Consider the following 110,937-nt stretch of genomic DNA (forward strand, 5'->3'; position numbering starts at 1 on the left):
CTACCGCGCCGACGTGGCGCCGCAGGTGACCGATCGCACCTTCGAACGGTTGGGGCAGGATGAACAGGTGTACGGGCTGGTGGCGGAGGATGCCAACGGCCGGCTGCTGGGGCTGATGAACCTGGTATTCCATCCGTCCACCTGGAGCGCGGTGGGCTATTGTTATATCGAAGATCTCTTTGTGTCGCCGCAGGCGCGCGGCCATAAAGTGTCGGAAAAACTGTTCGAACAGGCGTATCGGCTGGCGGAGGCGCGCGGCAGCGATCGGGTCTATTGGATGACTCAGGAGTACAACGCGCCGGCGCGTTCGCTGTACGACAAAATCGGCAGAAGAAGTTCGTTTATCGTTTATACCCGTTAACCGCAGGAGGCGCGTATGGCAATGAATCGTTATGGTCAGCCGATTGGCGAACCGATGCCGGATTGGCAGCCGGCTCGCCGCCCGGGCGGCGCAACGCTCGGCGGGCGTTTCTGTTCACTGGCGCCGCTCGAGCCGCAGCGGGATTACGCCGCGCTGTACGATGCTTTCCAGCTGGCGCCGGACGGCCGCGACTGGACCTATCTGTCTATCGAACGGCCCGATACGCCGGCGGCGATGCTGCAGCATCTGGAGACGCTGCAGGCCAACCCGGGGCTGGTCAATCTGACGGTGTTCGACGCCGCCAGCGACGCGCCGGTGGGGACGGTGGCGCTGATGCGCATCGACGAGGCCAATGGCGTGCTGGAGATCGGCCACGTCAGCTGGTCGCCGTTGATGAAACAGCGCTCCAGCGCCACCGAAGCCATCGCGCTGCTGCTGCGCTACGCCTTTGATACGCTGGGCTACCGCCGCTGCGAATGGAAGTGCGACAGCCACAACGCGCCGTCGCGCCAGGCCGCGCTGCGCTTTGGTTTCCGTTACGAGGGCAACTTCCGCTTTGCGGTGATCGTCAAGGGGCGCAGCCGGGATACCGACTGGTTCGCCATCACCGCCGACCGTTGGCCGATGGTGCGGCAGGGACTGGCGCGTTGGCTGAGTGCCGAGAACTTCGATGCGCAGGGGCGGCAGATAGCCCGGCTGCAGGTGTTGCGCGGCGAATAATAAGCAACAAGGCGGCCCGCGGGCCGCCTTGTCGTTGTGGGTCTAACGCGCTTACTTCAGCTCGTCGACCAGGGTGGTGGCGCGGCCGATGTAGTTGGCCGGGGTCATCGCCTTCAGACGGGTTTTCTCTTCTTCCGGCAGCGCCAGACCGTCGATGAACGCCTGCATGCCGGCGGCGTCCACGCGCTTGCCGCGGGTCAGCTCTTTCAGCTTCTCGTAAGGCTTCTCGATGCCGTAACGGCGCATCACGGTCTGGATCGGTTCGGCCAGCACTTCCCAGTTGTGATCCAGTTCGTCCAGCAGGTGCGCCTGGTTCACTTCCAGCTTGCTGATGCCCTTCAGGGTGGCCTGATAGGCGATCAGCGCATAGCCCAGGCCCACGCCCAGGTTACGCAGCACGGTGGAGTCGGTCAGGTCGCGCTGCCAGCGGGACACCGGCAGTTTGCCCGCCAGGTGGCCCAGCACGGCGTTGGCCAGGCCCAGGTTGCCTTCGGAGTTTTCGAAGTCGATCGGGTTGACCTTGTGCGGCATGGTGGAGGAGCCGATTTCCCCGGCGATGGTCTTCTGCTTGAAGTGGTTCAGGGCGATGTAGCCCCAGATGTCGCGGTCGAAGTCGATCAGAATGGTGTTGAAACGCGCTACGCAGTCGAACAGCTCGGCGATGTAGTCATGCGGTTCGATCTGGGTGGTGTACGGGTTCCAGGTGATGCCGAGCGAGGTCACGAACGCTTCGCTGAACTGATGCCAGTCCACTTCCGGGTAGGCGACGATGTGGGCGTTGTAGTTGCCGACCGCGCCGTTGATTTTACCCATGATCTCCACGCGCTCCAGCTGGCGGTACTGGCGCTCCATGCGGTAAGCCACGTTGGCGAACTCTTTGCCGACGGTCGACGGCGTAGCCGGCTGGCCGTGGGTGCGCGACAGCAGCGGGATATCGCGGTATTCCAGCGCCAGCCCTTTCAGCGCATCGATGATTTTACGCCAGTAAGGCAGCACCACGTCCTGACGAGCGCTTTGCAGCATCAGCGCGTGCGACAGGTTGTTGATGTCTTCGGAGGTGCAGGCGAAGTGGATGAACTCGGACACCGCGTGCAGCGCAGGCACCGCCGCCACTTTTTCCTTCAGGAAATACTCGACCGCTTTCACGTCGTGGTTGGTGGTGCGCTCGATGGTTTTGATGCGCTGAGCGTCTTCTTCGTTGAATTCAGCGACGATTTTGTCGAGGAAAGCGTTTGCGTCGGCGTCAAAAGCGGGAACTTCCTTGATTTCTGCGCAGGCGGCCAGTTTTTGCAGCCAACGTACTTCAACCTGTACGCGGAATTTCAGCAGACCGTATTCGCTGAAAATGGGGCGTAGTGCGCTGACTTTATCACCGTAGCGTCCATCAACGGGGGAAACGGCGGTCAGTGAGGATAATTCCATCGGTAGCAACTCCTGGGATCGATTAACAATGAGCAACGATATTTTGCGCCTGCTTGAACAGACGATTACGGGAAAACATTAACTGCAGGCGGCTGCCGCCGACCTGTTGCCACAGCACGGCGGCGCGAATGCCGGCCAGCAGCGTGGCGCGAACTTTGGCCTGCACCTGCGGGTTCTGCAAGATCGCCGGTGAGCCGGTCACCTGGATGCGCGGCCCGAGCGGGCTGACCACGTCGACATAAATGCCGGCCAGCGCGCTGATGATGGTGTCCGACTCAAGATCGAAGTGCGCCAGCTGGCGTTCGAGCTGGCCGAGGCGTTCGCCGAGCGTGTTCATCGCCTGTTTGTTGGCGTTGAGCTTGCGCTCCAGCACCATCAGGCTGATGGTGTAGCGGGTCAGTTCCGCGCCCGGCCCTTTGTTGTTGGCGTTAAGCACGCCCATCAGGGTTTCGAGGCCGACCATCAAATTGCGCTCCTCGCCGCCGAACACCGCCAGCGTAGAGGGTGGGTCCATCTGCAGCAGGCTTTTCAGCGAGGTGTGAAACGCTTCGCGGTCGCATTGCCCTTCATGGGCCAATTGCTGAACCAAACGCGCCGACTGGCTGATACCCGCCATGGCCAGCGTGATGTCATAATAATTCTTCGCCACGATGACTCCTGTAAACGCGGTGAACGGTACATGGCTTACTGTATAAGGTTGTGTGTATCGCAGGGGCAACGGCGGCGGCCGCGAACGGTAACGCTCGGGCGTGGCTGTAACAACGATGACAACGAATGCCGCGGATCATGCCACAAAATCGAGGGTAAACCCAGCGTCTAATACGCCTGTGGCGAGGCGGATGCGCCGTGCGGCGCAGAACTGCGCAAATAGACGGCGAAAATCGCCGGTGGCGCGGCACGAACTTATTGTTGCGGCGGCAAATAAAGTGCGGCGGCTGCATCTATACTGCCAACGTGACCCCTCAAATAAAGACCTTTATATGCACGTAAAAAACAAGCAGCCGCTGCCGGCGGTGACGCTGGCGGCCATCGGCGTGGTGTACGGCGATATCGGCACCAGCCCGCTGTATACCCTGCGCGAATGCCTGACGGCGGAGGAGGGCATCACCCTGACGCCGGCCTCGATTTACGGCTTTTTGTCGCTGATTTTCTGGCTGCTGACGCTGGTGGTGTCCATTAAATACATTTGTTTTGTGATGCGCGCCGACAACGACGGCGAGGGAGGCATTCTGACGCTGATGTCGCTGGCGATCCGCAAGCTGGATGCGCGCTGGGTGCCGGCGGCGGTGCTGATCGGGCTGGTGGGCGGCAGCTTCTTTTACGGCGACGGGGTGATCACCCCGGCCATTTCGGTGCTCTCGGCCATCGAGGGGCTGCAGATTATCGCCCCCGAGCTGGACAGCTTTATCGTGCCGCTGTCGCTGCTGGTGCTGACCGCGTTGTTCGCGATCCAAAAACGCGGCACCGGCAGCGTCGGCAAACTGTTTGCCCCGGCGATGGTTATCTGGTTCCTGACGCTGGCGCTGCTGGGTATCGGCGGCATTCTGCATCACCCCGGCGTGCTGCGGGCGCTGAACCCTTACTGGGCGGTGAATTTCTTCCTCGAATACAAGGCGGTGTCATTCTTTGCGCTGGGCATGGTGGTGCTGTCGGTCACCGGCGCCGAAGCGTTGTACGCCGATATGGGCCACTTCGGTAAAAAGCCGATCCGTCTGGCGTGGTTTACGCTGGTGGCGCCGGCGCTGGTGTTGAACTACTTCGGCCAGGGGGCGCTGCTGCTGGCCAATCCGGCGGCGATCAACAACCCGTTCTTCCTGCTGGCGCCGACCTGGGCGCTGATCCCGCTGCTGGTGATCGCCACGCTGGCGACGGTGATCGCCTCGCAGGCGGTGATCTCCGGCGTGTTCTCGCTGACGCGGCAAGCGGTGCGGCTGGGCTACCTGCCGCCGATGCGCATCATCTATACCTCCGATCAGGAGTCCGGGCAGATCTACATTCCGGTGGTGAACTGGCTGCTGTTCGCGGCGGTGCTGATCGTGATTATCAGTTTCAAACACTCCAGCAACCTGGCGTCGGCTTACGGCATCGTGGTGACTGGCACCATGCTGCTGTCGTCGATTTTGCTGAGCATCGTGGCGGTAAAAAACTGGGGCTGGCCGCGCGCGCTGGGCGGGTTGATGCTGCTGGTCATGCTGTGCATCGACGTGCCGCTGTTCGGCGCCAACCTGATCAAGCTGGCGACCGGCGGCTGGCTGCCGGTGGCGCTTGGGCTGACGATTCTGCTGATCATGCTGACCTGGAAGACCGAGCGTTCGCGCCTGATCCGCCGGTTGCGCGACAACCAGGAGGGGCTGAGCGCGCTGATCGAATCGCTGGAGAAGGCGCCGCCGAAGCGGGTGCCGGGCACCGCGGTGTTTATGGAGCGCACGCCGCATGCGGTGCCGCTGGTGCTGTTGCATAACCTGAAGCACAACAAGGTGCTGCACGAGCGCGTGGTGCTGCTGACCATCGTCACCACCGACATGCCGTACGTGCACAATGTGCAGCGGGTGGCGATCGAACAGCTGTCGGCGAGCTTTTGGCGGGTGGTGGCGAGCTACGGCTGGCGCGAGACGCCCAACGTGACGGATATCCTTTATCGCTGCGGGCTGGAAGGGATGAGCTTCACCATGAACGAGACCTCGTTCTTCATGTCGCGCGATACGCTGGTGCTGGGCAAGCGGCCCTGGTATCTGCGCGTGCGCGGCAAGGTGTTCCAGCTATTGCAGCGCAACGCGCTGCGGGCGCCGGATCTGTTCGAAATCCCGCCGAATCGGGTGATCGAGCTGGGGGCGCAGGTGGAATTCTGAATAAAAAAAACGCTGCGGTAAACGCAGCGTTTTTCTTGGGCGGCAGGCGAACTACGCCAGGCGCTGTTCGATGATGCCGCCGCCGAGGCAGATTTCGCCCTGGTAGAACACCGCCGACTGGCCGGGGGTGACGGCAGAGACCGGCTCGTCGAAACGCACTTCGATGCGTTCGTCGTCGAGCGGGGTCACGGTGCAAGGGATGTCCTGCTGGCGATAGCGGGTCTTCACCGTACAGCGGAACGGGCCGGTCAGCGGCAGGCGATCAACCCAGTGCAGCTGCTGCGCGATAAGGCCGACTGACATCAGGCGCGGGTGATCGTGCCCTTGCGCGACCACCAGCACGTTATTGGCCACGTCTTTATCCACCACGTACCACGGATCTTCGCTGCTGTCTTTCAGGCCGCCGATGCCTAACCCTTTGCGCTGGCCCAGGGTGTGATACATCAGGCCCTGGTGTTCACCGACGGTCTGGCCGTCGACGCTAACGATCGGGCCCGGCTGCGCCGGCAGGTAGCGGCCGAGGAAGTCGCGGAATTTGCGCTCGCCGATAAAGCAGATGCCGGTGGAGTCTTTCTTCTTGGCGGTGACCAGCTCCAGTTGCTCGGCGATGCGGCGCACCTCCGGCTTCTCCAGTTCCCCAACCGGGAACAGGCTTTGCGCCACCTGCTCGTGGCTCAGGGTATAGAGGAAGTAGCTCTGATCTTTGTTGCCGTCGACGCCGCACAGCAGGCGGCTTTTGCCGTCCACGTCCTGGCGGCGCACGTAATGGCCGGTGGCGATGAAATCGGCCCCCAGGTCTTCGGCGGCGAACTCCAGGAAGGCTTTGAATTTGATTTCTTTATTGCACAGGATGTCCGGGTTCGGCGTGCGGCCGGCCTTGTACTCTTCCAGGAATAGCTCAAACACGTTGTCCCAGTATTCCGCCGCAAAGTTCACCGTGTGCAGTTCGATGCCCAGCTTGTCGCAGACCGCTTGTGCGTCGGCCAGATCGGTCGCGGCGGAGCAGTACTCTTCGTCGTCGTCTTCTTCCCAGTTTTTCATGAACAGCCCAGCGACCTGATAGCCCTGTTGCTGTAACAGATAGGCGGTAACGGAAGAGTCGACGCCGCCGGACATACCGACGATTACTTTTTTCTGGCTGTTGTCTGACATGGGGATCTCACGAACTTGAACACGAACCGTGCTGATAAAAACAAGCGCAGGATTTTACCACGTTGCCCGCGCCGGCGCACTGTTCATCTTGTGCTGCACGGTGCCCTTAAAACGGCCAGGCGAAGCTGCCGACCAGCGACAGCGGGTAGCGCTCCGGCTGCTGGTAGCTGCGAATGCTCTCGGCCACCAGCGCGGAACGCAGGTTGGGCGCCTGCAAAATCTCGTCGGCGCTCAACCACAGGCAGCGATCGATGTCGCTGTCGTGCGGCTCGGTCGGCAGCGGCTGTTCCAGCTCGATGACGAAGCAAAACCGCAGGAACGGCGTGCGATCCGGCGCAATCCATTGGTGCAGACGTAAAAACGCCTGCGGCGTGGCGCGGATGCCGGTCTCTTCCCACAGCTCGCGCTCGGCGGCCTGCACCAGCGTCTCGTCGGCCTCCAGGTGGCCGGCCGGCTGGTTCCACAGCGCTTTGCCGTTGATGGTCTCTTCGACGACCAAAAATTTGCCGGCGGCGTGCACTACGCAGGCCACGGTGACGTGCGGTTTGAACATGCGGTCTCCTTACAGCGGTTTGTCGATGCGCCGATAGATATCGTCCAGCTCGGCGATGCGGGTGCGGTAGCTTTTGAGCAGACAGGCGGTGTCGCCGCCGCACCGCTGGCGTTTTGCCAGCCAGGCCTGCTGGCTGTCCTGCATCGCGCCGCGCGCGCCCATGGCGAACAGGCCGCGCAGCAATTGGTATTGGGTGGCCATTTGCACATCCAAATCGTTCAGCGTGCGGTTGGCGCAGATGGCTTGCTCATCGCGGCTTGCCGCCTTGGCGCAGTCGAAGCTGGCGGCCTGGGCGGCGAACGGGGCCGCCAGAGCGGTGAGCAGCAGCGCGATCGGCGTGGATTTCATGGCGCCTCCATCAGTTATCGGTCTACAGAGAATCGATGCTTTTCCATTCACCAGGCTGCAGTGAGCCCAGCGAAAGATTACCCATACTGTAGCGAATCAGGCGCAGGGTAGGGAACCCGATATGCGCCGTCATGCGACGCACCTGGCGGTTTCGCCCTTCGAACAGGGTGATTTTCAGCCAACTGGTGGGGATGGATTTACGCTCGCGGATCGGCGGATTGCGCGGCCATAGCCACTGCGGCTCGGCTACCAGCTCCACCCCGGCGGGCAGCGTGGGGCCGTCTTTCAGCGTGACGCCGGAGCGCAATGGCGCCAGATCGCTTTCCTGCGGCGCGCCCTCGACCTGCACATAGTAGATTTTGCCGGTGCGCTTGCCCGGCTGGGTGAGCTGCGCCTGCAGCTGGCCGTCGTTGGTCAGCACCAGCAGCCCTTCGCTGTCGCGATCCAGGCGCCCGGCGGCGTAAACGTCGGGGAAGGGGATGTACTCTTTCAGCGTGGCGCGGCCGGCTTCGTCGGTGAACTGCGGCAGCACGTCGAAGGGCTTGTTGAATAACACAATTCGGCGCGGCCCCTTCGGCGCGGCGGGTTTGGCGGCATTCGGCTTGCTGAATCGTTTAACGTTGTGATTTCTAACAGAGAATTTTTTCATAACAGTTGAGATTACGGATGATAAGCGCATTATAACCGAATCCGTTTCGGATTGGCGCGGACCGAATATTCAAGTAGTATCTACACGCATCTTACAAAGCATTAACAAAATTGCGCTTGAAGGAGAGGTTGATGGAAAGCAAAGTAGTTGTTCCGGCAGAAGGTAAAAAAATCACGGTTGACGCCCAGGGTAAACTGGTTGTTCCTCATAACCCGATCATCCCGTTCATCGAAGGCGACGGCATCGGCGTTGACGTGACTCCTGCCATGATCCACGTGGTTGATGCGGCCGTTAAAAAGGCTTACCACGGCGAACGTAAAATCTCCTGGATGGAAATCTACACCGGCGAAAAATCTACCCACGTTTACGGTAAAGACGTGTGGCTGCCGGACGAAACTCTGGACCTGATCCGCGACTACCGCGTCGCCATCAAAGGCCCCCTGACCACCCCGGTCGGCGGCGGCATCCGTTCTCTGAACGTGGCCCTGCGCCAGCAGCTGGACCTGTATGTGTGCCTGCGCCCGGTGCGTTACTACCAGGGCACCCCAAGCCCGGTGAAACAGCCTGAGCTGACCGACATGGTGATCTTCCGCGAAAACGCCGAAGACATCTACGCCGGCATCGAGTGGAAAGCCGGCTCCGCCGAAGCGGACAAAGTGATCAAATTCCTGCGCGACGAAATGGGCGTTAAGAAAATCCGCTTCCCGGAGCAGTGCGGTATCGGCGTGAAGCCATGCTCTGAAGAAGGGACCAAGCGTCTGGTGCGCGCGGCGATCGAATATGCCATCACCAACGACCGCGACTCCGTGACCCTGGTTCACAAAGGCAACATCATGAAGTTCACCGAAGGTGCCTTCAAGGATTGGGGCTATGAGCTGGCGCGCGAAGAGTTCGGCGGTGAGCTGATCGACGGCGGCCCATGGCTGAAGATCCAGAACCCGAACACCGGCAAAGAGATCGTGGTTAAAGACGTGATCGCCGACGCCTTCCTGCAGCAAATCCTGCTGCGCCCGGCGGAATACGACGTGATCGCCTGTATGAACCTGAACGGCGACTACATCTCCGACGCCCTGGCGGCCCAGGTAGGCGGTATCGGCATCGCGCCGGGCGCCAACATCGGCTCTGACTGCGCGCTGTTCGAAGCGACTCACGGCACCGCGCCGAAGTACGCCGGCCAGGACAAAGTGAACCCAGGCTCCATCATCCTGTCCGCAGAGATGATGCTGCGCCACATGGGGTGGTTCGAAGCGGCTGATCTGATCGTTAAGGGCATGGAAGGCGCCATCGCCGCCAAGACTGTGACCTATGACTTCGAACGCCTGATGGAAGGCGCTAAACTGCTGAAATGTTCAGAGTTTGGCGACGCTATCGTTAAACACATGTAAGTGTGTTTGCGTTTGAATGAGAGCGGGAGCCTTAGGGCTCCCGTTTTTTTATTGTTCAAATGAGCAAGCGATTTTAAGCGTTAGCCGATTCACGCACGACCAGCACCGGGCAATTGGCGTGGCGCACTACCGCGGTGGCATTCGAGCCGAGAAGGTAAGTCATTGCAGAAGGGCGGTTGGAACCCATCACAATAATCTCCGCGTTAAGCGCATCGGCGAGTTCCAGGATCTGATCTTTGGGATCGCCGACGGCGACATGCGTGGTCACTCGATCCTCGGGTACGCTGAATTGTTTTGCCGCTTTCGCCAGCCCCTCGGTCGCTATCGCAATGGTTTCATCTTTGGTTTCCACCGCCGCCGTGGCGGCAAAGCCGAAGGCCGCGTAGGTGGCGCGCGACGGGATCACCGCCAGGAAATGGACGTGGGAGTCTTCGAGCCTGGCGAGCGCGTTGACATGCGGGATGACCTGCTGTGTTAATTCCGGCTCGGTAATATCCACGGGAACCAAAATAGTTTTGTACATACTCCCTCCTTATCGTTTTAAAAAACTCCACTTATCGGATTATAGCCGTTCGACGCCGGGAAAGGGGAGATCCGTATGGCAAACCTGGCAGCGTTGTCTGCTGAAATGTCAGGCGTTTATCGACGTTATCGTTAAACGCCAATGGGCGCGCTTACTGTTTGAATAGAAAGGGAGCCATCGGCTCCCTTTGTTTTAGCAGGCTCAGATTATCGGAACCTTAATGAGGGATTTCCGACACCTCTTTGACTTCCGTCTTGTTGATTTGCTGTTTGACGCCATTGGCGTCGGTATACCCGATCAACCCGGCAGAAGTCTCTTTCGGTTTGCCGTCACTGATGATCGTTCGGCCATCGTGGGTATGAATAGCGTAGCTGGTGCGTGTGCAGCCTGACAGTGCGGCGATGGCAACCAGGGCGATCGCGGGAAGAACAAGCGCTTTTTTCATTTGAAGCTCCTTTTAGTTATTCAACTCACTCATGTTTGCAATCTGGTCTCGATTGATCTGTTCCGTTTTGCCCGTTTCAGCATTTCGATAGGAGACCAATCCGGTATCTTTATCGATCTGGGGCTTGCCGTCGGTAACAATGGTTTTGCCGTCCGTCGTTTTGATCGCCTGATTGGAAGCGCAGCCCACCAGGGACATCAATGCTGTTGCCGCCAGCAGCGCGGCAAAGGGGCGTTTGCTTTTCATACCTACCATCCTGGTTACTTAAACAAATTTAATATCAGGAAAGTAAGTATAGGCAGATTTTCCAGATTGCCAGGGTTGAAAGTGCTTCTAATGGGATAAAAAATTAAGAATAACTTAATTTATTGATGGAGTGATTGCTCGTTCGGATAACAAGGTTATCGATAGGTCAGGGTTTTCAGGTATACGCCCCGCCTGAGGCGCTATGGCTTCATGTCATCATCGGCCCACGATTCTCCGCATGCCGATGCTTGATACTCGCAATGTCTCTGGCGGTTTGGCGTTAATTCTGTATAAGTATGCGCCGGGGATCTTGTCGAATACCACGTTGATTTCGGCTGATAGTCATCCATAAGGACAGGGTAATGAAAATCACGCATTCAGGCTATAAAACCGGCGCCGCCACATTACTGGCGGGAATGTTCGCACTGGCGTTAACCGGGTGTGCCAAGAACACCGCTCCCAGCCAAACCGATCCGGCAAATAAAGAGGTTGGCGATATTTTCGCCAGCCTTGGCAACCCAAAGGCGCCGGGAAAAGAGGAATTACATTACCTGTCTCAGGTGCAAGCGGAGATCCAACGCCATTTTAAAGACGCCGAAACCTACTCAGGCAGAAGTTGTACATTAAGCATCAAGCTGGCGCCGGATGCCTGCTGATCAGCATTCGGGCTGTTCAAGGGGATCCGGAACTTTGCCAGGCCGCGATAAAGGCAATCGTCAATGCACGTTTGCCTAAACCGCCAACGGCCGCGGTTTACGAAGCGGTCAAAAGCAGCGTATTGGAATTTCGTCCGCAATGAAAATAAACGGCACTGCGATGCCAGACAATTAAACCAAAGTCACAGGCCGTATTTTCATGCGGCCTGTGAGTATTGGGTTGTGCAATATTTCGTATAGCGCTTCCTCATGCTAAAGCCCGTTTTTTCGGCATTATTTCACGGCATGTGGCGCCACTCTCTACCGATACATCATCGCGCTCACGCGCTCGCTTCGGTCTTTAAAACCGTTGCTGCGCATCGTTACCACATAGTAGCGATAGTGGTGTTTCTGTGCGTATTCGCGCACCAGATCTTCGGCGAACAGGCCGCTGAAGGTGACGGTGGTGACGAACGTCAGCCCTTTCACTTCGTAGGTGCCGATCTCTTGCGGGGTGCCGATATACGGCGGCGGGAACACGGTTTTGTGGAACTGGCAGCCGGCCAGCAGCAGGGTAAACAGCAGGGCGGCGGAGATTTGCGGTATTCTCATCGGAAAATGCTTTCCTTCCTTGGCGTGTGTTTTGGTAACTCTATAATAGGATTACAAAATTCGACCGGGATGTAAAAACTATCCCGCCGCGGTTGCCGTTTCGTTGATGCGGTATCGCCGTTATCCATCAGCATGAGGATTAAAACATGTTTGTTCGCCAGGCCACCGACAGCGATGCCGCAGCCCTGATCGCCCTCGACAGCGTCGCCGAACACGAACCGCAGCGCGCGGCGCAGATCCGCGCCTGGTGCGGGCAGGGCGTCTGTTATCTTGCCGAGGAGCAGGGCATGGCGATGGGATACGGTGTGCTGCACTATCACTTCTTCGGCTGCGGCTTTGTGGAGATGCTGATGGTCGGCGAGCGCTATCGCCGCCGGGGCGTCGGGCAGGCGCTGATTGCGGCGCTTAAGTTGCACTGCCGGCACCCGAAGCTGTTCACCTCCACCAATCGCTCCAACCTGCCGATGCAGCGGCTGCTGCTGAACGCCGGGTTTGTCGCCAGCGGCCAAATTGACAATCTCGATGACGGCGATCCGGAGCAGGTCTTTTTCATCCCGCTGCGCTAATACAGCCGGACATCCACCGCCTGCTGTTGCAGCCAGGTGCTGACGTAGCCATAAGCGGCATAGAAGGCCAGCAGCGCGAAGATCAGCACGGAAAGCGAGGCCAAAAATTTGACGTCGCCCTGCTTCGAAAGCTGGTAAGCGCAAGAGATAAAGGCCAGCAGGCACAGCAGGGTGAAGGCGATGGCCAGCGTGGCGTAGAGAATAAGCATAACGAAACCCGTTCTTCCTTGTGAGCGCGGCAAGGATACCACAGACAAAAAAGGGGCCCAAACGGGCCCCGGTGCGATACGGCGCGAGAGGTTTACTCCGCCGCGTCGGGATGATTCTTGCCTTCTTCGATGAATTCTTCGTCGATCTCTTCGATGTTTTCCTTGCTGTCACGGCCGGACAGGATGTTCCAGCAGGCGATGAACAGCGCGGCGATCAATGGCCCGATGACGAAGCCGTTAATGCCGTAAATCTCCATGCCACCCAGGGTGGAGATCAGGATCAGGTAGTCCGGCATTTTGGTGTCTTTGCCTACCAGCAGCGGGCGCAGAATGTTGTCCACCAGGCCGATTACGACCACGAAGAACACCACCAGGAAGATGCCTTTCCACAGCATGCCGGTGGCGAAGAAGTAGATCACCGCCGGCACCCAGATGATGGCGGAGCCCACGGCGGGGATGATCGACAAGAACGCCATCAGCGCGCCCCACAGCAAGCTGCCGTCGATGCCGGTAAAGTAAAACGCCAGACCGCCGAGCGCGCCTTGCACCACGGCGACCACCACCGTGCCCTTGACGGTGGCGCGGGAGACGGCGGCGAACTTGACGAACAGGTGGTGCTTCACGTGCTGTGAGAGCGGTAGCGCTTCGAGCGCCAGGTTCACCAGGTACGGGCCGTCTTTCAGCAGGAAGAACAGCAGGTAGAGCATCACGCCGAAGCCGACGACGAAATTGAAGGTGCCTTTGCCGATCAGGAACACGCTGCCCGCCAGGTATTGCCCGCCCTTGAGCGCCACCTCGGAAAGTTGTTTTTGGATCTCGGCGGCGCTGTTGAGGTTATGTTCCGCCAGGAAGCGCTGCGCCCAGCCGGGCAGATGACGCATGAAGTCCGCCAGCATGGTCGGCAATTGGCTGTTGTTGGTCTGCAGCTTGGTGTAAATCATGTTGAATTCCATCGCCAGCGATGAGGCGATGATCGCTAACGGCGTGAACACGATCAGGCAGATCAGCGCCACCGTCAGCAGCGACACCACGCCGTTGCGTTCGCCGACGTACTGCTTCAACTTCTTTTTCACCGGATGGAAAATCACCGCCAGAATAACCGCCCACAGCACCGAGGAGTAATAAGGCCCCAGCACGTCGAGAAAGGCGGCGGTAACGATGAACAGGATCAGAATAAAGAATCCCTTGGAAATGCCTTTAGACATCATAGTCGTCCCTCAAAAGATGAATTTTCAGCATAGATGAACTGAATGAAAACAACACTATCATTACCTTTGCTTATCCGGTAGGGGATTTTTAACGGCGTATTCCATAGGGTTACTAAGGGGAAAGGAGGGTACCGCGCGAGGCTCAGGCAGCGACGCAAGGAAAGAAAGAACGCTAAATAGTTAACAAAATTTATTGATTGTGTTTCATTTTGTGTGTTGCGCTTGCCCCCTGCGTCAGGCTTTCCTAGTGTTGATGAGGGCGGCCGTTCGCCCGATACCACGCAGGAGTATGCAAATGACAGAACACAAACGACTTGCCGTTATCGAAAAGGCATTGCTGATCGCTTTCGCCGGTCTGCTGATTTATCTTGTTGCGACCGGCGCCTTGTCATTGTCGGGCCTGGATCATCACTGGCCTTATCCTTCACGATAAGCACGCACCCGCACCAGGGAATATTCAGCACCGCTAATAATAAATAGAACCTCCTTTCTCATTATTGCGCCATTACGCCGCATTGCGCGGCCCGCGGCGAAAAATCAGCGCCAATCCCGCCCCTGACACCGCCGCCGCCAGCACCAACCACGCCGGCGCCGCCCAACCGGCCGCGGCCACGATGGCGCTCAGCGCGACCGGGCCGATCACCTGGCCGAGGTAGTTCCCCTGCATCACCAACCCCAGACTCAGCGGCAGCAGCGTGGGCTCTGGCGTCGCCGCCGGCGTGGCGGCCAGAATGGTGGCGGGCAGCATGCCGGCGATGGCGCAGAACAGGAAGCACAGTGGGATCAGCAGGCCATTGGGCGTCATCGGCAGGAAAATGCCGATGCCGAAGATGCCGATGACCAGGCTGGTGGCCGCGAGCAGGCTACCGGCCCGCAGACCGCGCGACAGCAAGAACCCGGCGGCGAGGTTGCCGATGATGTTCGCCGCCACCGCCGCTGCGCTGATGCCGCCGGCGGCCGCCAGCGTCAGACCGATGCGCTGCATCAGAAAGATCGGTAAAAAGGTCATCACCGAGAAAAACTGCAGGTTGTAAGCGGTGAACATCAGCGCCAGCAACAGCGGCTGGCGCACCCGCAGCATCGCGCCCAGCGCTTGCCGCAGCGGCAACGGCGGAGCGTGCGCGTCGGCGGCGCGGCGCGGCGTGGTCAGCGGCAGCAGTAGCGCGGCCAGCAGCGTCAGCGCCGCACCGGCCTGCCAGTTCTGTTGCCAGCCCGCCAGGTGAGGGCCGAAAAACAGCGAAATGGCGATGCCCGCCGGCATGAAGGTGCTCCAGATGCCGAACACCAGGCTGCGCTGCGCCGGGGCGACGATGCGGTTCAGCACCGCCGGCGAGGCGACCACCACGATGACGAAGCCGAGGCCTTCGACAAAGCGGCTGACGATCAAGCCGCTGAAATCGTGCAGCGTGGCGCCGGTAAAGCTGGCGGCGCTGACGATCAGCAATCCCAGCGCCAGCAGGCGCCGATCGCCCCAGCGGCGCACCAGCAGCCCGGCGGCGATGCCGCCGAACACCCCGACGAAAGGAAACGCCGAGATGACCCAGCTTAGCGTCTCCAGTGAACGGCCAAACTCGGCCTGCAGCGCCGGCAAGGCAATGGTGGCCTTGCCCACGTGCAGCGCCGCGGCGATGCCGGCGAACAGCACATTGATGACGGCTAGCCAGGGCGTGGCGGCGGGGGAAACGCGGTCAATGGCGTCCGGTTTAATCGCAGTCATAACACTCTCCAGTGGCGGTAACGCCCTCACTATGCGTCTGCGCTACGACAGAAGTCGTTCAAATGCTGCGCTGTCACGCGGGGAAATTATTCATTTCGAGCTTTATTTTGCGCGCCTCGTTGTTTGGTTCGCCAGCGTGCCGCCCTGCGTGGACGCGGGTGCCCGTTCAGCGGTTTACTGTTCCGGCACGCAGCGAGCGTGCCCGATCAATTTTATTTATAAGGAGCAGTGTATGTCAGAGATGATGAATGAAAACGGAGCGCCGGTGATGGAGTGGAGCTACGGCGGCCGGGGTGACGATATCAGCAGCAGCCTGACCTTCGACACGGTAGAGGAACAGCCGCATGGCTTCCTGATGACGGTCGATCGGCCGGTTCAGATCTTCAAAGAGGCGCTGTCGCCGCTGATGGCCTTTGTCACGCTGCTGCGTCCGCTGTATGCGAAGACGGGCGAGGGATTCCAGTTCGTGCCGGTCTCCAACCCCTGGACCGACGTGCAGCGCCTGCCGCCAAGCGCCGGTTATCTGGGCGTGCAGGTCAACGCCGGTCTGTTCTTCCACGGGGCCAAACCGACGCACTATAAAGATCGCGACGGCCAGATGAAACCGATCGACGGCGGCACTGTCCTGCAGAACATCACCGTGCTGCATCAGGTGGCGCAGCCGCAGGGCCCGGGCGAAGGCGGGATCTGAGGCTGAAACGTTATCACGGGGCCGGACGCGGCCCTTATCTCGCCTTGAAAACCGCCCTTGGCTTGGGTAAAAAGGGTTGTCTATTCAAGGAGAAGAGTATGTACAGCGACAACGAGAAAAAATTCTACATCATCCTCAACCGCAACCACGAACCGGCCACGCTGTTTAACGCCTCCTGCCATCTGACGGCGGGCATCACCGATCTTATCGAGCAGCGCGAGTTTCACCACTACCCGAGCAGCCTCGACGGCGTCAGCGCCAATATGAGCCACTACCCGATCGTCATCCTGCAGGCCAAGAACAGCAGCCAGCTCAGCAACCTGATCCTCAAATGCAAGGAGGAGGGCGTGCTGTCCAACTTCTTCACCACCACCATGCTGTCGCATTCCGCCGAGCAGCAGATCGCCGACACCGCCAATACCCCCTACGAGCAGTTGGACTTCGTGGCGGTAGCGCTCTACGGCGACACTGAACAGCTTAAGCCGCTCACCAAGAAGTTCTCCGTCTACCGTTAATCGCGAACGGCATCACATCAGGGGTGGCAACGGCTATGATATTTTTCCATCAAATCGTTGATGGAGATGAACATGAGCGGCAAGAAAACCACCATGGCGGCCATCGCCAGAGAGGCGCGGGTCGGCATCGCCACCGTCGATCGGGTGATCAACCAACGCGCGTCGGTGCGGCACGCCACCCAGCGCCGGGTGATTGAGGCGGCGAAAAAGTTGGGGTTCGCGTTGGAGAAATCCCACTGCCTGTCGGCGGTGCTGGGCAGGCCGGAGCGCCGCCTGAGAATGGGGTTCATCCTGCTGCGACGCGAACACTCTTTCTATGCGCAACTGGCTGATGAACTGATGGCGCAAGCGGCGCCGTATCATGAGCCGGGTCAGCCGCCGCAGTTCATCTTCCACTCTCTCAATGCCATCGGCGACACCGCAGCCGCCATTAGCCAATTGAGCCGCCAGGTGGAAGCGATCGGCGTGCTGGCGCTGGATCACCCCCTGATCCACTATGCCGTAGAAGAAGCCGCCCAGGCGGGCATCAACGTTTTCGCGCTGCTGTCGGATTTATCGGTGCCCAGCCGCGCCGGCTACATCGGTCTGGATAATCAAAAAGCGGGCCGCACCGCCGGCTGGGCGGTGGATCGTCTGTGCCGGCGTCAGGGCGACGTCGGCGTGATCATCGGCGACAACCGTTTTACTTGCCAGGAAGCCTGCGAGATCGGTTTTCGCTCCTACCTGCGTGAGCAGATGAGCGGCCAGCGTGTGCTGGAACCGGTGCGCAGCCTCGAGGACGCGGAAACGGCGCGCCGGGTCACGCGTGAACTGCTGGCGAACCACCCGGAACTGGCGGCGCTTTACGCGCCGAGCGGCGGTGTGGAGGGCATTATTCAGGCGTTGCGAGAGAGCGGCCGGCAGCGCGACATCACGCTGGTGTGCCACGGCCCGGTGCAGGGCGGTGAAATGGCGCTGCTCGACGGCACGGTGGATCTGCTGCTGTGCCACCGCATTCCCGAATTGGCCGCCACGATCGTCCAGACGTTACTCGCCGCCGATGAACAACCGGGATTACGCCACATCATTAATCGCTTCGATGTGATCACCAAAGAAAACCTCTGACGGCCGCTGAGTGGTGGTTGCCGAGGTCAGGGCGCAGCCAGGCGCTGCCTGGATTTGATTAAAAACTATCAAATAATTTATCAAAAATAGCGCGATCTCTATCAAAAAATAAAATTTTCATTATTGATGATTTTGGAATTTTTGTTTGATACTGCCGGCATTCCCCGCAAAAAAGGAGCCGTCGCCATGACTTTGCCTATCGCCAATGCGCCCTGCAGTTGGGGCGTGGATGATCCGAACAACCCCCATTTGCCGCCCTATGCCACGGTTCTGCAAGAAGCGTCGGCGGCCGGCTACCGCAGCATCGAGCTGGGGCCGTGGGGCTATCTGCCGACGCAGAGCGAGGCGCTGTGTGCCGCGCTGGAGCAGCATCGCCTGTCGCTGGTGGCCGGCACGATTTTTGACGATCTGGTCAGCGAGGCGAACATTGAGCGCCTGCTGGCCCTGACTCATCGGATATGCCGCAACCTCTCGCGGGCGCCCAGGGCGGAGCCGACCGAGGGCGATCGCGCCGCGCCGCCGTTCTTGGTGATTATCGATTTCGGCAATCCACAACGCGCCAGGTTCGCCGGGCGTTCAGATTTAGCGCCGCGTTTGTCGCAGCGGGAGTGGCAGAGGATGATCGGGCACATTACGCGCATCAGCGAACTGGCCTGGCGGGAATACGGTGTGCGGCCGGTGGTGCATCCGCACGCCGGTGGCTGCATCGAGTTTGCCGACGAAATCGACCGGTTGGCGGCGGACATTCCGCATCACACCGCCGGATTGTGCCTGGATACCGGCCATCTGTATTACGCCGGGCTGGACCCGGCTGCCTGGTTGAGCAAGCACTTTGAACGTCTCGATTATCTGCACTTCAAAGACGTCGATCCGCAGGTGTTCCGCGAGGTGCTGGCGCGCGGCGTCGATTTTTTCACCGCCTGCGCCGAGGGCGTCATGTGCCCGTTGGGCAGCGGGGCGATCGATTATCCGCAGCTGCGCGCGCTGTTGGCCGAGCGCGGATACCGGGGCTGGATCACTATCGAGCAGGAACGCGATCCGCGCAATGTGCAGGGCAGCCTGCAGGACGTCACCGCCAGCTTGCGCTACTTGCGCGGCCTCGGCTTTTAATCAGGAGAAACACGATGATCAACGGCAGCAAACCTTTGGCGAGATCGCTGCGCTGGGGCATGGTCGGCGGCGGCGGCACCAGCCAGATCGGTTACATCCATCGTTCGGCGGCCTTGCGCGACGGTGCGTTTACTCTGTTGGCCGGCGCGTTCGACATTGACGCCGAACGCGGGCGTGATTTTGGCCGGAGTCTGGGCGTGGCGGCGGAGCGCTGTTATGCGGATTATGCCGAAATGTTCCGCGCCGAAGCCGCGCGGGCGGACGGCATCGAAGCGGTCTCGATCGCCACGCCGAACAACACCCATTACGCCATTTGCCGGGCGGCGCTGGAGGCGGGATTGCACGTGGTATGCGAAAAGCCGCTGTGTTTCCGCGTCGAAGAGGCGCAGGCGTTGGCGGCGCTGTGCGAGCGGCAGCGCAAAGTCATCGGCGTGACCTACGGCTATGCCGGGCACCAGATGATTTTGCAGGCGCGGCAGATGATTGCCGATGGCCGGCTGGGGGAAATTCGGCTGGTGAATATGCAGTTCGCCCACGGCTTTCACGCCGCGCCGGTGGAGCAGGATAATCCCAGCACTCGCTGGCGGGTCGATCCGCGCTTTGTCGGCCCCAGCTATGTGCTGGGCGATCTGGCGACCCACACGCTGTTCCTGGCGGAAACCATGGCGCCGCAGCTGAAGATCCGGCGGCTGCTCTGCAGTCGACAAAGCTTTGTGCCGTCGCGCGCGCCGTTGGAGGACAACGCCTATGTGCTGATGGAGTATCACAACGGCGCCATCGGCTCCGTGTGGGCTTCGGCGGTCAACTGCGGTTCGATGCACGGCCAAAAGGTGCGCATTGTCGGTGAAAAGGCCAGCCTGGAGTGGTGGGATGAACAACCCAATCAGCTGCGCTTCGAAGTGCAGGGCGAGCCGGTGCGGATCCTGGAGCGCGGCATGCCGTATCTCGCCGCGTCGGCGCTGGCGGACGATCGCATCGGCGGCGGCCATGCGGAGGGGCTGTTTGAAGCCTGGTCGAATCTTTACCGCCGCTTCGCGCTGGCGATGGACGCCACCGATCGGCGCGACGCAGCCTTCCTGGCCGACTTCTGGTACCCGGACGTGCAGGCCGGCGCGCTGGGCGTGAAGTGGGTGGCGCGCTGCGTGCAATCCGCCGAAACCGACGCCGGCTGGGTCGCCTTCGACTGAGCGCGCGATTCGCTCAGACGCTGGCCCCGTCGTAGCTGTGGATCTGTAACGCATCCAGCGCGACGTCAGGCACGCAGCGCAGGTTAACGGCGCACATCGCGGCGCCGTCCGGCGCGGTGCCGTAGGCGAAGGGCTGGGCTCCGCAGACTCGGCAGAACTGATGGCGGATCCGGTGCTGATTGAAGGTATAGGCGCTGAGTTGATCTTCACCGCTGCGCAGCGTGAAGGCCGCGAGGGGAAAGAACGACAGTAACAGCCCCTTGCGGCGGCAAATCGAACAGTTGCAGCTGAGGGCTTCGGTCGGCAGTTCGGCGTCTACGGAGAAGGTGACGGCGCCGCAGTGGCAGCTTCCCTGGAATGACATGGCGGTGATCCTGTGGCAGGAGGGCGGGTTTGCCCAGTATAGTGCAATTTATCGCCATTCGGCCGCGCCGGGCGCGGTTTCCTTAATAAATGCGCGGTTTTCTGGTAGGTTAAGGTTTAACGTCATCAAAAGGAGATCGCGATGTTAGAGCATTACTATCCGGCAAACATGGGCGCCGAACCGGTCACGGACGAACAGCACAAGCGGCTGGTGGCGGTGCAGGCGGCGCTGGAGCTTATCAAGGCTACGCTGTCAGACACCAACGATGGCAACGGCGTGGATTTCCAGCTGAAGGCGGCGGAGAAGCACATCGGCCCGATGGCCGACGCTATTCAGGAAGCCCTGAAGTAACGGTTCGCCGTCACGTCAACCGCCCGTATCGGGCGGTTTTTTTTTTGCGCCGATTACTGCGGTTTTTTTAGCGGCGTATTGCTTTTTTCCCGGCTGGTGCCGCCGGCGGCGCGACGCTACCCTAGCGATCCGACTCCTCATCAGGTGCACGCCCATGTTTCCCTTCCGCGTATTCTCTTTGTTATTGCCGCAACGTCGGTGCGCTGCCCGGCTGGCCGGCATCGCACTGTTCATCGGCGTCGTTATGCAGGCGCAGGCCACGCAACGCATCGACTTTTCGCCGGATCCCGCCGGCGCTTACCCTGAGGGCGTCGCCTGGAATGCGCGCGCCGGCGCGTTTTTGGTGTCTTCCCTGCGCGGCGGGCAACTTGGCCTGGTTTATCCTGATGGCCGCTATCGGCGTTTTTCCACCGGCAAGGGACTGATTACCACCTCCGGCATGCTGGTGGACACCGAGCGCAACCGGGTGCTGGTGTGCAATGAAGACGTAGGGGTGTCCCTCCACTCTTCGCCCGGCACGCGCAATCGCGTGGCGCAGGTGTTGGAATTTCGTCTCGATACCGGTGCGCTGCAGCAGGTGTACGATCTGTCTTCGTTAAGCCGTGGGCCGACGCTCGCCAACGATCTGGCGCTCGATGCGCAGGGCAATATCTACGTCACCGACAGCTTCCAGCCGCAGATTTACAAGATCGACCGGGCAACGCGCCAGGTGTCGATCCTGGTGCGCTCATCGCTTCTGCTGCCCGCCGACGCGCCTGCGGCTGCGCAGGGCACGCAGCCTTATCTCAACGGCATCGTGTATCACCCGGATGGCTACCTGATTGCGTCGGACTACACCCGCGGGCTGCTGTGGAAGGTGACGCTGGATAACACGCCTGCGGTCAGTGAAATCAGGCTGCCGCATCGGCTGAAAGGGCCGGACGGGCTGCGGCTCAAAAACGCCAACGAATTGGTGATCGTACAGTCTTATCCGGGGAGAACAGGGGGCATGTCCGGTGACGTGTCGCTGCTCTCCTCGACGGACGGCTGGGCCAGCGCGCATATCGTCGCCGTCGCCGCGCCGTCGGGGCTGGATGGGCCGACCGGCGCCGCGCTGCGCGATGGCGAGGTGTGGGTGGTCAACTCGCGTTACCCCAAACTTTTTGCCGACGTCGCTCAGGCGGAAAGCGTCAAGCGCTTCAGCATCGTCAAGGTGGCGTTCGCACCGCCCGCAGCGGATGGCCGCTGAGCGACGGTGGTTGCCAACCGCGCCGGAATAGGATTAAATGCCGCACTGACTGTATAAATAAACAGGGGTGTTGCAATGAGCCTGGCGCTGAAGGGTGAGAAGATCGCGCGTAACCGCTTTACCGGCGAAAAAATTGAAAACGGCAGCTTTATGCTGTGTGATTTTTCGGGCGCCGATCTGACCGGCACCGAATTTATCGGCTGTCAATTTTACGATCGCGAGAGCCGACAGGGCGGTAACTTCAGCCGCGCGATCCTGAAAGACGCGAGTTTTAGAAGCTGCGATTTATCGATGGCCGATTTCCGCCACGTTGACGCATTGGGGGTGGAGATCCGCGAATGTCGCGCGCAGGGAGCAGATTTTCGCGGCGCCAGCTTTATGAATATGATCACCAGCCGCACCTGGTTTTGCAGCGCCTATATCACCAAGAGCAACCTGAGCTACGCCAATTTTGCCAAAGTGGTGTTGGAGAAATGCGAGCTGTGGGAAAACCGTTGGCACGGCGCGCAGGTGCTCGGCGCCAGCTTCAGCGGCTCCGATCTGTCCGGCGGCGAATTCTCCGGTTTTGACTGGCGCGCCGCCGATGTCACCCAGTGCGATCTGAGCAACGCGGAACTGGGCGAGTTGGATTTGCGCACCACCGATCTGCAGGGCGTTAAAATGGACAGTCACCAGGCCGCTCAACTGCTGGAGCGGCTGGGGATCGCAATCATCGGCTGAAGAGCTGCCTGATGCCCAGGCTGATGATCAGCACGCCGCAGGCGCGATCGATCCAGGCTTTACTGCGTCGGTAGGCGCTGGCGATCGGCGCGTGCGACAGCACCAGCGCCACCAGGCCATACCACAGGCTAGCGACTACCGCGACCTCCAGCAGCATGGCGGCGAAGGTGGGCATGGAGACATGGGCAGGCGCCGCCGACGAAAACACCGCGGCGTAAAAGGCGACGGATTTGGGGTTGGCGATGTTGGTGGCGACCCCTTGCAAGAATGCCGATCTGAAGCCGGAGTTCACCCCACCCGCCGCGCCGATAACCCCTGAGCCGGGAGCTGCATGGGCGATCAGCCGATAACCGAACCAAATCAAATAACCTGCGCCGGCCACTTTTACCGCCAGCGCCAGCCAAGGGAACAGGGTGAAAATCATGCCGACGCCGAGCAGGGCGCTGCTCGCCCAGAACAGGTTGACCAAGACAATACCTGCCACCAGAGCGAAAGCCTCGCTGCGGCGCGCGGAAACAGCTTTGTGTGCAACGGCGACAAAGTTGGGGCCGGGGATCACCACGCCGACAATATACACGGTGAAGACGGCGAGCACGGCTGGCATATCAATCATCGGTTAACGGCCTGTAAGAAGGGGGAACCTAGTTCTATAATGAATCGCCGGCATGATCCAGCAGTGCGAAAAAATTTTTTCATAGGCCGTTAGCGGCAGATGCAGGCGGTGCTTTGCGGTAATAAATTTATGAGGCAGATGAATATAATTTAAAATATATCTTGCTTAAATAATTTAGCTGTGTGTAAATAGCGTCATCGGTTTGTAGTACAGACCTTATGAAAGCAGTTTTAGTAAAGCAGTTCTCAGTATTAGCGATATCCCTCAGATACCTCTTCTTCCGCGAATTCTCTTCTCTAGCGCCCCATAAGTTTCCAATAAAAACAGACCTCTATCGCCCTATGGCGTCGCAAAAATATAAAGGAAATATCTCTATGTCCAATAAAATGACGGGTTTGGTAAAATGGTTTGATGCAGGTAAAGGCTTTGGCTTTATCACCCCGGCAGACGGCGGCAAAGATGTGTTCGTACACTTCTCCGCTATCCAGAGCAACGATTTCAAAACGCTGGACGAAGGCCAACAGGTTGAGTTCACTATCGAAAATGGCATGAAGGGGCCTTCTGCCGGCAACGTGGTCGCGTTATAATTTTCGGCCGAGGTGCAATTTCTTACGACAGCGATGATGGTTTAAGCCGGAGCAGTTAAGCAATGAAATCCTCAGCCTGAATAAACTCCGGGTTCGCCCGGAGTCTTTCTCGATACGTCATTAGCTCAGCAGGAAGAGCGGCAGCGAAATTATTCGTTGGCGGACTGGGGTTCGATTCCTCGATGACGTTCCAATAATTAATGATTATTGACAACAGAAAAACAGATTGCCGCAGAATTAATAACGCCGCGTTTCCGTCTATTTTTCTGTTGTGAAAAAGTCGCGCTTAGGCTGCGTAATGTTGGAGTGTGGGATGGACGCTTACGCCATAACATGACAGCCGGGAAAGTCACCGGCACACGATTAATAGCCCCGGCCTTGGCCGGGGTTTTTTATGCCCGCGATCTTAACGCTGCGAGTCCAGCAGTTCGTTATTTTTCACCACGTCCTGCGCCTTGAGGTAGCTCTCGATCAGCAGCTGATAGGCCGGGAAGATTTTGGTGTAGACCTCGGCCCACTGCTGAGCGTCGGCGCGATTCCAGCTGCCCTGCAGCTCGGAGGCGACGCCGGCGGTGTCGATCGGCACCACGCCCGCCTGTACCACGCGCGCCAGGGTAATTTCCTGCGCCATTTTCGAGTAGGTGCCGGAGGCGTCGATCACCGCGAAGACCTTATAGCCTTCGGCCACCGCGCTGATGGACGGAAAGGCCATGCAGACGCTGGTGATGGTGCCGGCGATGATCAGGGTTTTGCGGCCGGTGGCTTTGACCGCCGCCACGAAGTCCGGGTTGTCCCAGGCGTTGATTTCCCCTTTACGGGCGACGTATTGCGCGTGCGGTGCATTCTGGTGAATTTCCGGGATCAGCGGGCCGTTGGGGCCCTGCGGCACCGAGGCGGTGGTGATCACCGGCAGTTTGCTGAGGGTGGCGATGCTGGCGAGGGCGGCGGCGCGAGCGCGCAGTTCGGTCATCGGCATATCGGCGACGGTCTGAAACAGACCGCTTTGGTGGTCAATCAGGAGCATGACCGCGTCATTAGCATCAATAACAGGACGCTGGCCGTTGAAGTTGGCTGGAGTGCTCATGGTGTTTTCCTTTTCTCGTCGTGAGGTCAGTGGGTATCTTCTTTGATTGATAAGGCTGAAACTCAGCACTTGCCTACAGTGTAGAGAGAGGAGAGAAATCCGGTAGAGCCTAAAGCCGGGATGCATCGTTCCATTAATAGAACGACACTGCAGCAGGCGAGGGGGCCGGCGCTGGGCTAAACTTAAGGTACATGAGAAACATGCGGCAAGGAACGCCATCCTGTTCATGGGTTTGACGCGGAGGGCCGCCGTCATGGCTTATCAGCATATCGTTGTCGCCACGGATCTCAGCGAAGACGCCGAGTTCCTGTTGGGCAAGGGCGCCAGGCTGGCCGCCGCGCTCCAGGCCAAACTTTCACTGATTTATATCGATATTCACCGCGCCGGTTATTATGTCGATCTGGGCGTGGGAGATTACAACTACACCGATCGCACGTTTTCGGAGCGGGTGAAGAATATGCTCAATGCGATCAAAGGGCAGTCTTCCTATCCGGTGGAAGAGGTGATCGTCAGCCGTGGCGCGTTGACGGAGGAGCTGAATCGGGTGGCGAAGGAAAAAGGTTTCGATCTGGTGATCTTCGGCCATCACCACGATGTCTGGAGCCGGCTGGTTTCTTCGGCGCGTCAGGCGATCAATGAGTTGAACGTCGATCTGCTGGTGATCCCCATCGAGAAAAAATAGTCGCGGCCGCCGGCGGGCGGCTGCTTTTTTCATTCGCATCGCTTATCTCTGAGCGGCCATAACCGTCTATCCGCAATAATCTCGCTTGCTGACAATCCGCCAGGAAAATAGTGACTGGCCGCAATTTTATTATCTCCATCAATATGTTGGCCAAAATCCGATAAAGATTAACCCAGCGCATTGAAATGACTCGCATACCTCCTTTTAGTTAATAAACCGCACGTTTTGACTGGCTCTCAGGGAGCCTGCGTCTTATCCTCGGGGCAATGAGATTTGTATGACTTATATAAATGCGTTTACATGGAGGAGGTCTCATGCGTTTTGACAATAAAGTCGTGGTTATCACCGGTGCGGGCAATGGCATGGGGGAAGCGGCGGCGCGGCGTTTCTCCGCCGAGGGCGCCATTGTGGTGCTGGCCGACTGGGCCAAGGAAGCGGTAGACAAGGTCGCCGCTTCGCTGCCGAAGGGCCGCGCGATGGCGGTGCATATCGACGTTTCCGATCACGTGGCGGTTGAAAAAATGATGAACGAGGTGGCGGAAAAACTGGGCCGCATCGACGTCCTGCTGAACAACGCCGGCGTACACGTGGCGGGCAGCGTGCTGGAAACCAGCATCGACGACTGGCGTCGCATCGCCGGGGTCGATATCGACGGCGTGGTGTTCTGTTCCAAATTCGCCTTGCCGCACTTGCTGAAAACCAAAGGCTGCATCGTCAATACCGCATCGGTGTCCGGCCTGGGCGGTGACTGGGGCGCGGCCTATTACTGCGCGGCGAAAGGCGCGGTGGTTAACCTGACGCGCGCCATGGCGCTGGATCACGGCGGTGACGGCGTGCGCATCAACTCGGTCTGCCCGAGCCTGGTCAAAACCAACATGACCAACGGCTGGCCGCAGGAGATCCGCGACAAGTTCAATGAGCGCATCGCGCTGGGGCGTGCGGCGGAGCCGGAAGAAGTGGCGGCGGTGATGGCGTTTCTGGCCAGCGACGACGCCAGCTTTATCAATGGCGCCAACATTCCGGTCGATGGCGGGGCGACCGCCTCGGACGGCCAACCGAAGATCGTCTAAGCGTTAATGCGCAGGCCCGGCCATCATGACCGGGCCTGTTGTTTTAGACGCCGATGCGATCGCGCAGCGTGTAGTAGGCCGCGCCGATGGCGGTGAACGGGATCTGCAGATTGCGTCCGCCGAAGAACGGCAGGTGCGGCAGCTTAGCGAAGGCGTCGAAGCGTTCGGCGTCGCCGCGCATCAGCTCGGCGATCAGCTTGCCCGCCAGATGGGTGCAGGTCACGCCGTGGCCGCTGTACCCCTGCATGTAGTACACGTTATTTTCCAGCCGGCCGAACTGCGGCATGCGCGACAGCGTCAGCAGGAAGTTGCCGGTCCAGCGATAGTCGATACGCACCCCTTTCAGCTGCGGGAAGGTCTTCAGCAGCTTCGGCCGGATCAGGTTATCGATGTCGTCCGGATCGCGCGCGCCGTACACCACGCCGCCGCCGTACAGCAGACGATGATCGGCGGTGATGCGGTAGTAATCCAGCAGGTAGTTGCAGTCCTCCACGCAGTAATTCTGCGGGATCAGCGCCTGCGCTATCTCCGGCGCCAGCGGTTCGGTGGTCACCACCTGGGTACCGCACGGCATGCTGCGCTTGGCCAGCCGTGGCTCCAGCTTATCGCCCAGATAGGCGTTGCCGGCGACGATGACGAAGCGCGCCTTCACCTGGCCATTGGCGGTGCTGATGAGCGCCGGTTCGCCGTGGCGAATGTTCGTCACCGCCGATTGCTCGAAGAGGCGCCCGCCCTGCAGGCGAATCGCCTCGGCCTCGCCCAGCGCCAGATTGAGCGGATGGATGTGGCCGCCGCTGTGATCGAGCAGCGCGCCGACGTAACGATCGCTGGCGATCTCCTGGCGCACCCGGTCCGCGTCGAGCAGCTCAAGCTGGGTATTGCCGTAGCGCTCCCAGTTGCGTTTTTGCTCGATCAGCGCATGGAACTGCTTGTTGTTCAGAGCGGCGAAGATGCCGCCGGGGCGGTAGTCGCAGTCGATGGCGTAGCGGCTGATGCGGCTGCGAATGATCTCCGCGCCTTCGAACATCATGCTGCCGAGCAGGCGGGCGCTTTCCGCGCCGTAACGCTCTTCAATCACATCGATGTCGCGGCTGTAAGAGTTGACCAACTGGCCGCCGTTGCGGCCGCTGGCGCCGAAACCGATGCGCGCCGCTTCCAACACCACCACGTCGTAACCGGCTTCCACCAGGAACAGCGCGGAGGAGAGGCCGGTATAGCCGCCACCGATCACGCAGACGTCGCATTCGATCGATTCATTCAGTTGCGGATAGGGCTGATGTGCGTTGGCCGTGGCCGCATAATAGCTTTTTACGTGTTCAGTCATGATGTAAGCCCTTATTCCAGCGAGATCCAGGTGGTTTTCAATTCGGTGAATTTGTCCAGCGCATGCAGCGATTTGTCGCGGCCGTTGCCGCTTTGCTTGTAGCCGCCGAACGGCACGGTCATGTCGCCGTCGTTGTAGTTGTTGACGAACACCGTACCGGCCTTCAGTTGGCGCGCCATGCGGTGCGCGCGCGCCAGATCGCGGGTCCAGACCGCGGCACCGAGGCCGTAGTCGCTGTCGTTGGCCAGCTGCAGCGCCTGATGCTCGTCGTCGAACGCCGTCACCGCCAGCACCGGGCCGAAGATTTCATCGCGCGCCACGCTCATGGCATTGTCCACCTGGGTGAGGATGGTCGGCCCCAGATAGCCAGCGTGGTCGCCCTGCGGATGGTCGCGCCCGTCGAGGAACAGCGCGGCGCCCTGGCTCAGCCCCCGATCGATATAGCCGGCCACTTTCTCGCAGTGGCCGCTGTCGATCAGCGTGCCCATCACTGTGTCGGGATCGAGCGGATCGCCGGGCACGAAAGCCGCCGCGTGTTTGCGCAGCGCCTGCAGGAACGCTTGCTCAATGCTCGCTTCGACCAGCAGGCGAGTGCCGGCGATGCACACCTGCCCCTGATTGTAGAAGATGCCGGCGGCGGCGCTGCGGGCGGCCTGATCCAGATCCGGGCAGTCGGCGAAGACGATGTTGGCGCTTTTGCCGCCGGCCTCCAGCCAGACGCGCTTCATGTTCGATTCGCCGGCGTAAATCATCAGCTGTTTCGCCACCAGCGTAGAGCCGGTAAAGGTGAGGGCGTCGACGTCGCGGTGCAGCGCCAGCGCCTTGCCGGCGTCGTGGCCGTAGCCGGGCACCACGTTCAGCACGCCGTCCGGCAGCCCGGCCTGTTGCGCCAGTTTGCCGAGCAGGATGGCGCTCAGCGGTGACTTTTCGGAGGGTTTGAGCACCACGCTGTTGCCGGCGGCCAGCGCCGGGCCGAGCTTCCAGCAGGCCAGCAGCAACGGGAAGTTCCAGGGCACGATGGCGCCGACCACGCCGATCGGCTCGCGTTCGATCAGCGCCAGCGCGTCGCGACCGGTAGGGGCGATTTCGCCGTACACCTTATCGATCGCTTCGGCGTACCAGCGGATGCAGCGGATAGCGCCCGGCACGTCGTCGCGCAGGCTGTGACGAATCGGTTTGCCGGTGTCCAGCGTTTCCAGCAGCGCCAGCTCTTCGTGATGCTGTTCCATCAGCTCGGCGAAGCGCAGCAGCGTGGCTTTGCGCTGCGCCGGCGCGGCCTGGGCCCAGTCGCCGCGTTCAAAGGCGGCGCGCGCCGCGCTGACCGCCCGATCGATGTCGGCGGCTTCGCCGCGCGCGACCTGCGCCAGCTCACGGCGACCGGCGGGATCTTCGACGGCGAAACGTTTCCCCGCGGCGGCCGGCTGGTAGCGGCCGTCGATAAACAGCTGGTGCTCAATCTTCAGGGCCTGCGCCCGTTGTTGCCAATACTGCAAATGGTGAAAGTTCATGCCTGGCTCCGTTGATCAGAATGTCGTCGGCGTATGGGCGCTGATAATCCGGCAAATGCGCGCCGACGTGTTGCTGAAACTGTGGGGAATGCCGGTATTGATGGCGTAGCTCTGCCCGGCCTGCAGGTGATAGCTCTGGCCGTTGACCTGCAGCACCACTTCGCCTTCCAGCAGCGTGCCGATCTCTTCCCCTTGGTGTTTGATGCGCTCGCCGGTGGTGGTGCCCGGTTCGTAGGTCTCGATCATCATTGCCAGCGTGCGATTCGGATCGCCGTTATGGATCAGCTTCATCGATACGCCCTGGCTGCCGATCTCGATCAGGTCGTCGCTGTCTATCACGATCTGCGGCTCAGCCGGTTTTTCCGGTTCGGCGAAAAACGCCGACAGCGACAGACCGTATACCGTCAGCAGCTTTTGCAGCGTGCTGATGGCCGGGCTGACCTTGTCTTGCTCGATAGTACTGATGGCGCTGTGGGTTAACCCAGACAGTTCGGCGACCCGGCGCTGCGACAACCCCAATTGTTGACGGATCTGCGACAGACGTTTTCCCGGTGCCAAGCTGACGTCGCTCATGGGCGTTTTTCCTTTTGATAGTTCCGACAGGCGGTAATGAAACCATCAAACAACAGGCGCGACAGGGCGTACTCGTCGCTGTTCCACTCCGGGTGCCACTGCACGCCGAGCGCGAAAGGCTGATCGCGCACGCTGATCGCCTCCACCAGCCCGTCGGCGGCGTGCGCCTCGATGCGAACGCTCGCGCCCAGGGTTTTGGCGCCCTGGCCGTGCAGCGAGTTCACCCAGAATCTGTTGCAATCCGGTATCAGTTGCGAAAGCAGCCCCCCTTCCTGAACGATGACCTCGTGGGCGGGGGCGTATTGCTGTTCCAGCGGCAGGTCGTGATCTTCACGATGCTCCAGCAGCTCGGGCAGTTCGTACAAGCGGCGATGCAGGGTGCCTTGAGTGGCGACCACCATTTCCTGCATGCCGCGGCAAATGGCGAAAAGGGGAATGCGCCTGTCGAATGCCAGGCGGATCAGCGCCAGGCTCAACGCGTCTCGGCCAGGATCGGCGTCAGGCTCATCGCCGTTTTCACCATAAAGGTGCGGCTGCACATTACTGGGGCTGCCGGGCAGCAAAATGCCGTCGAGGCGCGGCAACAGTTCCGCCAGCATCTCAGGCTCCGCCAGCGCGTGCGGCAGGGCGATCGGTAAACCGCCGGCGGTGATAACGGCATTCAGGTACTTTTCTTGCAAGGTCTGCGTAAGGTGCCCGTTTAACCTATACCTGCACATGACGACGCCGATGACTGGTCTGTTAAATATATTGTCCATGCTATCCCCTTGGTACGTTCGAAATTATGAACGATAAGCTTCTCCACCGCCGATTTCGTTCAATATTCTATAAATCTAGCAGTCGATTGGCCAATATTCAAACCAAAAGTAACACTTGCAAAACAAATTTGTTTCATCTACGTTTCAATTGTGGGCATTATATTGAACAAGACGGTCAATAAACATCGACGACAGCAAAACACAAACGGCGGGTGAACCATGCAGACCAACATCGTAGAAGTGGAAAACTTTGTTCAGCACAGTGAAGAGAGACGAAGTAGCGCGTTCCAGCGCGAAGTGAAGAAGTACCTGGAACGTTATCCGTTAACCCAACATGTCGACGTCCTGTTGACCGATCTGAACGGCAGCTTCCGCGGCAAACGCATCCCGGTCGGCGGTCTGAATAAGCTGGAGAAAGGCTGTTACTTCCCGGCGTCGGTATTTGCGATGGATATTCTCGGCAACGTGGTGGAAGAAGCCGGGTTGGGACAGGAGCTGGGCGAGCCGGATCACGTGTGCGTGCCGGTACCGGGCACGCTGACGCCGTCGGCGGCGGATCCGCAATATATCGCGCAGGTGCTGCTCACCATGTTGGATGAAGATGGCACTCCCTTTGACGTTGAACCGCGCAATGTGCTGAACCGAGTGTGGCAGCGTTTGCGTCAGCGCGGGCTCTCCCCCGTGGTAGCGGTAGAGTTGGAGTTCTATCTCATCGATCGTCAACGCGATGCGGAGGGGTATCTGCAGCCGCCGTGCGCCCCGGGGACCCAGGAGCGCAACACCCAAAGCCAGGTGTACTCCGTCGATAACCTGAATCATTTCGCCGACGTGCTGAGCGAGATCGACGAACTGGCGCGCTTGCAGGGCATTCCGGCGGACGGCGCGGTGGCGGAGGCGTCGCCGGGGCAGTTCGAGGTCAACCTGCACCATACCGATGATGTGCTGCAGGCCTGCGACCATGCGCTGGCGCTGAAGCGCTTGGTGCGCATGGTGGCCGAGAACCACAATATGCAGGCGACCTTTATGGCCAAGCCGTATGAAGAGCACGCCGGCAGCGGCATGCACGTGCACATCAGCATGCTGAATGCGCAAGGCGACAACGTGTTCGCCGATGACGACGGCGAAGATTCGGCGCTGCTGAAACAGGCGCTGGCGGGCATGATCGCCCTGATGCCGTCCTCGATGGCGCTGCTGGCGCCGAACGTCAACGCCTACCGCCGCTTCCAGCCCGGCATGTATGTGCCGACCCAGGCCTCCTGGGGGCATAACAACCGCACCGTGGCGCTGCGCATTCCCTGCGGCGATCGCGATAACCACCGGGTGGAGTATCGCGTGGCGGGCGCCGACGCCAACCCGTATCTGGTGATGGCGACCATTCTGGCCGGCATCGTCTACGGCCTGGAAACCGCATTGCCGCTGCCTGAGCCGGTGACCGGCAACGGGCTGGAGCAGGACGGGCTGCCGTTCCCGATCCGCCAGAGCGACGCGCTGTACGAGTTCGAACATCAGCCGGTGCTCAACGCATTGTTGGGCGAACGCTTCAGCCACGTCTATCTGGCCTGCAAAACCGATGAGCTGGTGCAGTTCGAGCGCCTGATCACCGAAACCGAGATCGAGTGGATGCTGAAAAACGCCTGATCCCGCTCACCCTGCGACTACCGCGCGCGTCCGGCGCATTTCATCGGCTCTCCTGTGGCCGGCGAGGCTGCGCGCTGCGGTACAGAATTTCTTCTATCACGGCGTACAGGACGCCGACGAGGAAATAACCATGACTCAGTCATCCCCCTGCGCAGACGTTTGCCTGTGCCGCAGTGCCGACGGGCCGGTCGCCGGCCGCCCGACAGCGATCCCAACCCGTTTTTACCGCCGCCTGAGCAGCAGTTTCCCTGCGGCCTCTCTGAATGACGTTGCACGGTTGACAGCAGAGGACCAAAAGGGGAAATGCCATGACGACTAAAGACATCGACGGCGGCCAGGCGGGCAAACCGCAGCTGCGCAAATCCCTCAAGCTGTGGCAAGTGGTGATGATGGGCCTGGCCTATCTGACGCCGATGACGGTGTTTGACACCTTCGGCATCGTCTCCGGCCTCACCGACGGCCATGTGCCGACCTCCTACCTGCTGGCGCTGGCCGGCGTGCTGTTCACCGCCATCAGCTACGGCAAACTGGTGCGCCAGTTTCCCACCGCCGGCTCTGCCTATACCTATGCGCAGAAGGCGATCAATCCGCACGTCGGTTTCCTGGTGGGGTGGTCGTCGCTGCTGGACTATCTGTTCTTGCCGATGATCAACACGCTGCTGGCCAAGATCTACCTGACCGCGCTGTTCCCGGAGGTGCCGCCCTGGGTGTGGGTGGTGGGCTTCGTGATTCTGATTACCGCCATCAACCTGAAAAGCGTCAATCTGGTGGCCAACTTCAATACCCTGTTCGTGCTGGCGCAGGTGGCGATCATTCTGGTATTTATCTACCTGGTGGTACGCGGCCTGCACAACGGCGAGGGGATGGGTACGGTGTGGAGCCTGCGGCCGTTCCTCAGCGAGAATGCGCACCTGCTGCCGATCATTACCGGCGCGACTATCCTGTGCTTCTCGTTCCTCGGCTTTGACGCAGTCACCACGCTGTGTGAAGAGACGCCCGACGCCGCCAAGGTGATCCCGCGCGCCATCTTCCTGACCGCGCTGTACGGCGGGGTGATCTTTATCAGCGTGTCGTTCTTCATTCAGCTGTTTTTCCCGTCCATTCAACGCTTTCATCAGCCCGACGCCGCACTGCCGGAGATTGCGCTGTACGTCGGCGGCAAGCTGTTCCAATCGATCTTCCTGTGCGTGACCTTTATCAACACGCTGGCCTCCGGCCTGGCGTCGCACGCCAGCGTGTCGCGCCTGCTGTACGTGATGGGGCGTGACAACGTGTTCCCGGAGAAATTCTTCGGCTATATCCACCCCAAATGGCGTACGCCGGCGCTGAACGTACTGATGGTCGGGCTGGTGGCGTTGTCGGCGCTGTCATTCGATCTGGTGACCGCCACGGCGCTGATCAACTTCGGCGCGCTGGTGGCCTTTACCTTCGTTAACCTGTCGGTGATCAGCCACTTCTTTATTCGCGAAGGGCGCAACAAAAGCTGGAAGGATCGCTTCAACTTCCTGTTCCTGCCGTTGGTGGGGGCGCTGACGGTAGGGGTGCTGTGGCTGAACCTGGAGAAAAGCTCGCTGACCATGGGGCTTATCTGGGCGACGCTGGGCTTCGGCTATTTGGCCTGGCTGACCCGACGCTTTCGCCAGCCGCCGCCGCAGTTGGAGCGGCAACCGCAGCAATAAATTCACAGGCGGGAGTTTCCCGCCTTTCTTTTTGGCGCGTGCGGCAGTAGAGTGAAAAACCTGATAAAAAATAACCTATTGGACCTGCCTTATGCCCGCTTTGCCCTCGCGTACCCGCGCCACGTTGTTCGGTTTATTGGCCATTGTGCTGTGGAGCAGCGTGGTCGGCCTGATTCGCAGCGTCAGCGAAGGGCTGGGGCCGATCGGCGGCGCGGCGATGATCTACAGCGTCAGCGCGGCGTTCTTGCTGGTGGCGCTTGGCGTGCCGAAATGGCGCAGCTTTCCGCGGCCTTATCTCATCGTCGGCAGCCTGCTGTTCGTCAGTTACGAGATCTGCCTGTCGCTGTCGCTCGGCTACGCCAATACCCGCCTGCAGGCGATAGAAGTGGGCATGATCAACTACCTGTGGCCCTGTTTCACCGTGCTGATGGCGCTGGCGATCAACGGCCAAAAGGCGAAATGGTGGCTGCTGCCGGGGCTGCTGCTGTCGCTGTTCGGCATCGGCTGGATCATGAGCGGCGAGGGCGGCTGGTCACCGGCGCAGATGCTGGCCAACGTGCGCAGCAATCCGCTCAGCTACGCGCTGGCCTTCAGCGGCGCGGTGATTTGGGCGCTGTATTGCAACCTGACCAAGAAGATCGCCCAGGGCAACAACGGCGTGGTGCTGTTTATCGTGCTGACCGCACTGGCGCTGTGGCTGAAGTACGCCTTCAGCGCGGAAAGCGGCATGCAGTTCAGCGTCGGCGTGACCGTGACGCTGCTGTGCGCCGGGGTGGCGATGGGGGCGGGGTATGCCGCCTGGAACGTCGGCATTCTGCACGGCAACATGACGCTGCTGGCGACCGTCTCCTATTTTACCCCGGTGCTCTCGGCGGTGTTCGCCGCGCTGGTGCTGCACACCTCGCTGACCGCCAGTTTCTGGCAGGGCGTAGCGATGGTCACACTCGGCTCGCTGATCTGTTGGCGGGCAACTCGCGGAAATTAACGGAAATTATCCGCTGTCGTCGCAATGTTGAACTAGAATTTAACTAGCCATGTTGCCTGAAGGAACGACGACAATGAGAAGTGACATTCAATTTATTCAGCAGCCTGAAATCGACGTGCATCATTATGAGCGCGGCGATACCGTGCGCCTGACCACGGCGAATTTGCGGCATGAATATCAGCTCGATGTTTATATTTTGCGCCGCGACGACAAGCTGATTTACGGTTCGGTCGTCGCGGCGGCGCCCAAAACCGATATTCCGGTCGCCAGCTGGGAGGTCAAAAACGGTGAAGAGGTGGCGTTCCGCCAGGAAAACATCGCCAAAGCGGTGCCGGCGGTAAACTGATTTCACGTTCCGCACTTTCTCCTGATGCTGATGAAGGCCGACGCTCGCGCGTCGGCTTTTTCTTTTCCACCTCGTGATGACGCCCTGATGTCATTTGGCTTAAAAACTGCGCTAAAAAACGCGACACATGACAAAAATCACAGCGAATGTGAATTTGCATGAAACATAATTTGACAAATGTGAACGCAATCGATTACCTATTCGCGAAATGCGTAACTGGATCACAGATTCTTACAGTCAGTGGTTTCTATAATGCGCGCGTCATCCGAGTTTCTGTGTGAAGACAACGCCAGGTGTCGGCAGACTCATTGTCATCTTTTCTAAACGGGCAGGAAATGGCCCTTTAAGCATGTGGTAATAAAATGAAAAAAATAGCTCTCGCAGCAGGTGTACTGCTCGCAGCGTCTTACAGTGCATCATCAATGGCTGATAGCAAAGACAGTCAATATGTCTCCGACTGGTGGCACCAGAGCGTTAACGTGGTGGGCAGCTACCACACCCGTTTCGGGCCGCAACTGAATAACGACGTGTATCTCGAATACGAAGCCTTCGCCAAGAAAGACTGGTTCGATTTCTACGGCTACGTTGACGTGCCGAAGTTCTTCGGCGTGGGCAATACCCCGGACCGCGGCATCTGGGACAAAGGCTCCCCGCTGTTTATGGAGATTGAACCGCGCTTCTCCATCGACAAGCTGACCGGTACCGATCTGAGCTTCGGTCCGTTCAAAGAGTGGTACTTCGCCAACAACTACATCTATGACCTGGGCCATAACGCCGACGGCCGTCAGAACACCTGGTACATGGGCCTGGGTACCGATATCGACACCGGCCTGCCGATGAGCCTGTCGATGAACATCTATGCCAAATACCAGTGGGAAAACTACCAGGCCGCCAACGAGAACAGCTGGGACGGTTACCGCTTCAAGGTGAAATACTTTGTGCCGCTGACCCAGGTGTGGGGCGGCAATCTGAGCTACATCGGCTTCACCAACTTCGATTTCGGTTCCGATCTGGGCAAGGACAGCCATTGGGTTGACGGCACCGGCAAACAGGTGCGCACCAGCAACTCTATCGCCTCCAGCCATATTTTGGCGCTGAACTACGATCACTGGCACTATTCTTTCGTGGCGCGTTATTTCCATAACGGCGGTCAGTGGCAGGATGGCGCGGAGATCGGCACGCCGCAGGGCCCGATCAAGTCTACCGGTTGGGGTTACTACCTCGTGGTCGGCTATAACTTCTGATTTTCCGTGTTATCAGAAACAGAAAACCCCGCCTGGCGGGGTTTTTTTTCGTCATCACTGGGCTTGTTCTACCGGGAGATGCCTCACCGGCATAAACAGCCTGCCTTTGATCACGTGACATTCATTATTTATCCAACTAATGATTTGTTCACGGCTGACGCCTTCCGACTGCGCGTAACGATGAAGATCGCCGTTAAAGTGCCGAGTGATGTATTCCATGAGGGTCATTTGCACGTCTTTTGCTCCTGAACGCCCACCCGTTGCCAGCCTGGCCACCGCGGGAGGTTAAGGTTTCTCAGACAGCGAATGTAAATTATCGGCAACGAAATCTCAACATAAAGCACCAAATAGGGGCGACGCCGGTGGGAAAAAGAATCCCGCACGGAAAGGCGGGAAGTGTTCGATATTATCATTCTGGATGATAAGAATAAGATTTGAGGTGCGACGAAAAAGAGCATGCTAACTCTTTTTTGTTACCGTACCACGCTAGCGGAAGGCTTATTTTTCTTCAAGAAAAATCGGGGGTAGATTTCGGAATTCTCGAGGCGTTTTGCGTTAAAACAAGAGAGTGGCGCGAATGCCGTAAAACCGCACTGTCATCTCGGAGTTTTCCTTATACTTTGCCCGGAAAAGGCCAACTATAGTAAACAGAGTCCCCCACGCAGGAATACACAACATGAACAAACGTCGTACGACTCTCACGGTGTTGGCACTGATTGCATCGCTGGGGTTGTCATCCGCCCCGGCCATGGCCGACAAAGGCGGCAATGGTAACGGCAACGGCAACGGGCATGGCAACAGCGGCAATCACGGCAACAACGGTAACCACGGCAACAACGGCAACAAAGATAAAGGCGACTATAGAGACTATAGAAACGACGATAATCTGGTTTCCGTCAGCCTCTCGCGCGACCGCGCCCGTTCGCTGGCGCACACCTACGGGCTGACCGGCTACCGCTCGTTGCCGCCGGGCATCGCCAAGAATCTGGCGCGCGGCAAACCGCTGCCGCCGGGCATCGCCAAAAAAATGGTGCCGTCTTCGATGCTGCGTGAACTGCCGCAGTATCCGGGTTATGAATGGCGCATCGCCGGCGACGATCTGGTGCTGGTCGCGCTCAGCACCGCGATTGTGGCTTCCGTCATCAACGGCGTGTTCGACTAACGCCGGTTGGGTCTCATCGGGCCTCGCTGCGGCGGGGCCTTTTTTATTTGCCGGCGCGGGGTTGACGTGGTGAACTTGGCGCCTGACCTTTTCACTGCATCATAAGGGAGGCGCCATGTTCAGGGCGTTATTGATAGCGTGTTGCCTGACCAGTTTTCCGGCGTTGGCGGACGGCGGCGCCGCTATCGGCGAGCTGGTGAACCAACGGCTGTCGTTGATGAAAGACGTGGCCGGTTACAAGGCGCAGCAGCATTTGCCGATCGAAGATCTGGCGCAGGAGGCGAAGGTGTTGGCCAACGCGCAGGCGGAAGCGGGGCGTTTGGGGCTGGAGCCGGCGTCGGTACGGCCTTTTATCACCGCGCAGATGGACGCCGCCAAGGCGATTCAGTACCGCTATCGCGCCGACTGGTTGGCGAGCCCGGAAAGCGATTGGCAGCCGCGTCCGCTGGCGCAGGTGCGGGTGCAGATCGGGCAATTGAGCAGCCGGATACTGCAGCGTTTGGCGGCGCGGCTGCGCGCCGGCCCGCTTGACGCGGCGGATCGGGCGGCGTTTATGGCGTCCGTGGAACAGGTGAATCTCAGCGCCGCCGACAAGCGGCGGCTGGCGGATGCGCTGCTGGCGGTCAAAGCCGACAGCGCGCGCTGATCGTCAGTCGCGGCCGACGGTGCTGCGGCGGAAGGTCAGCATCCGGCTGCGGTTGGCGATGAGATCCACGTTGTAACCGCGGAAATAGAGGCAAAAGCGTTTCAACCACGGGCCGTCCTGGCACTCCACCAGCATGCGTCCCTGGCCCAGCGGGCTGAGCGTGCCGGTCTGCGCCGCCGGGCCGACGCCGATATGCACCCGATTGCCGCGAATTTCAAAGGCGGTGCGATAGTGCGGGTGGTACCACAGCCCCTGCACATGCTTCAGGCAGTCGCCGTTGGCCGTGACCGGCAGGAAACGGCGCGCCACATGCCCGACTTCGCCCTCTACCGCTTCGCCGGTCCACTTCAGCCTGATGGGCATATGGGCGGATAACGACACCGCGTACCCGTCCTCCCCTTGATACAGCGGTTCATCGCTGCCCAGATAGGCCAGGTTACCGTTTTTGACTTCCAGCCAGTGCGGCTCCGCCAGCGTGGCGTAGAGGCCGTCGGGGATCGCCGCGCTGCGCTGCGGCAGCGGCTCGCCCAGCAGCGTCGCCATCACCTGCAAGGCCATGCCGAAACTGTCGCAATCTTCGCGGTTGGCCACCAGCGCGACGCCGGCCTGACGGTCGGGCGCCAGCAGGAAATAGGTTTTGTAACCGGCATGGGAGCCGCCGTGGCCCAGCAGGCTGCGGCGACCCAGCGGCGTGCGCGCCAGCCCCAGGCCATAGGCGCTGAGTTGGCCCTGATTGAGGCGGCGCGGCGCGCTGAGCTGCGCCAGCACGCCCTGGCCGGGGCCTTGGTCCGCCAACAGCGTTTGCAGCCAGCGGGTGAGGGCGTTGACGCTGCCGGTCAGGCAGCCGGAGGCGGAAAGGTGCAGGCCGGCGCTGGCGTGTTGCCAGCCCTGCGGCGCCCGCCAGTAACCCGGCACCAACCCCGGCACCACGTCGAACCAGCTTTCCGGCGCCCGCATCTGCACCTGCAGCGGCTGGGCGATATGCCGTTGCACCAACGGGTCGAAGTCATACCCTTTGCTGCGCAGCGCGGCCTCCAGCAGCCGATAACCGGTATTGCTGTAGGCGATCTCGCTGCCGGCCTCATAGTTCAACCTTTCCAGCCCCTCGACAAACTGCATCACCGGCTGCGCCTCGCTGACGGCGTGCAGCGATATGCCCAGCAAGCCGAGTGTTTCGCGCACGTCAGGCAGGCCGCCGGTCATGTCCAGCGCCTGGCCGACGGTAACGTCCGCCAACGCGGGCTGCAGGGCGGGGAGCAGTTCACCCAGGCGTTGCTCCAGCCGAACGGCGCGATCGGTGGCGTTCAGCGCCAGCGCGGCGAAGATATGCTTGGTCACTGAGGCGTAGCGCACCACGCTGTCGGCGGTGAAGGGGGTGTTCTGCGCCAGATCGGCCAGGCCGGCGCAGGCGGTGGCGCGGAGTTGTTCGGCGTCAAACAGGGTGATGGCACCGCCGGGTTCGCCACGCCGTTGCCAGCCGGCCAGCAGTTGTTCGGCGACGGCGCCGGCAGCGCGCCAGTTTAACGGTGTTACAGACATAGGGCCTCCAGAGAGATATTCGAAACGGGCCAGTTGGCCACAGGCCGCCCGGTGCTGACGATGAACACGGGCTTTTGGGCTGATTGTGGCGCAGTGCGTTTTTCGTCGGCCGCTGTTTTGTGCGCTGTTTGGACCAGTTAGCGGGGAATCACGCGAAACTTTGATATAGCGCGCAGATTGCCGCTGGCGTTGCGGTTAAAGGCAGGAGAAAAACAGGCGCCCGGCGGCGCCTGTAAAGGGGGATCAGTTCAGCCTGGCGGCACCGTCCAACAGGCTTTCAACCATCTGCTTGAGCAGGCGCTGCAGCGAGGCGGCGCGCTGCGGTTCGAACGCGAAAGGATACTGTTCGGACATGTAGTTGACCTGCGCCAGCTCGAGCTGGATCGCATGCTGTTGCTGCTGCGGTTGACCGTAGGCGCGGGTGATGTAACCGCCCTTGAAGCGGCCGTTCAGCACGTGGGTGTACTGCTGTTGCTGCTCGCAGCAGGCGACCAGCCGATCGCTCAGCGCCTGGGCGCAGCTTTCGCCGCCGTTGGTGCCGAGGTTGAGATCCGGCAGTTTGCCGTCGAACAGCCGCGGGATCACCGAGGCGATGGAGTGCGCGTCGAACAGCAACGCATAGCCGTGCCGCGCTTTGAGGCGCGCCAGCTCGTTCTGCAGCTGCTGATGATAAGGTTGCCAAATCTGCTGCAGATAGCCGGCGCGTTCTGTGTCCGTCGGCGCTTTGCCCGGCAGGAAGCTAGGGCGGCCGTCGAACAGCACGTCGGGATACAGACCGGTGGTGGCGGTGGTGTACAGCGGTTTGTCATCCGCCGGGCGGTTCAGATCGATGACGAAGCGCGAATAGTTGCCGACCAGCACGCTGGCGCCCATCGCCCGGGCGAAGTCGTACAGCTGCGGAATGTGCCAGTCGGTATCGGGCAGCGGGCGGGCGTCGTCGGTCAGCCCGGCCTCGACCGCCGGCGTCAGTTGCGTGCCGGCGTGCGGGATGCTGATCAGCAGCGGCAGGCTGCCGGTCTGGAAGCTAAAAGGATCGCGAATGGTCATTGACGTACTTCTCCTCGGAAAATCACCGTACAGGGCAGCTGGCCGCCCAACCAATAAGCCAGTTCCGCCGGCCGCGACAGCGGCCAGTGAACGAAGTCCGCCACCTTGCCGGTTTCCAGCGTGCCGTGGCTGTGTTGCAGCCCCAACGCTTTGGCGGCGTGGGTCGTGACACCCGCCAGCGCTTCTTCCGGCGTCAGGCGGAACAGCGTGCAGGCCATGTTGATCATCAGGCGCAGCGACAGCGCCGGCGACGTGCCGGGATTGGCGTCGCTGGCGAGCGCCATCGCCACGTTGTGTTTGCGGAACAGCTCTACCGGCGGGCATTGGGTTTCACGCAGCAGGTAGTAGGCGCCCGGCAGCAGCACCGCCACGGTGCCGGCGTCGCCCATGGCGCGGGCATCTTGCTCGGTGGCGTATTCGAGATGGTCGGCGGAGAGCGCGTGATGGCGCGCCGCCAGCGTGCTGCCGCCGAGGGTGGAGAGCTGTTCGGCGTGCAGTTTGACCGGCAAACCGGCGGCTTCGGCGGCGGCGAAGACTCGCTCCACCTGCGCCGGTGAGAACGCCAGATGTTCGCAGAAGGCGTCAACCGCATCCGCCAGGCCGGCGGCGGCGGCCTGCGGGATGATGGTATCGCAGACCAGATTGATGTAGTCGTCGGCGCGGTTGGCGTATTCCGGCGGCAGCGCATGGGCCGCCAGACAGGTGGTTTTCACCTCGACCGGCAGCAGCTCGCCCAGTTTGCGCGCCACCCGCAGCATTTTCAGCTCGCTTTCCGGGCTGAGACCGTAGCCGGATTTGATTTCCACGCAGGTGACGCCTTCCGCCAGCAGCGGACGCAGGCGGAACAGCGCCTGTTCCAGCAGCAGCGCTTCGTCGGCTTCGCGGGTGGCTTTCACGGTGGAGATGATGCCGCCGCCCTGCGCGGCGATGTCGGCATAGCTTACGCCGTTCAGCCGCTGTTCGAACTCGCCGCTGCGGTTGCCGCCGAACACCAGGTGCGTGTGGCAATCAACAAAGCCGGGGGTGATGATGCCGCCGTCGAATTTCACCGTTTCGTCCGCGATCAGGCCGGGCGGCAACGCCGCATGTTCGCCAATCCAGACGATCTTGCCGTCGCGTACGGCGATGGCGCCGTCGGTCAGGGTGTGATAGTTGCCGTCGCGCATGGTGACGATATCGGCGCCGTGCCACAGGCTGTCACAGTGAATCTCAGACGTCATTGCTTTCCTCCGCCGGAGCCGCAGCTCCCACATGGTTGTATATACAATTAAAAACAACCTAACGCATTCACCGGGATGTCACAAGGGGCGGGAGAGATTTTGTTATCAGGATGTGATCGACCGCGGAGATGCGGGCGCAGGGCGCGCCCGCCGGGGATCAGACTTCGCTGGTGAAGCGGCCGAACAGCTGGTAACGGCTGCCGGGGTACAGCAGCCGGGCCGAGGTCACCACGGTTTTGCCGGACCAGGTGCGGCGGTGGATCAGCAGGCCGGGTTCGTGGTCCTCCAGCTGCAGCAGCTCGCGTTCGCGCCGGGTGGGGATCACCGCTTCGACGATGTGCTCGCCGGCGGTCAGCGGCGCGGCCTGCGTCAGATAGGTGTAGGGCGTGACGCGGTCGAAATCCTGCTTCAGGTAATCCGGCGCCACCAGCGGATTGACGCAGCGGTCTTCCACCTGCACCGGCACGTCGTTTTCGTAATGCACGATCTGCGAATAGAACAGCCGTTGGCCGGGCTGAATGCCGAGCGCCGCCGCCTCTTCCTCGCTGGCCGGGCGGGCCTTCAGCTCGAGGATTTTGCTGCTGTGGCGATGACCGCGCGCGGCGATCTCATCGGCGATGTTGTGCACTTCCAGCAGCGCGGTGTGCGCCTTGGCTTCGGCGACGAAGGTGCCGACGCCTTGCATGCGGATCAGAAAACCTTCGCTGGTCAGCTCGCGCAGCGCGCGGTTGATGGTCATGCGGCTGACGCCCAGTTCCGCCACCAGTTCACTTTCGGAGGGCACGCGCTGGTGCGGTTGCCAGTGCCCCGCACGGATTTGATTCACGATCGCCTGTTTGACCCGTTGGTAGATCGGGGCGGGGGCATCGCTCATTGCAGCCGCCAGTTGTAACACGGTCTGTTGTTCAGCCACGACGTTAACCTCGTCAAATAAAAAAATAATAACACCAGTTTACTGTTGATGTCGGCGTATGTATATGTATATACAACTAGTGGCCGTCGCGCCAGAAACTTGCCGGCGACCGCCAAAAATTCCTGAAGACGCGCCATCGCCGCGCCTTATTCGCCGTTACATTAACCGTGGAATACTGCCATGCCTGCTTATTTTGCCCCACGCGCTTTGCTCCCTGAGGGCTGGGCGCATAACGTCCGGCTGGACGTCGATGCGCAAGGTTATCTGACTCAAGTTACCGCCAACGCTGAACCGCAAGGCTGCACCCGGCTGCACGGCGATGCGGTGCCGGGCATGCCGAACCTGCACTCCCACGCCTTTCAGCGCGCGATGGCCGGGTTGGCGGAAGTGGCGGGCAACCCGCAGGACAGCTTCTGGACCTGGCGCGATCTGATGTATCGGCTGGTGCAGCGCCTGACGCCGGAGCAGGTGGAGGTGGTCGCCCGTCAACTGTATATCGAAATGCTCAAGGGCGGATATACCCAGGTGGCCGAATTCCACTACCTGCATCACGACGCCGACGGCAAGCCTTACGCCGATCGCGGTGAAATGACCGGCCGCCTCAGCGCGGCCGCGCATCAGGCCGGCATCGGCATGACGATGCTGCCGGTACTGTACAGCTACGCCGGTTTCGGCGCCCAGCCGGCCCAGCCGGGGCAGAAACGGTTTATCCAGGATGCCGAAAGCTATCTGCAACAGCAGCAGGTGATTGCTCGCCAACTGGCGGATCGCCCGTTGCAGAATCACGGTCTGTGTTTCCATTCGCTGCGCGCGGTGGAACTTGGCCAGATGCAACAGATTTTGGCCGCGTCGGATCGCACCTTGCCGGTGCATATTCATATCGCCGAGCAGCAAAAAGAGGTGAACGACTGCCTGGCGTGGAGCGGGCAGCGACCGGTGGCCTGGCTGTATGACCATCTGCCGGTGGATCAGCGCTGGTGCCTGGTGCACGCCACCCATCTGGATCGCGATGAGCTGGAAGCGCTGGCGCGCAGTCGCGCGGTGGCCGGCCTGTGCCCGACCACCGAAGCCAACCTCGGCGACGGCATTTTCCCCGGCGACGCCTATCTGCAGCAGCAGGGGCGTTGGGGCATCGGCTCCGACAGCCACGTTTCGCTCAACGTGGTGGAAGAGCTGCGTTGGTTTGAATACGGCCAGCGGCTGCGCGATCAGCGCCGCAATCGCCTGACGACACCGCAGCAATCGGCGGTGGGCGATGTGCTGTATCACCAGGCGCTGCAAGGCGGCGCGCAGGCGTGTGGCGCGCCGATCGGCCGCTTGCAGAGCGGCTATCGCGCCGACTGGCTGGTGCTGGACGGCGACGATCCGTATTTGGCGGCGGCGCCGGATGCCTCGATCCTCAACCGCTGGCTGTTCGCCGGCGGCAAAGAGCAAATTCGCGACGTGTTCGTCGGCGGCCGACAGGTGATCGAGCAGGGGCGGCACGCGCTGCAGCAGCAGAGCAGCGCCGAGTTCCTGCAGGTGCTGAAAACCTTTCAGCAGGAGGCGTGATGAGCCTGACCCGTTTTAATTTCGCTGGGTTGCCGGTCAGCCCGTGGCGCAACGGCGGCGGGGAAACCCGTGAAATCGTCAGTTGGCCGCCGGGCGAGCCGGATTTCGACTGGCGCGCCAGCATCGCCACCATCGCACAGGACGGGCCGTTTTCCGCCTTTGCGGGCATCGATCGTTCGATTACGCTGCTGGAAGGCGACGGCGTGCGGCTGTTCAGCGCCGGGCATATCGACCATCAGTTGGCGCGTATCGGGGAGCCGTTCGCCTTTTCCGGCGACGTGGCGCTGGAAGCGACGCTGCTGGGCGGCGCCAGTCAGGATTTCAACATCATGACGCGCCGCGGCCGGCTAGCGGCGCAGGTGCAACGCAGCGCCGAGCCGCTAACCTTGCCGCCGGGGCGGGCGGGGGTGCTGTATGTGCTGAGCGGGCTCTGGTCGCTGCCGGGGGGCGGCGAACTGAGCGCGCGCGAGGGCGTCTGGTGGACGGCATCGGCGGCGGGGGGCGACGTGGCGCCGTTAAGGGCCGGCAGCGCTATCCTGTGGGCGGACATCACATCCCGTTAACGCAGAGTAGAGTCCTGCGCCCGGTTATGGGATTATTCACTTTTTCCCATTAATCATAAAGAAGGGCGCATGGCTTCGCTGAAAGACGTCGCAAAACTTGCCGGAGTCTCATTGATGACGGTGTCCCGCGCCATCAATGATCCCGGCAAGCTGCGGCCGGAAACCTACCGCCGCGTCAAACAGGCTATCGATCGGTTGGACTATGTGCCGGATCTGTCGGCGCGGCGTATTCGCGGTGACGGAAATCGCGTGCAGACGCTCGGCGTGCTGGCGCTGGACACCGCCACGACGCCGTTCTCGGTGGAAATGATCCTGTCGATTGAGAAAACCGCGCGCGAGCGCGGCTGGAACAGCTTCGTCGTCAACCTGTTCGCCGACGACAACGCCGAACAGACCGTCGATCTGCTGCTGGCGCATCGGCCGGATGGGGTGATCTTCACCACGATGGGGCTGCGTGAGGTGACGCTGCCGGCCAAACTGCTGGACAAAAAGCTGGTGTTGGCCAACTGCGTCAGCCCGGCGCATTCGATCGCCAGCTACATTCCTGATGATGAGCAAGGGCAGTATGACGCGACGCGCACGCTGATCGCCAAAGGCTATCGCGCGCCTTTGTGCATTCATTTACCGGCGGATACGCCGGCGGCGGGGCTGCGCCGCCGCGGTCTGGAACGCGCCTGGCGCGAAGCGGGGCGCGATGTTGAACAGCTGCGGCAGTATCATCTCGATCTGAGTGCCGGCGATCAAAGCTATCGCGACTGCGTAGCGTTGCTGGAGCGGCATTTTTCCGCCGGCCGGCGCGATTGCGATGTCGTGGTGTGTGGGAACGATCGGATAGCGTTTCTGGCGTATCAGGTATTGCTGGCGCAAGGATGGCGGATACCGCAGCAGGTGGCGGTGCTGGGCTACGACAATATGGTCGGCACCGGCGAGCTGTTCCTGCCGGCATTGACGACGGTGCAGCTGCCGCATTATGAACTGGGTCGTCTTGCGGCGCTGCATGTGATTGAGCGGCGGGAACAGCGTGATACGGTGAAAGTGCCTTGCCCGCTGCTGGAACGTGGTTCGCTGTAAGCGCACCGGGGGCATCGCTGCGCGCCCGGTGCTCATTCCCATTACCCCCAGATGCTTGCCAACTGCCATCCCGTGATGGGCTCGAACAGCGCCTGGCCGCCTTCGGCGAACAGGCTGAGGCGGCGATCGCCCGCCGTCGGATAGATGCGGCTGGTCAGGCAGGCCTGCCCCTGATTAACGAAGATCTCCAGTGAGGAGCGATCGATAAAGATCCGCAGCGACAGAATGTCACCCTCCGGCAGCGGCACACTGCGGCAGGTGCACAGCGCCGGGTGTTCATTAAAACGCTCCAGCACCAATCGGTGTGACTGATTGTCGACGAACAGCCGCGCCGCACTCCCAATGGCCAGACCGTACCGCTCGGCGTCGCTGTCGGCCGGTCTCAACGTCAGGATGAGCTCCTGCATATCGTTCGTCAGCGGCAGATGCTGATTGGTCAGCGTCTGCGCCGACAACGTCTGCGATCCTCGGCGCAACGCCGCCAGTTCACGAGCCGGATTCATGCGGACGCTGCCGTCGGCGGCCAGCGTCAGCTCGCGTGGCAGGGTGAGGGCGCCGGCCCAGCGGTGCGCTTTGCTGGGCATCGGTGATTCCCACATATCCATCCAGGCAAACAGCAGCCGACGGCCGTCGGCGGCGGTGAAGGTCTGCGGCGCATAGAAATCGTGGCCGGCATCCAGCTCGCAGAAGGGCTGCGTTACCGTAAAGTCGCCGTCCGGCCGCCAATGGCCGAGCAGATAGCCGCTCTGGAAGCGATTGCGGTAGCGGTAGCCCTGCGCCGCCAGCCCCTGCGGCGAAAACAGCAGCAGGTGTTGCTCCCCCAGCTGAAAGAAATCCGGGCATTCCCACATATAGCCCTGATGCGCCGTTTGCGCGCCGGCCAGCACCCGATCGAAGCGCCAGGCGCGCAGGTCGGCAGAGCGGTACAGGCGCACCTGGCCCAGGCCGTTTTCTTTGGCGCCGACCACCAGCCACCATTCGCCGTTTTCGCGCCAGACTTTCGGATCGCGAAAATGCTGAATGCCGTCCGGCGGGGCCAGTACCGGTCCGTGCTTGACGAAGCGTATGCCGTCTTCGCTGGTGGCCAGACATTGCACTTCCCGCACCTGGCTGTCGTCACCGGGTTCGCCCAACCACACGTGGCCGGTGTAAAGCAGCGTCAGCACGCCGTTGTCATCCACGGCGCAGCCAGAAAAACAACCGTCTTTGTCATAGGGCGCATCGGGCGTCAGGGCGATGGGCTGGCGCTGCCAGCGTATCAGATCGCGGCTGGTCGCATGCCCCCAGTGCATGGGCCCCCAGTGCTCGCTATGGGGATGATGTTGGAAGAACGCATGATAGACGCCGTCAATACAGATCAGGCCGTTGGGATCGTTGATCCAGCCGGCGGCCGGTGCGAGATGGAACTGCGGATAATAATCGTCTCGGCGCTCTGCGCGCAGGGCTTCGACCGCATGGTCGGCTTGAGCTAAAGCAGTGTTCATTGGACAGACTCACTTGATTTAATGGCGGATGGAAAGGGCGTTGCCGTGGCGGAGCGTTCGCCGCGCAGCAAGAAACAGGAGACAAGCGTGGTGGCGGCGACCGCGCAGCCCATCAGCAGATAGGTGTCGGCAAAGCCGATGCGGTCATAACCGTAGCCCGCCAGCGGCGACAGGAAGCTGGCCATCACCTGGGTGATGAACTGGAAGCCTACCAGGTACAGCGTGGAGGAGAGTCGGCTGTCGAAGCGGCTGGCGATGTATTTGAAGATAGCGATCAGCAGGATTGGCAACTCTACGGCGTGCAGCAGTTTCATGGCGGAGATCATCAGGGCGCCGGTGACCAACCCGGAACCGAACATGCGCAGCGCCATCACGCTGCCCGCCAGCAACAGCCCCTGCTTGGCGCCGATACGGTTCACCAGCAGCGGGGCCAGGAACATGCCGCCGGCTTCGAGGAAGACCTGCAGCGAGTTGAGAAAACCGTACATCTCGTTGCCCTGTGCGCGAGAAGCGAACTGTGAAGCGAAGTAGACAGAAAATTGCTGATCGAAAACGTTGTATACGCTGATCCCCAGCACAAACACTACCAGCGCCCAGAAGCCCGGCATGCGCAGCAGCGCCAGCGCGTCCTGCAGCCGCAGGTTCTCCGGTTTGCCGAACGCCAGGCCGGCCATGGCGTTCGGCTTCAGCTCGCGTACCTGACTGAGCAGCAACAGGAACACCACGGCGGCGGCGGAGGCCAGCCAGAAATTGATATTCGGGTTGATATTGAAGATAAAACCGGCCACAAAGGTGGCGCTGGCCCAGCCGAGCGAGCCCCACATGCGGGCGCGGCCGAACTCGAAACCGCTGATGCGGCTGACGCGCTCGGTATAAGACTCCAGCGCGCCGATGCCGGCGAAGAAGGTCGCGCCGATGAACACCCCGCCGACCAAAGCGCCGAGCGGCAGGCTGCTCGCCAGCAGCGGGGCATAAACGTAGATAAAGAACGGGCCGGTCAGCAGCAGCATCACGCCGAGAAACTGCAGCAGGTGTTTGCGCAGCCCAAGTTTGTCCTGAATAAAGCCGTACAACGGCTGTGCGCACAGCGCTACCAGCGAGATGGCGGAGAAGATCAGGCCGGTCTCGGCGCCTTTCAGCCCGATCTTTTGATTCAGCCATAGCGAGATCAGCGAAAAGCTGGAAGACCAGGTGAAGAAAAAGAAGAACAGCAGGCCGCTGAGCAGCACGTAATATTTTTTAGTTTCGCGGTTCATGGGTAGGGCCCCGGTGAGTGAAGTTAGCTCTATTGTTAACGTTAACTCGCGGATGGATGAAGCTGTCAGTTATCACTCATGCGATGTTAATCACAAAAGTTAACGTTAACATTATTGCGTTGTGATCATTATCACGAGTTGGAATGGGGGCGATGCGCCCCCGGAGGATTAACGTTCGTTCAGCGAGCGCAGATGATCGTCGCGGCGCAGCGTCATCAGCGCAAACAGGCTGACCACCGACGTGGCGACCACATAGTAGGCGGGAATGTCGATATTGCCGGTCTGTTTGATGAGGCCGGTGATAATCAGCCCGGCCGAGCCGGAAAACACCGCATTGGACAGCGAGTAAGCCAGCCCCAGGCCGGTATAGCGCACCCGGGTCGGGAACATCTCCGCCAGCATCGCCGGGCCGGGACCGGCCAGCAGGCCGACCACGGCGCCGGCGATCATGACTGCCAGCCCTTTGATCCACAGTGAGCTCTGCGCATCCTGCAACAGGTGCAGCAGCGGGAAGGTGAACAGGATCACCGCCGCCACCGCCGTCAGCATCACCGTTTTTCGTCCCAGCCTGTCGCTGATGATGCCCGCCGGCAGGATGGTCAGGGCGAAACCGACGTTGGCCAGCACCGTCGCCACCAGCGCTTGCTGGAAGGTGGCGTGCAGCGAGGTTTGCAAATAGGAAGGCATCACCACCAGGAAGGTATAGCCGGCGGCCGACCAACCCATCATGCGGCCGATGCCGACCAGAATGGTTTTCACCACGCCGCCCAGCTTCACTTCCGGTGGGGTGATAGCGTGTTCCGCATGTTGCTGCGCCTGGGTAAACGTCGGCGTTTCCTCAAGCTTGAGCCGCAGCCACAGCGCCACGGCGCCCATCGGCAGCGCCAGCAGGAAGGGAATGCGCCAGCCCCAGTCATGCAACTGCTGCACGCTCAGCAGCGCGGCCAGCAGCGCCACCAGCCCGGCGCCGGCCAACAGGCCGAGCGCGACGGTCAGCGATTGCCAGGCGCCGAACAGCCCGCGCTTGCCCTTTGGGGCGAACTCGGTCATCAGCGACACGGCGCCGCCGAATTCGCCGCCGGCGAACAGCCCCTGGAACATACGCAGCAGCGTCAGCAGCAGCGGGGCGGCGACGCCGATCGAGGCATAGGTCGGCATGACGCCGATCAACGCCGTCGCCAGCGTCATCAGCAGCAGGACCGCAATCAGCGTCGGACGACGGCCGATGCGATCGCCGATACGGCCGAAGATCACCGCGCCGATCGGCCGGCAGAAAAATGCCAGCGCGAAGGCGGCGTAGGTGAGGATCAGGCTGGTGATTTCATTTTCACCCTGCAGCGTGAAAAAATTGGCGGCGATGACGGTGGCCAGAAAACCGTATACCCCGAACTCATACCATTCGATAAAGTTGCCGACCGAGCCGGCCAGCAACGCCTGACGCGACCGGCGCGCGTCGAGAGTCTGTTGATTCATCCCCGTTCCCATACTTTTGATTTATTGTTCGTCAGTTCTAAATTTATACGACAAAACAATCAATTGATTTCAGCGGGAACTGTGAGGCGCTCAGCGCATGCCGTCGATACGCCACCATTCGGGGCAAACATCGGCGAACGCATGTGAGGTCGGGCGCAGCTCCGGCAGATTGGCCCGATCGAAGCTGCCGGTGGCCAGCGCCACCGTCGGCTCGTCGTCGATCGCCCCCAGCGTGCTGCCGCAGCGCGGGCAAAAGGCGCGGCTGGAATAGGGTGAAGAACGGTAGAGTGTGGGCATGCCGCCCGGGCCGTTCCACTCGATGGCCTGACGCGGAAATTCGACCCAGCAGAGCGTCGGCGCGCCGGAGTGGCGGCGGCAAAAATCGCAGGAACAGCTGTGCGGATTGCCAGGCAGGCCGCGTGCCTGAAAGCGAATATGCCCGCACAGGCAGCCGCCGCTATAGCAGGGATTTTCCATGATGTCTCCGTCATGAGCGCAGGGGAAAACGATGAAAATCACTATAGCGATATCGCGAAAAATTAACAGGTCCCCGCTGATGCATTACCAGAGCAGCGGCGCCGGCTCGCGGCCGTTTTCGGCGTAGTACAGCGACGGCAGGAACTGCGCCAGATAGCTGAACTCGTTGTAGCAGTGGCGCATCAGGTTAAACCCGATGTCGTCCGAGAGTTCGTCGTGGGCGTTGGCGCAGGCTTTACCCAGCAGGAAACGGCTGCGCAGCACGCACCCGTAGGGCGTATCGCGCGCCAGATGCAGCATCTCGCCGTCGCAGGGATCGCCGTTGTCATCCAACGCCACCTGGTCGCCGAAGCCGATGCGCGCGCACACGGCGGCGGAGAGCGCCTGCGCGTCACGCGCCTGGCGCAGCGGTTGCGGCGCGAAGAAGTCCTCGGCGGCGTGGAATTTGAGGCGCGCCGCGACCGGCGGCAGCTCCGCCAGCCATTCGACCGCTTCGATGCTGGCGCCGACGTAGCTTTCCCCTTTTTTCCAATGGCGGTCCCAGCCGCGATGTTCGACGTGATCGTGCGGGTGCCACCAGTTGATGTGCTGCGTGTTCTCAAAGAAGGTGAACCACCAGTCCAGCATGCGCCCCTTGCAGCCGTGCAGATCGGTACGGACCGCGACGGTCAGCAAACCGTCGGCGCTGCGACTCAGCCCCATCTCCAGCCGCAGCGGTTCAGGTTTGAGCAACTCGTTGATATCGTTAACGCCCCACGGCGCCAGCAGGGAAGGATGTGTCATAATGGGTTCCTGTTTTATTTTGGAAACTAATTGTGTTTCCAAAATAAAACTATGCCGCTATGCTGAGTCTGTCAATGCTTGTGAGGAATAAATATGGCGAACCCGAATGAAGAACCGCTGCGTGCTCGCGGCCGGCCGGCCACGCCGGAAACGGCGCTGCGCGCCGCGCTGGCGCAGGCGACGCTGGCGCTGTTGCTCGACGGCGGCTATGCCGCGGCAACGGTGGATGCGGTGGCGAAACGCGCCGGGGTGGCTAAAAAAACCCTGTATCGCTTTGCGGCCAATCGCGACGAACTGGTGGCGCAGGCGGTGAGCGGCTGGACCGATGCGTTTCAGCCGGCTTTCGCCCAGGATGCCGGGCGGTGGGAGGCGGTGGCGCCGCTGTTGGAAAAAGGGCTGAAGGCGGTGGCGCAGCAGGTATTGAGCGCCGAAGCGGTGGGGATGTTTCGGCTGCTGCAAAGCGAGTTTCCGGGGCGCGAGGCGCTGCTGGACAGCTATCAGCGAAACGGCATTCTGCGCGGACGGGCGACGGTGGCGGACTGGCTGCGGCGCCAGCAGCAGTGCGGGTGGCTGCGTGAGCGTGACTGGGCGCAAACCAGCGATCTGCTGTTGGCGATGACCATCGCCGAACCGCTGCGGCAGATGACGCTGGGGCTGTTGCCGCCCGGCAGCGCGATCGACGAGCGCATCGCGGCGGCGGTGGCGCTGGTGATGCCGGGTTTGCTGGCGGAAGGATGAAAACAAGAAAGGGCCGAAAGTTCGGCCCTTAAACAGCAGGATGCAAAACGTCTGCGTTACAGCTTCGGCCCGGCGTTCACCAGCTTTTCGCCCGCCTGGGTGACGGTATATTTGGCGAAGTTATCGATAAAGCGCTGCGCCAGATCCTGCGCTTTCTCCTGCCACAGCGATTCGTCGGCGTAGGTTTTGCGCGGATCGAGGATCGACGGATCGACGCCCGGCAGCGCGGTCGGCACTGCCAGCCCGAAGATCGGCAGCGTGAAGGTGTCGGCCTGCTCAATGTCGCCATTCAAGATGGCGTCGATGATGCCGCGCGTATCTTTGATCGAGATACGCTTGCCGCTGCCGTTCCAGCCGGTGTTGACCAGGTAAGCCTGGGCGCCGGCGGCCTCCATGCGTTTCACCAGCACTTCAGCGTATTGCGTCGGGTGCAGCGTCAGGAACGCGGCGCCGAAGCAGGCGGAGAAGGTCGGCGTCGGGGCGGTGATGCCGCGCTCGGTGCCGGCCAGCTTGGCGGTGAAGCCGGACAGGAAGTGGTATTGGGTCTGCTCCGGCGTCAGGCGCGACACCGGCGGCAGCACGCCGAAGGCGTCGGCGGTCAAGAAGATGATCTTGCGCGCGTGGCCGGCTTTGGACACCGGTTTGACGATGTTCTCGATGTGATAAATCGGGTAAGAGACGCGGGTGTTCTCGGTTTTGCTGGCGTCGTCGAAGTCGATGCTGCCGTCGGCCCGCACGGTGACGTTTTCGAGCAGCGCATCGCGGCGGATCGCCTGATAGATTTCCGGCTCCGCCTGCGGCGACAGCTTGATGGTTTTGGCGTAGCAGCCGCCTTCGAAGTTGAACACGCCGTCGTCGTCCCAGCCGTGCTCGTCATCGCCGATCAGCTGGCGTTTCGGATCGGTGGAGAGGGTAGTTTTGCCGGTGCCGGACAGGCCAAAGAACACCGCGACGTCGCCTTGCTCGCCGACGTTGGCCGAGCAGTGCATCGAGGCGATGCCCTTCAGCGGCAGCAGATAGTTCATGATCGAGAACAGGCCTTTCTTCATCTCGCCGCCGTACCAGGTGCCGCCGATCAGCTGCATGCGCTCGGTCAGGTTGAAAGCGACGAAGTTTTCCGAGTGCAGCCCTTGCTGTTGCCAGTCCGGGTTGGTGCATTTGGCGCCGTTCAACACCACGAAGTCCGGCTCAAAGTCCGCCAGCTCGGCGTCGCTTGGGCGGATAAACATGTTTTTCACGAAGTGCGCCTGCCAGGCCACCTCGGTGATGAAGCGCACCTTCAGGCGCGTATCGGCGTTGGCGCCGCAGAAGGCATCCACCACGAACAGACGCTTGCCGGAGAGCTGGTTGCCCACCAGCGTCTTCAGATGCTGCCAGACTTCCGGCGACAGCGGCTGGTTGTCGTTCTTGCCGGTACCGTTGTCGGACCACCAGACGGTGTCGCGCGTGGTGTCGTCGCGCACGATGTATTTGTCTTTCGGCGAACGGCCGGTAAATTCGCCGGTCGCGACGTTGACCGCCCCCAGTTGGGTGAGGGTGCCGCGTTCCAGCGGCGGCAGGTCGGCGCGGGTCTCTTCGGCGAACAGCAATTCATAGCTGGGGTTATAGACGATGTCGGCGGCCTGATGGATGCCGTAGCGAGCGAGGGTTTGTGGGGTAACAGCGCGTGAAGACATATTCTACTTCCTTATGAGTCATATTATGCCTTTTTCCCGTGCGGTGCCGCGCGCAGGATTAAGGTTCGGATCAAGCTGACCGGATTCAGCTAATGGCGTTTCCGGTTCTTTATTAATAAAGCAGGGGGCTTTTTCGCCCTCCTATAGCATAGCAGCGAATTTAAGCCTGATTACTTTAATTACAAAATGCTGACGATAATTAATTAAAACCAACCTTGGCGGAGGGTCACAATATTGAATTCCCTCAGCGTAATTTAGTTTTGCATTTTTATTTTTTATCATATTGTCAGTGCTGTCTACTGTTTTATTTCTTATTAGAAAAAGCGAAATCCGCAATAGGATTTTTGTAATTAGTTGTTTTCACTTGGCTATGGCGGGATTGTTGCGCCAGGTGAATCTAACCGTACTGTACGCTTGTCAGCAGGGTGAATAATGAAACAGATAAATGCAGAAATAGCCTGTGATAAAAATACGGCATCGTCCGAATCATCAGGATTAATTAATCAACTTCGTCAAATAGATATCGGTGCGGTGCCGATCGCGTTGTTTATCACGATTTGCGCCATCGTGGCGATTTCCGCCTACGCTAACTTCCTGCCGAAGAATATGATCGGCGGCCTGGCGGTGATAATGACGCTGGGCTTTGCGTTGGCGCAGTTGGGTAAAAGCATTCCCGTGCTGCGCGATATCGGCGGGCCGGCCATTCTGTGTTTGATGGTGCCGTCGGTGCTGGTCTACTTCAACGTGTTCCAGCCCAACGTCATGGGCACCGTCCATCTGCTGATGAAAGACGCCAACCTGCTTTATTTCGTCATCGCCAGTCTGGTGGTCGGCAGCATTCTCGGCATGAACCGGGTGATCCTGATCCAGGGGATGATTCGCATGTTCGTGCCGCTGGTGGTGGGCACGGTCACGGCGGTGATCACCGGGCTGCTGGTGGGGAAACTGTTCGGCTTCACCTTCTATCACACCTTCTTCTTTATCATCGTGCCGATCATCGGCGGCGGCATCGGCGAGGGCATTTTACCGCTGTCGCTGGCCTATTCGGCGATCCTGGGATCGACACCGGACGTCTACGTCGCGCAGCTGGCGCCGGCGGCGGTGCTGGGTAATATCTTCGCCATCGTGACCGCCGGGGTGCTGGCGCGCATCGGCATGCAGCGCAAGGCGCTGAGCGGCGACGGCATGCTGATCCGTTCGGCGCAGGAGAACGCGATGTTCGCCATCAAGGAACAAAGCGGCAACGTCGATTTCCAACTGATGGGCGGCGGGCTGCTGGTGATCTGCGCCTTCTTTATCGTCGGCGGCCTGTTCGAGCATATCGTGCATATCCCTGGCCCGGTGCTGATGATCCTGTTCGCGGTGCTGTGCAAATACTGCCGGGTGATCCCGGCCTCGATGGAGACCGGCGCGCACAGTTTCTATAAGTTCGTCTCCACCGCGTTGGTGTGGCCGCTGATGATCGGTCTGGGCATGCTGTACGTGCCGCTGGAAAGCGTGGTTGCGGTGTTCTCGGTCGGCTATGTGGTGGTCTGCGGCTCGGTGGTGCTGTCGATGGGGTTGGTCAGTTTCCTGATTGCGCCTTACCTGAAGATGTTCCCGGTGGAAGCGGCGATCGTCACCTGCTGTCACAGCGGCCTGGGCGGCACCGGCGACGTGGCGATCCTGTCGGCGTCCAACCGCATGGGGCTGATGCCGTTCGCCCAAATCGCTACGCGCATCGGCGGCGCTTCCACGGTCATTGGTGCGACGCTGTTGCTCGGTTGGTTAGTCTGAGTCCAGAGTGTGTTATGGATAGCCGGGGTTGGATTGCCCCGGTTTTTTTATACTTTTTTCGACATCGTGATAATGCTGATTATTACCTTGAAAATCATTCGCATGGCGGAAAATCCCTGTCACACTTTTGATAAGAAAAATCTGTTCTCGGTAAAATGTGTCTATTCTCTTCTCTTAAGGGATTATCGTTCTCATTCAGAGTGCCGATGGAAGGCGCCAGCGCATTACCGATATCCCCGTATTGATTCAACACCGGGCCGCTGCCGTTCAGGCAATCCGCCAGTTGGGGCATCCCCCCGATTGAATTGACGAATATGGAGATAAGGTTATGTCATCAAGCAATGCTTCCGTTAAGGCCGAAGGCGTATTAGCCCTGCTGGGCGCTTATAAACCCGATGAAGACGACACCATTACCGTGCTTCATCCGTCGAAAACGTTCGAGAATGCCGGTCTGGAACTGGTGCGCGGCGATCGCAGTTGGCACGACAAGGGCGTGACCGAAAAGCCGGTCTCCCTGACCTACAGCTTCTGGGAAAAGGCGCCGGGCAATATGTCGAGCATGAGCATCAGCGGCTTCAGCAGCTTTAACGCGGAACAGCGCGAGCAGGCCAAACTGTCGCTGCAGTCATGGTCCGACGTGGCCAACATTACCTTCACCGAGACCAGCAACACCGCCGCCGCCAATATCAAATTCGGTCTGTTCGATTACAGCTCGCGCGGCTCCTATGCCTTTGCATATAACCCGGATTCATCGCCTTCGGTCGCCGGTCAAACCTGGTATAACGCCAAGAACCACACCTTCGTCAACAACCAGATCCATGAAAACGAGTACGGCCGCCAGACCTTCACCCATGAGATCGGTCATGCGCTGGGGTTGCAGCACCCGGGCGACTATAACGCCGCGCCGGGCGTCAGTATCACCTACGCTAAAGACGCGACCTACTTCGAAGACAGCCGCGCCCACAGCCTGATGAGCTATTTCAGCGAAAGCAACACCGGGCAGGACTTTAAAGGCGCGTACTCTTCCGGGCCGTTGCTCAATGACATCACGGCGATCCAGCATTTCTACGGCGCCAACATGAACACCCGCACCGGCGACACGGTTTACGGTTTCAATTCCAACACCGATCGCGACTTCCTCACCGCCACCGGCGCGCAGGACAAGATAATCTTCACCGCCTGGGATGCCGGCGGCAACGACACCTTCGACTTCTCCGGCTTTGGCCAAAATCAGCGCATCAACCTGAATGAAAAGGCGTTCTCGGACGTCGGCGGCCTGAAAGGCAACGTGTCGATCGCGGCGGGCGTAACGATTGAAAACGCCATCGGCGGGTCGGGTAACGATGTGCTGGTCGGGAACGCCGCCGATAACGTGCTCAAGGGCGGCGCGGGCGATGATGTGTTGTACGGCGGCAAAGGGGCGGATCAGCTGTGGGGCGGCGCCGGCAAGGACACCTTCGTCTACTTCGCGGCGGATGAGTCGACGGCGGCGGCGCCGGATTGGATCCGCGACTTCGTGCGCGGCGAGGACAAGATCGATTTGACGCTGTTCAACACCGGCAGCGCCGATGGCATCCGCTTCGTCGATCAGTTCAGCGGCAAGGCGGGCGAGGCGAAGCTGAGCTACGATGCGCAAAATCACGTCAGCGATGTGGCGATCAACCTGGGCGGCGCCTTTGACGGCAACGATTTCCTGGTGAAAGTGGTGGGGCAGCCGCTGGATGCCGGCGATTTCGTGTTGGCGTAATGCAGGCAACAAAAATAGGGCGTTTTGGGCAAAAACCCGACAATTCCTATTAATTACGTCATATTAGCGTGACATAGTAGCGCGCAGAAGGCCGGGCTTGCATACCTCGGGCTTCTGTCGGATCGCCAACCTTTTCGGTTGGCGATTCATTTTCCGCCTTTCAGCATGTTGATGGCGGCGCCGAGCAGGATACGCCGTTCGATGTCGTTGCTCTCGGCCAGCTGCCGCGCCAGATGTTTCTCCAGCGTTTCCACCGACAGCGCCTCGCCGCGATGGCGCAGCTGCATCACGCTGTCGCCGATCAGGCGCGCGACTTCATCCCATACGGGTTTAATCTCCTGTTCCGAGAACGTCATGGCCTACACCTCGGTGGGTTGATTTTCGCCCAATGTAGCAGTTGAACTGCGGCTTCGCTACCGACGGTCAAAAACAGGAAGCATAAAAAACAAGCCATCAGTATTTCTTCTGGTTTTTGCGCTCAATACTGGCAATGTCGAAAAGCAGGAGAACACATCATGAACTGGGTCGAAACCTTGGCGGAGTACTACCGCCTCAGCCGCACGGGTGAAACGCAACATTGGCTGTGCCGTCGCTGGTTGCCACAGGGGGAAGCGCGTCTGGCCTATTTGCGCGAGTTACTGGAGCCGACCGCGGCGCCGCGGCGGTGAGCAGGGCGCCGGCGGTTGGCCGGCGTCGTTTTATGGGATTAACCGAACGCTATCGCCGCCCAACGCAACAGCAACAACGCCAGGCAGATCAGCAGCAGCACCACCACCATTTTACTGAGCTTGTTGCCCATGCGTTTTGTCGCCACGTCGCCCTCTCTTAACTGAAATACCATCCGCCGGCGATGGCGATGAGCAACAGCGTCGCCAACGCGACGCTGTTGAGTAAATCGCTGAAGGTATCGTCAGCATCGAAATCGTCTTGCCGCATGTTGCCGCCTGGCGTTGCCATTGAGTGAATACTGTTCACAGTATGCGCCCCGTAGCGCTGAAGGCACAGCGAAGAACGGTAAAAACTCGTAAAGACGGCGCTGGCATAACGCGCAGTCGCGCTTGTGACGGATGCAGACGGCCGCCAATACGTTGTACTATCCTGTCTGCATTGAGGCATTTTTCCAAAAGGTATAATCATGGCGACGGCAATTCCACAGAAATACGAGCACCTTGAGCGCTGGGCGTTCGGCGATACCGAACAGCAGGCCGATGAAGTGGTGCAATTGATTTTGAACGGCACCAAAACGGCGACCTGCTCCAACCTGGACGGCGAGGGCATCCCACAGGCCGGCGATCGGTTCCTGGTGGTGGACGGCAAGGGAGAGCCGGTCTGCGCGGTTGAGCTGACCGCGGTGGAAATGAAAACATACGATCAGGTCGATGAAGCGCACGCCTTTGCCGAAGGCGAGGGCGATCGTTCGCTGGCGCATTGGCGCAAAGAGCTGCAGCGCTTCTTCGAAGAGTACGATCTGTTCTCGCCGGACATGACGCTGGTGCTGATGAATTTCAAAGTCGTCGACAAGTTCTAAACGGATGCGCGCCGTTCCCTACGAGTGCCAGTGGGCGAGCCCGGAGATGGCCGCCGATCTGATCGCCGGCCGCGCGACGTTGGCGCAAGACGAGAATTGGGCGCGCAGCGGTGCCCGCGATCGGGCGGAGTACGTCGAATGGGCCAACCACGTGTGCGGCATGGCCTGCCTGAAAATGGTGCTGGGCCACCGCGACGGCGCAGCGCCGCCGCTGCTGGAACTGGCGCGCCGCAGCCTGCCTTATGGCGCCTATGTGCGTGAGAACGAGCGGATAAAAGGACTGATTTACGCGCCGTTCGTCGAGTACGTGCGCGAGCAGTTCGCGCTGCAGGCGGAGGTGAAGGTGGGGTTGGCGGCCGCCGATGTGCCGGCGCTGCTTCATGAATGCCGCTACTTTATCGCCTCGGTGCATCCCGCCATTCGCCGGCCCGAGAGCATACCGCCGCAGCGGGGCGGGCATCTGGTGTTGATCACCGCCGCCGATGCGCAAAGCGTGACCTTCCATAATCCTTCGGGCGACAGCCCGGCGACGCGCGAGCGAGTACAGCTGTCACTCAACCGCTTCGCCCACTTCTTTGCCGGCCGCGGCATCGCCATCGCATAAAAAAACGCGCTGTTTCTGATGAAAGCAGCGCGTCGTCAGCCGACTGGATGCATTTTCATGCCACCCGCATCACCCAGGCGTCCGTCTGTCGATCGTAGTGTTGCTTGTACAGCAGCGACTGCTTACCGTTGAGGATGGCCGGAATGCTGGTGTGTTCATCCCAGCCGTCGAGCTGCATGCACAGATCCGGATCGGACTTGCAGGGGATGCTCAGGGTGCCTGCACGGTCGGCGGTGGCGTGAAGATGCGCGTCATCGACCTCGAAGCTGCCAATTTTTACGACGGTTTTGCTCATGGGAACTCCTTGCTCAATGATGTGGTAGGAGGTTAGACCAGTCAGGTCATCGGTATGAGCATAGCCAAATGAGCAAAAAATGCCACATAAAAAATACACTCTGGCAACATTCGGCCGGGCGGCTAGCGGCTGCGCTAGTAAGTCACGACATAGCTGACGTTATCCTGATAGGTGCCGACCGGCACTTCGGTTTGCGCCGGATTGACGGCGGCGGTAAAGGGGATGCTTTGCGCTAGGCCAGTGCCGGTGCCGCTTTGCGCGTTGGTGCTGCTCCACACGGTGCTGGTATTGGGCAAATAGATCTGATACTGCAGGAAGTTGCTGGTGCCGCTGATCATTCGCCGCCAGCCGGTGATCGGATTGTTGCCGTTGGTGAAGTAGGAGCTGTAAGACTGGGATTTGGTACAGGTCAGCGTGATGCTTTGGTTGATCGGATTGAATTGCCCCACTAAGGCCATGCTGCCGAAGTTGACGTTGTTGGCGGTGTTGATCAGGCAACTCTTGGTGATGACCGCGGTGACGGTCACGGTGCTGGGTTGATTGGTGCCGTCCCACCAGATGCATGCTCCCAGGATGCCGATGCCGCAGATGTGATAATTCCACACCAGGTTGATGGTATCGGTATAGGTGCCGGCGCTGACGTTCGCGCCGACGACGGTTTTGATATACACCGGAAAGTTGACGTTGGCTGAGATCAGGATCAGCGACAGCAGATTCAGCGAGCTGTAATCGATGGTCTGGCCGACGCTATACGGGTACTGGTAGTTCGAATCCGGGTAGATCAAATAAGAAATTTTATCGCCTGAGCCATTGCCGTTCAGCAGAGCCATGTTGTTGGTGGTGGAAGCGATCTTGACCGTGACGGTGTTTTGCGACAGCAAATTGAGCCCGAGCCCGGTGCAGTTCAACCCCGCGGTGCCCTGGGCGCTTATCTGGCCGTTGTAGACGGCGAAGGAGTTGCTGCTGGGCAGGGTAACCGTGCCGTTGGTGGTGGTGCAGTCCGCCAGCGCGCGTTGTCCACACATCAACAGCAGCGCCGCCAAAAAGATTTTCACTTGCCGAGACATCATTCTTCTTCTCCGTGTGTTACTGGCAGACGAGAGGGCCGACGCGTTGCAGCCCCTGCGGGTTGGCCAGGCTGAAACTGACCTGGCACGGCGGGCCGCCGTCGGCCGGGATTACGCTTAATCGGTTGTGTTGCTGCACCGGATCGATATAGGTCATGCCATCCCACCCGACGTAGCTTTGTTGATTGCCGCCGAGCACCGCAACCTGGCTGCCGTTGGCCAGCGGTTTGCCTTGCGCATCGACCAGCTCCACGTCGGCGGCGGACAGGCGCTGGACGGGGAATTCGACCAGGTAGCCGCTGTGATCGCGGATGGCGACGGTTTTTTCGACCGCCGGCAGGTTAACGTCCGCCGGTAAATTGAGCGGGTCGATTTGGAACTTGGCGTGGTAATACGAGGTGACGGTGGGCACCAGCAGATAACCTTTGTCGTTGGTGACGCCGATGCGCTGGTTCTCGTAGCTGACCGGAATGCCGGCGTAGCCGTCGGTCGATACCAGCGCGAAGGCATCGTTGATGGTGTTGGTGGCATAAACGCCGCCGTTCATCGCCACCAGCGAACCGCTGACTTCGCCCCAGCGGGTGTAGTCGTTACGGTTGCCATACAGCCCAGCGCGGGTTTCCAACAGCGAGGTGCGCCAGGTCACATCCGCCTGACGATAATCGCTGTTGCTGCCCTGGCCGCCGGCATAGGCCAGATTCCAACCGAAGCCGCCGTCGGTCGGCGCGGCGCGGCTGTAAGCCACGCGTTCGCTCCAGCGGTTGCCGGCGTCGCGGGCGGTGCTGACGTTGGCGGTGCCCCAGGTATCGAACGGAATGCTGATCTGCAGCTGAGAGCTGTAACCGTCGCCGCCAATCTCGCGGTTCGCCGAGGCGTACAGGCTGATGTTGCGCCACAGCGTCAGGCTGTACGACAGGTTGACCAGGCGAGTGCGCTGGCCGATGGCGTCGCGCACGTCGAAATAACCGGCGCCCAGGCTGCCGAAGCGGCTCAGGCCGATGCTGCCGGTCAGCTGATCGGTGCGGCGGCTCAGCCGATAGCTGCTCTTGTAGGTGGAAAGATCGCCAAAGTCCGCGCTGCGCAGCACCCGTTGAGCGTTGAGGCTGAAATACTGATTGCTGTAGGTGTAACTCAGGCTGGTTTGATCGCCGTGGCGGCCGGCGTACTGATACACCGGACCGGCATCCGGTTGCTGCACCGGTTGGCCGGTGACCGGATCGTAATACCGCGGCGTGACCGGAGGGGCGTTGAAAGCGTCGCGGCCCGCCTGGCTGTAGCTGTAGGAGGCGTTGAGCACCCCTAGCTGCCCGATGCGCACGCCGGCGCCGGCGCCGGTGACCGCCAACTCCGCCGCACCTTCCGCCCGCCCTTCGATCGTGAGCCAGTCCGTGACGCCGTAACGCCCGCTGCCGCTGGCCACCCACTGGCCGTAGTCCGCGGATCGGTAACCGTAGTTTTGGCGCAGCGCGCCTGCCGACAGGCTGAAATCGCTCAACCCGGCCTGCAGCAGCGAACTGGCGACATAGAACGGCACCGTCGTGCTGATCTGGCGGCCGAGCGCATCGGTCGTCACCACCGTCGCCTGACCGGCGCCGTTGATGTAGGGCACGGTATTCAGGGTGAACGGGCCGGGATTCACGTTGGCGGAGGTGTTTTTATAGCTGTTGATGTACAGATCGACGCTGCTCGGCACGGCGGCCTGGCCGGAGAACTGCGGCAGCGGGTAGGTAATGAGATCCGGCCGCGTGGCGAAATTACGCGCTACCTGCAGACCGCCGACGCGCACCGAACTGGTCCAGGGCAGCGAGCCGGTCGTGAGATCGCCGGCGGTGTAGCTGAGCATGGTGTCGTCGTCGCTGTAGCGCCAACTGCTGTCGTAGCGGATATAGCGATTGTTCTGCTGCGCGGCGGTCTCGCCGTTGAAGCTGCTGCGGAAAATGCCGGTGTTGGCGATAACGCCGAAGCCGTCGAACAGGCGCTGTTCGCTCCAGGCGGAAAAATAGCCCGGATTGCCGCGCCCGCCGCTTTGGCTGACGTAGGCGTCGTAATTCAGCAAGAAGCCCAGGCTGCTTTGCGCCGGCAGCCGCTGCTCCGGGTTGGCGTCACCGAGGGTTTGCCTGGGGAGCCAATCGTTGGGCACCGAGATCAGCAACTGCTGCGTTTCGCCGCTGTAGGTGACGTCGACCTTATCCAGTTGATCGACGGCGATCTCTTTCACCTGTTTGTCCGTCACCGGCAGGCCGGCATCGATCAGCTGCTGAGGCGTTAAATAGTAATGGCCGCCGCGGTAGGCGACCGGCACGACTTTGCCGGTCGGGCGGCCGTTCACCACCGGCTCCAGATACAGCGTGGTATCCGGCATGCTGACGGCGCGGGGCGGCGGTGGCAAATCGTCGGCGGCGGCAGGCGGCGGGCACAGTTCTACCGCCATACAGAGTACGGCCAGGGCCAGCGGCTTGAGCTGCATGCCGCGTGAGGGCGATGGCGACATCCGCATCACCTGCGCCTCGGGCTCAGTAAGACGGAAGGGTTACGGGCTGCTTGTTGTCGTTGACCATCGCCTGCAGCTTGCCGGCGGCAAAACTGCCCGACGGCGGCAGGGCGAAACGCATTTGCGAACCCGGCAGCACGTAGCCCAGCAGCCCGTTGTTGAGCGGCTTGCCCTGAATGCTGACCTGCGACAGACGAGCATGCACGATGCCGTCGTTGCGTACGTCGAGCCAGCGCTGGCTGTTTTGTTGCAGCAGCCGGTAGCTGAGCTTCGGCTGGTTGGCGGTGGCGTAGTCGCGCGGGTGTTCGAAGTCTTGCTTGGTCCAGACGCCTTTGCCGCTGACGAACAGCGGCACCGAATAACGCATCTGGAATTTCAGCCCCATCTGCGCGCCTTTGTCGGGCGCTGCGCCATCTTTATCTTTGATCGGCACTTCATCGACCAGGATGCGGTAAGCCCGCTCTTGTCCGGCGGCGGCCGGCGTCTGCTTGATCAGGCGAATCAGTTGGCGTTTGCCGGGGAGAATGGTGGCGACCGGCGGGCTGGCGAGCACCTCGCTCTGGTTGCGGTAATCGTCCTTACCGCCGGTTTGTTGCCAGCCCAGCACGCGAATTTGCATGTAAACCGGCTTGCTGTCGCGGTTTTCCAGCCACAGGGCCGTCGCCTGCTGGTTGTCTTCAATAACCGGATCGATGGGCCAAATCAGAATGGAGGCGGCGGCGAAGGCCTGCGGCTGGCCGGCTAACAACAATCCTGCCAGCAGAGGCAGGCGAAGCAGAGTACTACGCATAATGTGATCCTTTTAAAAGCTCAATAACTCACCGTCACTAAGACCGTATCGTTGTAGGTGCCGCTGGTGGGCAAGGTGCTGCTCGCCATTAAACTGGCGTAGATTTTTATTTCCTGCGTACTGCCGGTGGAGGAGACGGTTTGGGCGGCGCCGCCGTTGCCGCCGTCTCCCCACAAAACGGCGTAGTTGGCATCCTGGTAGAGCTGGTAAATCAGCGTTTCCGAGGTGACCGAGTTCAACAGCTTGCGCCCGCCGGCGATGGAGCCGGTCACGTTATTGCCGACGTTCAATCCCAGGGTGACGCTGAGCCCGGGGTTGCAGCGGATAAGGATCGAGCCGGCGCCGGCGCTCGAGACAATTTTTATCGGGCTGCTTAAAGACGCCACCTGGCCGAAGCTCATACTGCCGAACGAGGTAACGTTGGTGACGCCGCTGCCGAGCACGCAGCCTTTGATGATCGAAGCATTGACCGTGAAGCCCTGGCTGACGGTATCGGCATGTGCCGCCGGAGCGCCAAGCAGCGCCGTCAGCAGCAGGGTGCGCAGCGTTCCGTTAATCACCAATTTATCGTCACCTGTACCGTGTCCGTATAAGTGCCCGTCGCCGGCGTCGCCTGCACCGGGATCATGCCGTACACCGGCAGCCAGACGCTTTGACCGGTGGCGGTCTGCGTCACGCCGGTGACGTTATCCCAGACGGTGGCGTAGCTGGCGCTGGTATACAGGTTGTAGTTCACGCGGGCGCCCGCCGCGCTTTGCAGATAGCGCGAAGCGGTATTGCCGCTCTGTCCGCCGCTGAGCAGTACCGTGTAACTGGTGCCGTTGTTGCAGTTGATCTGCAGTGCGCCGGCGTTCGCCTGGCCGGTCACTTTTATCGCCGTATTGAGGAAGTAAACCGTGCCGAAGTTAAAGGTGCCGAACGTGGTGTTGCCGCCGCTGGTGGTGCCTGCGACACAGGATTTGACCAAGGTGGCGCTGACGCCGACCGTCGCAGTGCTGACGTCGGCGCGGCAAGCGCCTGCCAACGACAGCAGCATGCAGGTGACGGCCAGGCGCGTCATGCTTACCAGGTGACGGTCATGGTGACGGTATCGCTGTACGCGCCTGCCGCCGGGGTGGTGCCCGCGGCGGGCACCAGACCATAGACGATCAACGGGACCGCCGAGCCGGTGCCGGTGCCGGTCAGCACGCCGGTGGTGCTGTTCCACGGCACGGCGTGGGCGCTGTCCTGGTAGAGGTTATAGCTGATGTAAGCGGGCACGCTGCTGGCCATGCGCCGCTGGCTGCCGGAGGCGTTGAGGCCGTTGTCCAACGCCACGGTGTAGTTGGTGCCGGTGGTGCAGTTCAGCCCCAAGGTGCCGGTGCCGCCGCTGCCGGTGGCGCTGGCGGTGATGACGTTAGCCAGCGACGAGTAGGTACCGAAGCTGATGGAGCCGAAGTTGTTGGTGGTGCCGGAGCTGTTGCCGCCGGTAACGACGCAGCCGGCGCCGATGGTTAAAGTGACGCCCAGCGTGCCCTGAAGGGTGCCCGCCGCAAAGGCGGCGCCAGAGGTGCACAGCAGAACCGCTGCCGAGGTTAATGCCGCCAGAGTCTTTTTCATCATGGTTCCTTGCCGTAGTAGAGAAGCCTGCCAAAAAGCCCGAAAAATGAGTCAAATGCATTAATCTATTTACAGATTAATTAATAGAATAAGAACGGGAGAATGTCTTGCCGAAAGATTAAAAACTTTATTTATTTTTAAGCGAGATCGCAGGTTGGTGGGGGGGGCGTAAAAATTAGGAGGGTGATCACGTTTGAGATAATGATGGGGTGGGTGGGAATATTATTATATTAATGAGTAACGGAGCGCCGTGGCGGCACTCCGTTGGCGGTAAAAATCACCAGGTCACGGTCATGGTGACGGTATCGTTGTACACGCCGGCGGCCGGGGTGGTGCCCGCGGCGGGCACCAGACCGTAGACGATCAACGGGACCGCCGAGCCGGTGCCGGTGCCGGTCAGCACGCCGGTGGTGCTGTTCCACGGCACTGCGTGGGCGCTGTCCTGGTAGAGGTTATAGCTGATGTAGGCGGGCACGCCGCTGGCCATGCGCCGCTGGCTGCCGGAGGCGTTGAGGCCGTTGTCCAGCGCCACGGTGTAGTTGGTGCCGGTAGTGCAGTTCAGCCCCAAGGTGCCGGTGCCGCCGCTGCCGGTGGCGCTGGCGGTGATGACGTTAGCCAGCGACGAGTAGGTGCCAAAACTGATGGAACCAAAGTCGTTGGTGGTGCCGGAACTGTTGCCGCCGGTGACCACGCACCCGGCGCCGATGGTCATTGTCACGCCCACCGTGCCCTGAATGGTGCCCGCTGCGTTGGCTGCGCCACTGATGCACAGCAGAGGTGTTAACGAGAGCAAAACCAGCAGAGTTTTTTTCATCATGATTCCTTGCCATGTCAGAGAAAGTCCGCAAAAACGCCACCCAGAGCTGAGTTGCACGCATTTATTTACTTACATTTAAATTAATAGGATAAGAACGTGAAATTGTCTTTATCAAAGGTCAAAACTTTTTAATTGGCACAGGGCAAGCGTGCGCGGGTGAAATAACGTGATGGTGAAATGATTAGAATAATAACGAATGGCGATGGGAATATTGTTATCTTTATTTATCGCCGGGGAAAGCGGCTCCCCGGCGCCAGGGCGATTACAGGTGAAAATCCAGCGCGCCGTCGCGCACCAGCTCGCGCGGCAGGTTGTTCTTGATGCGGCTGCCGATGCGTTTGGCGATGCCCAGCGGTTGCCCCTGATAGGTGACGATGCACTCGTCGCCCGCCGGCGGCTGCTCAGGGTAGAGATCGCGGCCGTGATACCACTCCTGGGCCAGCGCGGCGTCCAGCTCGTAATGCTGTTTGCCGTCGGCGCCCGCGAGGGCGATCGCCGCTTCGTGCTGCCAACGGAACCCTTTCGGGAAGCGCTCCGCCAGCTTGAGGCCGATACGCGAGAAGCGCACTTTGCCGAACAGCGGCTCCAGCGCGGCCGGGAAGAGCCAGATTTCCTTGTCGCGCTCCCACAGCCGGCTGTCATCGCCCCAGGTTAAGCCGGATGCGGCGGCGGCTTGGGCGATCAGCGCCGCCTCTTTGCCGGACAGCGGGCTGAACGGGAATTTACCGACTTTATAGGTCGGCTTCGCCAACGGCGCCACGGCGTGTTTTTTACGCAGGCGGGCGACGAAAAACCCTTCGCTGTCGTAAATCTGCGGGAAGACGTGCAGGAAGCCCTCGGCGGTCACCGCCTTGTCGGCGCCGGGGAACAGCTCACCCAGCGGCTCGATGCTGACCGCGTCGCCATAGGTGTCCAGCAGCCAGCGCACCACCTGCTGATTTTCCTGCGCATTGAGGGTGCAGGTGGAATAAACCATCACGCCGCCCGGCGCCAGCGCATGAAACGCGCTGTCGATCAGCTCGCGCTGGGTGGCGGCGATCTCGGCGACGCTTTCCGGCGACCAGTTGCTCATGGCGTCCGGATCTTTGCGCACCACGCCTTCGCCGGAGCAGGGGGCGTCGAGCAGAATGGCGTCAAAACTCTCCGGCAGCGCGGCGCCGAACACCCGGCCATCGAAGTGGGTCAGCGCCGTATTCTTCACGCCGCACCGGCTGATATTGGCGTGCAGCACTTTCACCCGGCTGGCGGAGTATTCGTTGGCGACGATGCCGCCCTGATTATCCATCAACGCGGCTATCTGGGTGGTTTTGGAGCCCGGCGCGGCCGCCACGTCCAGCACCCGATGGGGCGCTGCGCCGCCGGCGAACAACGCGCTGACCGGCAGCATCGAGCTGGCCTCCTGAATGTAGAACAGGCCGCTCAAATGTTCGGCGGCGCTGCCCAATCGCAGCTCTTCATCGTCGCGCTCGATCCAGAACCCTTCCGCGCACCAGGGAATGGGATCCAATCGCCAGTCGTAGTCCCGCACCAGCGCCAGGAAGTCGGTGACGCTGATTTTCAGCGTGTTGACGCGCAGGCTGCGGCGCAGCGGGCGCTGGCAGGCGGCGATAAAATCGTCCATCGCCAGTTCGGCGGGCATGATGGCGCGGGTGGCGTCAAGGAAAGCGGGGGGCAGAAAAACGGCGGTGGATTTGGCCACGGGCGAACTCTCAGGGTGCAATAAAGACAAGGGCGAGAGTTTATCACAAAGCGGAAAAAAACAGGGCCCGGCATTGCCGGGCCCTGAGGGAAACGCGAAAGTTAATCGCGCGGAATGGCGGTGCCCCAGGTTTTCCAGTCCTTCGGCTCTTCCGGATTCAGCAGGAAGTGCTTGTTCGGCGTCGCTTTCGGCGCCAGCGGAATGGTTGGCGGCGTGGCGAAGGCGATGCCGCCGCGGATGAATTGCTGGAAGGTGCCACTCTTGATCACGCCGCCGGTCAGTCCGAACTGCAGGTTGTAACCCGACGCCAGCCAGAACACGCTGTTGTTGCGCACCAGATGCTGGTACTTCTTGCTGATGCGCAGCGCGACGTGCACCCGATCGGACATGGCGCCGAGGTAGAAGCCGGTGATGGTGCCGACCTCCACGCCGCGGAACAGCACCGGCGTGCCGATCTGCAGCGAGCCGGTTTCGGCCGCGTCGAGCACGACGCTCAGCCCATCGAGATAGCGCGAATCGGTGATGCTGGCCTGCTGCAGTTCGAAGGTGCGCAGCTCGCGCCCGCGGCCCGGCTCCACGTTGATATAAGGCTGGAGCAGGGTATCGAGGTTGCTGACGCCGGCGGCGGAGATCTCCGGCGACACGATCGAGAAGCGGCTGCCGAGGCGCGCGAAGGTCTGCACGTATTCCGGATACAGCACCGCTTTGGCCAACACTTCGTTGCGCTCCGGCGCCAGCTGCAGCGACTCCACCTGGCCGACGTCGATGCCGAGGTAACGCAGCGGCATGCCCGCCGACAGCTTGCTGGCGTCATAGGTTTTCAGCGTGATTTGGCTGCCCACCGCGCGGGCGGCGGTTTCGCTGGCGTACAGTACGCGGTTGGCGCCTTTGTTCAGCGTCACGCCCTGCAGGTTGTCGAAGCTGATGGCGCCTTTCAGCGCGCGGTTGAGCGGTGAAGCCTGCACCGTCAGGCCGCTGCCGTTGAGCTGCACCTTGGCGCCGCCTTCGGCCCAGAAGATGCTTTCACGGGTCAGCAACTTACGGTATTCCGGGCTGATGTAGACGTCCACCTCAAACTCGTTGGCCTTCGGCCGAACGTTAACGATCTCGCCCACCTGGAATTTACGATACAGCACCACTGAGCCGGCCTGCACGTCCGGCAGGCTGGTGGCGCTGAGGGTCAGGGTGGTGGAAGGGGCGTTGCCGACGATGCCTTCCTCGGCTTTTTCGCTGTTGGCGTACAGCGGGTATTGGCCGCCAGGCTCCCCTTTGCTGCCGGGGATAATGCGCACGCCGCCGTCTACCCACTCCTGCGCGCTGGCGCCGAGCACTTCCATGCCGTCTATTCCCAGCTTGACGTCGAGGCGGCTGTTGACCACGAATTTGCTGTCTTTGTGCAGCAGGCCGCGATATTGCGCATCAACGGCGGCGGTGAACACCACGCCGCCAGCGGTCAAGGTGCGGCTCAGGATTTGGCCGACTTTCACGCCGTGCACCACCAGCGGTTGCCCGACGTCGATGCCGTAGCTTTGCGGCGCCGTCAGCGTGACGGTCAACACGCCCGGCTGTTGCAACAGCGTTTCGCTGCTGTCCAGCACGTTGAAGCGCTGCTGCGGTTCGCCTTCACCCGGTACCAGTTCCAGCGTGGTGCCGGTCAGCAGTTGGCTGAGCTTGGCGTCGTTGAGGCTGATGCGCGGGCTGCGCATCACGATGCGGGTGCCGCTGCGCATCAGATCGACCACCGAAGGATCGATGGTCAGTTCACCGATGACTTTGCTGTCCTGTTGCAACGTCAGCTTGGTCAGGGTGCCGACCTGCAGCCCCTGGTACATCAGCGGCGTGCGGTTTGCACTCAAACTGTTGCCGCTCGGCAGATCCAGCAGAATATTGACGCCGCGCTGGCTGTGGGCCAGGTCCGGGTAAAGGGTATAGTTCTGATCGCCCTTGGCCTGCTGGCCATCGGCCGGCGAATCGAAGGCGATGGCGCCGTTGACCAGCGCCGCCAGGCTCTCCATCTGCACCGTGGCGCCGGACAGGCTGAAATCGCCCTTGAAGCCGGAGACATTCCAGAAGCGGCTGTTGCTCTTCACCAGGTTGGCGAAGCGGCGGTCGATCAGCACGTCGATGGTTACGCCCTTGTTGCCTTCGCTGATGGTGTAGTCATACACCTTGCCGACCGGGATTTTACGGTAATAGACCAGCGAGCCGCTGTTGAGCGAACCCAGGTCGTCGGCGTGCAGGTGAATCATCAGCTCGCCGGTGTTCAGGCGGTACTTCGGCTGGGTATCGAGCGCGGTGAAGTGGGTTTGCTCCTTGCCGCTGCCGGGCATCATGCCGATATAGTTGCCGCCGACCAGCGCATCGAGCCCGGAAACCCCGGCCAGCGAGGCCTTGGGCGTCACCAGCCAGAACTGGGTGCCTTCGCGCAGCGAGTCTTCCAGATCGCTTTTGATGCTGGCTTCCACCACGATGCTGCGCAGATCTTTGCTCAGGCTGATTTTTTGCACCGTGCCGACCTCAACGCCTTGGTAGCGCACCGGCGTGCGGCCGGCGACGATGCCCGCCGCCGATTGGAAATCGATGGTGACGGTGGTGCCGCGCTCCTGGAAATTGTTATAGACCAGCCACCCGGCGATCAGCAGGGCGATGAACGGCAGTAACCAGAACGGTGAAATGCGGCGTTTGTTCTTGACCCGCGCTTCAGTCGGTGTAGTCGGCGTTTCCTGTTGCATGTGCATCCCAAATCAATCGGCTATCCAGCCACTCAACGGCAAGAATAGTCAAAATGACCGCCGAGCCAAAGTAAAACGCGGCCGGTCCCATAGTAAAAGATAACAGTTGATCGCGATTTACCAGCGACATCATCAAGGCGATAACGAACAGATCGAGCATCGACCAACGGCCGATCCAGGTGACCAGGCGCAGCAGACGAATGCGCGTCTTCAGGCTGTGCGAGGTTTTGAAGTGGATGCTCAGCAACAGCACGATCAGCACGATCACCTTGGTGAAGGGCACCAGCACGCTGGCGATGAACACGATGGCGGCGATCGGCACGTTGCCGGAGGTGGCCAATGAGACCACGCCGGAGAAAATGGTGTCTTCCAGCCGCGTGCCGTTGGCGTAAATGATGGAAATCGGCAGCAGGTTGGCCGGTATCAGCAGGATCATCGCCGCGATCAGCGCCGCCCAGGTTTTCTGCAGGCTGTAGGGCTGGCGATGGCACATCGGCACATGGCAACGCGGGCAGCGGCCGCGCGCGTCGGGATAGCCGGTATAGTGGCAGGACAGACAAATGTGCAGCGCCGTCGGCGGGCCTTCCGGCTGTTCCTGCGGATAGTAGCGCTCCCACAGCTGCTCCAGATTGACGTGGATCAGCGTCAGGATGCTTAGCACCGTGAGCGAAAGGTAAGCGATCAGCGCGCTGCCGGGCTGGATGTCGGCGTAATCCTGCACTTTGATCGCCGCCACCGCCATGCCGATCAGATAAATGTCCAGCATCACCCACTCTTTGAGCCGCTCCAGCATCAGCAGCACCGGGCGCAGGTTCATGCCGAGCGCATGGCCGAAACGCAGGTACAGCAGCGACAGCACCAGCGTCAGCGGGGCGCCGATGGTGCAAAACGCCACCATGCTGGCGGTGAGCGGATCGCCCTGGCGGCTCATCTGCCAGATGCCCTCCAGCAAACTGGCGTCGATGCGCGTGCCGAGCAGGCGGATGCTGATCAGCGGCTCGGTGAAGGCGAACGGCATCAGCAGCAGCATGGCGATCGCCATGGCGGTCAGGCGCGTCATCGACCAGTCGCGGCCGCTCACCACCTTGGCGTTGCAGCGCGGGCAATAGGCGGCCTGATTGCCGCTGAGCGGCGGCAGCACGAACAGCAGGTCGCACTCGCAGCAGCGTTGGTGGCGCGCTTTGGAAAGGGGGGCGGTGATCGCGTGTATTTTCATTTTTGACAAGTAGCTGCCCTTGAGCCCGCCGGAACTGTCAGCGTAGCTGAAAAATAAACCGGCCGCGTCACCGGCGATCGGGCGCCGGACGGTAAAACGAGGTAAACCGGGATTCTGAGCGGCAAACATACCCCGAGCGACGGGGTTTTGTGAAGCAACAGATGATTAACCTTGTGGCTATACGCATTTAATGCTTATTTTATAGGGCCTAAGCTTTGGGCTTCTGGCCATCTTCACTGTTTCAATGGTTATCACATGACAAAAGAACAATTCTACGCGGAATTAAAACGTGACCTGAGCGCGTTGCTCGGCGGGGAAACCAACTTTATCGCGGCGTTGTCCAACGCCAGCGCGTTGCTCAACGAGCGTCTGGATGACGTGAACTGGGTCGGTTTCTATCTGATGGATGGCGACCAACTGGTGCTGGGGCCGTTCCAGGGCAAGATCGCCTGCGTGCGCATTCCGGTGGGCAAGGGCGTGTGCGGCACGGCGGTGGCGGAAAATCGCGTGCAGCGCGTCGGCGACGTGCATGCGTTTCCGGGCCATATCGCCTGCGATGCGGCCAGCAACGCGGAAATCGTGCTGCCGCTGGCGGTTGGCGGCCGAGCGATCGGCGTTTTGGATATCGATAGCACGGTTTATCAACGCTTCGACGAACAGGACGAAGTGGGCCTGAAAGCAGTGGTGGCGGGGCTTTGTGAGCAACTGGAACAGTGTGACAGTGCGAAATATGTGACTGTGGCGGCAAGTTGATCGACGGTTAACGTGGCAATTACCGATGGCGTCATTATAATGACGCCTGTTCATGCCTGTGGCTTGTTGGCAATACCGTTGTAATCAGGAAATTTCATGGAAAATCAACCTAAGTTGAACTCTAGTAAAGAAGTCATTGCTTTTCTTGCCGAGCGTTTTCCGCTCTGCTTTAGCGCCGAAGGCGAAGCTCGTCCGCTGAAAATCGGTATTTTTCAGGATTTGGTAGAGCGCGTGCAGGGGGAAGAGAATCTCAGCAAAACGCAATTGCGTTCTGCCCTGCGCCTATACACCTCAAGCTGGCGTTACCTGTACGGCGTCAAGGTTGGCGCGCAGCGCGTCGACCTGGACGGCAATCCGTGCGGTGAACTGGAGCAGCAGCATGTCGATCATGCTCGCCAGCAGCTTGAAGAAGCCAAAGCGCGCGTTCAGGCACAGCGTGCCGAACAAAACGCCAAAAAACGTGAAGCCGCCGGCGAATCCGCCGATGCCGCTCCGCGCCGTCCGCGCCCAGCCGGTAAAAAGCCCGCTGCGCGTCGCGAAGGCGGAGCCGCGCCGGAAAACCGCAAGCCGCGCCCACAAACTCGCCCACAGCCCGCTCGCCAACCTCGTGCAGCCAAAGAGGAAAGCCAGCCGCGTTATGCGCCAGTCACGGATATCTCTAAACTGCAAATTGGCCAGGAAATCAAAGTCAGGGCAGGCAAGAGCGCGATGGATGCTACCGTACTCGAAATCGCTAAAGATGGCGTACGTGTGCAGCTCTCTTCCGGTCTGGCGATGATTGTGCGCGCAGAACACTTGCAGTTCTGATACGGAGGCCAACCCAGGCATGAACAAATTCGTCAGATTAACAGCGATTGCAGGGCTGCTGTGGGCGGGTGTCAGTTACGGCGCGGAAACAGCCAACATCCGCATCGGCCAACTGCCCCAACTGCAACAGGAACCCCAGCACGCTACGGTGAGTGAGCGCGTCACCTCGCGCTTCACTCGCTCTCATTACCGCCAGTTCGCCCTCGATGCGGAATTTTCAGGCAAGATCTTCGATCGCTACCTGAACATGCTGGACTACAACCATAACGTGTTGCTGGCCTCCGACGTGGCGCAGTTCGCCGGCAAACGCAATCAGGTTGGCGAAGAGCTGAAAACCGGCAAGCTGGACACCTTCTACGCGCTGTTCAATCTGGCGCAGAAACGCCGCTTTGAGCGTTACACCTATGCGTTGTCGTTGCTGGACAAGCCGATGAACTTCACCGGCAACGGCACTATCGATCTCGACCGCAGCAAAGCGCCGTGGCCGAAAGACAAGGCCGAGCTGGATAGCCTGTGGGATGCGAAAGTCACGTATGACGAGCTGAACCTCAAGCTGACCGGCAAGACCGACAAAGAAATCCGCGACACGCTGACCAAGCGCTATCAGTTCGCCATCAAGCGCCTGACGCAAAGCAACAGCGAAGACGTCTTCCAGCTGGCGATGAATGCCTTTGCACATGAAATCGACCCGCACACCAACTATCTGTCTCCGCGCAACACCGAGCAGTTCAACACCGAGATGAGCCTGTCGCTGGAAGGCATCGGCGCGGTGCTGCAGATGGATGACGACTACACCCTGATCAACTCGATGGTGCCGGGCGGTCCGGCGGCGAAGAGCAAAGCGATCACCGTGGGCGATCGCATCGTCGGCGTCGGCCAGGCCGGCAAACCGATGGTGGACGTGATCGGCTGGCGCCTGGACGACGTGGTGTCGTTGATCAAAGGGCCGAAGGGCAGCAAGGTGCGCCTTGAGATCCTGCCGGCCGGCAAGGGCACCAAAACCCGCGTGGTCACCTTGACCCGCGAGCGCATCCGTCTGGAAGACCGCGCGGTGAAAATGACCATCAAGACCGTCGGCAAAGAGAAGGTGGCGGTGTTCGACATCCCCGGCTTCTATGTCGGTCTGACCGATGACGTGAAAGTGCAGCTGCAGAAGATGGCCAAGCAGAACGTCAAGAGCGTGATCATCGATCTGCGCACCAACGGCGGCGGCGCGCTGACCGAAGCGGTGTCGCTGTCCGGCCTGTTCATTCCGAGCGGCCCGGTGGTGCAGGTGCGCGACAACAACGGCAAAGTGCGCGAAGACGCCGACACCGACGGCGTGACCTACTATAAAGGCCCGCTGGTGGTGCTGGTCGATCGCTTCAGCGCCTCCGCCTCCGAAATTTTCGCGGCGGCGATGCAGGATTACGGCCGCGCGCTGATTGTCGGCGAGCCGACCTTCGGTAAAGGCACCGTGCAGCAGTACCGTTCGCTGAACCGTATCTACGATCAGATGCTGCGCCCTGAGTGGCCGGCGCTCGGTTCCGTGCAGTACACCATTCAGAAGTTCTACCGCGTCAATGGCGGCAGCACCCAGCGCAAGGGCGTGACGCCGGACATTCTGATGCCGACCGGCGTCGATCCGGCGGAAACCGGCGAAGCGTTTGAAGACAACGCCATGCCGTGGGACAGCATCAATGCGGCGACCTACAGCAAGACCGGCGATATGGCGCCGTTCGAGCCGGAGCTGCTGAAAGATCACCAGCAGCGCATCGCGCAAAATCCGGAGTTCCAGTACATCGCGCAGGATATCGCGCATTACAAGGCGCTGAAGGATAAACGCAACATCGTGTCCCTCAATCTGGCGGTGCGCGAGAAAGAGAACCACGATGACGACGCGACCCGTCTGAAACGCATCAACGAGCGTCTGGAACGTGCGGGCAAGAAGCCGCTGAAATCGCTCGACGATCTGCCGAAGGATTACCAGGAGCCGGATCCGTATCTGGATGAAACCGTGCATATCGCGCTGGACCTGGCTCATCTGGAAAAGGATCAGCCCGCTCAGCAGCCGACGCCGGCCAAATAAGGCCACGGCTTTGCCTGTGAAAAACGCACCCTCGGGTGCGTTTTTTTTTGGTTGCGGCAAGCCCGGCTTAAGCCGGTTTTTTGCGGTGACGCAGCCCGAGTTGAATGCAGGAAACCACCACCAGCAGACAGCCGAACAGCGACAGCAGCAGCGGGATCTCATGCCAGAACAGCCAACCCCAGGCGATGTTGAACACGATGCCGATATAGCGCACCACCGAGACCACGATCAGGTTATCGGAAGAGAAGGCCTGGGTTAAGACGACCTGCCCCAACAGCGACACCAGGGCGATGGCGAGCAGAATGGCGAACTGATAGGCGTTGGGCCAAACGAACGCGTTCCACATCAGCGGCAGCGAGATCAGCGTTGCGATGAACAGGAAGTAGAACACGATCTCGTAGTTGTGGTGGCGCTTGCTGAGTTTGTTGACCGACAGATAGGCGATCGAGGCGAACACCGCGCTCATCACGCCGACCAGCGACGCCAGGGTATAGGCCGAGAAGTGCCACGGCCGCACCAGCAGCACGGCGCCGATGATGACCATCGTCAGCCAAAACGCGGTGCAGGCGCTGACCCGTTCACGCAGCACCAGCAAGGAGAGCAAAATGGAGAAAAACGGCGACAGATAGGCCAGCATGCTGGCGTCGGCCAGCGTCAGATGGGCGATGCTGTAAAAATAACAAATGAGATACAGCCCGCCCATGGTGCCGCGCAACACCAGCAGCGGCCGGTCTACGCGGCTGAAGGCGATGCGGTGGCGGTACATCAGCAGCAGAACCAGCACACAGCCGATGCTGCTGCGAAAGAACACGATTTCACCGGTGGGAATAGCATCGGAGATGGTTTTAACCAGCGCGTTCATGACGCTGAAAATCAATGAGGCAAAAATGGCCAGTAGCGCACCCTGATTCATGCTTGCCTCCGCCATTGTCGGTAAATGATGTCCGCCTGCTCGTCGCAGGTATCGTCCAGCAACGAACGATGGCAATGCTCGGTGCCGATCCGGGTGACGAAGTGCTGCAGCGCCTGCTGAAAGCGGGCCAACAGACGCTGGGCGGCGGGCATCTCGACGTCAAGCCGCTGCGCCAGCAAGACCAGGACGCGCAGTTTGCGCACGTCCTCTTGCGGCACGCGCGGCAGGCGCCAGCGCCCCTGGGCATCCTGGAAGACGCGGGCGACCCTGACGGCGGAAAAATCATAGTAGCGGCCCTGCGCGTCCGGCTCGGAATAGGGGTCGACCAGCAGCGCGGTATAACGCGTAAACAGCGCATAGCATTGCTCCGTCGGCGCGAGCTGCGGGAATTGGTCAATCCAGCGGCGGCTCACCATACGGGGCGGAACCGGGTAGTTGTCGTCATTCAAAAAGCGCAGCAGGTTAATGGCCTCGATGCCGAGCCGGTTGAGCAACTGCTGGTAATCCTGCGAGAGCGCCAGCATGTCGGCGATCGCCTCGGGACAGATGGGGCCCTCGGGGTGGGTTTTATACAGGTACTGGATCGGCGCCTGCGGCTGGAATATCGCCTGCAGCGTGGTTTCGGCCAGCGCCAGCGGAGGATGAACATAATTGGTGATGCTGAAGCGCTCGGCGGCGAGCAGGCTGTTGCAGCGTTGGGCGTCAATGCCGTGACGCGCCAGCAGCGAGCAAAGCCAGTCGAGTTCGGCACAGTCTGACCTTGCGCCTGCGCCGGCCAGATAAATCCGCTGCTTGAACGCCTTGGTGTAGGCGCGGTAAGGCTGTTCGGCGTTCTGGTATTTGGTATCGGCGTAGTAGCTCGACAGGCTGATGACCTCGACGTGGGATTGCCCGGCCTCCTGCAGCAGGCTTTGCGCCATCAAGCCGGAGCCGATGGAGGGAGAGAGCAGGATCAGTGAGCGCAGTTGGGGCAACGCCGCCCATGGTACCTGTCGCAGCACGTCATGGTATTGATCGGCGGGGACGGCAAGGATCAGTCTGCGCCAGTCGCCGCCGACGAGCGCCAGATCATCGCAATAGCGGTCAATCGTCACCTGCGCATCGTCTTGGGTGCGCTGCGCCTTACCGGCGCCCGTCAGCCACAGGCTGGGCGTGTGCGCCAGATGTTGCTTCAGGCGGCGCCCTTTTTCGCTGGGACGGTTGTACAGGCCGATGCGCGCATTGCCCGCGGCCTTGATGTCCGCCGCCAGTTGGATCGCCGCCGGGCCGGCGCCGAGGATCAGGGTGGGAAAGGCATTATTCATGGCGGTGAGGCTCCAAAATCAAGAGATCGTACAGCGGGGTGGTGAGCGGTTTACCGCTGACGCGCCAGGGCGAGCCGGCGGCCTGGTGGTGGTAAGGGCAGTTGAAGATCGACTTGAGGCCATTGCCATAGCGCACCAGCAATTTGCCGCACTGGGGCAGCAAAGGCCGTAGCGCCTTCAGCAAACCCTGCTTGTCCGCCACCAGGGAGGCGATGATGATGTGATCGATATCGTTGCGCGTCAGGCCGTTCAGCTTGTCGATGCAGGGCATCTGCTGCACCAGCCCCAGGTGGCGCGTAAGCCGGCGGGCAAAACGCTGGGCCGCCGGATCGCAATCGTAGCAAATGACGGTGGCGGAGAGCCTGGCGACCAGCGCCAGCGCCGTGGTGGGCAATGCGCCGCTGCCCACCAGCAGCACCCGTTCGCCGGGTTTAATGTCGGCGGCCGCGATCTCCAACTGCAGCGCGCGGTCGAAACTGTTCAGGTAGGCGTTGGTTTGCGCCGGTTCCCGGCACAGCGCCGAGACGCGATGCTTCTCGTAGTCGCACAACGCGGCGTTGGCCGTCGCCCGCAGTTGGGTGATCTGCGCCGTTATCAAACGGTCGTTTTCCAGCTTTTGACGATAGGCCTGCAGCTGCGGTTCGTCGTTAAAGGCCTGCAGGCGGCTGAAACGACGTTCCAGCAGGGAAAAATGGCGCCGATCTTGCCGGGCGGAACGGTGAAGCTGGTGAATTTCCTGTTGCAAGCCGGCGAGTTGCGCCAGCATGTCCGCCTTGGTCAGAGTGTACATGGGGATTCTCCGTGTGCGTGTAACAGCTGTGTCGGCAGCAGATAGGGGTAGCCCTGCGGGCTGACGCCGTTTTCGATGCCGACGCCAAATACGCGAGACACCATCGGATGTCCCATCATCTGATGGGTATCGCCGTGGCAAACGACGCGTCCGTGCGCGAGCAGCGTGAGTGAGTGGCAATAGCGCAGCGCCAATCCCAGATCGTGGATCACCAGCAGCGTGATGCAGCGGTGGCGCCGGCCGTAGTCGGCGATCTGATTGAGCACGCGCAGCTGGTGGTGGATATCCAGCGCGCTGGTGGGTTCGTCGAGCAAAATGATCTGCGGCTGAGAGACGAAGGCCTGAGCCAGCATCACCAACTGTCGCTGGCCGCCGCTGAGACGGTTGAAGGGGCGATCGGCGAGCGCGGAAATGCCGCATTCCGTAAGCGCCTGCTCGACCGCATCGGCCTGGGCGGCGCTGATGCGCCAGCTCAACTGGCGTACCTTGCCCAGCAGCACCATGTCAAAAGCGGTCAATGCCGAATCGCAGCGATTAAGCTGCGGCACATAGGCGATACGGCTGGTTTTCGGATCGAGAGGGCGCTCGCGGTAAGCGATCTCGCCGTTGCACGGCACCATGCGGTTAATCGCTTTCAGCAGCGTCGATTTGCCGGCGCCGTTGGGGCCGATGATGCCGCCGAGCTGCGCCTCCGGCCAGCTCAATGAAACGTCTGCCAATAGCGAGCGGCGATGCAGCGAGACGCCGACGCGGGTGAGGGTCAGTTGAGTCATGGGCGTTTAACCTGTCGAGTGACGAAGTAAAACAGCACCGGCACGCCGATCAGGGCGATAACGATGCCGATGGGCACCACGCCGTTCGGCATCACCAGCTTGGCGACGATCGAGGCGCACAGCAGCAGCAGGCTGCCGCAGAGGGCGGAAATGCAGATCAGGTAGCGCTGATCCTCACCCACCAGAAAGCGGGCGAAATGCGGGGCGATCAGCCCGACGAACCCGATGGTGCCGACAAACGAGACCGAGGCGGCCGTCAGCAAGGTCGCCAGCAGAAAGGCCAGCTTGCGCAAGGCGCTGACATTGATGCCCAGCCCCTGGGCCTGCTCTTCGCCGGCGGACAGCGCCGTCAGCCGCCAGGCGAGCCGCAGACTGACGAACAGCGCGCACAGCAACACGACGCCGGTGATCGCCACGCCGTGCATATTGGCTTTGAGCAGGCTGCCGAACAGCCAAAAGACAATTTGCTGCATGGCTTCCGGCGAGGCCAGAAACAGCAGCAGCGATTGCAGCGACTGAAAGAAAAACAGCACCACGATGCCGCTCAACACTAATATTTGCGGCGTCATGCCGCGGCGTTGTCCCAGCAGATAGACAGGCACGCAAGCCAACAGCGCCATCAGCGAAGCCAGCAGCGGCGTGCCCAGCGCCAACGCGCCGCCCAGGCTGAAGCCGGTGAGGATCGCCAGCGCCGCGCCGAACCCCGCCGCGGCAGAGATCCCCAGCGTATAGGGGCTGGCGAGGGGATTGGCCAGCACGGTCTGCATCAGCAGGCCCGCCAGCGCCAGGCTGGCGCCGACCACCAAGGCGGTGAGCGTCATCGGCAAGCGAATCGACCAGAAAACCGCCTGATGCAGTGCGTTGCCAGGCGCAGAGCCGGGCCAAAGCATCCGCACGATATCCGTGAGGCCAAGTTGCGCGGCGCCGACGGTGAGATCGATGGCGGTCGCCGCCAGCAGCGCGCCGAGCAGCGCCAGCGTCAATAGCCCGCGGCGCAGCCTGCGCCGTCGCAAAAACGCACGTCCTGTGTGGGCCACGGTTATTCTCCTTGCCAGCGTTGCAAGAAGACGCCGTCCGCCTCTATCGGCAAATATTGATGGTAGAACTGCGCCAGATTGCGCGCGGGATCAACATCGGCAAACGCGGCGGGATAGAGCGCTTTCGCCAGATACTGGACAAAGATAAAATCGTAAATCGTGCGTGCGCCGCCATGGTAAAGCGCATAAAGACGCTGATTTTTTACCGCCGGCAGTTGCGGCCATCCCGCCCGCCGGGCGTATTGCGTCAGGCGCGTCTGTAGGGGGGCTGCCTGCGTGCCGTAGCCCATCGGCACGGCGTTCGGCATGTTTTCCCAGTCGCCACCGGCGAGAAAAATCACCTCGGGCCGTTGGGTCAGGACATAGTCGGCGCGCAAGGGGGAAGGGCTGCCGACGACGCCGGCGGCGATATTGTCGGCGCCGGCCAGCTGCAGCAGCGGCCCCCAGATCGATGCGCCATAGCTGCTGCCGTACTCGCCGGGGCCCTTGTCCCCCAGCTCAATGTAGGTGACCGGCGGCGGCAGCTGCGCCTGGCGGATGCGCCGCCGGGTATCCTCGAGACTTTGGCGATATTCGTCGGCCAGCCGTTCCGCTCGCTCGGCGTGGCCCATCGCCTGGCCCATTAACCGGATGCTGGCGAGCTTGACTTCAACGCCCTGATTGAAGTCGACGACGATGTAAGGAATGTTGAGCTGTTGCAGCACCGGCAGGTAGTTGGCGAAGCCGTCGAGCTGCCACTTCGCCAGGATCAGCAGGTCTGGCCGCGTGGTCAGCAGGCGTTCAAAATCGAAGCTCTGGTTATAGAGCGAACCGACATCGACCAGTTGAGCGAGCCGTGGCAGCGCCGCCTGATAGCGCGTCCATTGGCTGGCGCGCAACGCCCAGTCGCTTTTGGAGAAGGCGACGACCTGTTGATAACTCTCCGGGCCGTTCACCGCCAGAAAATCTTCGTAGTAAAAGCCGATATAGGCGCGCTGTGCGGGGGCGGCCAGGGTAACCTGGCGTCCTTCAACGTCGGTGAGGTGAATTTCAGCGTGCGCGACCTGGCAGAAAAGCAGCCACGTCGCCAGCATCCAGACGATACGCGATAACATGATTGACATCCCTTTACGATTAATTGTGATGTTATAATGTAACAATTAATCGCGAGATTCAAACTTTCGTCGCCGCTGAATCAGGCGGGGCATGATGAAACGCGCTGAGCGGATATTGGCCTATAAAGCGTGAGGATAACGGTTCTCGTTGTCATGGCGTGCGGGCAAAGAAATTTTTCTGCAAAATCCCTCCGCCTTGCGCAACAATCGTTTACAATTTGCCAAATCCCGGTCGCGCGTCGTTTTTGTAAAGTTTCGTATTTTTAGTAGGTTAATGGCGCGCAACTCTTGAAACTGTGACGAATGCCCATACGATCCAGGGTATCTGGACAGTGTTTTGTTAACATTTATGAGGAAGTAAACATTTTATGATGCGTATAGCTCTGTTCCTGCTCACCAACCTGGCGGTGATGTTGGTTTTCGGGCTGGTGCTCAGCCTGACAGGAATCCAATCCAGTAGCGTTCAGGGCCTGATGATCATGGCCGGTCTGTTCGGCTTCGGCGGCGCTTTCGTGTCGTTGCTGATGTCCAAATGGATGGCGCTGCGCTCCGTGGGCGGGGAAGTGATTGAACAGCCGCGTAACGAAACCGAAAACTGGCTGCTGGAAACGGTGCGCCGTCAATCGCAGCAGGCGGGCATCGCCATGCCGCAGGTCGCTATCTACCACGCGCCGGACATCAACGCCTTCGCCACCGGCGCACGGCGCGACGCTTCGCTGGTCGCCGTCAGCACCGGCCTGCTGCAGAGCATGAGCCGCGACGAAGCGGAAGCGGTTATCGCGCACGAAATCAGCCACGTCGCCAACGGCGATATGGTGACCATGACCCTGATCCAGGGGATCGTGAACACCTTCGTCATCTTCATTTCGCGCCTGATCGCACAGGTTGCCGCCGGCTTCCTGGGCAACCGCGACGGTGAAGGGGAAGGCAACGGCAACCCGATGATTTACTTCGCCGTGTCGATGGTGCTGGAACTGGTGTTCGGCATCCTGGCGAGCATCATCACCATGTGGTTCTCGCGTCACCGCGAATTCTATGCCGACGCCGGTTCCGCCAAACTGGTGGGCCGCGAGAAGATGATCGCCGCCTTGCAGCGTCTGAAAACCAGCTATGAACCGCAGGAAGCGGGCAGCATGATGGCGTTCTGCATCAACGGCAAATCCAAGTCGTTCAGCGAGCTGTTCATGTCGCACCCGCCGCTCGACAAGCGCATCGAAGCGCTGCGCACCGGTCAGTACCTGAAGTAATCGGCTGAATGAAATGAAAAACCCCGGCTTGCCGGGGTTTTTTTATGGCATTCCTGAACCGCTATTTCGGCGGCGGCGACGGATTCAGCAATGAAATTCGGCAATGAATGGGATGAGCGCTTCAGCGAAGTTTGCGGGCGTTAATGCCGTGCAGCAGCGCCCGAAGTCGCTGAAGCCCACCTGCAAACCGCGTCTTTCGGCCTCTCAGCCTGGGCAGGCGCGGTGCCAGATCACCCGGTGAGAGGGCAAGCCGCATCGGGCCCGGTCACGACCGCCTGTTTGGCTTTGGAAGCGCATGTTATATGCTTTGGCACAATGACATTTGTCCCTGAGGCCCTATGAAAATCAACCACCTTCCCTTACTCAACGGTGATGAGGTGTCGGCGCGCCTGGCCGCATTGGCTGGCGGTGTCGCCGATGCGGTTGCGGAATTGTTGAATCGGCATGATGACGATGATGAGCCGCCGGTTATTCGCTGGCATTCAGGCGATCTGCGCCAGCCGGCGTTTTTCCCCGATGAGCACGACGGCCACGATTACGATTACCTGATCGTGGACGGCGATGTGATCGTGGAGGGATGCCTGGCGGTGTCACCGCAGCGAGAGGACGGCGGCATTGTCGTGCTGGGGCGGCTGCAGGCGGATACGCTGATTTGCTGGGGCGGGCTGGTCGTGCGTGACGATGTCCGCATACGCCATGCCTATTGCAGCTCAGGAAACGACGGCGCGTTCGTGGTGGGGGGAGACCTGACCGCGCTCACCCTGGTAGAAACGGGGGAGTTTATCCATGTTCATGGCGATCTCGACGCGCGATGTCTCGCTTCGTTGCAGAACTTCGTTCAGGTTGACGGAGAAACGCGCTGCGACTGCCGCATCGACAGCGCGCAGTCCGAAGATCTGATAAAGCGCATGTTCGCCCCCGGCCTGCTCAAGGCCTTCGAGGGGATGGATAACGACGGCCAACGCCTTGTTGGCTGGTATCCGGATGACGACGCCTATTTAGCCTGTTTACGACAAGGCCGCAGCCCGTTGAGGTGCGGCGACTGACGCCTGGCCTGCCATGCTCCCGGCACCGCACCCGACGCGGCCCGGCCGCCAGTGCTGGTCCCGTCGGTTTTACAATCGATGAGGGCTCGGCTCTTTTATGTGCGCTATTTCACCTCGCGGCTGGGCTGCGCCGTTTGCGTCGTCGGTTGAGTGATGCGCAGGCTGCTGATGGCCGCCGCCAGGGTGGCGAACACCCCAGCCAGGATCAGTGAAGCGTGGGTGCCGGAGGCTGGGAACAGGTTGAACATCAGCGCCACCAGGGCGGCTCCCGAGGTTTGTCCCAGCAGACGGGCAGTGCCCAGCATGCCGCTGGCGCCGCCGCTGCGGTTGCGCGGTGCGGCGGAGATGATGGTGTGGTTGTTGGGCGACTGGAACAGGCCGAAACCGGCGCCGCACAGCACCATGCGCCAGATGATGTCCATATTCGACGGCGCCGCGGGCAGCAGCGCCAGCGAGAACAGCCCGAGCGCGAACACCGCCAGCCCGATGCAGCCCAGCAGGCCGGCATGCACGCGTTCCACCAACCGGCCGGCGATCGGGGCCATCACCACGATCGCCAGCGGCCACGGCGTCAGCAGCAGCCCGGTCGCCACCTCGTCGCGGCCCAATGCGCTTTGCAAGAAGAACGGCAGCGACACCATCGCCAGCATTTGCGCGGCAAACGAGCAGATTGAGGTGCCCATCGACAGGGCGAAGATCGGAATGCGCAGCAGATCGACCGGCAGCAACGGAAATTCCTGGCGCAGCTGGCGGCGCACGAACAGCGCGCCAATCGCCAGCAGCGCGGCGATCTCGCTGAAGATCAGCGTCAGGCTCTGGCCCTGGGCGAAGCCGCTGATGGCGGTGATCAGCAGGCCGAAGGTCAGCGCATTCAGCACGGCGCTGGTGGGATCGAAACGGCGGTTATCGCTTTTTTGGCCGTTGGCCGGCAGGAATTTCATCCCCAGCAGCAGCGCGACGATGCCGATCGGCAGGTTGATGGCGAACAGCCATTGCCAGGACGCGACCGACAGGATAGCGGCCGCCACCGTCGGCCCGGCCGCCGAGGAGCAGGCGACGATCAGCGAGTTGATGCCCATGCCGCGGCCGAGAAAACGCTGCGGGTAGATGATGCGGATCAGCGCGGTGTTGACGCTCATGATGGCGGCGGCGCCAAAGCCCTGCAGCACGCGGGCGATGGTCAGGGTGAGCAGCGAGTCGGACAGGGCGCAGAACAGTGAGGTGATGCTGAACACCAGCAATCCAGCCTGATAGATGCGGCGATAGCCGACCAGATCGCCGAGCGACGCCAGCGACAGCAAAGAGACGGTGATCGCCAGTTGATAGGCGTTAACCACCCAGATGGAACTGGCCGGACTGGCGTTGAGATCGCGCGCGATGGTGGGCAGCGCCACGTTGGCTATCGCGCCGTCGAGCACGGATACGGTAATGCCGAGGGCGATGGCGAGGATCGCCCCATAGCGTTGCGGGACGGGGAGGCCGTCGGAACAAGGACGCATGCAGGTCTCAGCGGTATTTATTCAGGAGAGTATTATCATGCTAATCATATTCGCCTGCGATTGCATGCCCCTTGTCCGCTTAATTGTAAACGGCGGTGAGCGGCAGGCGGTTATTCATTTGGCTTCAATCGCTTAGCCTTCAGCTGCGTTGCGCATCGCGATCTGTTCCGATTATACTGAAACCCTTGTTTAAATTTCCTGAAACAAAACCGTTAAGTAGGGTATTCGCCATGGCTAACGCAGATTCAGACAAGCAACCGGATGCTGTCTCATCCGTGATGAAAGTGTTCGGCATTTTGCAGGCGCTCGGCGATGAGCGCGAGATAGGCATTACCGAACTGTCCCAGCGGGTGATGATGTCTAAAAGCACCGTCTACCGGTTTCTGCAGACCATGAAAGCGCTGGGTTACGTTTCACAGAAGGGCGAGACGGAAAAGTATGCGCTGACGCTCAAGCTGTTCGAACTGGGCGCCAAATCGTTGCAGAACGTCGATCTGATCCGCAGCGCCGACGTGCAGATGCGCGAGCTGTCGAATCATACCCGTGAAACCATCCACCTCGGCGCCCTGGACGAGGATGGCATCGTCTACATCCATAAGATCGACGCGATGTACAACCTGCGCATGTATTCGCGCATCGGCCGCCGCAACCCGCTGCACAGCACCGCCATCGGCAAGGTGCTGCTGGCCTGGCGCGAGCGGGATGAGGTGGCGCAGATCCTGTCGCAGATTGAATTTACCCGCAGCACCGAGCATACCCTGACCAGCGCCGCCGAACTGTTGCCGGTGCTGGATCGGGTGCGTGCGCAGGGATATGGCGAAGATGCCGAAGAGCAAGAAGCGGGGATCCGCTGCATCGCGGTACCGGTCTTTGACAGGTTCGGGGTGGCGATCGCCGGGCTGAGCATCTCTTTCCCGACGCTGCGCTTTTCCGAAGCGGCGCGGGAGGAGTATGTGGCGTTGCTGCACGTCGCCGCCCGACGCATTTCCGAACAGCAGGGCTATCACGACTACCCGTTCTGACCTGCGTTTCGATGAGCAAGGCGCCGTCATGACGGCGCCTTGCTGTTATTTCGCGCCGGGCGTCAACCGCTGAGAAATCCGCTCCAGCACCAACATCAGCACCAGCGTGGCCGCCACCAGGATCATGGTCAGCGTTGCGCCATTGGCGATGCTGCCGCGATCGGTCAGACTAAAAATGGTAACCGGCAGCGTCGCCCAGCTCGGCGGGTAGATCATCATGGTCGCGCCCAGCTCCCCCATCGACAGCGACAGGCTGAGCGCGAAGGCGGAGATCATGTAGGGGGCGATCATCGGCAGGGTGACGTGGCGCAGGCGAAACAGCGGCGAAGCGCCCAGGCTGGCGGCGACGTTCTCGTAGTCGTCAGGCAGCCGGGTCAGCCCGGCCATGACGTTGCCGAAGGTAAAGGCGGAAATCAGCACGAAGTGGGCGGCGGGCACGATCAGGAAGGTGCCGTTCATCTGCAGCGGCCCCTGGCTGAACGCCACCAGCATCCCCAAACCGATAGAGACCGAAGGCACCGCGCTGGGAATGAAAAACAGCGTGCCCAGCAGCCGTCGGCCGCGTTCAGGCACGTGGCGCAGCGCCAACGCCGCCCAGGTGCCGCACAACAACGCGAACAGGCTGGCGCTGAAACCGATAGCCAGACTGGCGATCAGCGCGTCCCAGGAGGCGCCGCTGAACGCCTGGCGGAAGTGGCTGAGGGTGAAGCCGCTCGGCAGCACGCCGCTCCACTGTTCACTGAAGCTGGACATCAGGATCACCGCCAGCGGCAGGCAGAAGAACAGGGCGAACAGCGTGACCGCCAGTGTGCAGGTCAGGGTGCGTCCGGTGCGAGACCAAATCAACATCGTCAGTTCCTCAGCCCGGCGCGCGCCGCGGCGTAGCGGTAAAGGGAGAACAGCCCGAGCGACAGCGCGATATTCACGACGGCGATCGCGCAGGCGACGGCGTAGTCCGATTCCAAAATCGCTTTGGCGTAGACCATCATCGGCAGCGTGGTGACGCCCTTGGCGCCGATAAACAGCACGATGCCGAACTCATTGGTGGTCAACAACAAACACAGGCTGCCGCCGGCCAGCAAGGCCGGCAGCGCGGCCGGTAAAATCACCTGGCGCACCACCCGTCCCGGCCGGGCGCCGAGGATGCTGGCGGCCTCGAGCTGGCTGCGGTCGATCTGCGACAGCGCCGCCATCAGCGGGCGCATCACCAGCGGGGTAAACACGGTGATTTCCGCCAGGATCACCCCCCAGATGGAGTAAAGAAAATCCACCGGCGGCAGGGTGAAACCAAAGGTCGCCATCAGCGTGCCGTTCAGCAGGCCGGCGGAACCGTAGATGAACGTGAAGGCCAGCGTGATGAGGAAGGTCGGCATGGCGATAAAGGTATCGATCACCCGGGCGATCAGACGGCTGCCGGGGAACGGCGTGAACACCAGCAACAGCGACAGCAGGGTGCCGAGCACCAGGCAGCCCAGCGTCGCCAGCAGCGCGATCTGCAGCGTGTTGAGAAGGGCGCCGACAAAGCGGCGTGATTCAAACGCCTGCTGCAGCGCGGTGACGCTGAACAGCCCTTGGTCGTCGGTAAATGCCTGTTTGACGATCAACGCCAGCGGGTAGAAAAACAGCGTCGCCAGCGCCAGCAGCGGCAACAGGATCCACAGGCGGCGCGGCAAACGCAGCCGCTGGGCCGGGCGAGTAAGCGTAGAGTCGGTCATGTCAGTCCTCGATCAGTACCGCATCGTCGGGGGCGAAATAGAGCGGCACCCGTTCGCCGATCTGCGGCATCCGGCTGCGATGGGTGGTGACCACGCGCAGCGGGTGGCCTTGCGCGTCGAACTGCAGGTGCGTCAGTTCACCCTGCCAATGAATATCGCGCAGCGTGCCGATAAGGCAGTTGCTGCGCTGAGCGTCGGCATCGAGCGCAATATGCTGCGGCCGGATGCACAGCAGCTTGTCGAAGCCGCGTTGTGCGCCGTAGGTGAAACAGCCGATCACTTTGCCGGCGCAGCTGACGGTGGTCATGCCTTGCCCGGTGGTGGTCTCCAGCGCGGTGGCCGGCAGCAGGTTGGCGCGGCCGAGAAACTCGGCGGCGAAGCGGTTCGTCGGATGGTGGTACAACGCGCGGGTTTCGCCGTGGGCGATCAGGTGGCCGTCGCGCATGATGCCGATCTTGTCCGCCAGCGTCAGCGCTTCGCCCTGATCGTGGGTGACGTACAGGATGGTCAGATCCGGCAGCTCGCGGTGCAGGCGGGCGATCTCTTCCACCATGCTGTGGCGGATTTGCGCGTCCAGCGCCGACAGCGGTTCATCCAGCAACAGCACTTTGGGGCGCACCGCAATGGCGCGGGCGATCGCCACCCGCTGTTGCTGGCCGCCGGAAAGCTGGCTGGGATAGCGCCTGGCGTAGGCGGACATGCCGACGATGGCCAACGCTTCTTCGACGCGCTCGGCGGTCAGGCCGCGCGGCTTGCCCTGGGCGCGCAGGCCGAACGCCACATTGTCTTCGACGCGCATATGCGGAAACAGCGCATAGTTCTGCACCACCATGCCCAGGCCGCGTTCATAGGGCGGCACGTCGGTGACATCGATATCGCCGATGGCGATGCGTCCGGCGGACGGCTGCACGAAACCGGCAATCGCTCGCAGTACGGTGGTTTTGCCCGAGCCGGAGGGGCCGATCAGCGCCAGCACTTCGCCGGGCGCGATGGTGAGCGTCAGGGGTTTCAGCACTTCGGTGCCGCGGTACGACACGCTGACGCGGTCGAGCTGAATGCCCGACGGCCCGGCGATATCCCGGCTGTTATCCCGCGCCTCGGCGCGGGAGGAGAGGGTAGAAGGCATGGTCAGCGTCATTCTGTCACCTTGTGCCAGCGGGAAATGTCGGCGGACAGGCTGCTCACCACCTGATTCCAGTCCGGCGCCCAGATATCCACGCCCTGCAGCGCAGCCTGCGACTGCCTGAAGTTATCGTCGGTCGGGGTCACGTCTTTACGCACCGGCATGCCGTAGGAAATGGCGCTGACGCTGCTCTGCGCCTCTTTGCTCAGCAGGAAATCGATCAGCTTTTTGCCGTTGGCGCTTTGCGGCGCGCCTTGCACCAGGCCGATGTAGTAAGGCAGCACCAGCGTGCTGCGCTTGCCGTCCGGCCCGGCCGGCCAGAACACCTTCACGTTCGGGTTGCTGCGCATCTGCGCCAGGTTCATCTGCAGATCGCCGTTGGCCACCAGCAGCTCCCCTTTATTGACCAGCGCGGTCAGCTTGCCGGTGGAGGCGGAAGGGCCGACGTTGTTGCTTTGCAGCTTGCCGAGGTAGTCGAAACCGGCGTCTTTGCCGCCGAAGCTGTGGAACGCCTGCAGCATCACCGCAGTGCCGTCGCCCGCCTGGCCCGGCGTGGAGTACTGCAGCTTATTGCGGAACTGCGCGTCCAGCAGCTGTTGGTAGCTGGCGGGCGCCTGCGGCAGCAGTTTGGCGTTATAGATGAAGCTCAGGTAGTTGTTCACCAGCGGCACGAACTGTGGCTGCGCATCGGCGATTTGCGCGGCAGCCTGCGGGGTAAAGTCCTGCAGCAGTTTTTCCGCCGCCGCGCGTTGAATGAACGGCGGCAGCGTCACGAGCACGTCGGCCTGCGGGTTGCTGCGCTCTTTCGACAGGCGTTCCACGATGGCGCCGGAGCCGCCTTCGACGTACTGCACCTTGACGCCGGTCGCCTGGGTGAAGGCGTCGAACTGCGTTTGATACCAGCTGTGATCGCCGTCGTGCAGACCATCGGCGGAGTAGACGGTCACCACCGCCTCGGCGGCCCAGAGCGGCGCGGAGCCGAGTGCGATGGCGGTCATCACGACCAGTCGAGAAAGTTTCATAGCTTCAGCCTCACTGTTACGGGTTAATGCGAAACTGGTATACACCAGATATGCGGCCACGCTAATCGGCGAATATGACAAACAAATGAAATCAGCAAAATATCATTGCCGGGAACGGGGAGGACGACGCGGGAGAGAAAGGCGGGCCTGCGTGCGCAGGCCCCGTTGGGCAGGGGGTTAAAGCGTATCGACTTCGATGCGCAGGCTGTCGTGGCGCCAGTATTCGATATCGAAATCGAGAATGCGGCCGTGCTGATCGTAATTCAAGCGGCGCAGCAGCAACGCGGGCAGGCCGACCATGGCACCCAGCGCGTTGGCGGCGCGATAAGGCAGGGCGGTCGGGTAGAACGACAGGTGCATGTTGCTGTAAATCAAATCGTAATGCTGCTGATAAACCTCGGTCAGGCTGCCGTTGAGATCGTGGCTGAGCAGTGCCGGCACCCGTTGCGGCAGGCAGTGGTTCTCGCAATAGCAGATGGCGCGGCCGTCGGCATAGCGCACCCGGCGCAGCAGATACACCTGATCGAACGGTTCGAGCGCCAGCGGCTGCATCACGTCGAGCGGCACCGTGGTTTTTTCGCCGGACAGCAGCGCGGTGCGCGGCGTGCGCCCTTGCTCCTGACAGAGACGGTGGAAGTTGGTGTTTTGCGTCGGATCCAGCCACAGCCGCTCCGGCGTGACGAACCAGCCGCGACGATCGGCGCGGTAGATGGCGCCGGTGGCTTCCAACTGCGCCAGGCTCTCGCGGATGGTGACGCGGGTGGTGGAGAAGATGGCGCACAGCTCGCGCTCCGAAGGCAGCTTGTCGCCGGCCTGCAACGCGCCGCGGGTGATGCGCGCCTGAAGCTGATCCTTGATCTGCAGATAGTGGGGCATATCGCCCGGATGTTCTTTCATTTCATCTCGCTATGGCATCGGCCTGGCATTCCGGCCCGCTTATTATACATAGCCAGATGAATTTTTTGTTTCACCGCGCTTTGCCGTTTGACCTGGGAAGGAATTTGCCGCCACAATCAGCGCAATCTGGTATAGACCAATAGGTGAATAACATGTCCGACCGTAACTACCTGCTGTTGACCCCCGGCCCGTTGACCACGTCGAAAACGGTGAAAGAGGCGATGCTGTATGACAGCTGCACCTGGGATGAAGATTACAACCTCGGGGTGGTGCAGCGCATTCGCCAACGGTTAGTGGCGCTGGCGACGCCGTCCGCCGGCTATACCTCGGTGCTGTTGCAGGGCAGCGGCAGCTTTGCGGTAGAGGGCGTGCTGGGCACGGCCATCGGCCCGCACGACAAGCTGCTGATCGTCAACAACGGCGCTTACGGGGCGCGGATGATCGAAATGGCGCGGCTGATGGATATCGACCACCACGCGTTCGACTGCGGCGAGGTGAACGAACCGGACGTGGCGGCGATGGAGGCGGTGCTGAAAAGCGATGCGCGCATCAGCCATATCGCCATGGTGCACTGTGAAACCACCACCGGCATGCTCAACCCGCTGCAGAAGGTCGCCGGTCTGGCGGCGCGCAACGGCAAGACCTTTATCGTCGATGCGATGAGCAGCTTCGGCGGCATCCCGCTGGATGTGGACGCGCTGGGCATCGATTTTCTGATCAGCTCCGCCAACAAATGCATTCAGGGCGTGCCGGGCTTTGCTTTCGTCATCGCCCGCCGCAGCGAACTGGAGAAATGCGCCGGCCGTTCGCGCTCGCTGTCACTGGATTTGTATGCCCAGTGGCGCTGTATGGAAGACCAGGCCGGCAAATGGCGCTTTACGTCGCCCACTCACACCGTACTGGCCTTCGCGCAGGCGCTGAAAGAGCTGGAACAAGAGGGCGGCATTGCCGCGCGTCACGACCGCTATCACGCCAATCAGCGTCGGCTGGTGGCGGGCATGCGTGAACTGGGCTTTGAGACCCTGCTGGACGATGCGCTGCATTCGCCGATCATCACGGCGTTCTATTCGCCGAAGGCCGACACTTACCGCTTCGCCGAGTTTTATCAGCGCCTGAAGCAGCAGGGCTTCGTGATTTATCCCGGCAAAGTGTCGCAGAGCGACTGCTTCCGCATCGGCAACATCGGCGAAATTTATCCGCAGGATATCGAACGATTGCTGGCGGCCGTCGGGCAGGCGATGTACTGGAATCAATAAGGATTGACCATGAAACAGATCAACGCAGTGATCCTCGACTGGGCCGGCACCACGGTGGACTTCGGCTCCTTTGCGCCGACGCAGATTTTCGTCGAGGCGTTCAAACGCACTTTCGATATCGACATCAGCCTGGCGGAAGCGCGCATTCCGATGGGGCTCGGCAAATGGCAACACATCGAGGCGCTGGGCAAGTTGCCGGCGGTTGACGCGCGCTGGCGGCAGAAGCTGGGCCGCTCGATGAGCCACCAGGATATCGACGCGCTGTATCAGGCGTTTATGCCGCTGCAAATCGCCAAAGTGGTCGACTTCGCCGATCCTATCGAGGGCGTGCCGCAGGTGATTGCCGCTCTGCGTGAACAGGGCATCAAAATCGGCTCCTGCTCCGGTTATCCGCGCGCGGTGATGGCGGTGCTGGCGCCTGCCGCAGCGCAGCGCGGCTACGCGCCGGATTACTGGGTCGCCACCGACGATCTCGCGGCCGGCGGGCGACCGGGGCCGTGGATGGCGTTGCAAAACGTGATTGCGCTGGGCATCGATGCGGTGGCGCATTGCGTGAAGGTGGATGACGCGGTGCCTGGCATTGCCGAAGGGCTGAACGCCGGGATGTGGAGCGTCGGGCTGGCGCTGTCCGGCAACGAGTTTGGCGCGACCTGGCAGGAGTATCGCCAAATGCCGCAAGGGGAGATCGAGCGCCGCCGCACGGCCGCCGCCGATAAGCTGTACGCGGCGGGCGCGCACTATGTGATAGACACGCTGGCGCAATTGCCGGGTGTGATCGCCGATATCAACCGGCGGCTGGCGAACGGCGAGCGGCCGTAACGACCGAACGCAGGGCATAAAAAAACCGGGGATCATCCCCGGTTTTTTCGTTCGCGGAAGGCGTTAACGGTGAGCCAATTCGACTTCGTCTTCGCTGTCCATCACGGCTTTGTCGGTTTGTTTCATCAGTTGGCTGGTGATGGTGCCCGCCGCCATGGAACCGTTGACGTTCAGCGCGGTACGGCCCATGTCGATCAGCGGTTCAACCGAGATCAGCAGCGCGACCAGCGTCACCGGCAGGCCCATCGCCGGCAGCACGATCAGCGCGGCGAAGGTGGCGCCGCCGCCCACGCCCGCCACACCGGCGGAGCTGAGGGTGACGATACCGACCAGGGTGGCGATCCACACCGGATCCAGCGGGTTGATGCCGACGGTCGGCGCAACCATCACCGCCAGCATCGCCGGGTAGAGGCCCGCACAGCCGTTCTGGCCGATGGTGGCACCGAACGACGCCGAGAAGCTGGCGATGGATTCCGGCACGCCCAGGCGGCGAGTCTGCGCTTCCACGTTCAATGGAATGCTGGCGGCGCTGGAGCGGCTGGTGAAGGCGAAGGTGATTACCGGCCACACCTTGCGGAAGAACTTCAGCGGGTTCACGCCGGTGAAGGCCAGCAGGATGGCATGTACCACGAACATGATGGCCAGGCCGATGTAGGAGGCCACCACGAAGCTGCCGAGCTTGACGATGTCGTGAATGTTGGAACCGGCGACCACTTTGGTCATCAGCGCCAGCACGCCGTACGGCGTCAGCTTCATGACCAGACGCACCAGCTTCATCACCCAGGCCTGCAGGGTATCGATAGCCACCAGCACGCGCTCGCCTTTCGGCTTGTCGTCTTTCAGCAGCTGCAGCGCCGCCACGCCGAGGAAGGTGGCGAAAATCACCACGCTGATGATCGAGGTCGGGCTGGCGCCGGTCAGATCGGCGAACGGGTTTTTCGGGATGAACGACAGCACCATCTGCGGCACGGTCAGATCGGCCAGTTTGCCTACGTAGTTGGTCTGGATCGCCGTCAGGCGCGCGCTTTCCTGCGCCCCCTGCACCAGGCCTTCGGCGGTCAGGCCGAACAGGTTGGTGACCAGCACGCCCACCAGCGCCGAGATCAGCGTGGTGAACAGCAATGTGCCGATAGTCAGAACGCTGATTTTGCCCAGCGAAGAGGCGTTATGCAATTTGGCGACCGCGCTCAGGATAGAGGCGAAGACCAGCGGCATGACGATCATTTGCAGCAGTTGCACATAGCCGTTGCCGACGATGTTGAACCAACTGATGGATTCTTTCAGTACCGGGTTGTCGGCGCCGTACACCAGCTGCAGCCCCAGACCGAACACCACGCCGACCACCAGGCCGACCAGCACTTTTTTCGCCAGGCTCCATTGCTTGTGGCGGGTTTGCGCCAGCAGCAAAAGGAGCGCGACAAACACCAGCACGTTAATCACGAGCGGAAGATTCATCCCCAATATCTCCAATAATCTTTCTTATATAAAAACGACTACGCACCATTAGGTGTGTCGCGATGTAAATATCGTAACAGTTTGCCGAGGGGCCTACTTATATCCAAATGGAATTTAATATAGCTTTTTGTGTGATTTTGTTCGTTTTATATACGCATGGGTGATGGATTGAGCGATTTTTTGTGATCAGAGTCTAATATTTCTGATTTGCTCTACGTAGGATTGCACCGGGAGGGTGAAATCACCTTGCCAGCAGATGGCAAACGCCACCAGGCAGAGGCACAGCACGCGCTCCAACTGATTGCCTTTTTGTGAGTTGAGCAGCGGCAGGCGAAAACGCCAGCGGCACGGCCACAGCAGCGGCACACCGGCGGGCGTGAGCATGTCGGCCAGCAGATGGCTGAAGTAACCGATGATCATGGCGTGCAGCGCGTCGGCCGGGATCGGCCAACTGCGCGGCACATCAAGCTGAAACAGCGCCATGCCGCCGGCGATCGCCAGCAGGCTGTGGGTGAAACCGCGGTGGCCGAAGGCGCGGGCGATGGGAATGGCGATCCAGCGCAGACGCTGGCCCAGCACCGACTTGGGGTGATCGATGTCCGGCAGCAGTGAGGTCAGCAGCGCGGCGGGTATGATGTGCCACCAGTCGCCGGTAGCCAGCTCTGGCGTCACTTCCGCCTTCTTGGCGAAGATCGCGCAAGCGACAGAGAATATAAGGTGTCCTTCCGCGGTCATGCTGTTGCGATTCCGACTGGTAAACTGTTAATTTATCCAGTATATGGGAAAATTCCCAGTAGTGGAAGCAGTTACCCTGTAACCAATTGTTTATTTTTCCCTGTTTTACAACGGCTTGTTACGGCAATGGGTAACAAAGCATCGATTTTGACGGGCGAGAACAAAAAGCGGGCGATGGGGGGCGTATGGCGGTGAGAAAAAAGACGGTTGCTCAGCGTGTGGCGGGAGGAAGCGGCGGCCTTGAACCGCGCTGCGTGGCAGTGACAACGCGCCGCGGGCCGTCGCTTTCCCTGCCATGCAGCATAATGAGAACGTCATGCCAATTCAATAAAATGAAACGGTGTTTCGTTTATTTTGCGGTGCGGATCCCTTTTATGACGCAGAGCGGCAAACCCAGGGCGCCGATGGCCGGCGCCGCAGGTCAGGCAAAGTGGGCGGGGGTGAGCTGTTCCAGGGTGTCCAGCTTGTGGTCCGCCAGCGCCCAGCGCGGATCGTGACGGTATTCGGCTGCCGGGATCACGATGGAGCGCATGCGTGCGGCCTTGGTGGCGATCATGCCGTTAAACGAGTCTTCCAGCGTGATGCAGCGCAGCGGATCGCTGCCCAGGCGTTCGGCGGCGATCAGGTAGACCTCCGGGTGCGGCTTGCTGTACGGCAGGTCTTCGGCGGAAACCAGCTGATCGAAGTAATCCTCAAGCTCGAACATCTTCAGCACCTGCCGTTGCATGTGCAGCGGCGAGGCGGAGGCGAGACCGATGTTCAGCCCCTGGCTGCGGCACAGCTCCAGCGCCTGCTGAACGCCCGGCAGCAGCGGGCGCGTCTCGTGCACCAGCTCGATGGCGCGCTCGATAATCCGCGCCGACACCTCATCAAGCGAAACCCCTTGCCACGGCATCGCCTGATACCACATCTTCACCACCAGATCGATGCGCAGCCCCAGCGTGTCCGGCAGCTTGTGACGGTCGGACAGATCCAAACCCAGCGCGCCGAAGATATCCAACTCAGCCTGCAGCCACAGCGGTTCCGAGTCGATCAACAAGCCGTCCATATCAAAAATTGCGGTTTCAATGCGTTGCGAATAAGCCATTAACGGTTAACTCCTGCCGGCGCGGGTGAATGTGCCCGACACTTTATCATCGCCGGTGACGAGACTAAAACCTTTGCCTGCGCGTTTGGCTTTTGCCAAAACGCAGGATATTCCACACCTCGCGCAATTTTAGCCACCAGCGCTGGTGTTGACGCTCGGTGACCTGTTGCAACATGCGTGCGTAGTCCAGCACCAAACCCGGCGTCCAGGTCATGCTTTCGCCGCGGCTGCGCAGTACCGCCAGCATCCACAGGTTGGGATCGAGCACCAGCAACAGAAAGCGGCGCCACAGATGTTTATCGCCCAGCACGCCTTCCAACGCGCTGTCGAGCGCGCCGATGACCGTGGTGGAGCAGTTGCGCCGGGTCAGATTGTAGGTGGCGTCCTGCCGATAACGCAGCCAGAATGCGCGCAGCGCCGCCGGGTTATAGCGGTAGAATTGAATTTTCTTGTCCGGGGGGCACCAGGCGGCGATCTCGCCCGCCAGGTCGGGCAGGAAACGCCCGTCGACGTTGTTCTGTTCGCCGGCATGCAACAACTGGCGGAAATCCTGAACGGAATGGCTGATGTCGTTGAGCGGATAGTGACTGATATACACATCCGGCGCGAGCGCCAGGGCGGCGTGACCGGTGGAGATATTGCCGCCGCCGTCGACCGCCGCGATGTATCGGTCGACGATATAACGCCGGCGCGGATCTTTAGCCGCACCAATCGGTGTCCAGACATACACCGTGAGCGGCGCAGTCTCATCCTCCGGGTGCGGTGGCTGCCGCGCGGGGTGCTGATTCAGAGAGAAGGTTGTCAGTCTCCGGGCGATACGCAATAAGGCCCAGCCGGAAAGCACCATCATCACGCCGAGGCAAAAGGGCACCGTCATCCGATGCGGCGCCGGCCAGCCGACAAAAATCATCAACGAAAGCAGGATCTCGCCGCTGCCCGCCAGCGCCACGCCTTTCCATCGACTGTGTTGAATCACCGTGGAGGAGGCGATGCGCACGGCGCCGTCAAGCAGCAGCGCGCTGCCAAACACCACGGTGGCGACGATGTTATCGTCTGCGGGCACGTCCAGCATTAAAAAGGCCATAAAGACAAAACCCAATCCTTTCAGCAGCACCGGCCTGCTGGCCGAAGAGCCGATCACCAGCGCGGCGGATACCGCCACCAACCCCTCCAGCGCCAGGATGACCGCCAGCGCATCCAGCGCCAGCACCGACCGGCCATCCTGCAGGATGTCGAACAGCATCAGCGCCCCTGCGGCTATCCACAGCCAACCGAACAGCACCAGCAGACGGCGCTGACCGTGCAGCGCCTGCGCGCCCAGCAATAAGATAATCAGTCGAATCATGGCGGCCTCTGCCCGAATGGATAACGTTATCTCTTCAATGATAGTGTGCCGGCGCGGTTAAGTTTTTGATTTCGACTAATTCGGCTAAGCTTGTAGCACAGCGGGAGTGAAGAAAACGGTGGGCGAGTTTCGCCAACAGCAGGTAGACTTAGCCGATTCGGTTACGTCGCTAACAAGGGGAACACATGACGTATCAACAGGCCGGGCGTCTCGCCATTTTGAAACGCATTCTCGGATGGGTGGTTTTTATCCCGGCGTTGCTGTCGACGCTGATTTCCGTGCTGGGTTTTATCTATCAGCACAGTGAAAAAACCAAGGGCATCAACGCGGTGATGCTGGATTTCGTCCACGTGATGGTGGACATGGTGCGTTTCAACACGCCGTTCCTGAACCTTTTCTGGTATAACTCACCGGTGCCCGACGTGGATAAAAGCCTGTTCAGCGGCGCCAATCTGATGTTCATCATCATCTATATTCTGATCTTCGTCGGGCTGGCTCTGCAGGCTTCCGGCGCGCGCATGTCGCGTCAGGTCAAGTTCATCCGCGAAGGGTTGGAAGACCAGATGATCCTGGAGCAGGCCAAGGGCAGCGAAGGGCACACGCGCCAACAGCTTGAGGAGCGCATTACGCTGCCGCACCACACCATCTTCCTGCAGTACTTCCCGCTGTACATCCTGCCGATCGTGATTGCGGTGATCGCCTGGTTCGTGATCCGCCTGTTGGGGCAGTTGGCCGGCGCGGCCTGAACCATGAACGGGGCGCCGCTCGGCGCCCCGGAACGTTATGACGCTTCCGGCTGCAACAGCGCCTCCACCGCGCGTTGGGCAGCCACCAAATGCTGGCCGCCGAACAGATTGCTGCGGTTGAGCAGGTAGTACAGCTGATACAGCGGCTGGCGTTCGATAAATCCGGCCCCCAGCGGCCACACGCTCTGATAGCCGTCGTAGATCTGCGGCGGCAGCTCCGGATACAGCGGCAGCATCGCCAAATCGCACTCTCTGTCACCCCAGTAGCTGGCCGGATCGAACAGTATCGGCCCGTTGGCGGTCATCGCGCAGTTGCCCGGCCACAGGTTGCCGTGCAGCAGGGAAGGCTGCGGCTGGTGGTGCTGCAAGCGCAGATACACCCGATCGACGATGTCGTCGATGTCGCCGAAGGTCATGCCTTTTTCCGCCGCCAGCTGCAGCTGCCAGCCGATGCGCTGCTCGGCGAAGAATTCCGACCAGCGGCGTTGCCAGGCGTTGGGTTGCGGGGTGGTGGTCAGATCGCTGTCGAAGTCGAGACCGAACTGCGGTTGCTCGCTCCACTGGTGCAGATGCGCCAGTTGTTGCCCCAGGCAGTAGGCGCCATGGGCGTCGAGGGGTTTCAACTGCTGATACTCCAGCAGCAGGAAGCTGTAGTCGCGATCGCTGCCGACGCCGTACACTTCCGGCACCCGCACGCTTTTGCTGCGCGCCAGCAGCGCCAGCTGATCGGCCTCGGCGGTGAATATCGGCAGTTGTTCACGGGCGTCGCATTTCACGAACACCTCGTTGTCACCGTAACTCACGCGCCACGCCGGGTGAATGTCGCCCCCGGGCAGTTCAATCCTTTCGCGTATCTCTGCGCTGCCAAGATGTTCACTTAACAGACGGCTAACGGCTTGCCACATGGTATTTCCCCCTCTGTGCTGCCTGATAATTCATTAGGTTAGCGTCTTTCCCGTGGTGAAAACACGACGCGGCGCACAGCCGGCGTCAAAGGCGGCGATTTTTTCAGCATCCCGCCAGCTCACAGTATATACCCTATTGATTAATTTAAGCGCAATACCGGTTGCAACTTGATGACAACGGATAAGGGGGCAGAGGAAACAGGATGCGGCGGAGAGCGCCGCCGCATCAGAGGAGGGCGTTTAACTGTCGCCCAGGGCGGTTTGGTTACGCTGTAACGGACGCAGTTTACCGTACAGTAAGGCGATAACGAACAGCACGGCCTGCACAATGACGATGCAGGGCCCGGTTGCGCCGTCGATGTGGAAACTGATCAGCGTGCCGAGCACGCAAGAGAACACCGACACCACCGTCGCCACCATCAGCATGCGATCGAAGCGGCGGCACAGCATAAAGGCGATGATGCCGGGGGCGATCAGCATGGCGATCACCAGGATCACCCCCACGGCCTGCAGCGAGGCGACGATGGTCATCGCCAGCAGACACAGCAGCCCATAGTGCAGCAGCTTGACCGGTAGGCCAATCACCCGCGCATGGTGCGGATCGAAACAGTAGAGCATGAAGTCTTTGCGTTTAAGCAACACCACCGCCAGGGTGAAGCCGGCGATCAGCAGGGTTTGCTTCAGCTCGCCGTCGGTGATGCCCAGCATGTTGCCGAACAGAATGTGGCTCAGGTGCTGGTCGGTGTCGATGCGCGAGAACAGCACCAGGCCGAAGGCGAACATGCCGGAGAAAACGATGCCCATCACCGTGTCTTCTTTCACCCGGCTGTTCTCTTTCAGGTAGCCGGTGGCCACCGCGCAGAAAATGCCGGAGAGGAAGGCGCCGATCGCCAGCGGAATGCCGATGACGAACGCCACTACGATGCCGGGCAAGACGGCGTGCGAGATGGCGTCGCCCATCAGCGACCAGCCCTTGAGCACCAGATAGCAGGAGAGTACGGCGCATACCACGCCGGTGACGATGGCGGCGACGATCGCCCGCTGCATGAACGGGTAGGCGAAGGGTTCGCTGAGCAGTTGGTAGAGTGTGTCCATCAGCGGCCTCCGGTTGGTGACTGTGCTACGCGACGTTTTGCCGCCAGCAGGCCGTGTTTCGGCGCGAAGCAGAACGCCGCCAGGAACACCAGCGTTTGCAGGGTGACGATCACCCCGCCGGTGGCGCCGTCGAGGAAGAAACTCAGGTAGGCGCCGATGCCGCTGGTCAATGCGCCGATGATGATAGCGATGATCACCAGCCGGCTGAAGCGGTCGGTCAGCAGATAGGCGGTGGCGCCCGGCGTGATCACCATGGCGATCACCAAAATGGCGCCGACGGTTTGCAGTGCGGCGACGGTGCAGGCGCTGAGCAGGGTGAAGAACAGGATCTTCAGCTTCAGCGGCGACAGGCCGATCGACACGGCGTGGCTTTCGTCAAAGAACACCGCCAGCAGATCTTTCCACACCAGGCATAGGATCAGCAGCGAAACGCCGATGATGATCTCCACCTGCAGCACGTCTTCGTCGGCGATGCCGAGGATATTGCCGAAGATGATCGACTGTACGTTGACCGAGGTGGGGTTGAGCGACACGATCAGCAGGCCGACGGCAAAGAAGGTGGAGAAGATAAAGCCGATGATGGCGTCTTCGCGCAGCCGGGTGATGTGGCGCACCAGCGTCATCGCCAGCGCCGCCAGCATGCCGGTGAAGAAGGCGCCGGCGGCGTAGGGCAGGCCGAGGGCATAGGCGCCGGCCACGCCGGGCACCACCGAGTGCGACAGCGCATCGCCCATCAGCGACCACCCTTTCAGCATCAGGTAGGCGGACAGAAACGCGCAGGCGGCGCCGACGATGGCGCTGACCCAGATGGCCTTCACCATGTAGTTATAACTGAAAGGTTGCAGCAGAAGGTCCAGCATCAGGATTGTTTCTCCCTGGCCTGACTGTTGGCAGGCGGATCGCTCTTGGTGTGGCCATAGAACACCGCCGGGCGTTCATCGTCGGTCAACACCGTGACGGTGCGCGGATCGTTGTCGTCGTGCAGATCCGGGCCGGAGAGGTTGATATGGCGCAGCACGCCGCCGAACGCCAGCTCCAGATTGCTCTGGGTGAAGGTGGTTTCGGTCGGGCCGGCGGCCAACACCGTGCGGTTGATGAGGATCACCCGATCGCAGAACTCCGGCACGCTGCCGAGGTTATGGGTGGAAACCAGGATCAGATGCCCCTCGTCGCGCAGCGAGCGCAACAGATCGATAATGGCATTCTCGGTTTTCACATCCACGCCGGTGAAAGGTTCATCCAGCAGCAGCACCGTGCCCTGCTGCGCCAGGGCGCGCGCCAGAAACACGCGCTTTTTCTGACCGCCGGAGAGTTCGCCGATCTGCCGGCCGCGCAGCTCGCTGAGGCCGACGCGCTCCAGCGCCTTGTCGACCCGCAAGCGATCCTCGCGCGACGGAATGCGCAGGAAATTCATCTTGCCGTAGCGGCCCATCATCACCACGTCTTCCACCAGCACCGGGAAGTTCCAGTCAACGTCTTCGGTTTGCGGCACGTAGGCGATCAGGTTCTTTTTCAGCGCGTCCGCCACCGGTTTGTCGCTCAGCGACACCCGGCCGCTGGTGGGCTTGACCAGCCCCATGATGCTTTTGAACAGCGTCGATTTACCGCTGCCGTTAACGCCCACCAGCGCGCAGATAGAACCGCCGCTCAGGGTAAAACTGGCGTTATGAATGGCGGTGTGCCCGTTGTTGTAGGTCACGGTGACGTCGTCCACGTTCAATTCAGGGCGGACAAACAGCTCATGGGTCATTGATCGAATCCTTTGGCGATGGTTTGCACGGTGGTGTTAAGCAGATCGATATAGGTCGGCACCGGGCCATCGCGGGTGGACAGCGAGTCCACGTACAACACGCCGCCGTATTTGGCGCCGGTCTCTTTCGCCACCTGCCTGGCCGGCTTGTCGGAAATGGTGCTCTCGCTGAACACCACCGGAATATGGTGGGCGCGCACCGCGTCGATCACCCGGCGGACCTGTTGCGGCGAGCCTTGCTCATCGGCGTTGATCGGCCACAGATAGACTTCTTTCAGCTGATAGTCCTGCGCCAGGTAGCTGAAGGCGCCTTCACTGGTCACCAGCCAACGCTGCGCGGCCGGAATGCGCGCCAGGCGTTCGCGCAGCGGGGCGTCCAGCGCGCCGATTTTCTCTGCGTAGGCCTTGGCGTTGCGGTTGTAGGTTTCCGCATTGGCCGGATCGTGCGCCACCAGCGCTTTGCGGATGTTTTCGATATATACCAGCGCGTTGCTCGGTGACATCCAGGCATGCGGGTTCGGGTTGCCGTTATAGGGCCCTTCACGGATCGGCAGCGGGGTGATGCCTTCGGTCACGACCGCCGCCGGCACCTGCTTGATGTTCTCGAAGAAGCGCTGGAACCAGCGTTCCAGGTTCATGCCGTTCCACAGGATCAGGTCGGCGTGCTGCGCTTTGACGATATCGCGCGGGGTGGGCTGGTAATCGTGGATCTCGGCGCCCGGTTTGGTGATGGATTCCACGACGGCGGCGTCACCCGCCACGTTCTGGGCGATATCCTGAATGATGGTGAAAGTGGTCACCACGCGCAGCTTTTTTTCTGCCAGCGCGGGTTGGCTGACCAGAGCGGCGCCGAGCAGCAAACAGGCGAGCGTGAAGGGGCGTAACAGTGCGGCAGCGCGGGGAGGGCGACTGCGACGAAAAGCGCAAGTTATCAATGGCATGATGACGTCTCCTGGTTCAAATGAAAATGATTATCAATATCAATTGAAGCGAAGTCAAGCGTCACTTGCCCACCGCCGGCGGGGCTATTTCTCCAACTGAAAAATAATTCCGTCCGGGGAGTTATAGCATTTTATGTATCAGTATGTAACCGCTGAAGGTAGTCCTTACAGGTGCAGATCGCCACCTCCGGCTGTTTTCCCAACGCCAACTGCCCGAACCCCTGCGCCAGACGCTGCACATCCTCTTGATCCAGAACGGTTATGAACGCAAAACTGTTGCTGCCGAGTTCATGATGAACGCCATTTTCGTCTGTCACCGACGTGACAAAACCTTCACGGGTCAATTGCCCGGTCAGCTTGGCCAGGTCGGTCAGTCCCGCTTCCTGATAGCGAAAAGTCACCACAAAGCAGCTTGTTGCAGATTGACTCATAAATCACCTCTTGGTATATGGATAGCTTGAGATTAGTCCAAAAAATTACTGCAGGTGTCCTTACAAGTTGTATATGCTACGCAACTCATTGAAAGGAGTGAGGGATTCTGTGAAAACAAAAATAGGTTGCCTTACGGCAATTTTGCTTTTGTCGGGGTGCGCCAAAGACCCGCAAACGGCGAGCAATATTTCAGGCAGTGGCACAACGCGCGGCGGTTGGTTAAAACCCCCTCCGCAGGCACCGGTAAACCGCACAGGCACCCCGGTTGCTTATAACGATTACATTCGTCAGGCCGCCAGCAACTACGGCGTCGACGAAACGCTGATTAAAGCGATTATTCAGGTGGAGTCCGGGTTTAACCCGAACGTGGTCAGCACCTCGAACGCAGTGGGATTGATGCAGCTGAAGGCTTCTACCGCCGGCCGCGACGCCTATCGCATGAAAGGACGAAGCGGGCAACCCAGCTCGCGTGAGCTGAAGGATCCGGCGGTCAATATTGATCTGGGAACGGCCTATATCAATATTCTTCAAAGCCAGCAGCTAGCCGGGATCAACAACCCACAGACTTTGCGTTACGCCACCATCGTTTCGTATGTGAACGGGGCGGGCGCCATGTTGCGCACTTTCTCCTCGGACAAGCGCGTGGCGGTTAATCGCATCAATCAGATGAGTCCGGATGAGTTTTATCAGCACATCCAGAAAAAGCACCCGGCACCGCAGGCGCCGCGCTATTTATGGAAAGTGACCACCGCTTATCAGGCGATGTCGCAGTAATCCCATCCTTTGAATCGGCCGCCGAACGCGGCCGATTTTGTTTTCGGCGTCAGTTTTTAGCGCGACCCGCCTCTCATTTTTCGTTATTTCCTCATCGCTTATCAGAAAAACCGCACAAAAAGTTAAATTTACGTTAGCAGATAAATCTTTACGTTCATTCAATAAGTTACCGGTAACATTTTTGCTTTTGCTCGCATTCTGACCTTCAATAAATAGACAAATAAGTAACAAATTATTTTAAAAACCCGTATCGATCGCAAGGTTGCGGTTAAATAGTTGTGACTATCTTTGGATGGAATGTGACATGTCGAATCATAAAACCAACAATTCGCGGCGCGATTTCTTGTTGAAATCGATGACCTTAATTCCTGCGGCGGTAATTGGTGGCAGCGGCGTTGGCGCGCTGACGGCCCCAGCACCAGCGGTCGCTGCCTCGAACACTTCAACGCAGAACGATTACCAACCGACCTTTTTCACCCCGGAAGAGTGGGCCTTCATCAAGGCCGCCGTCGCGCGCCTGATCCCGGCCGACGAACGCGGCCCTGGCGCGCTGGAAGCCGGCGTGCCGGAGTTTATCGATCGCCAGATGAACACGCCGTACGCCACCGGTTCCATCTGGTACATGCAGGGGCCGTTCAACCCCGATGTGCCGAAGGAAATGGGCTACCAGCTGCCGCTGGTGCCCAAGCAAATCTACAACCTCGGCATCGCAGACGCCGACGCCTACAGCAAGAAAACCGCCGGCAAGCCTTTCGCCGAACTGGATGGCGCGCAGCAAGACGCCCTGCTGCAAAAGTTTGAGTCCGGCGAGGCGGAGTTCCAGCAACTGCCGTCGAAACTGTTCTTCTCCTATCTGCTGCAAAACACCCGTGAAGGTTTCTTCAGCGATCCGATCCATGGCGGCAACAAAGACATGGTTGGCTGGAAGCTGATTAATTTTCCGGGCGCGCGCGCCGATTTTATGGACTGGGTTGAGCGAGGGGAGCGTTATCCCTTCCCGCCGGTCTCGATTCGTGGGGAGAGGGGCTAACCATGGCAACGGTAATGAAAAAAGTAGACGCGGTGATCGTCGGCTTCGGCTGGGTGGGCGCGATCATGGCCAAAGAGCTGACCGAGGCCGGCCTCAACGTGGTGGCGCTGGAGCGCGGCCCGATGCGCGACACCTACCCGGACGGTTCTTATCCGCAGGTGATCGACGAGCTGACCTATAACATTCGCCGCAAGCTGTTCCAGGATCTGTCGAAAAGCACCGTCACCATTCGCCACAACAGCAGCCAGACCGCGGTGCCTTACCGCCAGCTGGCGGCGTTCCTGCCGGGCACCGGCGTCGGCGGCGCCGGTCTGCACTGGTCGGGCGTGCATTTCCGCGTCGATCCGATCGAACTGCGCATGCGCAGCCATTATGAAGAACGCTACGGCAAAAACTTCATTCCGAAGGACATGACCATCCAGGACTTCGGCGTGACCTACGACGAGCTGGAACCGTTCTTCGACAAAGCGGAGAAAGTGTTCGGCACTTCCGGCACCGCCTGGACCATCAAAGGGCAGAAAGTGGCGCAGAAGGGCGGTAACCGCTTTGCGCCGGATCGCTCCGACGACTTCCCGCTGCCGGCGCAGAAAAACACCTACTCCGCCCAGCTGTTCGAAAAAGCGGCGCTGGAGGTGGGTTATCACCCTTACAACCTGCCGTCCGCCAACACCTCGGACTCTTACACCAACCCGTACGGCGCGCAGATGGGCCCGTGCAACTTCTGCGGTTTCTGCAGCGGCTACGCCTGCTACATGTATTCCAAAGCCTCGCCGAACGTCAACATCTTGCCGGCGCTGCGCATGGAGAAACGCTTCGAGCTGCGCACTAACGCCAACGTGCTGAAGGTTAACCTGACCGATGACAAGTCCCGCGCCACCGGCGTGAACTACGTCGATGCGCAGGGCCGTGAGATTGAACAGCCGGCCGACCTGGTGATCCTGGGCGCGTTCCAGTTCCACAACGTGCACCTGATGCTGCTGTCCGGCATCGGCAAGCCTTACGATCCGGTGACCGGCGAAGGCGTGGTCGGGCGCAACTTCGCCTACCAGAACATGACCACCATCAAGGCGTTCTTTGATAAAGACGTCTTCACCAACCCGTTCATCGGCGCCGGCGGCAACGGCGTGGGCGTGGATGACTTCAACGCCGACAACTTCGATCACGCCAAAGAAGGCTTCGTCGGCGGTTCGCCGTTCTGGGTCAACCAGGCGGGCACCAAGCCGATCTCCGGCCTGCCGACCCCTCCGGGCACCCCGGCCTGGGGCAGCAAGTGGAAAGCGGCGGTGGCGGATGCCTACACCCACCACGTCTCGATGGACGCCCACGGCGCGCACCAGTCGTACCGCAACAACTATCTGGATCTCGATCCCAACTACAAGAACGTGTTCGGCCAGCCGCTGCTGCGCATGACGTTCGACTGGCAGGAAAACGACATCAAGATGGCGCAGTTCATGTACGACAAGATGGCGCCGATCGCCAAGGCGATGAACCCGAAACTGATCGCCGGCAGCCCGAAAAACGCCAACAGCCACTTCGATACCACCAGCTACCAGACCACCCACATGAACGGCGGTGCGGTGATGGGGGAAGATCCGAAGACCAGCGCGGTCAACCGCTATCTGCAGAGCTGGGATGTGCACAACGTGTTCTCGATCGGCGCATCGGCCTTCCCGCAAGGGCTGGGCTACAACCCGACCGGCACCGTGGCGGCGCTGGCTTATTGGTCTGCCCGCGCCATTCGCGAGCAGTATCTGAAAAACCCAGGCCCATTGGTGCAGGCATAAGGACGGCGAACGATGAAAGCATTTGTACCGGCACTGGTTCTCAGTGCAGTGAGTTTCTCCGTTTGGGCGCAGGACGCCACCGTCAGCAGCGAGCTGATCAAGCGCGGCGAGTACCTGGCGCGCGCCGGTGACTGCGTGGCCTGCCATACCGATGGCAAGAACGGCAAGACCTTCGCCGGCGGCCTGGCGATGGAGACGCCAATCGGCACCATCTACTCGACCAACATTACGCCGGACAAGAAAACCGGCATTGGCGATTACAGCTTCGAGGATTTCGACAACGCGGTGCGTAAGGGCGTAGCCAAAAACGGCAGCACCCTGTACCCGGCGATGCCGTACCCGTCGTTCGCGCTGGTGAAAGAGGACGACATGCGCGCCATGTATGCCTATTTCATGCACGGCGTGCAGCCGGTGGAGCAGGCCAACAAGGACTCCGACATCCCGTGGCCGCTGTCGATGCGCTGGCCGCTGAGCATCTGGCGCGGCATGTTTGCGCCGTCGCCGTCGGATTTTGTCGCCGACGCCAAGGCCGATCCGGTGATTGAGCGCGGCCGCTACCTGGTGGAAGGCCTGGGCCACTGCGGCGCCTGCCATACCCCGCGCAGCATCACCATGCAGGAGAAAGCGTTGAGCAACAGCGAAAGCGACGACTACCTGTCCGGGAGCAACGCGCCGATCGACGGGTGGGTGGCTTCCAGCCTGCGCGGCGACCGCAAGGACGGCCTGGGCAGCTGGAGCGAAGCCGAGCTGACCGAGTTCCTGAAAACCGGCCGTAACGACAAAGCCATCGTGTTCGGCGGCATGAGCGACGTCGTGGAGCACAGCCTGCAATACCTGAGCGACGACGATCTGACCGCCATCGCGCGCTACCTGAAATCGCTGCCGCCGAAAGACGGCAAGCAGCAGGCGGCGCCGGTCGAAGACAGCGTGGCCAAGGATCTGTGGCGCGGGAATGACAGCAAGCCCGGCGCGGCCCTGTATGTTGATAACTGCGCGGCCTGCCACCGCACCGACGGCGTGGGCTACAAGCGCGCCTTTCCGTCGCTGAAGGGCAATCCGGTGGTGCAGACCGAGGACGCGACCTCGCTGATCCACATCGTGCTGACCGGCAACACCACGCCGGCGGTGCAGGGCGCGGTGTCCAACATCACCATGCCGCCGTTTGGCTGGCGTTTGAACGATCAGCAGGTGGCGGACGTGGTGAACTTCATCCGCTCCAGCTGGGGCAACAGCGCCAAACCGGTGAGCGCCTCCGACGTGGCCGACGTGCGTAAAGACCGCTCGATGATCCGCGATGAGAAGGAGATGGGCAGCGCCGAGGTGCCGGACCATCCGGACGCGAAGAAGTAAACCGTTTAAGGGCTCCGCAAGGGGCCCTTAGTTTTTCTGCCGCCGCCTGCTTTTTCAGCAGATTGTGTTCGCAAATCGTCCGTTCAGCCGATAAAACATAGACCCGCAGCGGATTTTTCATTATCCTTTGCCGTCCTTTCATCAGGCGTAAGTATGAAATATCGCTTTAATTCACTGATTATTATTAAAAAACTCGCGGAGAAGGATATCCCGTTAGGCGCAATCGTTGTCGCCGCAGATTAAGGTAGACTGTCTCATGAGTACGATTTCTCCCGATTCAGGCACGCTGACGGCCGCTCAGACTGCCAAATGGAACAAAACCGACACCGTCTGGATGTTCGGTCTCTATGCGACTGCGGTGGGCGCAGGTACGTTGTTCTTGCCGATCAACGCCGGCCTGAACGGCCCGCTGGTGCTGCTGTTGATGGCGCTGTTCGCTTTCCCGCTGACCTATTTGCCGCACCGCGCGCTCAGCCGCTTCGTGCTTTCCGGTTCCAGCCGCGACGGCAACATTCACGATGTGGTGGTGGAACACTTCGGCGTGCTGGCCGGCAAAATCATCATGGTGCTGTATCTGATGGCGTTCTTCCCGATCGTGCTGGTGTACAGCATTTCGATCACCAACGCGCTGGACAGCTTCCTGATCCATCAGTTTCACGTGGCGCCGCTGCCGCGCCTCGGGCTGAGCCTGGCCGTGGTGGTGGTGCTCAATCTGGTGCTGCTGCGCGGCAAAGACAGCATCGTGGCGGCGATGGGCATGCTGGTGTTCCCACTGCTGGTGTTCCTGATGGGCATTTCGCTCTATCTGATGCCGAGCTGGAATACCGCCAACTTCGTGCATGGCCTGGCCGCCACCCGCTTCGACACGCCGGGGTTGTGGCATTCTCTGTGGCTGGCTGTGCCGGTGATGGTGTTTTCCTTCAGCCATGCGCCGATCATCTCTTCCTTCGCCTCGACCCAGAAGAGCCTGTACGGCGACAAGGCGGAACGCCGCTGCGCGCGCATCATGCGCTACAGCTATGTGCTGATCTGCGTTACCGTGCTGTTCTTCGTGTTCAGCTGCGTGCTGAGCCTGTCTCATGAAGACATGCTGCAGGCGAAAGAGCAGAACATCACGGTGCTGACTACGCTGGCCAACAAGTTCTCCAACCCGCTGATCGCCTACCTTGGCCCGGTGATGGCGATGCTGGCGATGGCCAAATCCTATCTCGGCACCTCGCTGGGGGTGACGGAAGGGGCGACCAGCCTGATCGACGGCGTCACGCGCGCGGTCGGCAAGCCGCTCAGCTCGCGCATGACGCACCGCATTTCGGCGGTGTCGCTGTTCCTGCTCACCTGGGCGGCGACGGTGTGGAACCCCAGCGCGCTGCATATCATCGAAACCATCAGCGGCCCGCTGATT

At 60.7% G+C, this 110,937-nt stretch carries 113 protein-coding genes and 2 pseudogenes (2 of these 115 running past the window's edge); 49 read left to right on the plus strand and 66 right to left on the minus strand.

Annotated elements, in window-relative coordinates; genetic code table 11:
* Together ACSBQS_RS06225 and ACSBQS_RS06230 are read left to right on the plus strand one after the other, a co-directional pair.
* Positions 1-361 carry the 3' portion of a GNAT family N-acetyltransferase gene (locus ACSBQS_RS06225; protein ID WP_342164909.1) on the plus strand. Its footprint begins 92 nt before the window's first position, so 361 of the gene's 453 nt are visible here — the last part of the coding sequence; the start codon falls outside the window, past its left edge; it ends in the stop codon at positions 359-361.
* Between the two features lie 15 nt (positions 362-376).
* Positions 377-1,081 (plus strand): GNAT family N-acetyltransferase, encoded by a 705-nt coding sequence (locus ACSBQS_RS06230; protein WP_164106068.1) that lies wholly within the window; start codon positions 377-379, stop codon positions 1,079-1,081.
* Positions 1,082-1,132: 51 nt separating this feature from the next.
* Here the strand turns inward: ACSBQS_RS06230 and purB are convergent, their stop codons facing one another.
* Both purB and hflD read right to left on the minus strand, forming a co-directional pair.
* Positions 1,133-2,503, minus strand: coding sequence for an adenylosuccinate lyase (purB, locus tag ACSBQS_RS06235; RefSeq protein ID WP_033652066.1), 1,371 nt, complete (start codon positions 2,501-2,503; stop codon positions 1,133-1,135).
* A 22-nt stretch (positions 2,504-2,525) separates the two neighbouring features.
* Positions 2,526-3,152: a high frequency lysogenization protein HflD gene (hflD, locus tag ACSBQS_RS06240; RefSeq protein ID WP_033642780.1), complete on the minus strand. Its 627-nt coding sequence runs from the start codon at positions 3,150-3,152 to the stop codon at positions 2,526-2,528.
* A 331-nt stretch (positions 3,153-3,483) separates the two neighbouring features.
* Between hflD and kup the strand changes: the two genes are divergently transcribed.
* On the plus strand, positions 3,484-5,352 hold the full coding sequence (gene kup / locus ACSBQS_RS06245; protein WP_016928067.1) for a low affinity potassium transporter Kup: 1,869 nt from the start codon (positions 3,484-3,486) through the stop codon (positions 5,350-5,352).
* A gap of 51 nt (positions 5,353-5,403) precedes the next feature.
* Here the strand turns inward: kup and mnmA are convergent, their stop codons facing one another.
* From mnmA to rluE, 4 genes are all read right to left on the minus strand, one after another.
* Positions 5,404-6,504, minus strand: a complete 1,101-nt coding sequence (mnmA, locus tag ACSBQS_RS06250) for a tRNA 2-thiouridine(34) synthase MnmA (RefSeq protein ID WP_434989986.1) — start codon at positions 6,502-6,504, stop codon at positions 5,404-5,406.
* A gap of 106 nt (positions 6,505-6,610) precedes the next feature.
* Positions 6,611-7,057, minus strand: coding sequence for an NUDIX hydrolase (locus ACSBQS_RS06255; protein WP_025302526.1), 447 nt, complete (start codon positions 7,055-7,057; stop codon positions 6,611-6,613).
* 9 nt (positions 7,058-7,066) lie between these two features.
* On the minus strand, positions 7,067-7,405 hold the full coding sequence (locus ACSBQS_RS06260; RefSeq protein ID WP_047026251.1) for a lysozyme inhibitor LprI family protein: 339 nt from the start codon (positions 7,403-7,405) through the stop codon (positions 7,067-7,069).
* A 22-nt stretch (positions 7,406-7,427) separates the two neighbouring features.
* Positions 7,428-8,054 carry a 23S rRNA pseudouridine(2457) synthase RluE gene (gene rluE / locus ACSBQS_RS06265; protein WP_043141474.1) on the minus strand — a complete coding sequence of 209 codons (627 nt, stop codon included), beginning with the start codon at positions 8,052-8,054 and terminating at the stop codon, positions 7,428-7,430.
* 131 nt (positions 8,055-8,185) lie between these two features.
* Between rluE and icd the strand changes: the two genes are divergently transcribed.
* Positions 8,186-9,439, plus strand: a complete 1,254-nt coding sequence (gene icd / locus ACSBQS_RS06270) for an NADP-dependent isocitrate dehydrogenase (protein ID WP_434989989.1) — start codon at positions 8,186-8,188, stop codon at positions 9,437-9,439.
* Between the two features lie 73 nt (positions 9,440-9,512).
* On the opposite strand, the gene uspF is transcribed toward icd, so the two are convergent.
* From uspF to ACSBQS_RS06285, 3 genes are all read right to left on the minus strand, one after another.
* Positions 9,513-9,962, minus strand: a complete 450-nt coding sequence (gene uspF / locus ACSBQS_RS06275; RefSeq protein ID WP_042784284.1) for a universal stress protein UspF — start codon at positions 9,960-9,962, stop codon at positions 9,513-9,515.
* Positions 9,963-10,179: 217 nt separating this feature from the next.
* Positions 10,180-10,407: a YgdI/YgdR family lipoprotein gene (locus ACSBQS_RS06280; protein ID WP_019454813.1), complete on the minus strand. Its 228-nt coding sequence runs from the start codon at positions 10,405-10,407 to the stop codon at positions 10,180-10,182.
* Between the two features lie 12 nt (positions 10,408-10,419).
* Positions 10,420-10,653, minus strand: coding sequence for a YgdI/YgdR family lipoprotein (locus tag ACSBQS_RS06285; protein ID WP_033642785.1), 234 nt, complete (start codon positions 10,651-10,653; stop codon positions 10,420-10,422).
* Positions 10,654-11,069: 416 nt separating this feature from the next.
* Between ACSBQS_RS06285 and tolA the strand changes: the two are divergent.
* Positions 11,070-11,452, plus strand: a pseudogene (tolA, locus tag ACSBQS_RS06290) (cell envelope integrity protein TolA).
* A gap of 157 nt (positions 11,453-11,609) precedes the next feature.
* Here the strand turns inward: tolA and ACSBQS_RS06295 are convergent.
* Complete coding sequence (locus ACSBQS_RS06295) at positions 11,610-11,900, minus strand: hypothetical protein (RefSeq protein ID WP_033642787.1); 291 nt, start codon at positions 11,898-11,900, stop codon at positions 11,610-11,612.
* Positions 11,901-12,046: 146 nt separating this feature from the next.
* Here ACSBQS_RS06295 and ACSBQS_RS06300 point away from each other — a divergent pair, with 146 nt between their 5' ends.
* Positions 12,047-12,466, plus strand: coding sequence for a GNAT family N-acetyltransferase (locus tag ACSBQS_RS06300; protein WP_434989991.1), 420 nt, complete (start codon positions 12,047-12,049; stop codon positions 12,464-12,466).
* On the opposite strand, the gene ACSBQS_RS06305 is transcribed toward ACSBQS_RS06300, so the two are convergent.
* Together ACSBQS_RS06305 and ACSBQS_RS06310 are read right to left on the minus strand one after the other, a co-directional pair.
* Entirely contained in the window at positions 12,463-12,675 is a 213-nt protein-coding gene (locus ACSBQS_RS06305; RefSeq protein ID WP_033652077.1) for a hypothetical protein, read from the minus strand. The genes ACSBQS_RS06300 and ACSBQS_RS06305 overlap by 4 nt on opposite strands.
* 92 nt (positions 12,676-12,767) lie before the next feature.
* A complete protein-coding gene (locus tag ACSBQS_RS06310) occupies positions 12,768-13,883 on the minus strand; it encodes an AI-2E family transporter (RefSeq protein WP_033652078.1) in 1,116 nt (371 codons plus the stop codon).
* A gap of 295 nt (positions 13,884-14,178) precedes the next feature.
* Here ACSBQS_RS06310 and ACSBQS_RS06315 point away from each other — a divergent pair, with 295 nt between their 5' ends.
* Entirely contained in the window at positions 14,179-14,316 is a 138-nt protein-coding gene (locus ACSBQS_RS06315) for a hypothetical protein (protein ID WP_016928056.1), read from the plus strand.
* Positions 14,317-14,388: 72 nt separating this feature from the next.
* On the opposite strand, the gene ACSBQS_RS06320 is transcribed toward ACSBQS_RS06315, so the two are convergent.
* Positions 14,389-15,600 (minus strand): MFS transporter, encoded by a 1,212-nt coding sequence (locus tag ACSBQS_RS06320; RefSeq protein ID WP_434989994.1) that lies wholly within the window; start codon positions 15,598-15,600, stop codon positions 14,389-14,391.
* 232 nt (positions 15,601-15,832) lie between these two features.
* Here ACSBQS_RS06320 and ACSBQS_RS06325 point away from each other — a divergent pair, with 232 nt between their 5' ends.
* The 5 genes from ACSBQS_RS06325 (at position 15,833) to ACSBQS_RS06345 (ending at position 20,207) form a co-directional block, all read left to right on the plus strand.
* Positions 15,833-16,291, plus strand: a complete 459-nt coding sequence (locus ACSBQS_RS06325) for a hypothetical protein (RefSeq protein WP_033652080.1) — start codon at positions 15,833-15,835, stop codon at positions 16,289-16,291.
* A gap of 98 nt (positions 16,292-16,389) precedes the next feature.
* Positions 16,390-16,806, plus strand: coding sequence for a DUF2000 domain-containing protein (locus tag ACSBQS_RS06330; RefSeq protein WP_004941246.1), 417 nt, complete (start codon positions 16,390-16,392; stop codon positions 16,804-16,806).
* Between the two features lie 72 nt (positions 16,807-16,878).
* On the plus strand, positions 16,879-17,910 hold the full coding sequence (locus tag ACSBQS_RS06335) for a LacI family DNA-binding transcriptional regulator (protein ID WP_197666343.1): 1,032 nt from the start codon (positions 16,879-16,881) through the stop codon (positions 17,908-17,910).
* Positions 17,911-18,096: 186 nt separating this feature from the next.
* Positions 18,097-19,020 carry a TIM barrel protein gene (locus tag ACSBQS_RS06340; RefSeq protein ID WP_043141443.1) on the plus strand — a complete coding sequence of 308 codons (924 nt, stop codon included), beginning with the start codon at positions 18,097-18,099 and terminating at the stop codon, positions 19,018-19,020.
* Between the two features lie 14 nt (positions 19,021-19,034).
* Positions 19,035-20,207, plus strand: coding sequence for a Gfo/Idh/MocA family protein (locus ACSBQS_RS06345; protein WP_197666342.1), 1,173 nt, complete (start codon positions 19,035-19,037; stop codon positions 20,205-20,207).
* Positions 20,208-20,220: 13 nt separating this feature from the next.
* Here ACSBQS_RS06345 and ACSBQS_RS06350 read toward each other — a convergent pair whose 3' ends face one another.
* Positions 20,221-20,571, minus strand: a complete 351-nt coding sequence (locus ACSBQS_RS06350; protein ID WP_094142205.1) for a GFA family protein — start codon at positions 20,569-20,571, stop codon at positions 20,221-20,223.
* 141 nt (positions 20,572-20,712) lie between these two features.
* On the opposite strand from ACSBQS_RS06350, the gene ACSBQS_RS06355 reads away from it, so the two are divergent.
* The 3 genes from ACSBQS_RS06355 (at position 20,713) to ACSBQS_RS06365 (ending at position 22,870) form a co-directional block, all read left to right on the plus strand.
* Complete coding sequence (locus ACSBQS_RS06355) at positions 20,713-20,922, plus strand: hypothetical protein (RefSeq protein WP_004941260.1); 210 nt, start codon at positions 20,713-20,715, stop codon at positions 20,920-20,922.
* 154 nt (positions 20,923-21,076) lie between these two features.
* Entirely contained in the window at positions 21,077-22,150 is a 1,074-nt protein-coding gene (locus ACSBQS_RS06360) for an SMP-30/gluconolactonase/LRE family protein (RefSeq protein WP_160204199.1), read from the plus strand.
* A gap of 75 nt (positions 22,151-22,225) precedes the next feature.
* Complete coding sequence (locus ACSBQS_RS06365) at positions 22,226-22,870, plus strand: Qnr family pentapeptide repeat protein (RefSeq protein WP_047575696.1); 645 nt, start codon at positions 22,226-22,228, stop codon at positions 22,868-22,870.
* On the opposite strand, the gene ACSBQS_RS06370 is transcribed toward ACSBQS_RS06365, so the two are convergent.
* Positions 22,860-23,483, minus strand: coding sequence for a LysE family translocator (locus ACSBQS_RS06370; protein WP_047026242.1), 624 nt, complete (start codon positions 23,481-23,483; stop codon positions 22,860-22,862). The two genes, ACSBQS_RS06365 and ACSBQS_RS06370, sit on opposite strands and share 11 nt — an antisense overlap.
* Positions 23,484-23,857: 374 nt before the next feature.
* Here ACSBQS_RS06370 and cspE point away from each other — a divergent pair, with 374 nt between their 5' ends.
* Together cspE and ACSBQS_RS06380 are read left to right on the plus strand one after the other, a co-directional pair.
* Entirely contained in the window at positions 23,858-24,070 is a 213-nt protein-coding gene (gene cspE, locus ACSBQS_RS06375; RefSeq protein WP_004941268.1) for a transcription antiterminator/RNA stability regulator CspE, read from the plus strand.
* 114 nt (positions 24,071-24,184) lie between these two features.
* Positions 24,185-24,263: pseudogene (locus ACSBQS_RS06380) on the plus strand.
* A gap of 213 nt (positions 24,264-24,476) precedes the next feature.
* Here the strand turns inward: ACSBQS_RS06380 and ACSBQS_RS06385 are convergent.
* The gene (locus tag ACSBQS_RS06385) at positions 24,477-25,154 is read right to left on the minus strand and encodes an isochorismatase family protein (RefSeq protein WP_016928046.1); all 678 of its coding nucleotides are present in this window, start codon (positions 25,152-25,154) and stop codon (positions 24,477-24,479) included.
* Positions 25,155-25,407: 253 nt separating this feature from the next.
* On the opposite strand from ACSBQS_RS06385, the gene ACSBQS_RS06390 reads away from it, so the two are divergent.
* Both ACSBQS_RS06390 and ACSBQS_RS06395 read left to right on the plus strand, forming a co-directional pair.
* Positions 25,408-25,836 carry a universal stress protein gene (locus ACSBQS_RS06390; protein WP_033642798.1) on the plus strand — a complete coding sequence of 143 codons (429 nt, stop codon included), beginning with the start codon at positions 25,408-25,410 and terminating at the stop codon, positions 25,834-25,836.
* A gap of 314 nt (positions 25,837-26,150) precedes the next feature.
* The gene (locus tag ACSBQS_RS06395) at positions 26,151-26,906 is read left to right on the plus strand and encodes an SDR family NAD(P)-dependent oxidoreductase (RefSeq protein WP_016928044.1); all 756 of its coding nucleotides are present in this window, start codon (positions 26,151-26,153) and stop codon (positions 26,904-26,906) included.
* Between the two features lie 43 nt (positions 26,907-26,949).
* On the opposite strand, the gene ACSBQS_RS06400 is transcribed toward ACSBQS_RS06395, so the two are convergent.
* The 4 genes from ACSBQS_RS06400 to puuD are packed head-to-tail and all read right to left on the minus strand — an operon-like array spanning position 26,950 to position 31,069.
* Entirely contained in the window at positions 26,950-28,230 is a 1,281-nt protein-coding gene (locus ACSBQS_RS06400; protein ID WP_047026241.1) for an NAD(P)/FAD-dependent oxidoreductase, read from the minus strand.
* Positions 28,231-28,241: 11 nt separating this feature from the next.
* Positions 28,242-29,738 carry an aldehyde dehydrogenase PuuC gene (puuC, locus tag ACSBQS_RS06405; RefSeq protein WP_342164888.1) on the minus strand — a complete coding sequence of 499 codons (1,497 nt, stop codon included), beginning with the start codon at positions 29,736-29,738 and terminating at the stop codon, positions 28,242-28,244.
* 15 nt (positions 29,739-29,753) lie between these two features.
* Complete coding sequence (gene puuR / locus ACSBQS_RS06410; RefSeq protein ID WP_033642801.1) at positions 29,754-30,311, minus strand: HTH-type transcriptional regulator PuuR; 558 nt, start codon at positions 30,309-30,311, stop codon at positions 29,754-29,756.
* A complete protein-coding gene (puuD, locus tag ACSBQS_RS06415) occupies positions 30,308-31,069 on the minus strand; it encodes a gamma-glutamyl-gamma-aminobutyrate hydrolase (protein ID WP_047026240.1) in 762 nt (253 codons plus the stop codon). The genes puuR and puuD overlap by 4 nt, the downstream gene beginning before the upstream one ends.
* Before the next feature lie 219 nt (positions 31,070-31,288).
* Between puuD and ACSBQS_RS06420 the strand changes: the two genes are divergently transcribed.
* The 5 genes from ACSBQS_RS06420 (at position 31,289) to ACSBQS_RS06440 (ending at position 36,961) form a co-directional block, all read left to right on the plus strand.
* A complete protein-coding gene (locus tag ACSBQS_RS06420) occupies positions 31,289-32,707 on the plus strand; it encodes a glutamine synthetase family protein (protein WP_015377637.1) in 1,419 nt (472 codons plus the stop codon).
* 308 nt (positions 32,708-33,015) lie between these two features.
* Complete coding sequence (locus ACSBQS_RS06425; RefSeq protein WP_047026239.1) at positions 33,016-34,386, plus strand: APC family permease; 1,371 nt, start codon at positions 33,016-33,018, stop codon at positions 34,384-34,386.
* A gap of 91 nt (positions 34,387-34,477) precedes the next feature.
* Positions 34,478-35,371, plus strand: coding sequence for an aromatic amino acid DMT transporter YddG (gene yddG, locus ACSBQS_RS06430; RefSeq protein WP_197666341.1), 894 nt, complete (start codon positions 34,478-34,480; stop codon positions 35,369-35,371).
* Positions 35,372-35,444: 73 nt separating this feature from the next.
* Positions 35,445-35,717 (plus strand): hypothetical protein, encoded by a 273-nt coding sequence (locus tag ACSBQS_RS06435; RefSeq protein WP_004941292.1) that lies wholly within the window; start codon positions 35,445-35,447, stop codon positions 35,715-35,717.
* Between the two features lie 362 nt (positions 35,718-36,079).
* On the plus strand, positions 36,080-36,961 hold the full coding sequence (locus ACSBQS_RS06440; protein ID WP_046686925.1) for a nucleoside-specific channel-forming protein Tsx: 882 nt from the start codon (positions 36,080-36,082) through the stop codon (positions 36,959-36,961).
* 54 nt (positions 36,962-37,015) lie between these two features.
* Here ACSBQS_RS06440 and ACSBQS_RS06445 read toward each other — a convergent pair whose 3' ends face one another.
* A complete protein-coding gene (locus ACSBQS_RS06445; RefSeq protein ID WP_033642811.1) occupies positions 37,016-37,195 on the minus strand; it encodes a hypothetical protein in 180 nt (59 codons plus the stop codon).
* Between the two features lie 442 nt (positions 37,196-37,637).
* Between ACSBQS_RS06445 and ACSBQS_RS06450 the strand changes: the two genes are divergently transcribed.
* Entirely contained in the window at positions 37,638-38,123 is a 486-nt protein-coding gene (locus ACSBQS_RS06450) for an anti-virulence regulator CigR family protein (protein WP_434990005.1), read from the plus strand.
* Between the two features lie 115 nt (positions 38,124-38,238).
* Positions 38,239-38,769, plus strand: a complete 531-nt coding sequence (locus tag ACSBQS_RS06455) for a chorismate mutase (protein WP_033652093.1) — start codon at positions 38,239-38,241, stop codon at positions 38,767-38,769.
* 3 nt (positions 38,770-38,772) lie between these two features.
* Here the strand turns inward: ACSBQS_RS06455 and ACSBQS_RS06460 are convergent, their stop codons facing one another.
* From ACSBQS_RS06460 to hutC, 4 genes are all read right to left on the minus strand, one after another.
* On the minus strand, positions 38,773-40,308 hold the full coding sequence (locus ACSBQS_RS06460; RefSeq protein ID WP_434990008.1) for a serine hydrolase domain-containing protein: 1,536 nt from the start codon (positions 40,306-40,308) through the stop codon (positions 38,773-38,775).
* A 243-nt stretch (positions 40,309-40,551) separates the two neighbouring features.
* Positions 40,552-41,355: an N-formylglutamate deformylase gene (gene hutG / locus ACSBQS_RS06465; protein ID WP_108680572.1), complete on the minus strand. Its 804-nt coding sequence runs from the start codon at positions 41,353-41,355 to the stop codon at positions 40,552-40,554.
* Entirely contained in the window at positions 41,352-42,575 is a 1,224-nt protein-coding gene (gene hutI / locus ACSBQS_RS06470) for an imidazolonepropionase (protein WP_434990010.1), read from the minus strand. The genes hutG and hutI overlap by 4 nt, the downstream gene beginning before the upstream one ends.
* Positions 42,576-42,732: 157 nt before the next feature.
* Positions 42,733-43,488, minus strand: coding sequence for a histidine utilization repressor (gene hutC, locus ACSBQS_RS06475; protein ID WP_033652097.1), 756 nt, complete (start codon positions 43,486-43,488; stop codon positions 42,733-42,735).
* Positions 43,489-43,668: 180 nt separating this feature from the next.
* Between hutC and ACSBQS_RS06480 the strand changes: the two genes are divergently transcribed.
* From ACSBQS_RS06480 to ACSBQS_RS06490, 3 genes are all read left to right on the plus strand, one after another.
* Positions 43,669-45,039 (plus strand): formimidoylglutamate deiminase, encoded by a 1,371-nt coding sequence (locus ACSBQS_RS06480; protein ID WP_046686930.1) that lies wholly within the window; start codon positions 43,669-43,671, stop codon positions 45,037-45,039.
* A complete protein-coding gene (locus tag ACSBQS_RS06485; RefSeq protein ID WP_197749769.1) occupies positions 45,039-45,602 on the plus strand; it encodes a HutD/Ves family protein in 564 nt (187 codons plus the stop codon). Before ACSBQS_RS06480 ends, ACSBQS_RS06485 begins: the two co-directional genes overlap by 1 nt.
* Before the next feature lie 69 nt (positions 45,603-45,671).
* On the plus strand, positions 45,672-46,673 hold the full coding sequence (locus ACSBQS_RS06490; protein ID WP_342164879.1) for a LacI family DNA-binding transcriptional regulator: 1,002 nt from the start codon (positions 45,672-45,674) through the stop codon (positions 46,671-46,673).
* A 41-nt stretch (positions 46,674-46,714) separates the two neighbouring features.
* Here the strand turns inward: ACSBQS_RS06490 and ACSBQS_RS06495 are convergent, their stop codons facing one another.
* The 5 genes from ACSBQS_RS06495 to ACSBQS_RS06515 all read right to left on the minus strand — a co-directional run bounded on the left by ACSBQS_RS06495 (position 46,715) and on the right by ACSBQS_RS06515 (position 52,146).
* Positions 46,715-48,157 (minus strand): glycoside hydrolase family 32 protein, encoded by a 1,443-nt coding sequence (locus ACSBQS_RS06495; protein WP_434990013.1) that lies wholly within the window; start codon positions 48,155-48,157, stop codon positions 46,715-46,717.
* Entirely contained in the window at positions 48,154-49,413 is a 1,260-nt protein-coding gene (locus ACSBQS_RS06500; RefSeq protein WP_047576088.1) for an MFS transporter, read from the minus strand. The genes ACSBQS_RS06495 and ACSBQS_RS06500 overlap by 4 nt, the downstream gene beginning before the upstream one ends.
* Positions 49,414-49,581: 168 nt before the next feature.
* Positions 49,582-50,886, minus strand: a complete 1,305-nt coding sequence (locus ACSBQS_RS06505) for an MFS transporter (protein ID WP_033652105.1) — start codon at positions 50,884-50,886, stop codon at positions 49,582-49,584.
* Between the two features lie 90 nt (positions 50,887-50,976).
* Positions 50,977-51,363: a GFA family protein gene (locus ACSBQS_RS06510; RefSeq protein ID WP_033642828.1), complete on the minus strand. Its 387-nt coding sequence runs from the start codon at positions 51,361-51,363 to the stop codon at positions 50,977-50,979.
* An 84-nt stretch (positions 51,364-51,447) separates the two neighbouring features.
* Positions 51,448-52,146 (minus strand): DAPG hydrolase family protein, encoded by a 699-nt coding sequence (locus ACSBQS_RS06515; protein WP_025302572.1) that lies wholly within the window; start codon positions 52,144-52,146, stop codon positions 51,448-51,450.
* 93 nt (positions 52,147-52,239) lie between these two features.
* Here ACSBQS_RS06515 and ACSBQS_RS06520 point away from each other — a divergent pair, with 93 nt between their 5' ends.
* Complete coding sequence (locus ACSBQS_RS06520; protein WP_060660803.1) at positions 52,240-52,884, plus strand: TetR/AcrR family transcriptional regulator; 645 nt, start codon at positions 52,240-52,242, stop codon at positions 52,882-52,884.
* Positions 52,885-52,940: 56 nt separating this feature from the next.
* Here ACSBQS_RS06520 and pckA read toward each other — a convergent pair whose 3' ends face one another.
* Positions 52,941-54,560, minus strand: coding sequence for a phosphoenolpyruvate carboxykinase (ATP) (gene pckA / locus ACSBQS_RS06525; RefSeq protein ID WP_033642831.1), 1,620 nt, complete (start codon positions 54,558-54,560; stop codon positions 52,941-52,943).
* Positions 54,561-54,992: 432 nt separating this feature from the next.
* On the opposite strand from pckA, the gene ACSBQS_RS06530 reads away from it, so the two are divergent.
* Together ACSBQS_RS06530 and ACSBQS_RS06535 are read left to right on the plus strand one after the other, a co-directional pair.
* On the plus strand, positions 54,993-56,336 hold the full coding sequence (locus tag ACSBQS_RS06530; RefSeq protein WP_033642832.1) for a 2-hydroxycarboxylate transporter family protein: 1,344 nt from the start codon (positions 54,993-54,995) through the stop codon (positions 56,334-56,336).
* A gap of 328 nt (positions 56,337-56,664) precedes the next feature.
* Positions 56,665-58,083 (plus strand): serralysin family metalloprotease, encoded by a 1,419-nt coding sequence (locus tag ACSBQS_RS06535; RefSeq protein WP_033652108.1) that lies wholly within the window; start codon positions 56,665-56,667, stop codon positions 58,081-58,083.
* A 146-nt stretch (positions 58,084-58,229) separates the two neighbouring features.
* On the opposite strand, the gene ACSBQS_RS06540 is transcribed toward ACSBQS_RS06535, so the two are convergent.
* Positions 58,230-58,439, minus strand: coding sequence for a hypothetical protein (locus tag ACSBQS_RS06540; RefSeq protein WP_033642834.1), 210 nt, complete (start codon positions 58,437-58,439; stop codon positions 58,230-58,232).
* 159 nt (positions 58,440-58,598) lie between these two features.
* Here ACSBQS_RS06540 and ACSBQS_RS06545 point away from each other — a divergent pair, with 159 nt between their 5' ends.
* Entirely contained in the window at positions 58,599-58,751 is a 153-nt protein-coding gene (locus ACSBQS_RS06545) for a hypothetical protein (protein ID WP_162837208.1), read from the plus strand.
* A gap of 38 nt (positions 58,752-58,789) precedes the next feature.
* Here ACSBQS_RS06545 and yniD read toward each other — a convergent pair whose 3' ends face one another.
* Positions 58,790-58,882, minus strand: coding sequence for a small membrane protein YniD (gene yniD, locus ACSBQS_RS06550; RefSeq protein ID WP_016928013.1), 93 nt, complete (start codon positions 58,880-58,882; stop codon positions 58,790-58,792).
* Positions 58,883-59,218: 336 nt separating this feature from the next.
* Between yniD and ACSBQS_RS06555 the strand changes: the two genes are divergently transcribed.
* Positions 59,219-59,611, plus strand: a complete 393-nt coding sequence (locus ACSBQS_RS06555; RefSeq protein WP_033638276.1) for an ASCH domain-containing protein — start codon at positions 59,219-59,221, stop codon at positions 59,609-59,611.
* Positions 59,612-59,615: 4 nt separating this feature from the next.
* Positions 59,616-60,215, plus strand: a complete 600-nt coding sequence (locus tag ACSBQS_RS06560; RefSeq protein ID WP_042784320.1) for a C39 family peptidase — start codon at positions 59,616-59,618, stop codon at positions 60,213-60,215.
* Positions 60,216-60,270: 55 nt separating this feature from the next.
* Here ACSBQS_RS06560 and ACSBQS_RS06565 read toward each other — a convergent pair whose 3' ends face one another.
* From ACSBQS_RS06565 to yebS, 11 genes are all read right to left on the minus strand, one after another.
* Entirely contained in the window at positions 60,271-60,510 is a 240-nt protein-coding gene (locus tag ACSBQS_RS06565) for a YebV family protein (RefSeq protein ID WP_033652110.1), read from the minus strand.
* 134 nt (positions 60,511-60,644) lie between these two features.
* Complete coding sequence (locus ACSBQS_RS06570) at positions 60,645-61,580, minus strand: Csu type fimbrial protein (RefSeq protein WP_353440353.1); 936 nt, start codon at positions 61,578-61,580, stop codon at positions 60,645-60,647.
* 16 nt (positions 61,581-61,596) lie between these two features.
* Positions 61,597-64,068 carry a fimbria/pilus outer membrane usher protein gene (locus ACSBQS_RS06575; RefSeq protein WP_370528299.1) on the minus strand — a complete coding sequence of 824 codons (2,472 nt, stop codon included), beginning with the start codon at positions 64,066-64,068 and terminating at the stop codon, positions 61,597-61,599.
* A gap of 22 nt (positions 64,069-64,090) precedes the next feature.
* Entirely contained in the window at positions 64,091-64,858 is a 768-nt protein-coding gene (locus tag ACSBQS_RS06580; protein ID WP_033642837.1) for a fimbrial biogenesis chaperone, read from the minus strand.
* A 20-nt stretch (positions 64,859-64,878) separates the two neighbouring features.
* Positions 64,879-65,421, minus strand: a complete 543-nt coding sequence (locus ACSBQS_RS06585; RefSeq protein WP_042784322.1) for a Csu type fimbrial protein — start codon at positions 65,419-65,421, stop codon at positions 64,879-64,881.
* Positions 65,415-65,918 carry a Csu type fimbrial protein gene (locus ACSBQS_RS06590; RefSeq protein WP_033642839.1) on the minus strand — a complete coding sequence of 168 codons (504 nt, stop codon included), beginning with the start codon at positions 65,916-65,918 and terminating at the stop codon, positions 65,415-65,417. The genes ACSBQS_RS06585 and ACSBQS_RS06590 overlap by 7 nt, the downstream gene beginning before the upstream one ends.
* A gap of 2 nt (positions 65,919-65,920) precedes the next feature.
* Entirely contained in the window at positions 65,921-66,457 is a 537-nt protein-coding gene (locus ACSBQS_RS06595; protein WP_047026226.1) for a Csu type fimbrial protein, read from the minus strand.
* Between the two features lie 277 nt (positions 66,458-66,734).
* Positions 66,735-67,271, minus strand: coding sequence for a Csu type fimbrial protein (locus ACSBQS_RS06600; protein ID WP_033652487.1), 537 nt, complete (start codon positions 67,269-67,271; stop codon positions 66,735-66,737).
* Positions 67,272-67,536: 265 nt separating this feature from the next.
* A complete protein-coding gene (rsmF, locus tag ACSBQS_RS06605) occupies positions 67,537-68,973 on the minus strand; it encodes a 16S rRNA (cytosine(1407)-C(5))-methyltransferase RsmF (protein WP_434990021.1) in 1,437 nt (478 codons plus the stop codon).
* 101 nt (positions 68,974-69,074) lie between these two features.
* Positions 69,075-71,705, minus strand: coding sequence for a PqiB family protein (locus ACSBQS_RS06610; protein ID WP_089195483.1), 2,631 nt, complete (start codon positions 71,703-71,705; stop codon positions 69,075-69,077).
* Complete coding sequence (gene yebS, locus ACSBQS_RS06615; RefSeq protein ID WP_033644263.1) at positions 71,674-72,921, minus strand: membrane integrity lipid transport subunit YebS; 1,248 nt, start codon at positions 72,919-72,921, stop codon at positions 71,674-71,676. Before yebS ends, ACSBQS_RS06610 begins: the two co-directional genes overlap by 32 nt.
* 255 nt (positions 72,922-73,176) lie before the next feature.
* On the opposite strand from yebS, the gene ACSBQS_RS06620 reads away from it, so the two are divergent.
* The 3 genes from ACSBQS_RS06620 to prc all read left to right on the plus strand — a co-directional run bounded on the left by ACSBQS_RS06620 (position 73,177) and on the right by prc (position 76,549).
* On the plus strand, positions 73,177-73,674 hold the full coding sequence (locus tag ACSBQS_RS06620; protein WP_033642843.1) for a GAF domain-containing protein: 498 nt from the start codon (positions 73,177-73,179) through the stop codon (positions 73,672-73,674).
* Positions 73,675-73,770: 96 nt separating this feature from the next.
* Positions 73,771-74,481, plus strand: coding sequence for an RNA chaperone ProQ (gene proQ, locus ACSBQS_RS06625; protein ID WP_004931497.1), 711 nt, complete (start codon positions 73,771-73,773; stop codon positions 74,479-74,481).
* Between the two features lie 19 nt (positions 74,482-74,500).
* Complete coding sequence (gene prc / locus ACSBQS_RS06630) at positions 74,501-76,549, plus strand: carboxy terminal-processing peptidase (protein WP_033642845.1); 2,049 nt, start codon at positions 74,501-74,503, stop codon at positions 76,547-76,549.
* A gap of 67 nt (positions 76,550-76,616) precedes the next feature.
* On the opposite strand, the gene ACSBQS_RS06635 is transcribed toward prc, so the two are convergent.
* From ACSBQS_RS06635 to ACSBQS_RS06660, 6 genes are read right to left on the minus strand one after another with little or no spacing between them, the layout of a single operon-like run.
* Complete coding sequence (locus ACSBQS_RS06635) at positions 76,617-77,462, minus strand: DMT family transporter (RefSeq protein WP_033652485.1); 846 nt, start codon at positions 77,460-77,462, stop codon at positions 76,617-76,619.
* Positions 77,459-78,766: an opine metallophore biosynthesis dehydrogenase gene (locus ACSBQS_RS06640; RefSeq protein ID WP_197749772.1), complete on the minus strand. Its 1,308-nt coding sequence runs from the start codon at positions 78,764-78,766 to the stop codon at positions 77,459-77,461. The genes ACSBQS_RS06635 and ACSBQS_RS06640 overlap by 4 nt, the downstream gene beginning before the upstream one ends.
* Positions 78,759-79,556: a nicotianamine synthase family protein gene (locus ACSBQS_RS06645; protein WP_033642848.1), complete on the minus strand. Its 798-nt coding sequence runs from the start codon at positions 79,554-79,556 to the stop codon at positions 78,759-78,761. Before ACSBQS_RS06645 ends, ACSBQS_RS06640 begins: the two co-directional genes overlap by 8 nt.
* Positions 79,544-80,329 carry an ABC transporter ATP-binding protein gene (locus ACSBQS_RS06650; protein WP_434990024.1) on the minus strand — a complete coding sequence of 262 codons (786 nt, stop codon included), beginning with the start codon at positions 80,327-80,329 and terminating at the stop codon, positions 79,544-79,546. The genes ACSBQS_RS06645 and ACSBQS_RS06650 overlap by 13 nt, the downstream gene beginning before the upstream one ends.
* Positions 80,326-81,366 (minus strand): FecCD family ABC transporter permease, encoded by a 1,041-nt coding sequence (locus tag ACSBQS_RS06655; RefSeq protein ID WP_033652483.1) that lies wholly within the window; start codon positions 81,364-81,366, stop codon positions 80,326-80,328. Before ACSBQS_RS06655 ends, ACSBQS_RS06650 begins: the two co-directional genes overlap by 4 nt.
* A 2-nt stretch (positions 81,367-81,368) precedes the next feature.
* A complete protein-coding gene (locus tag ACSBQS_RS06660; protein ID WP_046686943.1) occupies positions 81,369-82,460 on the minus strand; it encodes an ABC transporter substrate-binding protein in 1,092 nt (363 codons plus the stop codon).
* Positions 82,461-82,828: 368 nt separating this feature from the next.
* On the opposite strand from ACSBQS_RS06660, the gene htpX reads away from it, so the two are divergent.
* Together htpX and ACSBQS_RS06670 are read left to right on the plus strand one after the other, a co-directional pair.
* Complete coding sequence (gene htpX, locus ACSBQS_RS06665; RefSeq protein ID WP_033652481.1) at positions 82,829-83,707, plus strand: protease HtpX; 879 nt, start codon at positions 82,829-82,831, stop codon at positions 83,705-83,707.
* A gap of 338 nt (positions 83,708-84,045) precedes the next feature.
* Positions 84,046-84,753 carry a hypothetical protein gene (locus ACSBQS_RS06670; protein ID WP_047576061.1) on the plus strand — a complete coding sequence of 236 codons (708 nt, stop codon included), beginning with the start codon at positions 84,046-84,048 and terminating at the stop codon, positions 84,751-84,753.
* Between the two features lie 104 nt (positions 84,754-84,857).
* Here the strand turns inward: ACSBQS_RS06670 and ACSBQS_RS06675 are convergent, their stop codons facing one another.
* Complete coding sequence (locus tag ACSBQS_RS06675; protein ID WP_434990027.1) at positions 84,858-86,252, minus strand: MFS transporter; 1,395 nt, start codon at positions 86,250-86,252, stop codon at positions 84,858-84,860.
* A 230-nt stretch (positions 86,253-86,482) separates the two neighbouring features.
* On the opposite strand from ACSBQS_RS06675, the gene kdgR reads away from it, so the two are divergent.
* Positions 86,483-87,274 carry a DNA-binding transcriptional regulator KdgR gene (gene kdgR, locus ACSBQS_RS06680; RefSeq protein WP_197666327.1) on the plus strand — a complete coding sequence of 264 codons (792 nt, stop codon included), beginning with the start codon at positions 86,483-86,485 and terminating at the stop codon, positions 87,272-87,274.
* A gap of 45 nt (positions 87,275-87,319) precedes the next feature.
* Here kdgR and ACSBQS_RS06685 read toward each other — a convergent pair whose 3' ends face one another.
* The 5 genes from ACSBQS_RS06685 to phnR all read right to left on the minus strand — a co-directional run bounded on the left by ACSBQS_RS06685 (position 87,320) and on the right by phnR (position 92,031).
* Positions 87,320-88,123: an ABC transporter permease gene (locus ACSBQS_RS06685; protein WP_434990029.1), complete on the minus strand. Its 804-nt coding sequence runs from the start codon at positions 88,121-88,123 to the stop codon at positions 87,320-87,322.
* A gap of 2 nt (positions 88,124-88,125) precedes the next feature.
* Entirely contained in the window at positions 88,126-88,989 is an 864-nt protein-coding gene (gene phnU, locus ACSBQS_RS06690; RefSeq protein ID WP_197749774.1) for a 2-aminoethylphosphonate ABC transporter permease subunit, read from the minus strand.
* A gap of 1 nt (position 88,990) precedes the next feature.
* A complete protein-coding gene (gene phnT / locus ACSBQS_RS06695; RefSeq protein ID WP_405052965.1) occupies positions 88,991-90,121 on the minus strand; it encodes a 2-aminoethylphosphonate ABC transport system ATP-binding subunit PhnT in 1,131 nt (376 codons plus the stop codon).
* Positions 90,122-90,123: 2 nt separating this feature from the next.
* Positions 90,124-91,134 (minus strand): 2-aminoethylphosphonate ABC transporter substrate-binding protein, encoded by a 1,011-nt coding sequence (locus ACSBQS_RS06700; protein ID WP_033652475.1) that lies wholly within the window; start codon positions 91,132-91,134, stop codon positions 90,124-90,126.
* Between the two features lie 177 nt (positions 91,135-91,311).
* The gene (gene phnR, locus ACSBQS_RS06705) at positions 91,312-92,031 is read right to left on the minus strand and encodes a phosphonate utilization transcriptional regulator PhnR (protein ID WP_047026219.1); all 720 of its coding nucleotides are present in this window, start codon (positions 92,029-92,031) and stop codon (positions 91,312-91,314) included.
* 152 nt (positions 92,032-92,183) lie between these two features.
* On the opposite strand from phnR, the gene phnW reads away from it, so the two are divergent.
* Both phnW and phnX read left to right on the plus strand, forming a co-directional pair.
* Positions 92,184-93,287, plus strand: a complete 1,104-nt coding sequence (phnW, locus tag ACSBQS_RS06710) for a 2-aminoethylphosphonate--pyruvate transaminase (RefSeq protein ID WP_060660794.1) — start codon at positions 92,184-92,186, stop codon at positions 93,285-93,287.
* A gap of 9 nt (positions 93,288-93,296) precedes the next feature.
* A complete protein-coding gene (gene phnX, locus ACSBQS_RS06715; protein ID WP_047576043.1) occupies positions 93,297-94,106 on the plus strand; it encodes a phosphonoacetaldehyde hydrolase in 810 nt (269 codons plus the stop codon).
* Between the two features lie 63 nt (positions 94,107-94,169).
* Here the strand turns inward: phnX and ACSBQS_RS06720 are convergent, their stop codons facing one another.
* From ACSBQS_RS06720 to ACSBQS_RS06735, 4 genes are all read right to left on the minus strand, one after another.
* Complete coding sequence (locus ACSBQS_RS06720) at positions 94,170-95,561, minus strand: L-cystine transporter (RefSeq protein ID WP_033652470.1); 1,392 nt, start codon at positions 95,559-95,561, stop codon at positions 94,170-94,172.
* Between the two features lie 186 nt (positions 95,562-95,747).
* Positions 95,748-96,296 (minus strand): metal-dependent hydrolase, encoded by a 549-nt coding sequence (locus ACSBQS_RS06725; RefSeq protein WP_033642861.1) that lies wholly within the window; start codon positions 96,294-96,296, stop codon positions 95,748-95,750.
* Positions 96,297-96,717: 421 nt separating this feature from the next.
* Complete coding sequence (gene hxpB / locus ACSBQS_RS06730; protein WP_047026217.1) at positions 96,718-97,383, minus strand: hexitol phosphatase HxpB; 666 nt, start codon at positions 97,381-97,383, stop codon at positions 96,718-96,720.
* Positions 97,384-97,447: 64 nt separating this feature from the next.
* Complete coding sequence (locus ACSBQS_RS06735) at positions 97,448-98,728, minus strand: HdeD family acid-resistance protein (protein WP_033652468.1); 1,281 nt, start codon at positions 98,726-98,728, stop codon at positions 97,448-97,450.
* A 185-nt stretch (positions 98,729-98,913) separates the two neighbouring features.
* Between ACSBQS_RS06735 and ACSBQS_RS06740 the strand changes: the two genes are divergently transcribed.
* The gene (locus ACSBQS_RS06740; RefSeq protein WP_025302601.1) at positions 98,914-99,474 is read left to right on the plus strand and encodes a YniB family protein; all 561 of its coding nucleotides are present in this window, start codon (positions 98,914-98,916) and stop codon (positions 99,472-99,474) included.
* 35 nt (positions 99,475-99,509) lie between these two features.
* On the opposite strand, the gene ACSBQS_RS06745 is transcribed toward ACSBQS_RS06740, so the two are convergent.
* The 6 genes from ACSBQS_RS06745 to ghoS form a co-directional block, all read right to left on the minus strand.
* Positions 99,510-100,379: a fructosamine kinase family protein gene (locus ACSBQS_RS06745; protein WP_033642864.1), complete on the minus strand. Its 870-nt coding sequence runs from the start codon at positions 100,377-100,379 to the stop codon at positions 99,510-99,512.
* Between the two features lie 240 nt (positions 100,380-100,619).
* On the minus strand, positions 100,620-101,474 hold the full coding sequence (locus ACSBQS_RS06750; protein WP_033642865.1) for a metal ABC transporter permease: 855 nt from the start codon (positions 101,472-101,474) through the stop codon (positions 100,620-100,622).
* Positions 101,474-102,334 carry an iron/manganese ABC transporter permease subunit YfeC gene (gene yfeC / locus ACSBQS_RS06755; protein ID WP_016927980.1) on the minus strand — a complete coding sequence of 287 codons (861 nt, stop codon included), beginning with the start codon at positions 102,332-102,334 and terminating at the stop codon, positions 101,474-101,476. The genes ACSBQS_RS06750 and yfeC overlap by 1 nt, the downstream gene beginning before the upstream one ends.
* The gene (locus tag ACSBQS_RS06760) at positions 102,334-103,224 is read right to left on the minus strand and encodes a manganese/iron ABC transporter ATP-binding protein (protein WP_182264575.1); all 891 of its coding nucleotides are present in this window, start codon (positions 103,222-103,224) and stop codon (positions 102,334-102,336) included. The genes yfeC and ACSBQS_RS06760 overlap by 1 nt, the downstream gene beginning before the upstream one ends.
* Positions 103,221-104,165: a metal ABC transporter substrate-binding protein gene (locus ACSBQS_RS06765; RefSeq protein ID WP_033642867.1), complete on the minus strand. Its 945-nt coding sequence runs from the start codon at positions 104,163-104,165 to the stop codon at positions 103,221-103,223. Before ACSBQS_RS06765 ends, ACSBQS_RS06760 begins: the two co-directional genes overlap by 4 nt.
* Before the next feature lie 131 nt (positions 104,166-104,296).
* Positions 104,297-104,596 (minus strand): type V toxin-antitoxin system endoribonuclease antitoxin GhoS, encoded by a 300-nt coding sequence (ghoS, locus tag ACSBQS_RS06770; protein WP_033642868.1) that lies wholly within the window; start codon positions 104,594-104,596, stop codon positions 104,297-104,299.
* A gap of 109 nt (positions 104,597-104,705) precedes the next feature.
* Between ghoS and ACSBQS_RS06775 the strand changes: the two genes are divergently transcribed.
* From ACSBQS_RS06775 to ACSBQS_RS06795, 5 genes are all read left to right on the plus strand, one after another.
* Positions 104,706-105,371 carry a transglycosylase SLT domain-containing protein gene (locus ACSBQS_RS06775; RefSeq protein WP_004931439.1) on the plus strand — a complete coding sequence of 222 codons (666 nt, stop codon included), beginning with the start codon at positions 104,706-104,708 and terminating at the stop codon, positions 105,369-105,371.
* Positions 105,372-105,675: 304 nt separating this feature from the next.
* The gene (locus ACSBQS_RS06780; RefSeq protein ID WP_033652465.1) at positions 105,676-106,401 is read left to right on the plus strand and encodes a gluconate 2-dehydrogenase subunit 3 family protein; all 726 of its coding nucleotides are present in this window, start codon (positions 105,676-105,678) and stop codon (positions 106,399-106,401) included.
* 2 nt (positions 106,402-106,403) lie between these two features.
* Entirely contained in the window at positions 106,404-108,185 is a 1,782-nt protein-coding gene (locus tag ACSBQS_RS06785; protein ID WP_004931432.1) for a GMC family oxidoreductase, read from the plus strand.
* A 12-nt stretch (positions 108,186-108,197) separates the two neighbouring features.
* Complete coding sequence (locus ACSBQS_RS06790; RefSeq protein ID WP_060660792.1) at positions 108,198-109,535, plus strand: c-type cytochrome; 1,338 nt, start codon at positions 108,198-108,200, stop codon at positions 109,533-109,535.
* A gap of 256 nt (positions 109,536-109,791) precedes the next feature.
* Positions 109,792-110,937, plus strand: partial view of an HAAAP family serine/threonine permease gene (locus ACSBQS_RS06795; protein WP_434990041.1) — the 5' portion only. The gene runs 138 nt beyond the window's last position; 1,146 of the gene's 1,284 nt are visible here — the first part of the coding sequence; its start codon is at positions 109,792-109,794; its stop codon lies beyond the right edge, outside the window.

It is taken from the genome of Serratia sp. H402Y, assembly GCF_051172415.1.
GTDB classification, from domain to species: Bacteria; Pseudomonadota; Gammaproteobacteria; order Enterobacterales; family Enterobacteriaceae; genus Serratia; species Serratia ureilytica.

Excerpts from the sequence above, each read along its gene's own strand:
- puuC (WP_342164888.1), bottom strand. The coding sequence starts at position 29,738 with ATGAACTTTCACCATTTGCAGTATTGGCAACAACGGGCGCAGGCCCTG.
- ACSBQS_RS06590 (WP_033642839.1), bottom strand. The coding sequence starts at position 65,918 with ATGACGCGCCTGGCCGTCACCTGCATGCTGCTGTCGTTGGCAGGCGCT.
- ACSBQS_RS06780 (WP_033652465.1), top strand. The coding sequence starts at position 105,676 with ATGTCGAATCATAAAACCAACAATTCGCGGCGCGATTTCTTGTTGAAA.
- htpX (WP_033652481.1), top strand. The coding sequence starts at position 82,829 with ATGATGCGTATAGCTCTGTTCCTGCTCACCAACCTGGCGGTGATGTTG.
- ACSBQS_RS06535 (WP_033652108.1), top strand. The coding sequence starts at position 56,665 with ATGTCATCAAGCAATGCTTCCGTTAAGGCCGAAGGCGTATTAGCCCTG.
- ACSBQS_RS06300 (WP_434989991.1), top strand. The coding sequence starts at position 12,047 with ATGTTTGTTCGCCAGGCCACCGACAGCGATGCCGCAGCCCTGATCGCC.
- puuD (WP_047026240.1), bottom strand. The coding sequence starts at position 31,069 with ATGGACAATATATTTAACAGACCAGTCATCGGCGTCGTCATGTGCAGG.
- ACSBQS_RS06735 (WP_033652468.1), bottom strand. The coding sequence starts at position 98,728 with ATGATTCGACTGATTATCTTATTGCTGGGCGCGCAGGCGCTGCACGGT.
- ACSBQS_RS06365 (WP_047575696.1), top strand. The coding sequence starts at position 22,226 with ATGAGCCTGGCGCTGAAGGGTGAGAAGATCGCGCGTAACCGCTTTACC.
- ACSBQS_RS06260 (WP_047026251.1), bottom strand. The coding sequence starts at position 7,405 with ATGAAATCCACGCCGATCGCGCTGCTGCTCACCGCTCTGGCGGCCCCG.
- ACSBQS_RS06360 (WP_160204199.1), top strand. The coding sequence starts at position 21,077 with ATGTTTCCCTTCCGCGTATTCTCTTTGTTATTGCCGCAACGTCGGTGC.
- ACSBQS_RS06760 (WP_182264575.1), bottom strand. The coding sequence starts at position 103,224 with ATGACCCATGAGCTGTTTGTCCGCCCTGAATTGAACGTGGACGACGTC.
- ACSBQS_RS06305 (WP_033652077.1), bottom strand. The coding sequence starts at position 12,675 with ATGCTTATTCTCTACGCCACGCTGGCCATCGCCTTCACCCTGCTGTGC.
- ACSBQS_RS06440 (WP_046686925.1), top strand. The coding sequence starts at position 36,080 with ATGAAAAAAATAGCTCTCGCAGCAGGTGTACTGCTCGCAGCGTCTTAC.
- hxpB (WP_047026217.1), bottom strand. The coding sequence starts at position 97,383 with ATGGCTTATTCGCAACGCATTGAAACCGCAATTTTTGATATGGACGGC.
- ACSBQS_RS06485 (WP_197749769.1), top strand. The coding sequence starts at position 45,039 with ATGAGCCTGACCCGTTTTAATTTCGCTGGGTTGCCGGTCAGCCCGTGG.
- ACSBQS_RS06310 (WP_033652078.1), bottom strand. The coding sequence starts at position 13,883 with ATGATGTCTAAAGGCATTTCCAAGGGATTCTTTATTCTGATCCTGTTC.
- ACSBQS_RS06295 (WP_033642787.1), bottom strand. The coding sequence starts at position 11,900 with ATGAGAATACCGCAAATCTCCGCCGCCCTGCTGTTTACCCTGCTGCTG.
- ACSBQS_RS06540 (WP_033642834.1), bottom strand. The coding sequence starts at position 58,439 with ATGACGTTCTCGGAACAGGAGATTAAACCCGTATGGGATGAAGTCGCG.
- mnmA (WP_434989986.1), bottom strand. The coding sequence starts at position 6,504 with ATGTCAGACAACAGCCAGAAAAAAGTAATCGTCGGTATGTCCGGCGGC.
- ACSBQS_RS06745 (WP_033642864.1), bottom strand. The coding sequence starts at position 100,379 with ATGTGGCAAGCCGTTAGCCGTCTGTTAAGTGAACATCTTGGCAGCGCA.
- ACSBQS_RS06750 (WP_033642865.1), bottom strand. The coding sequence starts at position 101,474 with ATGGACACACTCTACCAACTGCTCAGCGAACCCTTCGCCTACCCGTTC.
- ACSBQS_RS06340 (WP_043141443.1), top strand. The coding sequence starts at position 18,097 with ATGACTTTGCCTATCGCCAATGCGCCCTGCAGTTGGGGCGTGGATGAT.
- hutI (WP_434990010.1), bottom strand. The coding sequence starts at position 42,575 with ATGACGTCTGAGATTCACTGTGACAGCCTGTGGCACGGCGCCGATATC.
- ACSBQS_RS06400 (WP_047026241.1), bottom strand. The coding sequence starts at position 28,230 with ATGACTGAACACGTAAAAAGCTATTATGCGGCCACGGCCAACGCACAT.
- ACSBQS_RS06765 (WP_033642867.1), bottom strand. The coding sequence starts at position 104,165 with ATGCCATTGATAACTTGCGCTTTTCGTCGCAGTCGCCCTCCCCGCGCT.
- ACSBQS_RS06350 (WP_094142205.1), bottom strand. The coding sequence starts at position 20,571 with ATGTCATTCCAGGGAAGCTGCCACTGCGGCGCCGTCACCTTCTCCGTA.
- ACSBQS_RS06320 (WP_434989994.1), bottom strand. The coding sequence starts at position 15,600 with ATGACTGCGATTAAACCGGACGCCATTGACCGCGTTTCCCCCGCCGCC.
- ACSBQS_RS06490 (WP_342164879.1), top strand. The coding sequence starts at position 45,672 with ATGGCTTCGCTGAAAGACGTCGCAAAACTTGCCGGAGTCTCATTGATG.
- ACSBQS_RS06515 (WP_025302572.1), bottom strand. The coding sequence starts at position 52,146 with ATGACACATCCTTCCCTGCTGGCGCCGTGGGGCGTTAACGATATCAAC.
- ACSBQS_RS06600 (WP_033652487.1), bottom strand. The coding sequence starts at position 67,271 with ATGAAAAAAACTCTGCTGGTTTTGCTCTCGTTAACACCTCTGCTGTGC.
- ACSBQS_RS06650 (WP_434990024.1), bottom strand. The coding sequence starts at position 80,329 with ATGACTCAACTGACCCTCACCCGCGTCGGCGTCTCGCTGCATCGCCGC.
- ACSBQS_RS06425 (WP_047026239.1), top strand. The coding sequence starts at position 33,016 with ATGACGACTAAAGACATCGACGGCGGCCAGGCGGGCAAACCGCAGCTG.
- ACSBQS_RS06395 (WP_016928044.1), top strand. The coding sequence starts at position 26,151 with ATGCGTTTTGACAATAAAGTCGTGGTTATCACCGGTGCGGGCAATGGC.
- ACSBQS_RS06455 (WP_033652093.1), top strand. The coding sequence starts at position 38,239 with ATGTTCAGGGCGTTATTGATAGCGTGTTGCCTGACCAGTTTTCCGGCG.
- ACSBQS_RS06500 (WP_047576088.1), bottom strand. The coding sequence starts at position 49,413 with ATGAACCGCGAAACTAAAAAATATTACGTGCTGCTCAGCGGCCTGCTG.
- puuR (WP_033642801.1), bottom strand. The coding sequence starts at position 30,311 with ATGAGCGACGTCAGCTTGGCACCGGGAAAACGTCTGTCGCAGATCCGT.
- ACSBQS_RS06545 (WP_162837208.1), top strand. The coding sequence starts at position 58,599 with ATGAACTGGGTCGAAACCTTGGCGGAGTACTACCGCCTCAGCCGCACG.
- ACSBQS_RS06495 (WP_434990013.1), bottom strand. The coding sequence starts at position 48,157 with ATGAACACTGCTTTAGCTCAAGCCGACCATGCGGTCGAAGCCCTGCGC.
- cspE (WP_004941268.1), top strand. The coding sequence starts at position 23,858 with ATGTCCAATAAAATGACGGGTTTGGTAAAATGGTTTGATGCAGGTAAA.
- ACSBQS_RS06230 (WP_164106068.1), top strand. The coding sequence starts at position 377 with ATGGCAATGAATCGTTATGGTCAGCCGATTGGCGAACCGATGCCGGAT.
- ACSBQS_RS06610 (WP_089195483.1), bottom strand. The coding sequence starts at position 71,705 with ATGCAACAGGAAACGCCGACTACACCGACTGAAGCGCGGGTCAAGAAC.
- ACSBQS_RS06420 (WP_015377637.1), top strand. The coding sequence starts at position 31,289 with ATGCAGACCAACATCGTAGAAGTGGAAAACTTTGTTCAGCACAGTGAA.
- kup (WP_016928067.1), top strand. The coding sequence starts at position 3,484 with ATGCACGTAAAAAACAAGCAGCCGCTGCCGGCGGTGACGCTGGCGGCC.
- ACSBQS_RS06450 (WP_434990005.1), top strand. The coding sequence starts at position 37,638 with ATGAACAAACGTCGTACGACTCTCACGGTGTTGGCACTGATTGCATCG.
- ACSBQS_RS06635 (WP_033652485.1), bottom strand. The coding sequence starts at position 77,462 with ATGAATCAGGGTGCGCTACTGGCCATTTTTGCCTCATTGATTTTCAGC.
- rluE (WP_043141474.1), bottom strand. The coding sequence starts at position 8,054 with ATGAAAAAATTCTCTGTTAGAAATCACAACGTTAAACGATTCAGCAAG.
- ACSBQS_RS06285 (WP_033642785.1), bottom strand. The coding sequence starts at position 10,653 with ATGAAAAGCAAACGCCCCTTTGCCGCGCTGCTGGCGGCAACAGCATTG.
- ghoS (WP_033642868.1), bottom strand. The coding sequence starts at position 104,596 with ATGAGTCAATCTGCAACAAGCTGCTTTGTGGTGACTTTTCGCTATCAG.
- ACSBQS_RS06510 (WP_033642828.1), bottom strand. The coding sequence starts at position 51,363 with ATGGAAAATCCCTGCTATAGCGGCGGCTGCCTGTGCGGGCATATTCGC.
- phnX (WP_047576043.1), top strand. The coding sequence starts at position 93,297 with ATGAAACAGATCAACGCAGTGATCCTCGACTGGGCCGGCACCACGGTG.
- proQ (WP_004931497.1), top strand. The coding sequence starts at position 73,771 with ATGGAAAATCAACCTAAGTTGAACTCTAGTAAAGAAGTCATTGCTTTT.
- ACSBQS_RS06325 (WP_033652080.1), top strand. The coding sequence starts at position 15,833 with ATGTCAGAGATGATGAATGAAAACGGAGCGCCGGTGATGGAGTGGAGC.
- ACSBQS_RS06330 (WP_004941246.1), top strand. The coding sequence starts at position 16,390 with ATGTACAGCGACAACGAGAAAAAATTCTACATCATCCTCAACCGCAAC.
- ACSBQS_RS06555 (WP_033638276.1), top strand. The coding sequence starts at position 59,219 with ATGGCGACGGCAATTCCACAGAAATACGAGCACCTTGAGCGCTGGGCG.
- ACSBQS_RS06530 (WP_033642832.1), top strand. The coding sequence starts at position 54,993 with ATGAAACAGATAAATGCAGAAATAGCCTGTGATAAAAATACGGCATCG.
- purB (WP_033652066.1), bottom strand. The coding sequence starts at position 2,503 with ATGGAATTATCCTCACTGACCGCCGTTTCCCCCGTTGATGGACGCTAC.
- ACSBQS_RS06790 (WP_060660792.1), top strand. The coding sequence starts at position 108,198 with ATGAAAGCATTTGTACCGGCACTGGTTCTCAGTGCAGTGAGTTTCTCC.
- ACSBQS_RS06620 (WP_033642843.1), top strand. The coding sequence starts at position 73,177 with ATGACAAAAGAACAATTCTACGCGGAATTAAAACGTGACCTGAGCGCG.
- kdgR (WP_197666327.1), top strand. The coding sequence starts at position 86,483 with ATGGCTAACGCAGATTCAGACAAGCAACCGGATGCTGTCTCATCCGTG.
- ACSBQS_RS06700 (WP_033652475.1), bottom strand. The coding sequence starts at position 91,134 with ATGAAACTTTCTCGACTGGTCGTGATGACCGCCATCGCACTCGGCTCC.
- yddG (WP_197666341.1), top strand. The coding sequence starts at position 34,478 with ATGCCCGCTTTGCCCTCGCGTACCCGCGCCACGTTGTTCGGTTTATTG.
- ACSBQS_RS06675 (WP_434990027.1), bottom strand. The coding sequence starts at position 86,252 with ATGCGTCCTTGTTCCGACGGCCTCCCCGTCCCGCAACGCTATGGGGCG.
- icd (WP_434989989.1), top strand. The coding sequence starts at position 8,186 with ATGGAAAGCAAAGTAGTTGTTCCGGCAGAAGGTAAAAAAATCACGGTT.
- ACSBQS_RS06480 (WP_046686930.1), top strand. The coding sequence starts at position 43,669 with ATGCCTGCTTATTTTGCCCCACGCGCTTTGCTCCCTGAGGGCTGGGCG.
- ACSBQS_RS06580 (WP_033642837.1), bottom strand. The coding sequence starts at position 64,858 with ATGCGTAGTACTCTGCTTCGCCTGCCTCTGCTGGCAGGATTGTTGTTA.
- ACSBQS_RS06640 (WP_197749772.1), bottom strand. The coding sequence starts at position 78,766 with ATGAATAATGCCTTTCCCACCCTGATCCTCGGCGCCGGCCCGGCGGCG.
- ACSBQS_RS06460 (WP_434990008.1), bottom strand. The coding sequence starts at position 40,308 with ATGTCTGTAACACCGTTAAACTGGCGCGCTGCCGGCGCCGTCGCCGAA.
- ACSBQS_RS06335 (WP_197666343.1), top strand. The coding sequence starts at position 16,879 with ATGAGCGGCAAGAAAACCACCATGGCGGCCATCGCCAGAGAGGCGCGG.
- ACSBQS_RS06280 (WP_019454813.1), bottom strand. The coding sequence starts at position 10,407 with ATGAAAAAAGCGCTTGTTCTTCCCGCGATCGCCCTGGTTGCCATCGCC.
- ACSBQS_RS06345 (WP_197666342.1), top strand. The coding sequence starts at position 19,035 with ATGATCAACGGCAGCAAACCTTTGGCGAGATCGCTGCGCTGGGGCATG.
- phnU (WP_197749774.1), bottom strand. The coding sequence starts at position 88,989 with ATGACCGACTCTACGCTTACTCGCCCGGCCCAGCGGCTGCGTTTGCCG.
- pckA (WP_033642831.1), bottom strand. The coding sequence starts at position 54,560 with ATGTCTTCACGCGCTGTTACCCCACAAACCCTCGCTCGCTACGGCATC.
- yebS (WP_033644263.1), bottom strand. The coding sequence starts at position 72,921 with ATGAAAATACACGCGATCACCGCCCCCCTTTCCAAAGCGCGCCACCAA.
- ACSBQS_RS06785 (WP_004931432.1), top strand. The coding sequence starts at position 106,404 with ATGGCAACGGTAATGAAAAAAGTAGACGCGGTGATCGTCGGCTTCGGC.
- ACSBQS_RS06505 (WP_033652105.1), bottom strand. The coding sequence starts at position 50,886 with ATGAATCAACAGACTCTCGACGCGCGCCGGTCGCGTCAGGCGTTGCTG.
- ACSBQS_RS06570 (WP_353440353.1), bottom strand. The coding sequence starts at position 61,580 with ATGATGTCTCGGCAAGTGAAAATCTTTTTGGCGGCGCTGCTGTTGATG.
- ACSBQS_RS06315 (WP_016928056.1), top strand. The coding sequence starts at position 14,179 with ATGACAGAACACAAACGACTTGCCGTTATCGAAAAGGCATTGCTGATC.
- ACSBQS_RS06685 (WP_434990029.1), bottom strand. The coding sequence starts at position 88,123 with ATGTTGATTTGGTCTCGCACCGGACGCACCCTGACCTGCACACTGGCG.
- ACSBQS_RS06355 (WP_004941260.1), top strand. The coding sequence starts at position 20,713 with ATGTTAGAGCATTACTATCCGGCAAACATGGGCGCCGAACCGGTCACG.
- ACSBQS_RS06575 (WP_370528299.1), bottom strand. The coding sequence starts at position 64,068 with ATGTCGCCATCGCCCTCACGCGGCATGCAGCTCAAGCCGCTGGCCCTG.
- ACSBQS_RS06385 (WP_016928046.1), bottom strand. The coding sequence starts at position 25,154 with ATGAGCACTCCAGCCAACTTCAACGGCCAGCGTCCTGTTATTGATGCT.
- ACSBQS_RS06435 (WP_004941292.1), top strand. The coding sequence starts at position 35,445 with ATGAGAAGTGACATTCAATTTATTCAGCAGCCTGAAATCGACGTGCAT.
- ACSBQS_RS06255 (WP_025302526.1), bottom strand. The coding sequence starts at position 7,057 with ATGTTCAAACCGCACGTCACCGTGGCCTGCGTAGTGCACGCCGCCGGC.
- phnW (WP_060660794.1), top strand. The coding sequence starts at position 92,184 with ATGTCCGACCGTAACTACCTGCTGTTGACCCCCGGCCCGTTGACCACG.
- hutG (WP_108680572.1), bottom strand. The coding sequence starts at position 41,355 with ATGACCATTCGCGATCCTTTTAGCTTCCAGACCGGCAGCCTGCCGCTG.
- ACSBQS_RS06565 (WP_033652110.1), bottom strand. The coding sequence starts at position 60,510 with ATGAGCAAAACCGTCGTAAAAATTGGCAGCTTCGAGGTCGATGACGCG.
- ACSBQS_RS06520 (WP_060660803.1), top strand. The coding sequence starts at position 52,240 with ATGGCGAACCCGAATGAAGAACCGCTGCGTGCTCGCGGCCGGCCGGCC.
- ACSBQS_RS06560 (WP_042784320.1), top strand. The coding sequence starts at position 59,616 with ATGCGCGCCGTTCCCTACGAGTGCCAGTGGGCGAGCCCGGAGATGGCC.
- prc (WP_033642845.1), top strand. The coding sequence starts at position 74,501 with ATGAACAAATTCGTCAGATTAACAGCGATTGCAGGGCTGCTGTGGGCG.
- ACSBQS_RS06660 (WP_046686943.1), bottom strand. The coding sequence starts at position 82,460 with ATGTTATCGCGTATCGTCTGGATGCTGGCGACGTGGCTGCTTTTCTGC.
- ACSBQS_RS06720 (WP_033652470.1), bottom strand. The coding sequence starts at position 95,561 with ATGAATCTTCCGCTCGTGATTAACGTGCTGGTGTTTGTCGCGCTCCTT.
- ACSBQS_RS06645 (WP_033642848.1), bottom strand. The coding sequence starts at position 79,556 with ATGTACACTCTGACCAAGGCGGACATGCTGGCGCAACTCGCCGGCTTG.
- ACSBQS_RS06725 (WP_033642861.1), bottom strand. The coding sequence starts at position 96,296 with ATGACCGCGGAAGGACACCTTATATTCTCTGTCGCTTGCGCGATCTTC.
- uspF (WP_042784284.1), bottom strand. The coding sequence starts at position 9,962 with ATGTACAAAACTATTTTGGTTCCCGTGGATATTACCGAGCCGGAATTA.
- ACSBQS_RS06740 (WP_025302601.1), top strand. The coding sequence starts at position 98,914 with ATGACGTATCAACAGGCCGGGCGTCTCGCCATTTTGAAACGCATTCTC.
- ACSBQS_RS06595 (WP_047026226.1), bottom strand. The coding sequence starts at position 66,457 with ATGAAAAAGACTCTGGCGGCATTAACCTCGGCAGCGGTTCTGCTGTGC.
- ACSBQS_RS06670 (WP_047576061.1), top strand. The coding sequence starts at position 84,046 with ATGAAAATCAACCACCTTCCCTTACTCAACGGTGATGAGGTGTCGGCG.
- phnR (WP_047026219.1), bottom strand. The coding sequence starts at position 92,031 with ATGAAAGAACATCCGGGCGATATGCCCCACTATCTGCAGATCAAGGAT.
- yniD (WP_016928013.1), bottom strand. The coding sequence starts at position 58,882 with ATGGGCAACAAGCTCAGTAAAATGGTGGTGGTGCTGCTGCTGATCTGC.
- yfeC (WP_016927980.1), bottom strand. The coding sequence starts at position 102,334 with ATGCTGGACCTTCTGCTGCAACCTTTCAGTTATAACTACATGGTGAAG.
- ACSBQS_RS06390 (WP_033642798.1), top strand. The coding sequence starts at position 25,408 with ATGGCTTATCAGCATATCGTTGTCGCCACGGATCTCAGCGAAGACGCC.
- ACSBQS_RS06370 (WP_047026242.1), bottom strand. The coding sequence starts at position 23,483 with ATGATTGATATGCCAGCCGTGCTCGCCGTCTTCACCGTGTATATTGTC.